The 100,090-nt window shown below is 71.1% G+C and carries 78 protein-coding genes, 1 rRNA gene, 1 other RNA gene and 1 pseudogene; 29 read left to right on the forward strand and 52 right to left on the reverse strand.

Features of this window, described 5'->3' with window-relative positions; translation table 11 throughout:
* The 10 genes and pseudogenes from ACIP6U_RS37220 to ACIP6U_RS37265 all read right to left on the reverse strand — a co-directional run.
* A pseudogene (locus ACIP6U_RS37220) lies at window positions 1-310 on the reverse strand (hypothetical protein); the annotation flags it as partial.
* A 19-nt stretch (window positions 311-329) separates the two neighbouring features.
* Window positions 330-2,639: a xanthine dehydrogenase family protein molybdopterin-binding subunit gene (locus tag ACIP6U_RS37225; protein ID WP_401727069.1), complete on the reverse strand. Its 2,310-nt coding sequence runs from the start codon at window positions 2,637-2,639 to the stop codon at window positions 330-332.
* Window positions 2,636-4,402, reverse strand: a complete 1,767-nt coding sequence (locus tag ACIP6U_RS37230) for a 2Fe-2S iron-sulfur cluster-binding protein (RefSeq protein WP_401727071.1) — start codon at window positions 4,400-4,402, stop codon at window positions 2,636-2,638. The genes ACIP6U_RS37225 and ACIP6U_RS37230 overlap by 4 nt, the downstream gene beginning before the upstream one ends.
* A complete protein-coding gene (locus ACIP6U_RS37235) occupies window positions 4,399-5,292 on the reverse strand; it encodes an FAD binding domain-containing protein (protein ID WP_124000315.1) in 894 nt (297 codons plus the stop codon). Before ACIP6U_RS37235 ends, ACIP6U_RS37230 begins: the two co-directional genes overlap by 4 nt.
* Window positions 5,293-5,558: 266 nt before the next feature.
* Window positions 5,559-7,190 (reverse strand): beta-N-acetylhexosaminidase, encoded by a 1,632-nt coding sequence (locus tag ACIP6U_RS37240; RefSeq protein ID WP_401727072.1) that lies wholly within the window; start codon window positions 7,188-7,190, stop codon window positions 5,559-5,561.
* Window position 7,191: 1 nt separating this feature from the next.
* A complete protein-coding gene (locus tag ACIP6U_RS37245; protein WP_401727073.1) occupies window positions 7,192-8,037 on the reverse strand; it encodes a carbohydrate ABC transporter permease in 846 nt (281 codons plus the stop codon).
* Window positions 8,034-9,011, reverse strand: a complete 978-nt coding sequence (locus ACIP6U_RS37250; protein WP_401727075.1) for a carbohydrate ABC transporter permease — start codon at window positions 9,009-9,011, stop codon at window positions 8,034-8,036. The genes ACIP6U_RS37245 and ACIP6U_RS37250 overlap by 4 nt, the downstream gene beginning before the upstream one ends.
* Window positions 9,011-10,303, reverse strand: a complete 1,293-nt coding sequence (locus tag ACIP6U_RS37255; protein ID WP_401727077.1) for an extracellular solute-binding protein — start codon at window positions 10,301-10,303, stop codon at window positions 9,011-9,013. Before ACIP6U_RS37255 ends, ACIP6U_RS37250 begins: the two co-directional genes overlap by 1 nt.
* 188 nt (window positions 10,304-10,491) lie before the next feature.
* Window positions 10,492-10,767 carry a DUF3039 domain-containing protein gene (locus ACIP6U_RS37260; RefSeq protein WP_124000320.1) on the reverse strand — a complete coding sequence of 92 codons (276 nt, stop codon included), beginning with the start codon at window positions 10,765-10,767 and terminating at the stop codon, window positions 10,492-10,494.
* A gap of 29 nt (window positions 10,768-10,796) precedes the next feature.
* Window positions 10,797-11,369, reverse strand: coding sequence for a YqgE/AlgH family protein (locus ACIP6U_RS37265; RefSeq protein ID WP_280881959.1), 573 nt, complete (start codon window positions 11,367-11,369; stop codon window positions 10,797-10,799).
* A gap of 251 nt (window positions 11,370-11,620) precedes the next feature.
* Here ACIP6U_RS37265 and murA point away from each other — a divergent pair, with 251 nt between their 5' ends.
* Window positions 11,621-12,967 carry a UDP-N-acetylglucosamine 1-carboxyvinyltransferase gene (gene murA, locus ACIP6U_RS37270; RefSeq protein WP_401727080.1) on the forward strand — a complete coding sequence of 449 codons (1,347 nt, stop codon included), beginning with the start codon at window positions 11,621-11,623 and terminating at the stop codon, window positions 12,965-12,967.
* 117 nt (window positions 12,968-13,084) lie between these two features.
* Here the strand turns inward: murA and ACIP6U_RS37275 are convergent, their stop codons facing one another.
* The 6 genes from ACIP6U_RS37275 to ACIP6U_RS37300 form a co-directional block, all read right to left on the reverse strand.
* Complete coding sequence (locus ACIP6U_RS37275) at window positions 13,085-13,366, reverse strand: HU family DNA-binding protein (protein ID WP_006374476.1); 282 nt, start codon at window positions 13,364-13,366, stop codon at window positions 13,085-13,087.
* Window positions 13,367-13,667: 301 nt separating this feature from the next.
* Window positions 13,668-15,083 (reverse strand): NAD-dependent malic enzyme, encoded by a 1,416-nt coding sequence (locus tag ACIP6U_RS37280; protein WP_401727082.1) that lies wholly within the window; start codon window positions 15,081-15,083, stop codon window positions 13,668-13,670.
* Between the two features lie 267 nt (window positions 15,084-15,350).
* Window positions 15,351-17,759: a HelD family protein gene (locus ACIP6U_RS37285; RefSeq protein ID WP_401727084.1), complete on the reverse strand. Its 2,409-nt coding sequence runs from the start codon at window positions 17,757-17,759 to the stop codon at window positions 15,351-15,353.
* 69 nt (window positions 17,760-17,828) lie between these two features.
* Entirely contained in the window at window positions 17,829-18,644 is an 816-nt protein-coding gene (locus tag ACIP6U_RS37290) for an anti-sigma factor family protein (RefSeq protein WP_401727085.1), read from the reverse strand.
* Entirely contained in the window at window positions 18,644-19,165 is a 522-nt protein-coding gene (locus ACIP6U_RS37295) for a sigma-70 family RNA polymerase sigma factor (protein WP_010039908.1), read from the reverse strand. Before ACIP6U_RS37295 ends, ACIP6U_RS37290 begins: the two co-directional genes overlap by 1 nt.
* A gap of 329 nt (window positions 19,166-19,494) precedes the next feature.
* Entirely contained in the window at window positions 19,495-20,091 is a 597-nt protein-coding gene (locus ACIP6U_RS37300; protein WP_401727087.1) for a CGNR zinc finger domain-containing protein, read from the reverse strand.
* A gap of 175 nt (window positions 20,092-20,266) precedes the next feature.
* On the opposite strand from ACIP6U_RS37300, the gene ACIP6U_RS37305 reads away from it, so the two are divergent.
* Complete coding sequence (locus tag ACIP6U_RS37305; RefSeq protein ID WP_401727089.1) at window positions 20,267-20,779, forward strand: DUF1772 domain-containing protein; 513 nt, start codon at window positions 20,267-20,269, stop codon at window positions 20,777-20,779.
* A gap of 52 nt (window positions 20,780-20,831) precedes the next feature.
* Here the strand turns inward: ACIP6U_RS37305 and ACIP6U_RS37310 are convergent, their stop codons facing one another.
* Both ACIP6U_RS37310 and ACIP6U_RS37315 read right to left on the reverse strand, forming a co-directional pair.
* A complete protein-coding gene (locus tag ACIP6U_RS37310) occupies window positions 20,832-21,995 on the reverse strand; it encodes a uroporphyrinogen-III synthase (RefSeq protein WP_401727091.1) in 1,164 nt (387 codons plus the stop codon).
* A gap of 109 nt (window positions 21,996-22,104) precedes the next feature.
* Window positions 22,105-23,457 carry a nitrate/nitrite transporter gene (locus ACIP6U_RS37315; protein ID WP_401727092.1) on the reverse strand — a complete coding sequence of 451 codons (1,353 nt, stop codon included), beginning with the start codon at window positions 23,455-23,457 and terminating at the stop codon, window positions 22,105-22,107.
* A 192-nt stretch (window positions 23,458-23,649) separates the two neighbouring features.
* Between ACIP6U_RS37315 and ACIP6U_RS37320 the strand changes: the two genes are divergently transcribed.
* Window positions 23,650-24,168, forward strand: a complete 519-nt coding sequence (locus tag ACIP6U_RS37320; RefSeq protein ID WP_401727093.1) for a hypothetical protein — start codon at window positions 23,650-23,652, stop codon at window positions 24,166-24,168.
* A gap of 6 nt (window positions 24,169-24,174) precedes the next feature.
* On the opposite strand, the gene ACIP6U_RS37325 is transcribed toward ACIP6U_RS37320, so the two are convergent.
* Genes ACIP6U_RS37325 through ACIP6U_RS37340 form a run of 4 tightly spaced genes read right to left on the reverse strand, consistent with a single transcriptional unit; the run spans window position 24,175 to window position 27,132 of the window.
* A complete protein-coding gene (locus tag ACIP6U_RS37325; RefSeq protein WP_401727094.1) occupies window positions 24,175-24,783 on the reverse strand; it encodes a hypothetical protein in 609 nt (202 codons plus the stop codon).
* 8 nt (window positions 24,784-24,791) lie between these two features.
* Window positions 24,792-26,183 (reverse strand): hypothetical protein, encoded by a 1,392-nt coding sequence (locus ACIP6U_RS37330; RefSeq protein ID WP_401727096.1) that lies wholly within the window; start codon window positions 26,181-26,183, stop codon window positions 24,792-24,794.
* Window positions 26,180-26,491, reverse strand: a complete 312-nt coding sequence (locus ACIP6U_RS37335; RefSeq protein ID WP_401727098.1) for a hypothetical protein — start codon at window positions 26,489-26,491, stop codon at window positions 26,180-26,182. The genes ACIP6U_RS37330 and ACIP6U_RS37335 overlap by 4 nt, the downstream gene beginning before the upstream one ends.
* On the reverse strand, window positions 26,488-27,132 hold the full coding sequence (locus ACIP6U_RS37340; RefSeq protein ID WP_401727100.1) for a hypothetical protein: 645 nt from the start codon (window positions 27,130-27,132) through the stop codon (window positions 26,488-26,490). Before ACIP6U_RS37340 ends, ACIP6U_RS37335 begins: the two co-directional genes overlap by 4 nt.
* A 186-nt stretch (window positions 27,133-27,318) precedes the next feature.
* Here ACIP6U_RS37340 and ACIP6U_RS37345 point away from each other — a divergent pair, with 186 nt between their 5' ends.
* Both ACIP6U_RS37345 and ACIP6U_RS37350 read left to right on the forward strand, forming a co-directional pair.
* Entirely contained in the window at window positions 27,319-27,933 is a 615-nt protein-coding gene (locus tag ACIP6U_RS37345) for a hypothetical protein (protein ID WP_401727101.1), read from the forward strand.
* Complete coding sequence (locus ACIP6U_RS37350) at window positions 27,933-28,187, forward strand: helix-turn-helix domain-containing protein (RefSeq protein ID WP_401727103.1); 255 nt, start codon at window positions 27,933-27,935, stop codon at window positions 28,185-28,187. Before ACIP6U_RS37345 ends, ACIP6U_RS37350 begins: the two co-directional genes overlap by 1 nt.
* A gap of 20 nt (window positions 28,188-28,207) precedes the next feature.
* On the opposite strand, the gene ACIP6U_RS37355 is transcribed toward ACIP6U_RS37350, so the two are convergent.
* The 4 genes from ACIP6U_RS37355 to ACIP6U_RS37370 form a co-directional block, all read right to left on the reverse strand.
* Entirely contained in the window at window positions 28,208-29,515 is a 1,308-nt protein-coding gene (locus tag ACIP6U_RS37355; RefSeq protein WP_401727105.1) for an acyltransferase, read from the reverse strand.
* The gene (locus ACIP6U_RS37360; protein WP_401727106.1) at window positions 29,512-31,704 is read right to left on the reverse strand and encodes a glycosyltransferase; all 2,193 of its coding nucleotides are present in this window, start codon (window positions 31,702-31,704) and stop codon (window positions 29,512-29,514) included. The genes ACIP6U_RS37355 and ACIP6U_RS37360 overlap by 4 nt, the downstream gene beginning before the upstream one ends.
* Window positions 31,704-32,552 (reverse strand): hypothetical protein, encoded by an 849-nt coding sequence (locus ACIP6U_RS37365; RefSeq protein ID WP_401727108.1) that lies wholly within the window; start codon window positions 32,550-32,552, stop codon window positions 31,704-31,706. Before ACIP6U_RS37365 ends, ACIP6U_RS37360 begins: the two co-directional genes overlap by 1 nt.
* Window positions 32,553-32,850: 298 nt before the next feature.
* The gene (locus ACIP6U_RS37370; protein WP_401727110.1) at window positions 32,851-33,813 is read right to left on the reverse strand and encodes a LysR family transcriptional regulator; all 963 of its coding nucleotides are present in this window, start codon (window positions 33,811-33,813) and stop codon (window positions 32,851-32,853) included.
* Between the two features lie 99 nt (window positions 33,814-33,912).
* Here ACIP6U_RS37370 and ACIP6U_RS37375 point away from each other — a divergent pair, with 99 nt between their 5' ends.
* Complete coding sequence (locus tag ACIP6U_RS37375; RefSeq protein WP_401727111.1) at window positions 33,913-35,253, forward strand: MFS transporter; 1,341 nt, start codon at window positions 33,913-33,915, stop codon at window positions 35,251-35,253.
* A gap of 64 nt (window positions 35,254-35,317) precedes the next feature.
* Here the strand turns inward: ACIP6U_RS37375 and ssrA are convergent.
* The 5 genes from ssrA to ftsE form a co-directional block, all read right to left on the reverse strand.
* Window positions 35,318-35,705: a transfer-messenger RNA gene (gene ssrA / locus ACIP6U_RS37380) on the reverse strand.
* Between the two features lie 124 nt (window positions 35,706-35,829).
* Entirely contained in the window at window positions 35,830-36,378 is a 549-nt protein-coding gene (smpB, locus tag ACIP6U_RS37385) for an SsrA-binding protein SmpB (RefSeq protein ID WP_043679314.1), read from the reverse strand.
* Between the two features lie 58 nt (window positions 36,379-36,436).
* Window positions 36,437-37,615 carry a S41 family peptidase gene (locus ACIP6U_RS37390; RefSeq protein ID WP_401727112.1) on the reverse strand — a complete coding sequence of 393 codons (1,179 nt, stop codon included), beginning with the start codon at window positions 37,613-37,615 and terminating at the stop codon, window positions 36,437-36,439.
* 67 nt (window positions 37,616-37,682) lie between these two features.
* Window positions 37,683-38,603 (reverse strand): permease-like cell division protein FtsX, encoded by a 921-nt coding sequence (gene ftsX, locus ACIP6U_RS37395; RefSeq protein ID WP_401727113.1) that lies wholly within the window; start codon window positions 38,601-38,603, stop codon window positions 37,683-37,685.
* A 36-nt stretch (window positions 38,604-38,639) separates the two neighbouring features.
* Window positions 38,640-39,329: a cell division ATP-binding protein FtsE gene (gene ftsE, locus ACIP6U_RS37400; protein WP_020132390.1), complete on the reverse strand. Its 690-nt coding sequence runs from the start codon at window positions 39,327-39,329 to the stop codon at window positions 38,640-38,642.
* A gap of 304 nt (window positions 39,330-39,633) precedes the next feature.
* Between ftsE and ACIP6U_RS37405 the strand changes: the two genes are divergently transcribed.
* Window positions 39,634-39,825, forward strand: a complete 192-nt coding sequence (locus ACIP6U_RS37405; protein ID WP_124000348.1) for a hypothetical protein — start codon at window positions 39,634-39,636, stop codon at window positions 39,823-39,825.
* 99 nt (window positions 39,826-39,924) lie between these two features.
* Here the strand turns inward: ACIP6U_RS37405 and ACIP6U_RS37410 are convergent, their stop codons facing one another.
* The 4 genes from ACIP6U_RS37410 to ACIP6U_RS37425 all read right to left on the reverse strand — a co-directional run bounded on the left by ACIP6U_RS37410 (window position 39,925) and on the right by ACIP6U_RS37425 (window position 45,160).
* Window positions 39,925-40,527 (reverse strand): hypothetical protein, encoded by a 603-nt coding sequence (locus ACIP6U_RS37410; RefSeq protein ID WP_401727116.1) that lies wholly within the window; start codon window positions 40,525-40,527, stop codon window positions 39,925-39,927.
* A gap of 287 nt (window positions 40,528-40,814) precedes the next feature.
* A complete protein-coding gene (gene prfB, locus ACIP6U_RS37415) occupies window positions 40,815-41,921 on the reverse strand; it encodes a peptide chain release factor 2 (protein WP_401727118.1) in 1,107 nt (368 codons plus the stop codon).
* Window positions 41,922-42,015: 94 nt separating this feature from the next.
* Window positions 42,016-43,260, reverse strand: coding sequence for a serine/threonine-protein kinase (locus ACIP6U_RS37420; protein ID WP_401727120.1), 1,245 nt, complete (start codon window positions 43,258-43,260; stop codon window positions 42,016-42,018).
* Window positions 43,261-43,465: 205 nt separating this feature from the next.
* A complete protein-coding gene (locus ACIP6U_RS37425; RefSeq protein WP_401727123.1) occupies window positions 43,466-45,160 on the reverse strand; it encodes a serine/threonine-protein kinase in 1,695 nt (564 codons plus the stop codon).
* A 367-nt stretch (window positions 45,161-45,527) separates the two neighbouring features.
* On the opposite strand from ACIP6U_RS37425, the gene ACIP6U_RS37430 reads away from it, so the two are divergent.
* From ACIP6U_RS37430 to ACIP6U_RS37470, 9 genes are all read left to right on the forward strand, one after another.
* Window positions 45,528-49,088, forward strand: coding sequence for an FHA domain-containing protein (locus ACIP6U_RS37430; RefSeq protein ID WP_401727195.1), 3,561 nt, complete (start codon window positions 45,528-45,530; stop codon window positions 49,086-49,088).
* A gap of 261 nt (window positions 49,089-49,349) precedes the next feature.
* Entirely contained in the window at window positions 49,350-50,735 is a 1,386-nt protein-coding gene (locus tag ACIP6U_RS37435) for an ABC transporter substrate-binding protein (RefSeq protein ID WP_401727125.1), read from the forward strand.
* A gap of 78 nt (window positions 50,736-50,813) precedes the next feature.
* Window positions 50,814-52,094 (forward strand): carbohydrate ABC transporter permease, encoded by a 1,281-nt coding sequence (locus tag ACIP6U_RS37440; RefSeq protein WP_401727127.1) that lies wholly within the window; start codon window positions 50,814-50,816, stop codon window positions 52,092-52,094.
* Window positions 52,091-52,972 carry a carbohydrate ABC transporter permease gene (locus ACIP6U_RS37445; RefSeq protein ID WP_401727129.1) on the forward strand — a complete coding sequence of 294 codons (882 nt, stop codon included), beginning with the start codon at window positions 52,091-52,093 and terminating at the stop codon, window positions 52,970-52,972. Before ACIP6U_RS37440 ends, ACIP6U_RS37445 begins: the two co-directional genes overlap by 4 nt.
* 142 nt (window positions 52,973-53,114) lie before the next feature.
* The gene (locus ACIP6U_RS37450; protein WP_401727131.1) at window positions 53,115-55,391 is read left to right on the forward strand and encodes a CDP-glycerol glycerophosphotransferase family protein; all 2,277 of its coding nucleotides are present in this window, start codon (window positions 53,115-53,117) and stop codon (window positions 55,389-55,391) included.
* Between the two features lie 144 nt (window positions 55,392-55,535).
* Window positions 55,536-57,734, forward strand: coding sequence for a CDP-glycerol glycerophosphotransferase family protein (locus ACIP6U_RS37455; RefSeq protein ID WP_401727133.1), 2,199 nt, complete (start codon window positions 55,536-55,538; stop codon window positions 57,732-57,734).
* Window positions 57,735-57,742: 8 nt separating this feature from the next.
* Window positions 57,743-59,986, forward strand: a complete 2,244-nt coding sequence (locus tag ACIP6U_RS37460; protein ID WP_401727197.1) for a CDP-glycerol glycerophosphotransferase family protein — start codon at window positions 57,743-57,745, stop codon at window positions 59,984-59,986.
* Window positions 59,983-61,272, forward strand: coding sequence for a hypothetical protein (locus tag ACIP6U_RS37465; protein ID WP_401727135.1), 1,290 nt, complete (start codon window positions 59,983-59,985; stop codon window positions 61,270-61,272). Before ACIP6U_RS37460 ends, ACIP6U_RS37465 begins: the two co-directional genes overlap by 4 nt.
* A 109-nt stretch (window positions 61,273-61,381) precedes the next feature.
* Window positions 61,382-62,971 carry a hypothetical protein gene (locus ACIP6U_RS37470; RefSeq protein WP_401727136.1) on the forward strand — a complete coding sequence of 530 codons (1,590 nt, stop codon included), beginning with the start codon at window positions 61,382-61,384 and terminating at the stop codon, window positions 62,969-62,971.
* Between the two features lie 28 nt (window positions 62,972-62,999).
* Here ACIP6U_RS37470 and ACIP6U_RS37475 read toward each other — a convergent pair whose 3' ends face one another.
* The gene (locus ACIP6U_RS37475) at window positions 63,000-63,413 is read right to left on the reverse strand and encodes an organic hydroperoxide resistance protein (protein ID WP_124000360.1); all 414 of its coding nucleotides are present in this window, start codon (window positions 63,411-63,413) and stop codon (window positions 63,000-63,002) included.
* Between the two features lie 99 nt (window positions 63,414-63,512).
* Between ACIP6U_RS37475 and ACIP6U_RS37480 the strand changes: the two genes are divergently transcribed.
* The gene (locus ACIP6U_RS37480) at window positions 63,513-64,019 is read left to right on the forward strand and encodes a MarR family winged helix-turn-helix transcriptional regulator (RefSeq protein ID WP_401727138.1); all 507 of its coding nucleotides are present in this window, start codon (window positions 63,513-63,515) and stop codon (window positions 64,017-64,019) included.
* Here ACIP6U_RS37480 and ACIP6U_RS37485 read toward each other — a convergent pair.
* Window positions 63,973-65,568 carry a hypothetical protein gene (locus ACIP6U_RS37485; protein ID WP_401727140.1) on the reverse strand — a complete coding sequence of 532 codons (1,596 nt, stop codon included), beginning with the start codon at window positions 65,566-65,568 and terminating at the stop codon, window positions 63,973-63,975. The two genes, ACIP6U_RS37480 and ACIP6U_RS37485, sit on opposite strands and share 47 nt — an antisense overlap.
* A gap of 159 nt (window positions 65,569-65,727) precedes the next feature.
* Between ACIP6U_RS37485 and galE the strand changes: the two genes are divergently transcribed.
* Window positions 65,728-66,708: a UDP-glucose 4-epimerase GalE gene (gene galE, locus ACIP6U_RS37490; RefSeq protein WP_401727142.1), complete on the forward strand. Its 981-nt coding sequence runs from the start codon at window positions 65,728-65,730 to the stop codon at window positions 66,706-66,708.
* Between the two features lie 51 nt (window positions 66,709-66,759).
* On the opposite strand, the gene ACIP6U_RS37495 is transcribed toward galE, so the two are convergent.
* Complete coding sequence (locus ACIP6U_RS37495; protein ID WP_401727144.1) at window positions 66,760-67,404, reverse strand: response regulator; 645 nt, start codon at window positions 67,402-67,404, stop codon at window positions 66,760-66,762.
* A gap of 80 nt (window positions 67,405-67,484) precedes the next feature.
* Window positions 67,485-68,111, reverse strand: a complete 627-nt coding sequence (locus ACIP6U_RS37500; protein WP_401727145.1) for a TetR/AcrR family transcriptional regulator — start codon at window positions 68,109-68,111, stop codon at window positions 67,485-67,487.
* 286 nt (window positions 68,112-68,397) lie between these two features.
* Between ACIP6U_RS37500 and ACIP6U_RS37505 the strand changes: the two genes are divergently transcribed.
* Window positions 68,398-69,315 carry an ABC transporter permease gene (locus tag ACIP6U_RS37505; protein ID WP_401727147.1) on the forward strand — a complete coding sequence of 306 codons (918 nt, stop codon included), beginning with the start codon at window positions 68,398-68,400 and terminating at the stop codon, window positions 69,313-69,315.
* A gap of 46 nt (window positions 69,316-69,361) precedes the next feature.
* Entirely contained in the window at window positions 69,362-70,228 is an 867-nt protein-coding gene (locus tag ACIP6U_RS37510) for an ABC transporter ATP-binding protein (protein WP_401727199.1), read from the forward strand.
* A gap of 93 nt (window positions 70,229-70,321) precedes the next feature.
* Here ACIP6U_RS37510 and ACIP6U_RS37515 read toward each other — a convergent pair whose 3' ends face one another.
* A complete protein-coding gene (locus ACIP6U_RS37515) occupies window positions 70,322-75,277 on the reverse strand; it encodes an NAD-glutamate dehydrogenase (RefSeq protein WP_401727149.1) in 4,956 nt (1,651 codons plus the stop codon).
* 580 nt (window positions 75,278-75,857) lie between these two features.
* Here ACIP6U_RS37515 and ACIP6U_RS37520 point away from each other — a divergent pair.
* Window positions 75,858-76,424, forward strand: coding sequence for a DJ-1/PfpI family protein (locus tag ACIP6U_RS37520; protein WP_401727151.1), 567 nt, complete (start codon window positions 75,858-75,860; stop codon window positions 76,422-76,424).
* 328 nt (window positions 76,425-76,752) lie between these two features.
* Here the strand turns inward: ACIP6U_RS37520 and ACIP6U_RS37525 are convergent, their stop codons facing one another.
* On the reverse strand, window positions 76,753-77,418 hold the full coding sequence (locus ACIP6U_RS37525; protein WP_401727152.1) for an HAD family hydrolase: 666 nt from the start codon (window positions 77,416-77,418) through the stop codon (window positions 76,753-76,755).
* Window positions 77,419-77,503: 85 nt separating this feature from the next.
* Window positions 77,504-78,019 (reverse strand): DUF6912 family protein, encoded by a 516-nt coding sequence (locus ACIP6U_RS37530; RefSeq protein WP_401727153.1) that lies wholly within the window; start codon window positions 78,017-78,019, stop codon window positions 77,504-77,506.
* Between the two features lie 363 nt (window positions 78,020-78,382).
* Between ACIP6U_RS37530 and ACIP6U_RS37535 the strand changes: the two genes are divergently transcribed.
* Window positions 78,383-79,273 (forward strand): Rv3235 family protein, encoded by an 891-nt coding sequence (locus tag ACIP6U_RS37535; RefSeq protein ID WP_401727154.1) that lies wholly within the window; start codon window positions 78,383-78,385, stop codon window positions 79,271-79,273.
* Between the two features lie 169 nt (window positions 79,274-79,442).
* Here the strand turns inward: ACIP6U_RS37535 and secA are convergent, their stop codons facing one another.
* Window positions 79,443-82,286, reverse strand: coding sequence for a preprotein translocase subunit SecA (gene secA, locus ACIP6U_RS37540; RefSeq protein ID WP_401727155.1), 2,844 nt, complete (start codon window positions 82,284-82,286; stop codon window positions 79,443-79,445).
* Between the two features lie 279 nt (window positions 82,287-82,565).
* Between secA and ACIP6U_RS37545 the strand changes: the two genes are divergently transcribed.
* Window positions 82,566-83,141 (forward strand): GNAT family N-acetyltransferase, encoded by a 576-nt coding sequence (locus ACIP6U_RS37545; protein WP_401727157.1) that lies wholly within the window; start codon window positions 82,566-82,568, stop codon window positions 83,139-83,141.
* A gap of 102 nt (window positions 83,142-83,243) precedes the next feature.
* Window positions 83,244-84,455 (forward strand): winged helix-turn-helix domain-containing protein, encoded by a 1,212-nt coding sequence (locus ACIP6U_RS37550; RefSeq protein ID WP_401727159.1) that lies wholly within the window; start codon window positions 83,244-83,246, stop codon window positions 84,453-84,455.
* Window positions 84,456-84,500: 45 nt separating this feature from the next.
* On the opposite strand, the gene ACIP6U_RS37555 is transcribed toward ACIP6U_RS37550, so the two are convergent.
* The 8 genes from ACIP6U_RS37555 to mtnA all read right to left on the reverse strand — a co-directional run bounded on the left by ACIP6U_RS37555 (window position 84,501) and on the right by mtnA (window position 94,101).
* On the reverse strand, window positions 84,501-85,247 hold the full coding sequence (locus tag ACIP6U_RS37555) for a response regulator (protein ID WP_401727161.1): 747 nt from the start codon (window positions 85,245-85,247) through the stop codon (window positions 84,501-84,503).
* 205 nt (window positions 85,248-85,452) lie between these two features.
* The gene (gene hpf, locus ACIP6U_RS37560) at window positions 85,453-86,145 is read right to left on the reverse strand and encodes a ribosome hibernation-promoting factor, HPF/YfiA family (RefSeq protein ID WP_124000375.1); all 693 of its coding nucleotides are present in this window, start codon (window positions 86,143-86,145) and stop codon (window positions 85,453-85,455) included.
* Window positions 86,146-86,460: 315 nt separating this feature from the next.
* Window positions 86,461-87,387, reverse strand: coding sequence for a ComF family protein (locus tag ACIP6U_RS37565; protein WP_401727163.1), 927 nt, complete (start codon window positions 87,385-87,387; stop codon window positions 86,461-86,463).
* Window positions 87,388-87,526: 139 nt separating this feature from the next.
* Complete coding sequence (locus ACIP6U_RS37570; protein WP_401727165.1) at window positions 87,527-89,359, reverse strand: LpqB family beta-propeller domain-containing protein; 1,833 nt, start codon at window positions 89,357-89,359, stop codon at window positions 87,527-87,529.
* On the reverse strand, window positions 89,349-91,418 hold the full coding sequence (gene mtrB / locus ACIP6U_RS37575) for an MtrAB system histidine kinase MtrB (protein WP_401727167.1): 2,070 nt from the start codon (window positions 91,416-91,418) through the stop codon (window positions 89,349-89,351). Before mtrB ends, ACIP6U_RS37570 begins: the two co-directional genes overlap by 11 nt.
* A gap of 1 nt (window position 91,419) precedes the next feature.
* Entirely contained in the window at window positions 91,420-92,109 is a 690-nt protein-coding gene (gene mtrA, locus ACIP6U_RS37580; RefSeq protein WP_016438163.1) for a two-component system response regulator MtrA, read from the reverse strand.
* 192 nt (window positions 92,110-92,301) lie between these two features.
* Window positions 92,302-92,673: a DUF6083 domain-containing protein gene (locus ACIP6U_RS37585; protein WP_401727169.1), complete on the reverse strand. Its 372-nt coding sequence runs from the start codon at window positions 92,671-92,673 to the stop codon at window positions 92,302-92,304.
* Window positions 92,674-92,958: 285 nt separating this feature from the next.
* Complete coding sequence (mtnA, locus tag ACIP6U_RS37590; RefSeq protein WP_401727171.1) at window positions 92,959-94,101, reverse strand: S-methyl-5-thioribose-1-phosphate isomerase; 1,143 nt, start codon at window positions 94,099-94,101, stop codon at window positions 92,959-92,961.
* A gap of 140 nt (window positions 94,102-94,241) precedes the next feature.
* On the opposite strand from mtnA, the gene ACIP6U_RS37595 reads away from it, so the two are divergent.
* Genes ACIP6U_RS37595 through ACIP6U_RS37615 form a run of 5 tightly spaced genes read left to right on the forward strand, consistent with a single transcriptional unit; the run spans window position 94,242 to window position 99,915 of the window.
* Window positions 94,242-95,627 carry a hypothetical protein gene (locus ACIP6U_RS37595; RefSeq protein ID WP_401727173.1) on the forward strand — a complete coding sequence of 462 codons (1,386 nt, stop codon included), beginning with the start codon at window positions 94,242-94,244 and terminating at the stop codon, window positions 95,625-95,627.
* A 4-nt stretch (window positions 95,628-95,631) separates the two neighbouring features.
* A complete protein-coding gene (locus ACIP6U_RS37600; protein ID WP_401727175.1) occupies window positions 95,632-96,411 on the forward strand; it encodes a DUF4129 domain-containing protein in 780 nt (259 codons plus the stop codon).
* The gene (locus tag ACIP6U_RS37605; protein WP_401727178.1) at window positions 96,408-97,616 is read left to right on the forward strand and encodes a DUF4350 domain-containing protein; all 1,209 of its coding nucleotides are present in this window, start codon (window positions 96,408-96,410) and stop codon (window positions 97,614-97,616) included. Before ACIP6U_RS37600 ends, ACIP6U_RS37605 begins: the two co-directional genes overlap by 4 nt.
* The gene (locus tag ACIP6U_RS37610; protein ID WP_401727180.1) at window positions 97,616-98,605 is read left to right on the forward strand and encodes an AAA family ATPase; all 990 of its coding nucleotides are present in this window, start codon (window positions 97,616-97,618) and stop codon (window positions 98,603-98,605) included. Before ACIP6U_RS37605 ends, ACIP6U_RS37610 begins: the two co-directional genes overlap by 1 nt.
* Window positions 98,605-99,915 (forward strand): DUF58 domain-containing protein, encoded by a 1,311-nt coding sequence (locus ACIP6U_RS37615; protein ID WP_401727182.1) that lies wholly within the window; start codon window positions 98,605-98,607, stop codon window positions 99,913-99,915. The genes ACIP6U_RS37610 and ACIP6U_RS37615 overlap by 1 nt, the downstream gene beginning before the upstream one ends.
* A 98-nt stretch (window positions 99,916-100,013) precedes the next feature.
* Here ACIP6U_RS37615 and rrf read toward each other — a convergent pair.
* Window positions 100,014-100,090: ribosomal RNA gene (rrf, locus tag ACIP6U_RS37620) — 5S ribosomal RNA — on the reverse strand; the annotation flags it as partial.

Here is a 100,090-nt window from a genome sequence, read left to right on the forward strand (position 1 = left end):
CCCGGGTGCCGGGCTCGTACTCCTCGCGGCCCGTCACGATCATCCGCCGGAAGACGTCTCCACGCACGTGTGCCGCTCGCGGGAGCCGCTCCGCCAGCGCCTGTGCCACCGACAGCCGGTACCGCAGCCGGAGTTGGGCCTCTCCCCCGCCCTGGGTGCCGGGCTCGTACTCCTCGCGGCCCGTCACGATCATCCGCCGGAAGACGTCTCCACGCACGTGTGCCGCTCGCGGGAGCCGCTCCGCCGGCGCCTGTGCCACCGTCGACTTGCCGGCCGCCATCACGCCGGTGATCAGGACGACCCCGCGCATCGCCGCGGCTACGAAGAGGTCACTGGGACGTGACCACGGCCGCCTGGGGGCGGATCGGCAGGCGGTTCACCGGGCGGCCCGTCGCGGCCCGTACGGCGGACGCGATGGCTGCCGGGGAGGTGACCACGGGCGCCGCGCTGACCGCCTTCGCGCCGAAGGGGGCGACCACGTCGCGCTCCTCGACGAGCTTCACGATCCGGATGTCGGGGGTGTCCAGGGCCGTCGGCAGGGAGTAGCCGGTGAGGTCGGGGTGGCGGATCAGCCCGCGCGCGGTGCGCAGGTTCTCCGTCAGCGCGATGCCCACGCCCTGGGTGACGCCCGCCTCGATCCGGGCGGTCAGCTGCGCCGGGTTGAGCACACGGCCGACGTCCTGGGCGAGCGCGAGCTCCACGACGCGTACCGAGCCGAGTTCGATGTCGACGTCCACGACCGCGCGGATCGCGCAGAACGCCATGCCGACGAAGGCGTCGCCCTGGCCGTGTTCGCCGAGCGGCTCGGTCGGGTGCGGGCGGCACTGGGCCGTGGCCCACAGTTCCTTGCCGTCCATCGCCTCGGTGACGGTGGTCGACAGGACTCCGTCGTACGACGTGATCTTGCCGTCGGTGATCTGCAGCAGCTCCGTGGACATGCCGAACTTGTGCGCCAGGGGCTGCAGGAGCTGGGTGCGGACCATCTTGGCCGCGCGCTCCACCGCGCCGCCCGACACCCAGGTGTGCCGGCCGCGGCAGCCCGGGCCGGCCGGCGGCTGGTCGGTGTCCACGGGCGCGACGTGCACCTCGTCGATACCGAGGGTCTCCTGGACGATCTGGCGCGCGAGCGTGGTGAATCCCTGGCCGGTCTCCACCGCCGCGCACAGCACGGTCGCGATGCCGTCGTGGACCTTCACGGTCGCCGTGGAGACCTCGTCGGCGCCCTCCGCGCCGAGCACGTGCACCATGCCCAGGCCGTAGCCCACGCCCCGGCGCACCGCGCCCGGTTCGCCCGCGCCCTCGGGGCCGCCGGGCAGCAGCCACTCGTCCTCGGGGGTGTCCTTGGGGAGCGCGGGCAGCGGGAAGTCCCGTACCGCCTGGAGGAGTTCGGCGACCGGCGCGGGGCACGTCACCGTCTGGCCGGTCGGGAGTACGTCGCCGGTGGCCATGACGTTGCGCATGCGCAGGTCGGCCGGGTCGACGCCGAGTCTCTTCGCCAGCTTGTCCATCTGCGCCTCGTAGGCGGCGCACACCTGCATGGCACCCTCGCCGCGCACGTGGCCGGAGGGCGGGTTGTTGGTGCGTACGGCCCAGCCCTCGATGAAGGCGTTCGGGACGACGTAGGGGCCGCAGGCGAAGCCGACGGCGGCGGCCAGGGCCTCCGCGGAGGTGTCGGCGTAGGCGCCCGAGTCGAGCAGGATCTGCGCCTCGACCTTGACCAGCCGGCCCTCGGCGTCCGCGTGGTGGCGGTAGCGCAGCAGGGTGGGGTGGCGGTGGGTGTGGCCGAGGAAGGACTCCTCGCGCGTGGCGGTGAGTTTCACGGGGCAGCCGGTCTTCAACGCGAGCAGGCCGAGCGGGAGTTGGAAGCCCTGGTCCTCGCGGTCGGCGGTGGCACCGGGCACACCGGTGACGACGATCTTCACGCGCTCGGGTTCGAGGCCGTAGCAGGCGGCGGCCGTGTCGCGGTCGCCGTGCGGGTCGGTGGAGGCCAGGTACAGCTCGACGCCGCCGTCGGGGCGGGGCACGGCGAGACCGGCCTCGGCGCCGATGGGGGCGGGGTCCTGGCGGCCGATGCGGTAGAGGCCCTCGACGACGATCTCGCCGGCCGCGTCGGGGTCGCCGTGGCGCAGCGGGATGTGCCGGATCAGGTTGCCGTCGGGGTGCAGCGGTTCGGCCTCGAAGGCCTGCTCGGGGTCGGTCACCGGGTCGAGCACCTCGTACTCGACGCTGATCGCGGCGGCGGCCATGCGCGCGGTGTCGGGGTGGTCGGCGGCGACGGCCGCGATGGGCTCGCCGTGATGGCGTACGACCTCGGAGGCGAACACCGGGCGGTCGGCCTCGCCGCGCCCGTAGAACTCGCTGCCGGGGACGTCCTCGTGGGTGATGACGGCCCGTACGCCGGGCATCTCCCGCGCGTGGGTGGTGTCGATGGAGACGATGCGCGCGTGCGGGTGCGGGGAGCGCAGTACGGCGGCCCACAGCAGGCCCTCGGCCCACAGGTCGGCCGCGTACGGGAACGTGCCCTCGGTCTTCGCGCGCGCGTCGGCCGCCGGCAGGGAGGAGCCGAGGCCGTGCGGGATCGGCTCGGCGGCGGGGGCTGCCTCCGCGGTGCTGGTCGCGGTGGCGGCTTCGTTGGTCACGCCTGGCCTCCGTCCTGTCCGTGCGCCTGGTCGTGCGCCCGGTGGGGCTCGAACGCGGACGGGTTGATCCCGCCGGCTCCCGGGCCCGCCTGGTGAGGAATACGTGCCTCGTCGCCGTCCTGTTCGGACGAGTCTCCGGCGGAGTGCGCCTCGCGTTCGGCGACGACCTCCTTGACGGCGTTCAGGACGCCCCGGTAGCCGGAGCAGCGGCACAGGTTGCCGCACAGGGCCTGGCGAGCCTCCAGCTCGGTCGGCGCCGGGTTGCCCTCCAGGAGGTCGTGGACCGTCATCGCCATGCCGGGCACGCAGAAGCCGCACTGGACGGCGCCGCAGCGGGCGAGCGCCCGTTGCACGTCCGAGGGCTGTCCGTCCTCGGCGAGGCCTTCGACGGTGCGTACTTCGGAGCCCGCGGCGGTCACGGCGGGGACCAGGCAGGAGGCGACGAGCCGTCCGTCGACCTGGACGTTGCAGGCCCCGCACTCGCCCTGCGAGCAGCCGTCCTTGGCGCCCGCGAGACCGAGCCGCTCACGCAGCACGTAGAGCAGCGATTCGCCGACCCAGGCGTCGGAGACGGGCCGGTCCGCGCCGTTGACGCGCAGGACGTAGGAGGCGAGGGGGTGTTCCTCGCCGGGAGGCGGTGGCGGGGCGGCGTCGGCGGAGGTGTCGGGGTGGCCCTCGGAGACCGCGTGGCCGTCGTCGGCGGAGCCTTCGTGGCCGTCGGACTCGGCGGGACCGGCGGGTGCCGGGCGGACCGCGGTGTCCGAACCGTCCGACGCGACACGGGTGTCGGGGGCGGCGGAGGCGTGGGCCTCGGCGTCGCTCCGTCCGTTCGCGGTGTCCCGGGCGGACCCGGCGAAGGGCTCCACGGGCCGCTCAGGCGCCTCAGCGGCCTCCTGGGCGCCCTCGGCCACTCGCGCTGCCGCGGCGCCCTCTCCGGGGCCGTGAGGGGGCCGTGAGGCGGCTACGGCGGAGACTTCCCCGTAGGCCTCCGGCGTCTGTTCGTCCGTGCGAGGCGCGATGTCCTGCGCGCCGGTCGTCTGCCGGGCTCCGGCGTGGTCGTCGACGTCCGGTTCGTCGGAGTGCGGCGGCATGCTCAAGGGGCGGCGCGTGCCCGCGTGTCCGGCGGCGGCATGCGGTTCGCCGACTCCCGGCGACTCGTCGGTGAGGGCGCCCGACTCCTGCGCCCACGGCTGGCCCGTGCCGTCCGTCGCCCAGGGCGCGGCGGCACCGCCGGGCAGCGTGGCCGGCGGGGTGCCGCCCCACTGCTGGACCAGGGACGACGTGGTGAACTCGCCCGATTCGTCCGGAAGATCACCGTCGGCGACGGGAATCGACCACTGCCCGGTCACGTCCTGGCCGGGCTGGCCCGGGTGTCCCGTCCCGTGCGGCGGGGTCCCGCTGCCGCCGGGCGGCTCCTCGAAGGCCCACTGCTGCGTGGACGCGGGGTTGTACGCGAACCGGTCGCCCTCCTGCGGGACGCTGTTCGGGTCGGGCCACTGGGCGCCCTCGCCCGGCGCGGGCATCGCCCAACCGCCGGTCCCCGAGGGGTCGGCCTCGGTCGAGCCGGGCGTGGCCGCTATCTGCGGCGGCACGTATCCGTGCCCCGGCGCGGCCAGCGGCTCGGCGGAGGCCAGGAGCGCCTCGATGCCGCCCTCGGGGAGTTTCACGAAGGCGGTGGCGCCGTCGTCGTAGTCGCCCTGGGGCAGCGGGTTCCACCGGCCGCCGCCCTGGGGGGCGCCTTCTCCGTGCTGGTCGTCGGTCACGACAGCGCCCTCCCCAGTGCTCGTCGGGCCAGCGCGGCGACGGTGCGCCGCAGATGCAGTACGGCGGGCGGAAGCGGTTGCACGGACCCGTCCGGCTCCGGGACCGGGTCGGGGATGCAGGCCGCGGCGACGTACTCGCCGAAGGCGGTGAGCGCCTCCGGGACGATCGTGCGGCCGTTGTCCCAGTCGATGAGGCGGGCGACCCAGTGCTCGGCGTCCAGCGGGCGCAGCGGCATCGGCGCTATGGCTCCGACGGCGCACCGCACTCCGCGGCGGGCGGGGTCCAGCACGACCGCGACGGACGCGACGGCGCGTCCGGGGCCGGTCCGTCCGGTGGCCTTCAGGAAGACCTGCGGCGCGTGCAGCAGCGGCATCCTTACGAAGCCGATGAGTTCGCCGCCGCGCAGCATGTCCACGCCGGCCAGCAGGTGCGAGACCGGGATCTCCCGGCGGGCGCCGGCCGGACCCGCGATGATCAGCGTCGCCTCCAGGGCGGCCAGCACGGGCAGCGCGTCCCCGGTGGGGGCGGCCGAGGCGATGTTGCCGCCCAGGGTGCCCGCGTTGCGGATCTGCGGCGGCCCTGCGGCGCGGGCCGCGGCGGCCAGTGCCGGGATCAGGGCGGCGAAGTCGGGGCGGCCCATACGCGCGTGCGTGAGTCCCGCGCCGAGCAGCGCGTGGCCGTCCTGGTACTGCCAGCCGCGGATCTCGCTGATGCGGCCGAGGCCGACCAGCGCGGCGGGCCTGAGCTGCCCGGAGTTGACGGCGGCCATGAGGTCGGTGCCGCCGGCCACGGGCACGGCGGCGGGCATGGCGGACAGGGCCGCCACGGCTTCGTCCAGCGTCGTGGGCAGCGTGACGGACTGCGCCGACTGCGGTGCTTGCGTGGTCAAACCGGCTGCCCCTTCCCGCTGCCCCACCTGGTCCCACCTGTGCTGCCGTACGGTACGTGCTGACAGGGCGGACGTGGCAACTCTGGCACATCTTCGCAGGGGCCGAAGACAGGGGTCCGCTAGGCGGCATTCGCCCCCCTCACCAGTGAGATGACCCGTTTTCGCACCGCATCACCGGAGCGTGCGAATTGGCACTCTTCGGTGATGCTTGCGACGATTTTCCCCTACCTGTTCGGCAGGGGTGCCCAGTTGTTCGGCGGGGTGGGCTACCTGTGCGGCGGCAGCCCCTCGATCGGGCGGCCGAGCACACCGGGGCGTCGCTGCCACGGCAGCGGACCGGTCGGCGGGCGGTAGGCGACGCCCAGGGCGTCGAGGCGCGCGTAGTGGGCGGTCATCCGGCGCTCGAAATCGGCGAAGTCCCGTTCCGCCGGGGCCGGCAGGGCGCTCCAGGCCACCTCGGCGAAGGCCGCGAGCCGCGGGAACGTCTGGTAGTCCACGCGCGCTTGATCCTCCATCACCTCGGTCCACACGTTGGCCTGGGTACCGAGGACGTGCCGTGCCTCCTCGGGGGTCAACTCGGCCGGAACGGGCTCGAAGCGGTAGACGTCCTCCAGGGTGCGCACGAACCCGATGGGTACGGGCTCGTCGGGGCCGCCGTGCTGACGGTGGTCCAAGTACACGTACTGCTCCGGGCACATGACGACGTCGTGGCCCGCGCGCGCGGCGGCGATCCCGCCCCCGTAGCCCCGCCAGGAGGAGACCGCCGCGCCCTCGGCGAGGCCGCCCTCCAGGATCTCGTCCCAGCCGATGAGCCGACGCCCGCGCGCGGACAGCCACGTGTCGAAGTGCCGGACGAACCAGGACTGCAACTCGTCCTCGTCCGCGAGCTCGAGTTCCTTGATGCGGTTCTGCGCGGTGTGCGACTCCCGCCACTGGTCCTTGGGACATTCGTCACCCCCGATGTGGATGAACTCCGAGGGGAAGAGCGCGAGCACTTCCTCGAACACCCCCTCGTAGAACTCCAGGGTGTTGTCGGTGGGGGCCAGTACGTTGGGGTTGATTCCCCAGGTGTCCCAGACGGAGAGGGCGGTGGTGTCGATGACGTCGGTGTTGCCGAGTTCCGCGTACGCGGCGATGGCGGCCTGTGAGTGGCCCGGTACGTCGATTTCGGGGACGACGGTGATATGCCGCTCGGCGGCGTACGCGACGATCTCCCGGATGTCGTCCTGGGTGTAGAAGCCCCCGTGCGGCTTCTCGTCCCACAGCGGCGAGGCCCGGTGGCCGAATTTCGTGCGGGACCGCCAGGACGCGGTCTCCGTCAGTTTCGGGTACCGCTGGATCTCGACGCGCCAGCCCTGGTCGTCCGTCAAGTGGAAGTGGAAGACGTTGAGTTTGTGCGCGGCGAGCAGGTCGAGGTAGCGCAGCACGCCTTCTTTGGGCATGAAGTGCCGGGCGACGTCGAGCATGAGCCCGCGCCAGCCGAATCGCGGGGCGTCCTCGATGGTCTGGTGGGGCACGCCGTACGTCGTGCCGGGGTCGATCGGCGCGCGCCGGAAGGCCGCGGGGCCCAGCAGTTGACGCAGCGTCTGGGCACCCCAGAACACGCCGGCCGCGCTGCCGCCGGTGATCGTGACACCCAGCGTGGCGACCACCTCCAGGCGGTACGCCTCCGGCGCCAGAGTCTCGTCGAGCCGCAGCGCAACGGTGTTGGGCTCCCCCTCCCGCCCCGGCGCCAGCGGCAGCCCGAGGGCGGCGCCGAGTGTCGACCGCAGCCAGCGCTGGGTGCCCTCGGTGCCGGGCTCGCCCCACAGGGCGGTGTCCGACTCGAACGGGAAACCGCACCGGCCCGCACCCTCGACCGCGCGGGGCGCCGGGATCAGTTCCGTCAGTGAAGTCACGTCAGTCCTTAACCGCTCCGCCCAGCCCCGAGACCAGACGTCGCTGTACGAGTACGAAGAACACCAGCACCGGAATCGTCATCACCGTGGACGCCGCCATCACGCCGCCCCAGTCCGGCTCGTCCGGCTTGAAGAAGACCAGCAGGGCCATCGGCAGGGTCGACTGGGACGTGTCGCTGATGATGAAGGACTTGGCGAACAGGAAGTCGTTCCAGGCCGAGATGAAGGAAAACACGCTCGTGGCCACGAGCCCCGGGAAGACCAGCAGGAAAAGGATCTGCCACAGGAATCGCGCCCGGCTCGCCCCGTCCATGTACGCGGCCTCCTCCAGCGCGTCCGGCACGGCTTTCACGAACCCCCGCAGCATCCAGATCGCGAAGGGCAGCGAGAACGCGATGTGCGGCAGGATCAGCGAGCCCAGCGTGTTCAGTTGGTTGAAGTCCCGCATCAGGAAGAACAACGGGATCGTGAGCGCCTCGACCGGCACCATCTGAGCGACCAGAAACATGATCAGCAGCGTGGTCCGGAAGCGGAACCGGAATCGCGTCACGGCGGTCGCGGCGAGAAACGCGATGAGCGCCGAGGCGATCACCACACTGCCCGCGACGACCAGGCTGTTGACGAAATACCGACCGAAATCCTGCTGCCCGAACACGCGCCGGAAGGAATCCAGCGAGGGCGCCAGCGTCCAGGGCCGCGGTTCGCTCGACTCGATCTCACCGGCGGGCTTGAAGGCGCCGAGCACCATCCAGTAGAGGGGGAAGGCGACGACGACGGCGACGAGCAGCGCCGACAGTTCGGCCGCCAGCCGCCAGGGGCGCCGCAGTTGGGCCCGTACGAGATTCACAGTTCCTCCCCCTGCCGGCGCAGCAGCCGCAGGTACACGAGCGTCACGGCGAGCAGCATCAGCAGCATCACGACGCCGATCGCCGAACCGAGGCTGTACTGCGAGGACGCGAACGCCTGTTGGTAGGCGTACACGTTCAGGACGAGGTTCTGGCCCGCGATGCCGCCGCCGTTGGTCATGACGTAGATCTGCGTGAAGACCTTGAAGTCCCAGATGACGGACTGGATGGTCACCACGGTCAGGATCGGCCGCAGCATCGGCGCCAGCACGGACCGCCAGATCCGCCACTGCGAGGCGCCGTCCAGCGCGGCGGCCTCGAGGACCTCGGCCGGTACGGCGCGGATTCCGGCGTAGACCGTGACCATCACGAACGGGAAGGAGCACCACACCACTTCGAGCAGGACGAGGAAGAACGCGCTGATCCGTCCGTACGTCCACGAGTGGTCGCCGAGGCCGAGGATCCGATTCACCGGGCCGAAGTCCGGGTCGAAGAGGAAGAGCCAGACGGTGGATCCGGTGACCGCCGGGGTCGCCCAGGCGCCGAGCGCGGCCAGCATCAGCGCCAGCCGCGGCACGGCCCGTACGCGGGTGAGCAGCACGGCGAGCGCGCAGCCGACGGCGAGCGTCGAGACCACGCACCCGGCCGCGAACACCACGGTCGCCAGCAGGACTTGCCAGAACTCGGGGTCCGAGAAGAGCGTGCTGTAGTTCCCGAACCCCTCGAAGGTGGTCGGTTCCCCACCACTCACCTGAGCCTGCGTGTAGTGGAAGAACGAGATCAGCCCGAGTTGGTAGATGGGATAGACCAGCAACCCACCAAGCACGACGAGGGCAGGGGCGAGATAGAGCCACGGGGTCCAACGACCAAGGTTCCGCTGATGCCGCAAGGGGCGCGGGGAACTGCGCGACCAGCCACGACCGGCGCGCAACCGTCCACTCTCCGCGCCCCCCGAGCTCTTAGACGCGACCGGCATCACCCGGCGGAGCCAAACGCGTCGTCCATCTTCGTCGCCGCTTCCTTCGCCGCAGCGTCGACGTTCTTCTTGCCGCTGACGACCTCCTGGAGCAGGTTCGGCAGCACCAGCTGGGAGTCGATCTGCGACCAACCCGGCGACGCGGGCACGAACTTGGTCCCGGCACCCAGCGTCTGCACGAAGGGCTTCTCGAACGGCACCTTCGCCGCGGCCGCGTCCCGCACGTCGGTGAACGTCGGCAGGAAGCCCATCGCGTCGAACATCGAGGCCTGGGTCTTCTTCGAGGTGAGCTGCTCCATCAGATCGACGGCGAGCGAGCGGTGCGACGTGCTCTTCAGGACACCGATGTTGTTGCCGCCCGCGAAAGCAGGGGCTATCGACCCGGACGCGACACCGGGCAGTGGCACCACCGCGTACTTGCCCTTCACCTTGCCCGCCTCGACGGCCGTGTGGCTGAAGTCGCCGCCGATCGCCATGCCCGCCTTGCCGGCCGCGAACGCGGTGATCGTGTCGTTGCCGCCCATCCCGGCGCACTTGGCGGCGGGACAGTTGTCGGAGGTGAACAGGGACGTGTAGGCCTTGATGCCCTTCTGGGCGGCCGCGCTGTCGATGGCGGAGGTGTACGAGTCGCCCTCGCCGGTGGCGAGTTCACCGCCGTTGGCCCAGACGAAGGGCATCGCGCCGTACGTGTAGGCGCCGCCGACGACGAGCCCGTACAGGTCGGGCTTCTCGGCGCGGATCTTGCGGGCCGTGGTGGCCAACTCGGCCATCGTCTTCGGGGGTTGCAGTCCCAGGTCCTTGAAGACGTCGGTGCGGTAGTACAGGGCGCGGACGCCGACGTAGAACGGGGAGCCGTACTGCTTGCCGTCGACGGTGACCGACTGCTTGGCCGTGGGGTCGGTGTCCTTGGCCTCGCTCCAGGCGCCGAACTCCTTGGTGACGTCGAGGAGTCCGCCGTCGTGGACGTACCCGGCGGTGTCGGTGTTGCCGAACTCCATCACGTCCGGCGCGGACTTCGGGTCGTTGAAGGCGGCCTTGACGCGCTGGGCGCGGGTCTCGACGGGGATGTACTCGACGTCGACCTTCGTGCCCTTGTGCGCCTTCTGGAAGGTGTCGACCACGGAGTCGACGACCTTCTCCTTCGGGTCGTTGCCGACCTCCTGGAACAGCCACACCCGCAGGGTGCCGTCCTTGTCGTCCTTCTCGGAGGAGGAGTTGGAGGAGGTCTGGGGGGCGCAGGCGGTGACGACCAGGGCGGTCAGCACGACGGCGAGTCGGGGAGAGAGCTTCATGGAGTGGTCCTCCGAGAGTGCGTTGCAACATATGCAATGACTGTTTCGCTCTGCACAACGCTCCGGAGACTAGGGACAACATGAACACGCCCACAAGAGGTCTCAACCACTTCGTGACATGCAAAAGGCCCCCGAGGCGCGCCGAACGCGCCCCAGGGGCCTTGAGAAGCCTCAGGTGTTACGTGGTGCTACTTGTCCTTGTCGTCGTCCCCACCACTGCCCATGGAGTCGTAGATCTCCTTGCACATGGGACAGACGGGATACTTCTTCGGATCGCGGCCCGGCACCCAGACCTTGCCGCACAGCGCCACGACGGGGGTCCCGTCGAGGGCGCTCGCCATGATCTTGTCCTTCTGGACGTAGTGGGCGAAGCGCTCGTGGTCGCCGTCGCCGTGGGACACCTGTGGCGTCGGCTCTACGAGGGTCCCCGTACCAGTCCCGCGCTCGGGCTCAAGAGTGCTCATAGCGCCAAGGGTACTGAAGCTCACACGCATCAGTTGAGCGAAGGGTCGTCCGGGTACGTGGCCACCATCGCGAGCTCGTTGCGCTGGCGGCGCAGGACCGCGCGCCAGAGTCTCTCCGGGGACGGCGAGGAGACGTCGCCGGGCTCCGACTCGACGACGTACCAGGCGCCCTCCACCAGCTCGTCCTCCAGTTGGCCCGGACCCCAGCCGGCGTATCCGGCGAAGATCCGCAGGGAGCCGAGGGCCGAGGCGAGGAGTTCCGGCGGGGCCTCCAGGTCGACCAGGCCGATCGCGCCGTGCACCCGGCGCCAGCCCAGCGGGGCGCGCTCGGCGGAGGAGCCGCCGGGGATGACGGCGACGCCCAGGGCGGAGTCGAGGGAGACCGGGCCGCCCTGGAAGACGACGCCGGGCTCGCCGGCGAGGTCGCCCCAGCCGTCCAGGATGTCGCCGACGTCGACCGGGGTCGGCCGGTTGAGGACGACACCGAGGGAGCCCTCCTCGTCGTGGTCGAGAAGGAGCACCACCGCACGGTCGAAGTTCGGGTCCGCCAGGGCGGGCGTGGCCACGAGCAGCCGCCCTGTGAGCGAGGACACCTCGGTCATGGCAGACATGATCCCGCATCTTCCCTCCGCGTGGGGAGGCAATGGGTGTTCGCGGGTGAATGCAGCTCAGGGCGCACAGGTGCGTCCCGAGCGCACGGGAGCGGCGGTGACCCCATGTGTCCGACGTGCAGCGGTTCGTGTTGTGACAGAGCTATGACGTGGCTGAGGCGTGCCTGGGCTTACAGAAGGGGGGTACGCGGCGATTACGCTTGCCCCTCTGGCCCTGCCCCCCTCACCGGAACGCGAGATACATGACCGTCAACGGCTCTGACGACGTACTGCTTGTCCACGGTGGAACCCCGCTGGAAGGCGAGATCCGGGTCCGCGGTGCGAAGAACCTCGTACCGAAGGCCATGGTCGCCGCCCTGCTGGGCAGTGAGCCGAGTCGACTGCGCAACGTTCCGGACATCCGTGACGTGCGTGTCGTACGCGGCCTGCTGCAACTGCACGGGGTGACGGTCCGTCCGGGTGAGGAGCCGGGCGAGTTGGTGATGGACCCCTCCCACGTGGAGAGCGCGAACGTCGCCGACATCGACGCGCACGCGGGCTCCAGCCGCATCCCGATCCTGCTCTGCGGCCCGCTGCTGCACCGCCTGGGCCACGCGTTCATCCCGGGGCTCGGCGGCTGCGACATCGGCGGCCGACCGATCGACTTCCACTTCGAGGTGCTGCGGAAGTTCGGCGCGACGATCGAGAAGCGGGCGGACGGGCAGTACCTGGAGGCACCGCAGCGGCTGCGCGGTACGAAGATCCAGCTGCCGTACCCGTCCGTGGGCGCGACCGAGCAGGTGCTGTTGACGGCCGTCCTCGCGGAGGGCGTCACGGAGCTCGCGAACGCGGCGGTGGAACCGGAGATCGAGGACCTGATCTGCGTCCTTCAGAAGATGGGCGCCATCATCGCGATGGACACCGACCGCACGATCCGCGTCACGGGCGTGGACCGGCTCGGCGGCTACAACCACCGCGCCCTCCCGGACCGCTTGGAGGCCGCCTCGTGGGCGTCCGCGGCGCTGGCGACCGAAGGCAACATCTACGTCCGCGGCGCCCAGCAGCGCTCGATGATGACGTTCCTGAACACCTACCGGAAGGTGGGCGGTGCCTTCGAGATCGACGACGAGGGCATCCGGTTCTGGCACCAGGGCGGCCAGTTGAAGTCCATCGCCCTCGAGACGGACGTGCACCCGGGCTTCCAGACGGACTGGCAGCAGCCGCTCGTCGTGGCGCTGACCCAGGCGACGGGCCTGTCGATCATCCACGAGACGGTGTACGAGTCCCGCCTCGGATTCACCTCCGCACTCAACCAGATGGGTGCACACATCCAGCTGTACCGCGAGTGCCTGGGCGGCTCGAACTGCCGCTTCGGCCAGCGCAACTTCCTCCACTCGGCCGTGGTGTCGGGCCCCACCCGCCTCCAGGGCGCCGACCTGGTCATCCCCGACCTGCGCGGCGGTTTCTCCTACCTCATCGCCGCGCTGGCCGCCCAGGGCACGTCCAGGGTCCACGGCATCGACCTCATCAACCGCGGCTACGAGAACTTCATGGAGAAGCTCGTGGAGCTGGGCGCGAAGGTGGAGCTGCCGGGCAAGGCACTCGGATAGCCCCGGGGCGAAAGCCCAAGAAGCGTTTCTACGACGATGGGGCGGCCACCCTGACCGGGTGGCCGCCCCATTCGCGTTGCTGAGCCTCGTACGCAATGCCGTCGCGTACGCGAAGGCCTACTTGCCCTTGGCGGCTTCCTTGAGCTTCGAGCCCGCGGACACCTTGACGCTGTAGCCGGCGGGGATGTCGATCGGGTCACCGGTCTGCGGGTTGCGCGCGGTGCGAGCGGCACGGTGGGTGCGCTCGAAGGTCAGGAAGCCGGGGATGGTGACCTTCTCGTCGCCCTTGGCGACGATCTCACCGACGGTCTCGGCGAACGCCGCCAGAACGGCGTCGGCGTCCTTGCGGGTCACCTCGGCGCGGTCGGCCAGCGCGGCCACCAGCTCACTGCGGTTCATGTCGTTACTCCCGTGTTCTTCTTGCTGTTGGGGCGTGCCACGCGGCGGAGCCGCATGTGTAGGCGCTGTGAAGTCCGATGCGCTCGCGCCCAGGGAGGCATCCTGCCCCTACCTGCGGCGGGAAAGCCAATCCGGCACCCATAGGGAGTCGCTAGTACACCCTGGGGAGTCACACGGAAGGCCTGAGCGTGCCCGCCACCCTAAAGGGCGGGCATCAACTCGCCGTTCCACGACGCGCCGAGGCGGCCAGGTGGTGATCCTCACAGCCCTTGCACCGTACGCCACGGCTACGACATCGCGCCTACGAGGCCGCGCCCGCCGCCTTCGCCGCGTCCCGGACCGCTCCGGCCACCGCGCCCGCGACCTTGTCGTTGAAGACGCTCGGGATGATGTAGTTCGGGTTGAGTTCCTCCCGGGTCACGACGTCCGCGAGAGCGGTCGCCGCGGCCAGCATCATCTCGGTGTTGACGGTGCGGGACTGGGCGTCCAGCAGGCCGCGGAAGACACCCGGGAAGACCAGCACGTTGTTGATCTGGTTCGGGAAGTCGGAGCGGCCGGTGGCCACGACGGCCGCCGTCTGACGGGCGATCGCCGGGTCGACCTCGGGGTCGGGGTTCGCGAGCGCGAACACGATGGCGCCGTCGGCCATGGCGGCCACGTCGTCCCCGTCCAGCACGTTCGGGGCGGAGACGCCGATGAAGACATCCGCTCCGCGAACGGCTTCCTTCAACGTGCCCGTCAGGTTCTCGGGGTTGGTGTTGTCGGCGATCCAGCGCAGCGGCGAGTCGGCCGCCGCGTCCACCAGGTCCTCGCGGCCGGAGTGCACGACGCCGTGGATGTCGGCGACGACGGCGTTCTTCACGCCCGCGGCGATCAGCAGCTTGAGGATGGCCGTACCGGCCGCGCCCGCACCGGACATGACGACCCGGATGTTCTCGATCTCCTTGCCCGCCACGCGCAGCGCGTTGGTCAGGGCGGCCAGGACCACGATCGCCGTGCCGTGCTGGTCGTCGTGGAAGACGGGGATGTCGAGGGCCTCGCGCAGCCGGGCCTCGATCTCGAAGCAGCGCGGCGCGGAGATGTCCTCCAGGTTGATGCCGGCGAAGCCGGGGGCGATCGCCTTGACGATCGCGACGATCTCGTCGGTGTCCTGGGTGTCCAGGCACAGCGGCCAGGCGTCGATGCCGGCGAACCGCTTGAAGAGGGCCGCCTTGCCCTCCATGACCGGCAGCGCGGCCTTGGGGCCGATGTTGCCGAGGCCGAGGACCGCGGAGCCGTCCGTCACGACCGCAACGGAGTTGCGCTTGATGGTGAGGCGCCGGGCGTCCTCGGGGTTCTCGGCGATCGCCATGCACACGCGGGCCACGCCCGGGGTGTAGATCATGGAGAGGTCGTCACGGTTGCGGATGGGGTGCTTGGACTGCATCTCGATCTTGCCGCCGAGGTGCATCAGGAACGTACGGTCCGAGACCTTGCCGAGGGTGACGCCCTCGATGCCGCGCAGCTGCTGGACGATCTCGTCGGCGTGCGCGGTGGAGGTCGCGGCGATGGTGACGTCGATCCGGAGCGTCTCGTGCCCGGACGCCGTCACGTCGAGGCCGGTGACCGAGCCTCCGTGGGACTCCACGGCGGTGGTGATCTGGGAGACCGCCGTTCCGCTGGCGGGCACCTCCAGACGGACCGTGATCGAGTAGGAGACGCTGGGCGCCGTTGCCATGGCCGACTTCCTCTGCTTTCACCTGTGATGCTTTGTGCCGTCCGATGGTCGCACCTACCGATGAGTAGGCGTTAGTCGGACCGGATTGCGAACCTTGTGTTCACAGGAGAGAAGAGAGAGTGACACCGACCCGCCATGCTCGCCTCGCGGCAAGTGGTCGCTCGTAGCGACGAAGGTTGGGCCCGGGGGCTTGGATCGGGCCGGTGTCACGTCCAGGCTAACAAACAGATCCCGTAAGACCATTCCCGTACGGGGAGTTCACAGGAATCAGTCCCTCAGCAGATCGGGCACGCCGGACGCGTCCGGCTCGTCCCGGTCGGCGGAGACGACCGTCAGCTGCTGGGTGGCGCGGGTGAGCGCGACGTACAGCACCCGCAGTCCGGCCGGTGACTCGTCCGCGATCTCGGCCGGGGAGACGACGACCGTCGCGTCGTACTCCAGGCCCTTGGCCTCCAGACTGCCCAGGGCCACCACCCGGTCGCCCAGCCCGGCGAGCCAGCGCGCCGCCTCCTCGCGGCGGTTCATCGCGACGACGACGCCGACCGTGCCGTCGACGAGCCCGAGCAGCCGGTCGGCCTCGGCCCGGACGGTCTGCGCCAGGGATTCCCGTACGACGGTGAAGCGGGGCTGTACGCCGGTGGAGCGCACCGCCCGTGGTGACTCGGAGCCGGGCATGGCCAGCGCCAGCACCTTCGCGGCGAGGTCGGCGATCTCGGAGGGGTTGCGGTAGTTGACGGTGAGCTGGAAGCGGCGGCGCGGGCGGGTGCCCAGGGCCTCGTCGCGGGCCTCCGCCGCCTCGTCCACGTCGGACCAGGAGGACTGGGCCGGGTCGCCGACGACCGTCCAGGTGGCGTGCCGGCCGCGGCGGCCGACCATGCGCCACTGCATCGGGGTGACGTCCTGGGCCTCGTCGACGATGACGTGCGCGTACTCGGTGCGCTCCTGGGCGAGCCGCTCGGCCCGCTCCCACTGCGTCTCCTCGCGGGTCGGCATCAGCTCCTCCAGACCCGTCAGCTGGTCCAGCGGGTCCAGTTCGCGCCGCTTCCTGGGGCGGGTCGGGACGCCGAGGATCGCCTGGAGCTCGTCGAGCATGGCGATGTCGTGCACGGAGTACCCGTCCCGGCGCAGCGAGCGGGCCACCCGGCGGATCTCGCCGGGGTTGAGGATCCGCCGCGCCCAGCGGCCCAGGCGCCGCTCGTCGGCCATCGCGTCGAGGACGGCTCTGGGGGTCAGCTCGGGCCACCAGGCGTCCAGGAACGCCGTGAACGCGTCCTCCGCGGTGATGTCCTCGTCGAAGGACGAGCGCAGTTCGGCGGCGAGTTCCGGGTCGGTGTGCCGGGTGCCCGCGCCGGACCGGGCCCACAGGGCGTCCAGGAGGAGCTTGCGGGCGCGCGGGCGCAGCAGGTTGACGGGGGCGGTACCGCTGAGCGCGTTCTGGCGGATACGTTCCAGCGCGTCCGCCTCCAGCTCCAGGCGGCGCCCGAAGGCGACCACGCGCAGCCGGGAGGTGGAGACCGGTCCGCGCGGGTCGGTCTCGGGCGAGTCCCCGCCGGGACCGTCACCGAAGTCGTCGCCGAAGGACAGCTGGCCGGCGGCGGGCCGGGCGGAGCCGGCGGCACCCGGACGCCCCTGCTCCAGCGCCCCGCGGGCGGCCTTCCGCAGCACCTTGAGCATGCGGTAGGAGCCCTTGGCGCGGGCCACGGCCGGGGCGTCGTACAGGGTGGCCTCGGCGCCGTCGACCAGCGAGCCGATCGCCCGGATCGCGACCTGGCCCTCCTCACCGAGGGAGGGCAGGACGCCCTCGGTGTAGGCGACCAGCAGCGGGGTGGGCGAGACGATGAGGATGCCGCCCGCGTACCGGCGCCGGTCCTGGTAGAGCAGGTAGGCGGCGCGGTGCAGCGCCACCGCCGTCTTCCCCGTCCCGGGACCGCCCTCGACATACGTCACGGAGGCGGCGGGGGCGCGGATGACCAGGTCCTGCTCGGCCTGGATGGAGGCGACGATGTCCCGCATGGTGTGACCGCGGGCCTGGCCGAGGGCGGCCATGAGGGCGCCGTCACCGATGACGGGCAGCTGCTGCCCGTCCAGCAGGGCGGTCAGCTCGGGGCGCATGAGGTCGTCCTCTACGCCGAGCACCTTGCGTCCCTTGGAGCGGATCACCCGGCGCCGCACGACCCGTCCCGGGTCCACCGGGGTGGACCGGTAGAACGGCGCCGCCGCGGGCGCCCGCCAGTCGATGACCAGCGGGGCGTACTCGGAGTCCAGGACGCCGATGCGTCCGATGTGCAGGGTCTCCGCGATGTCGGCGGTGTTGTCGTCCCGTACGGCGCCTTCGGCGGGTTCCACGGCGGTGTAGGCGCCGTCGGGCCCCTTCTTGCCGTCCTTGCCGAGGAGCAGGTCGATCCGGCCGAAGAGGAAGTCCTCGAACTCGTTGTTGAGCCTGTTGAGGTGGATGCCGGCCCGGAAGACCTGGGCGTCCCGCTCGGCGAGCGCGCCGGGCGTGCCGACCTGGCCACGCTTGGCCGCGTCGTTCATCAGGAACTCGGCCTCGTGGATCTTCTCCTCAAGGCGCTGGTACACCCGGTCGAGATGTTTCTGTTCGACGCTGATCTCGCGATCGCGGACCGAATCCGCTGCGGCGTCGACCGCGGTTTCCTGCTGAGCCTGTGCGGCCACCGGGCCCCCTTCTGACGTGCTGGGCAGCCGTCAACCGTACGCGAAGGGGGCCGGTGGAAGCTACGTTCACTACGCGTCTACTGCCACGAGCTTCTTGCCGTCGAAGGTCATGACCTCGAAATGATCGATCTCGTTGGGCTGGAAAGCGGCCCCGCCCTGGGCGTAGAGGGGTGCCTTGGCCTGCTCGGTCTTGGCGTTCGGGATGCCGTAGCCCCACTTCGGGACCGACCAGGTGGACATCGTCTCGCGCTCGCCGTTCTTGCCGACGGCGATGAGTGAGCACTTCAACGGGCCCTTGACGTTACTGAGTTCGACGACACCCCAGGTGCCCCAGTCCTTCTTCTCCATCGCGACGGTCGCTTTGACCTTGGTGGAGGAGTCGGTCGCGGAGACCTTGTCGGAGAGGGTGGTGAAGGCCGCCTTGGCGCCGGCCTCGTCCGACGTGCCGCCGCCCGAGTCGCCGCCGTTCACCGCGATCGCCGCCAGCGGACCGGCGATGATCAGTGCCGCCGCTGCCGCCACCATGTAGAAGCTGCGCCGCCGCTTGAGGGCACGGCGCTCGCCGACGTCGTCGACCAGCTTCTCCACGAGCCGAGGGCTCGGCTTGGCGGAGAGAGACTCGCCGATGGCGGGGGTGCCGGTGCCGGGCAGGTCCGCGAGGGCGGCCAGCATCGGCTCCATCCCGGCCAGCTCGTCGAGCTGCTGGGCGCACCACTCGCAGGTGGCGAGGTGGATTTCGAAGGCGGTCGCCTCGGCGTCATCGAGGATTCCGAGTGCGTAGGCCCCGACGGTTTCGTGTTCGTTCGGGCCCGGAGATCCCATCATGGAGCCAGACATACCCGAACCACCTGTGCCGAATCCCTGGTTTCCCCCGTAAACACTCATCACGCCGTCACCCCCCGCTCCTCCAGTGCCAGCTTCATCGAGCGCAACGCGTAGAACACGCGTGAGCGCACGGTGCCACTGGGAATTCCGAGCGTCTCAGCCGCCTCGTTGACGGTACGCCCCTTGAAGTACGTCTCGACGAGCACCTCCCGGTGGGCCGGGGTCAGGTCGTCGAGCGCGTCAGACAGCGTCATCAGCCACAGCGCCTTGTCGATCTCGTCCTCCGCGGGGATGACCTCCAGCGGCGACGGATCGACCTCCTGCGGCCGGGCCTGCCGGCTGCGGTGGCCGTCGATGACGATGCGGCGAGCGACCGTCACCAGCCAGGGGCGTACCGATCCGGTCGCTCGATTGAGCTGACCGGCGTTCTTCCAGGCACGGATGAGTGTCTCCTGCACGACGTCCTCTGCTCGCTGCCGATCTCCGGCGACCAGCCTGAGTACGTACGCAAGGAGAGGTCCGGCATGCTCTCTATAGAGGGCACGCATCAGCTCCTCATCAGGTTCCGAGGGCTGGGACATGCGATGTCGGGCCCTCGATCCACGTTCATTGGCCACGACGGAATCCTTGCGCACGCCCACCTCCGGTGTCCGGGGGATCCCCCAGTCGGTCGCTCCTCCACAGGTACGGATGTGGTCTCCGTCATGTTCAACGGGAGGCGACAGTTTTCTCCGGGGTGTCATGACGAGGGGGACATGGGTGCACATTCCTACCGCGCGATCTTTACATTTCCACCACATCGCCTCTCTGGGGTCAGGTGCCATTGGCATATTCGGACCAAACACAGTGTTGTCGAAATCACTTCGACAACATGACCGCACTCCCCCCACAGAAGCCGCTTACCGGACACCTAGGCTCGGGCGAGTGCCGCCCGCCGACGGTGCCGGGCGACTCTTTCGCGGTTTCCGCAGACCTCGCTGGAGCACCAGCGCCTTCTGCGGCCCCGGGACGAATCGACATAAAAGATCGGACAGTTGTCGCCCTCGCACTGCCGCAGTCCGGCCCGCGCGACCGGGTCGGTGAGCAGCTCAACGGCGTCCCGCGCGATCGCCCCGAGCAGCGCCGCGCACTCGGGCGGCCCGTCCAACTCCCGCACCAGCGCCCCGTCCTCGCCGCGCACGGCCCGCGGGGCGGGCGGCGCGACCCGGGCGATCCCGTTCACGCGGGCGAGCGCGATGTCGTACGTCGGCCTGGGCGGCGTGGCCACCGCCCCACCGACCAACTGTCCGATCTGTCCGCGCAGTTCACGGAAGTCGACCAGCCAGGACGGGCCGGCGTGGGTCAGCGGGACGCCCGGTGGGACCAGGCCCGCGCCGGTGATCCACGCGCACAGAACCTCCACGGAGTCGAACCGTTCCTCGGGATGAGAGGTCGCGAGCAGGTCGAGACAGACCCGTCCGGCGTCGTACCGGAGTTCGTACGCGACCGTGGCCGTACCCAGTGCCATGTGCCTGTCACCGCCTGGCTCGGGAAGCTGAGGGCAGAGGAACCGTTCCCTCATACAGTGCCTTCCCGCTCCCGTGGCCGGAACCCCTCATACCCACAGGACCCGTGGACGGGCGCTTATGCGGGTGCGCGTCTCGGCGATGTCCGGGGCGGGCCGGGGTCCGTTGACTGGAGGCATGACACAGAACAGGACAGCTTCCGGACTCGTACTGGGCGCGGCCACGGTCGCCATGGGCCTGATCGCCGGGCTCTTCTACACCTTCGCCTGCGCGATCATGCCGGCACTGGCCCGCAGCGACGACCGGATCTTCGTCGACGTCATGCGGGACATCAACGACGTGATCCAGAACCCGGTGTTCTTCCTCAGCTTCATGGGCGCGCTGGCGCTGTCCGCCGTTTCGGCGTGGCAACTGCGTCGGCAGCCGTACCGGTGGTGGGTGTGGGCGGGTTTCCTGGCATACGCCCTGGTCTTCCTGATCACCGTCGTCGTCAACATCCCGCTCAACAACGACCTCGCGGACATGACCGACCCGACCGCGGCCCGCGAGCACTTCGAGGACCCGTGGGTGGCGTGGAACGTCGTGCGGGCGGCGGGGTCGACGGTGGCGATGGGGTTGTTGGCGCGGGGGTTGGTGCTGTTCGGCGCTGCACGGCGGACGTCAGCAACGCTCAGCCCGTCCGGCGTTTGAGGACGAGGCCGTTCAGGCCGAAGCGGGGGTCTGGGGGCGGCAGCCCCCAGGCTTACACGTCCGCGTACTTGGCATCAGCGGCCGGATCCAACGCCAGCCGATACCCCCGCTTCACCACCGTCTGGATCAGCTTCGGCGCACCAAGTGCCGTTCGCAGGCGAGCCATTGCCGTCTCCACCGCATGCTCGTCACGACCGGCACCGGGCAGGGCTCGTAGCAACTCGGCGCGGGCCACCACCCAGCCCGGGCGGCGGGACAAGGCGCGCAACAAAGACATACCCGCGGGCGGTACGGGACGCAGCGCCCCGTCGACGAGGACCGCGTGGCCGCGGATCTCCACCCGGTGGCCGGCGATCGGCAACGACCGTGCGCGGCTCGGGAGTTCCTGGCACAGGACCTGCACCAGGGGGCCCAGGCGGAAGCGTTCGGGCGAGACCGTGGTGACGCCGTGGGCCTGGAGGGGCAGCGCGGTGACCGGGCCGACGCAGGCCGGCAGGACGTCGTGGTGGAGGGCGGCGAGGAGTTCGGGCAGCAGCCCGCGTTTCTCGGCCCGGTTCAGCAGGGAGGCCGCGGCGGGCGCGCTGGTGAAGGTCAGCGCGTCCACGCCCCGCGATACGGTGGCGTCGAGGAGCCGGTCCACCGGCCCGATGTCCTCCGGCGGCATCCACCGGTACACCGGAACGCCCACCACCTCGGCGCCCGCGGCCCGCAACGCCTCCACGAACCCGGGCAGCGGCTCGCCGTGCAGCTGTACGGCGATACGACGCCCGTCGACGCCCTCCTCCAGCAGCCGGTCGAGCACCTCGGCCATCGACTCGCTGGACGGCGACCACTCCTCGGTCAGCCCGGCGGCCCGGATCGACCCCTTGACCTTGGGCCCGCGGGCGAGCAGCTCCACCCCGCGCAGCCGGTCCAGGAGCGCCTCCCCGAGCCCCCACCCGTCGGCCGCCTCGACCCAGCCCCGGAAGCCGATGGCCGTGGTCGCCACCACAACGTCCGGCGCCCGGTCGATCAGGCCCTTCGTCGCGGCCAGCAGCTCGCTGTCGTCGGCGACCGGCACGATCCGCAGGGCGGGCGCGTGCAGCACGGCGGCGCCACGACGCTGGAGCAGCGCGCCCAGCTCGTCGGCGCGACGCGCGGCCGTCACCCCAACGGTGAACCCGGCGAGAGGTCCGTGCGGGGCGTGATCCGGCGGCTGTTGCTGCTGCTCGTACATGGAACTCCTAGGGCCGGTCTTTCGGCTCAAGTTGGCTGGCCCGCGTAACGACCGAGCCTGTCAACCGCTCGTGACAGGCTCGGTTCGGCTTCATGTCGCCGGTGTTACGTCACACCTCGGCATAGCTGAGCTGGGGCTTCGACTCTGCGGCAGCCGTGGCGCGGGCCGCGGTGGCCGGGCGGCGAAGGTATACGGCCCACGTCACCGCGAAGCAGGCCGCGTAGAAGGCGAGGAAGACCACGAAGGCGCCGGTGCCGGAACCGGAGTTGAGGAAGGACTGGCGGAAGGCGAGGTTGATGCCGACCCCGCCGAGCGCGCCCACCGCGCCGATGAGGCCCATGGAGGCCCCGGAGAGCCGCCGCCCGTAGGCGGCCGCCGCCTCCCCCTCAAGACCCTTGGCGAGGGCCTTGGTCTGGAAGATGCCGGGGATCATCTTGTACGTCGACCCGTTGCCGAGCCCGCTGAGTACGAACAGGACGATGAACACGGTGACGAACAGGGGCAGCGACTTCTCCATGCTGGCGACGATCAGGACGGCGGTCGCGGCGGCCATGCCGACGTAGTTGTAGAGGGTGATCTTCGCGCCGCCGTACTTGTCGGCGAGCCAGCCGCCCAACGGCCGGATCAGCGAGCCGAGCAGCGGACCGATGAACGTGAGGTACGCGGCCTGGAGCGGGGTCCGCCCGAACTGGACCTGGAGCACCTGGCCGAAGGCGAAGGCGTAGCCGATGAACGACCCGAACGTCCCGATGTAGAGGAACGCCATGATCCACGTGTGCGCGTCCCGCACCGCGTCCTTGGCGGCCCCGGTGTCGTTCTTCACGTTCTCCAGGTTGTCCATGAAGAGCGCGGCGAGCGTGGCGGCGATGACGATGAGCGGGATGTAGATACCGAGCAGCACACGCGGACCGCCGCTCGCGCCGATGACGGCGAGTGCCACGAGCTGGATGACCGGTACGCCGATGTTGCCGCCGCCCGCGTTGAGGCCGAGCGCCCAGCCCTTCTTCCGCAGCGGGAAGAAGGCGTTGATGTTGGTCATGGAGGAGGCGAAGTTGCCGCCACCGACGCCGGCGAGGAGGCCGACCCACAGGAAGGTCGAGAAGGACGTGCCCGGTTCCATCACCACGAACGCGGCGATCGTCGGGACGAGGAGCAGGGCCGCCGAGACGATCGTCCAGTTACGGCCGCCGAAGATCGCGACCGCGAAGGTGTAGGGCACCCGGGCGACCGCGCCGACCAGGGTGACCATCGAGGTCAGCAGGAACTTGTCGGCCGGGGTGAGCCCGTACTCCGGGCCCATGAAGAGCACCAGCACGGACCACAGGGTCCAGATCGAGAAGCCGATGTGCTCGGACAGGACGGAGAAGAGGAGATTGCGCCGGGCGATCTTCTCCCCCTTCTCGCGCCAGAAGGTCTCGTCCTCGGGATCCCAGTGCTCGATCCACTTACCAGCGGCTGTCATGACGCCTCCACGGGGGCATTCCTGGGCTCGGGCATGCCCCGAAGGTAGGGAGAGCGCGTTTCCGCGCTGTGGCACCCGGTGACCGGAAAGGAACGTTGCTCTCACCTGGCGCGAGGAGGGGGTGAGAGGTCGCCAGCGTGCGAAGTGGTGACGGCTATCCTCTAGCCGACCCCCACACGAGCAGGAGAGCCCATGTCCGCCGAGCCGAGTTCCGCCCGCTCGACAGCGCAGAGCGCTCAGCGGTCCCAGCGGTCCCTCAGCGGAAACATCGCTTTCGCGTGCGCGCTGGTCGCCGTGCTGCTGACCACGCTGCTCGGCGCGTTCGTGGCGGTGGCGCTGGTCCTGGCCGCGGCGGACGCGGCGCCCCTGTCCTCGATCGTGCCCGACGACGGGCGGAACGCCCTGGTGGTCGGGGGCATCGCGGCCGGCGCGCTCACCGGGTTCGTACTGCCGGTGGTGGTGTTCGGGATGGCGAAGGGCAACGAGGAGACACCCAGGGTGGGCGCCGGTGCGGCCGGGCGGAAGCTGCTCGCGCTGCTGGCCTTCGACGTGTACGGGCTGGTCCTCGCGGTGATCGTGGCCCAGCTCGGGTGGGTGCTCCCGAAGACGGTCACGACCACCGTCGCCGTGTTCGCGATCGGCTTCAGCTGGATGCCACTGGCGATGATCCCCAGGGAGCGGCTCGGACTCCGGTCCCGCGAGGCGGGCTGACTCCGGTCACGTCAGAGTGACTGACCGCGCCAACTCGTCGGCCACCTTCTCCAGTTCCTCGCCGAAGCCGAGCGTCGACCACAGCAGCCGGCACTCCAGCGCCGTGGGGTACCGACTCGGCAGGACGTAGTGGGCGACGCCTTCCGTGATGCCGCCGGTGTCGGACTCGGGGTCCGTGGGTTCCAGTCGGTGCACACGCAACGCCGGTCCCAGCGGGAGGTCGACCTCCGTGACGTCCTGGGAGCCGAAGAACGGCCCCTCAGCGAGCGCCACTTCGGCGCGCAGCGCGGCGACGCTCAGGTACTGGGCCGGAAGCTTCAGCTCGCGCACGGTGCAGCTCGCCATGACCGCGCCGTCGGCCGGTGCCAGCAGGGCCGCGCACAGGGCGCCCTGCCGTCGGGCGGCGCCCCAGTACCAGAGGAGGTCGGTCGCGAAGGCCTCCTGCCACTCCGGGCGGGCCCCGCTGTCGAGGTGCTCGGCGGCGAGGCCGCGGGCCCAGGACTCGGGGTCCTCGGTGGCCAGGTCGAGGACCAGCCAGTTCTGCAGGGCGGGCAGCGCGACCTGGCACTCGGTCCAGTCGGCGCCGGGCTCTTCCATGGCTTCCGTGGCTTTCATCGCGCCGCTCACTTCCCGGCCAGGGACGCGTCGGGGCCGGTGACGGACGGCGCGTCGTCGCCGCCGAACAGCCCGGCGAACTGGTAGCTGTCGGCCGTCGCGCCCACCCCGGTGCCGCCCAGGGCGAGGGAGTTGTAGTTCATGGCCTGCTTGAAGGCGTCCGGCGTACCGATGAAGTTCAGGTCGGTCGGGTCGATGTTCTTGATGCGGGCCAGCTCGTCGACCATGCCGGGACCGGCGTACATGCTGGCCAGGCCGCGCGGGCCGGCCGCGGAGTAGGCGTCGCGGGCCGCGGAGAGGTTGTCGCCGAACTTGAAGGCGTCCCGCCAGTTGCCGCGGATGGCGCCCAGGTCGTCCGCGAAGGAGCGCGGCAGCCCTCGGAAGGCGGCCGAGAGCGACACGTCGGGCAGGGCAGCGCGGGCCGTGGCACCGGCTCGCGGGCCGACCATCGACTCGACCAGCACCCGGCGCGCGGCGGAGGACATGGCCGGGTTCCAGCTTCTGACGTACTCGGTCGCGGCCGTCCAGACCCGGCTGCGGCCGACCGCGGCGGCGGCCTTGCCGCCCGCGGAGAAGACGCGCCCGACGCCGAAGGTCGCGAGGCTGAGGACGTCCATCGCGACATCGCCCCAGGACCCGTCGCCGTTGATGGCGAGCAGGACGTGACAGACCAGTGATACGCACGTCGCCACCAGGGCGATGGTGCCGAGCACCCCGGCCAGGGCCTGGCCGATCACCGGGATCCAGCCGACCAGCAGCGAGAGCACCCCGCAGACCGCGGCGACGGCTCCCGCGATGTCGGCGACGAGATTGAGGGTGTCGCGCAGGTCGTCCAGCCACGAGTCGTTCAGGCCGTCGTGCTCGGTGGTGTCGTGGATGGCGCGGGCCGCCTTGTCGCCCGCGTTCTTGTGGCGCGTCTTCAGCGGGGAGAGCTGATCGCGCAGTCCGTCCAGGCCCTTCTGGAGGTCGGTCACCGACTTGTCGAGTGTCTTCTGCCCGGCCGCGTCGGTGCCCTTGGGCGGGTGGTCGGCCTTGGAGGCGGCCGTCGTCAGGTCACCGCTCTTCGTCTCGGCCTGGTGCAGGAGCTTGTCGGCCTCGGTCTGCACGGATTCGAGCTCGGTGTAGTACGTCTTCAGGGCGGAGGAGGCGTCGGCGTACCGGTCGTGCGCCTTGCTGACCGTCTTCGCCGTGTCGGTCGCCTTCTCGGCGAAGGCGCGGCCCGCCTTGGAGTCCCAGCTCTCCAGGTTGCCGAGCCGGCGCAGCGCCTCGGCGGTGTCGGAGATGGTCTTCGCCGTGAGTTCGAACCGGCGGGCGAGCGCCGTGAGGTCCGTGACATCGCCGGGCACCGGGTCGGCGGGCTCCCCCAGGACCTCCCAGCGCTGGTCCGCGGGCCGGGTCACTGCTGCTTCCCCTTGCCCACGAGCGCGTCGTACAGCGCGGTGTCGACTTCCTTGTAGGCCTTGCCGGCCTCGTGGGCGAGGGTGCCCAGGCCCTGGATCTCCTCGATCATCTTCTTGCGGTTGTCGTCCCAGCCGTCCGAGAAGTCCTGCAACCGCTCGTGCAGTTGCTTGTGCCCGACCGTGCGCAGGTCGTAGGCGTCCATCAGCTTGTCGAGCCCGTCGAGCTCGGTCGCCACCGTCCGCAGGCCGGTCCCGGCCGTGTGCAGATCGTCCGTGGAGACCTTGAGCTTCCCCTCGTCGCCACTCACTCCCGCTCCCCCTTCGTCTCCTCGGCCGGGCGCTGCCAGCGCAGGGTTTCGGCCACCGCGTCGAACAGGCCCACCATGGCGTCCGCGATCGGCTCCAACGGCGTGCTGAACGTCAGCATCAGCACCTCGTCACGGTCCGGCACCGGCACGAAGTACTCGACGACGGTGTCCTCGAACTCGGAACCCAGCTTCCGTGCCTGCTTGGTGCGCTGCCGCCGCAGCAGCCGGGCCACGCGCCCCGCCTCCGGCAGCGTGACCACGCCGACCTCGCCGGTGCCGGCCAGCGCGGCGACGGCGTCGAGGCTGTCGAACCTCTGGTGCAGGTGGGAGACGAGCAGCGAGGCGGACAGCGGGATGCCGCCGGCTTCGAGGAAGGACAGGTACAGCACGACCCCGCCCTGCCCGACGCCCGCCTCGGCGGTCCCGCGCAGCTGCTCCTCCACCTTCCGGCGCAGGACCGGCTGGTCGTCGACCCCGGCGAACTGCCGCTTGATCAGCGCGCTCATGGACGCCTCACGGCGCTCCCGCGGCCGCAGCGGAATGCGGTACCAGTCCCCGGGCGTGATCAGCCCGAACACCGGGACCGCCGCCCCCGACACTCCTTCGGACACCGTCTCCGCGTCCGGCTCTGTACTCGGCACCTGTCTCACTGTGCTTCTCCCGCCCCCGTCATGCCTCGCGCATCTTAGCCATCGACGGCCGAAATCCACCGGGAGCACATGAATCCGTCACGGCTTCCGACGCCCTCCCAGCGGGTTGCGCCGAGCCTCTCGCGGCGCTTATCGTTTATCGATAACATCGATAAACGATAAGCGAGGCGGTGCGGCGTGCCCGAGGACCGGAAGCTGCTCGAACCCATGGCCACGGTCGTGTCCGTGGTCCTGCGCACCCTGCTCGCCCTCGTGGCGGCGGGGCTGATCCTCAGCGTCGTGCACGGCGGCCTGGCGGACGTCAGCGTCTGCGTCACCGACGACTCGACCACGAGTTCGGACGCCCCCACGGGTCTCCTCCCCGAGCCCGGAGCGCAGGTCGACTCCGTCCCCCGCTACTGCGCCCAGCACCCCGCCACAGCACTGCGCCTGCTGAACCAACTCGGCGAACTGCCCTCGACGTTGCTGCTGATCAGCGGCCTCTTCCTGCTGCACCGGCTGCTCCAGGGCGCGGCCCGGGACGGCGTCTACACCGCGAGCACGGCGACCCGGCTACGCCTCCTCGGCTGGTGGCTGCTGCTCGGGAGCCTGGTCGCCGAGATCATCGAGGCCAACGCCAGAGCGGCCGTGCTCGCGGACCTCGCCCAGGCGGCGGACTTCACGGCGGGCACCTGGCTGGGCCTGTGGTCGCCCCCCTACCTGGCCGTGCTCACCGGCCTCGGGCTGCTCACCTTCGCCCGGATCACCCGGGCCGGCGCGGTCATGCGCGAGGACCTCGAAGGCGTCGTCTGATGGCGGCCGACGACCAGGAGGGCCAGGAGCCCGAGGGCCACGACATCGAGGTGCATCTGGACCGGCTCCTGGACGAGCGCGGGATGACTCTCACCGAACTCGCCCACCGGGTCGGCGTGACCAACGTGAATCTCTCGGTCCTCAAGAACGGCCGCGCGAAGGCGATCCGGTTCACCACGCTCACCCGGATCTGTGAAGTACTCGAGTGCCAGCCGGGAGACCTGCTGAGCCATCGCCCCAAGCCGTCTCGGTAAAGCTCCCACTCCGTCGACCGCTAACTCGCGCGGACAGCGGCCCTGTTCGACGCCCTGCGCCCGCGCTTGCCGGCCCCGTTCGGCCACAGCCGGGGGCTCCGCTTCGCCGCGATGTCCTCGACCCAGCCGAACGCGACGATCGTGAGCCCGATCAGCGGCCAGACCAGGACGAACATCCAGAGGTTGTACGTCGAGTCGAGCGCGGAGACCGCGCGGTCGCCCTGCATGAACGGCAGGTCGTAGGCGAGGTCGATGAGCGGGACCGTGGCCAGGATCAGCAGGTTGTGCCACAAGTAGATCGTGACGGCACGGTTGTTGGAGAGGGTGACCAGCTTGTCCCACTTCGCCAGCCGGCCGGGCAGCTCCTGCCACGACGGGGAGTACTGGAGCAGGATCACCACGAAACCGAAGGACCAGGCCGCCTGGGCCAGCGGGATGTCGTTCAGGTCCCAGCCGTCCGGGCCCAGATGGCCCGACGCCCACCACAGGCCGAACGCCATCAGCAGCGCCGAGCAGGAGACGGAGATGTAGCGCGGGATCTCCTTGAGCAGGCCCTCGTAGTGGGCGAAGCCGAGGACCCAGCAGCCGCCGTAGACCGCGAAGTCGGAGACCGCGTTGCCCGTCTCACCGGGGATCGTGACCAGGCCCGTACCCACGATCGCGGTCAGGCCCAGCGGCGCGAGCAGGGTCGGCCACGGGGCCCGGCGGAACGCCCACAGCAGCAACGGGGACGCCACCACGAACCACAGGTAGGCGCGCAGGTACCAGAGCACGCCCGCCGCCTGCACCGCCCAGGTGTTCTCCAGCAGGCCCGACTTGGAGCCGACGCTCCAGGGGAACGGCGGGGCGCCGAACGGGACGACGTAGTTGACGAGTTCGACCACGCCCCAGACGCCGCCGTGGTCCGGGTCCTTCGACAGGTCCCAGCCGCCCGCGAACATCATCGTCAGCACGACCGCGCTGAACACCCAGAGCGGGGGCAGCAGTCGGCGGACCCGGCCCCGGATCACACCCCACGCCGGTCGCTTCAGGGAGCGTGCCATCAGCGAGCCCGCCAGCGCGAACATCACGCCCATGGAGGGGAAGACGACCGTCAGCCAGGCCCAGCCGAACAGGTGGTACACGACCACCCGGACCAGGGCGATGGAGCGCAGCAGGTCGAGGTAGCGGTCGCGGCCCGGCTTCTTCGCGGAAGACGCAGAAGACGCAGAAGACGTAGCAGGCTCGGGAGCGGGCGCGGGCGCCGGTCGCGACGATGGAACCGGCTGGTACGGGATCCCGTAGGCCGGCGTCGACTCCGGGGTACCGGTCGTGTATCCGTGCGTCATGCCACGGGCCTCCGATCACTGCTGCTGCGGCCGGACCGGCTCGGCACGGGGCCGCCCGGCGCCCCCACCACGCCCGTGCGGCGCAGCTTCTGCCAGCGCAGCCGGCCACCGGTGAGCGCGGTGATCCAGGACTGGAGCAGCACGACGTACATGAGCTGGCGGTAGAGGATCTGCTGCAGGGGCAGCGAGATGAGGTGGGTCATACGTTCCTTGTCCAGCCGGAAGGCGTACGCGGCGCACACGAGCTGGATCGCCAGGACGCCCAGCCAGGCCACGATCGTCTTCCCCGTCGGGCCGAACACGACGCCGTAGATGAGGAACACGTCGATCAGCGGTGCCAGCAGCGGGGCAAGGACCATGAACAGCGACACCAGCGGCAGGCCCACCCGCCCGAAGCGGCCCGAGGGACCCCGTTCCACGAGCGCGCGGCGGTGCTTCCAGATCGCCTGCATGGTGCCGTAGGACCAGCGGTAGCGCTGGGACCAGAGCTGTTGCACCGTCTCCGGGGCCTCGGTCCAGGCCCGCGCCTTCTCGGCGTAGACGACGCGCCAGCCGTCGCGGTGCATCGCCATCGTGATGTCGGTGTCCTCGGCGAGCGTGTCGTCGCTCATCCCGCCGACCCGCTCCAACGCGCTTCTGCGGAACGCCCCCACCGCGCCCGGGATGGTCGGCATGCAGCGCAGCAGGTCGTACATGCGGCGGTCGAGGTTGAAGCCCATCACGTACTCGATGTGCTGCCAGGCGCCGATGAGGGAGTCGCGGTTGCCGACCTTCGCGTTGCCCGCGACCGCGCCCACGCGCGGGTCGCCGAAGGGCTGGACGAGTTCGCGGACGGTGGCCGGTTCGAAGACCGTGTCGCCGTCCATCATCACGATGATGTCGTGACGGGCGTTGGCCAGACCGCGGTTGAGGGCGGCGGGCTTGCCCGCGTTGAGCTGGCGCACCACCCGCACATTGGGCAGCCCCAGCGCCTCGACGATCCGCGCCGTGCCGTCGCTGGAGCCGTCGTCGATGACGATCACCTCGACGGGATGCTCGCTCGACATCAGCGAACGCACGGTGTTCTCAATGCATTTGGCCTCGTTGTACGCCGGCACGAGCACCGTCACCGGTTCGGTGACCGGCGCTCCCCAGCGGAAGTTCTTGCGCCGCACCCGGCGGGCGTGCGCGCCCGACAGCAGCAGCATCAGCACGAAGCGGGCGATGACCAGGGCGCCGATCACCGCGAGGCCGACCACCATCACGCCGGTGATGTCGTCGGAGGCCCGGACCAGGAAGATCCATGCCTTGCCCTTCCACAGCTCGACACCGGTGACCGGGGTCGAGGCGCTGGGCGCGTCCAGGGCCTCGGTGAGGTTGTCGAACTCGTACCCCTTCTGCTGCATGTCGGGCAGGAACCGGTCGAGGGCCTCGACCGTCTGGTGCCGGTCGCCGCCGGAGTCGTGCATCAGGACGATGGCGCCCTTGCCGCCCTTGGGGGTGGCGTTGCGGATGATCTGCCGCACGCCGGGCTTCTGCCAGTCCTCGCTGTCGGTGTTGTTGACGACGGTGAGGTAGCCCTTGGTGCCGATGTACTGCGTCACCGGCCACGACTTGTTGTCCATGGCGTCGGCGAAGGACGAGTACGGCGGCCGGAAGATCGAGCTGCGGATGCCGGCGGCGCCCGCGAGCGCCAGCTGGTTCTGCGAGAGCTCCCAGTCGATACGTTTCTTCGACTGGAAGGACAGGTCGGGGTGGTTGAAGGTGTGCAGGCCGACCTCGTGGCCCTCGGCGATCATCCGCCGGACCAGCTCCGGATAGCGGGAGGTCATGGTGCCGGTGACGAAGAACACCGCGTGGGCGTGGTGCTTCTTCAGCACGTCCAGGACCTTCGGCGTCCAGGTCGGGTCGGGGCCGTCGTCGAAGGTGAGGACGAGCCGGTGGTCGGGCACGTCCAGGCTGGTGGTGCGGCCGCTGCGGGTGTCGATGACCGGGCCGCCGTCGAGGATCTTCTCCGGCACCTTGTCGGTGGAGGCCTCGGGCTGGATCCGGTGGTCGGCGAGGATCTCGCTGTGCACGTAGCCGCGCAGCATCAGCATCGCGACCAGCGCGACCAGGACGAGCATGGGCAGCAGCAGACGCATGGGCAGGCGGCGGCGCGGGGAGCTGTCGGGGGGCGCGGCCCCGTGACGGCGGGTGCGGGATGCCATCAGAGGATGTGCTCCGGGGACGTGGAGTGGGGCGCGGGACCGTTCGGGTCCACGGCGATCGGACGGGGTTCGCCGGGGCCGGCGGCGACCGTGCCGGGGACGACGCCGGTGCCGCCTCCGGACGTGGAGACGCTGGGGTCGGGCGAGGTGGTGGGGCTGGGGTCGGTCGATTCGGTGACCGGCGGGTCGACCACCGAGGTCGACGGATCGGGGTCGCTCGGGTCGGTGCCCGGCTTCGTGGTGGTCTTCGTCGCCGTCGGCTCGGTGTCGGCGGAGGCGCCGGTGCCGTCGGTGCGGGTGCCGAGGCCGGGTGCGGTGCCGGTGGAGCCGGGCGTCGGGACGGTGCCCGCGCCTGCGGTCGGGGTCGCGCCGGGCGAGACGCTGCCGGTGCCGGAGGGCTCGACCGACGCCCCCGGACTCGGGGTGGTGTCGACCTGGCCGGCCGGCTGGTCGTCCTGCTGGCCCGGCACGGGCAGCCAGGGCGCGTCCGAGCTGCCGGACAGCAGCGTGGCGACGATGACGACGGCGTAGACCGCGCAGGCCAGGCCGATGGCTATGCCCAGGCGGCGGAACCGGCGGCTGCGGCGGCCCGACTCGTCGACGAAGACCGGCCCGTCGGAGCCGTCCGCGCCACTGTCCGGGGCACCGGCCGCCTGCTTCAGACGCATGTCCTGCTGGAGGCTGACGGCGTCCAGCTGGACGGTCACCTCGTGCGGGTCATGGGTGTGCTCGGCGTCCGCGGACTCCCCCCAGGGGTCACGCAGGGCGGCCGTGCGCGTGTCCGCCGGGAATCCGGCCGGTCTCAGCAGCTCGGTCTCGTCGGCATCGGCGCCGACTCCGCCCGGCACTCCGGTTGTTCGCGCCCCCAGGACGTCCGGGAACCCCGTCTCCGGAAACGTCTGGGTGTCACCCGCCGACCTCGGCGCGGCCCGCACCTCTGATGCAGATCGGGGCCATTCCGGTTGGGCGTCTTCTCGCCACTTCTTCACGCGCACGTACATCCCCCCACGGGACAGATCCGGTGCGCCACGACCCGAGCACCCGTCGTCGAACCGAGCCCCCACCCGATCCGAGCGCCCCATTTATCACATAGTGCTCAGGCGAAGAATGTAGCGCACGTGCGGGTTGTGTGTTTGCCACGTGTCACTACTTGGTCCCGGCAGCGTCCAGATCGATGGCTGGAATCCACCCCTCCACCGGCCGGTGCAACCACCTCTCGGCGGCGGCGAGCTCCGCCGCGGCCCGTCGGAGGGCTTCGAAGCCCGGGTGCACCAGTCCCTTCCGCCACACCAGTGACACGAGTGACCAGGGAACGGGATCGACCAGGGGGCGCACGACCGTCGCGGGCATGGCCGGAAAATCCACCACGGCCAGAATCGGCCGCCGCATCTTGGCCATGATCCGCTCGAACTCCTCGTCCCCGACCGCGAGCGGCATCGGTGGAGCGATCCGTACACCCCGCCCCTCGAAGAGCCGGCGCGCGAGATCCGTCCACTCCGGCGTACGGGGATTGCCCGCGCCGGCGTACACGGTCTCGCCCGCCAGCTCGGCCAGCGGCACCTCGGTCAGCGAGGCCAGCCGGTGGTCCTCGGGCAGCACGACAGCCATCGGCTCGTACCGCACGGGCTGCTGCTCCAACTGCGTCCGCAGCACCGGATCGAGGCCCGCGAACCGCCCGAAGGACGCGTCGAGCCGCCCCGCGAGCAGCTCACCGGCCGCCCCCGTCAGACCGCTCTCGAAGCGGGCCATCAGCTCGCACTGCGGGGCGAGTTCACGGGCCCGGTGCAGCACCCGCCGCCCGGTGACCAGGCCCGGGGAGTTCAGATCGACGAGCAGCGGCCGGGCCTCACCGAACGCGGCGAGCAACTCGTCCTGCGCCGCGAGCACCCGCCGCGCGTACGGCAGCAGCCGCTCCCCGTCGGCCGTCAGCGTCACCTGCCGGGTGGTCCGCACGAACAGGTCGGCCCCCAACTCCCGCTCCAGCCGCCGCACATCCCGGCTCAGCGCCTGCTGGGCGACGAAGAGCCGGGCCGCGGCCCGTGTGAAGTGCAGTTCCTCGGCAACGACGACGAAGGCCCGCAGCAGGCGGGTGTCCAGGTGAGCGGCCATCCGGCGAACCTACAGCGGGCCAACTCACAACGAAAGTGCGTGAATCGGCCCGAAGAAGGTGTTGGACCGGTGGCTCGGCCGAGGGCGACGGTGATGCCCATGCCGCAACCGACTCCACCGCCGCCGTGGGACGCCCCGAAGCGCCCGGACCCCTCGGATCCCCGGAAGATCCTCTACACGGTCACCGCCGACGCCATGGTCGCCGTCGACTTCGGCCCGCGCTTCGGCCATCGCGACCGCACCCGCCCGCCCGGCCCCTACCGCCGCCTCTTCGCCGTCCCAGGCGCCCGCGCCTTCACCCTCGGCAACCTGCTGGCCCGCCTCCCGATGGGCATGTTCGGCATCAGCGCGGTGGTGATGATCGCCGGCACGCGCGGCTCGTACGCCCTCGCCGGCGCCGTCACCGCGACCGGCCTGGCCGCCACGGCCGTCGTCGCCCCGTGGACCGCGCGGCTCGTCGACCGGTACGGCCAGGCCCGGATCGCCGTACCCGCGACGGCGATCGCCGCGCTCGGCTCCCTCGCACTCCTGCTGTGCGTGCACTACGAGGCCCCCGCCTGGACCCTCTTCGCCTCCTACGCCGCCACCGCGACGACCCCGAACACCGGCGGCATGTCCCGCGCCCGCTGGGCCCACCTGCTCAAGGGCGACGACGACGCCCTGCACACCTCGAACTCCTTCGAGCAGGCCGCCGACGAGCTGTGCTTCATGCTGGGCCCGGTCCTCGCGGCCTTCTTCTGCTCGGCGTTCTTCCCGGAAGCGGGCACGCTGGTCGGGGCGGGACTGCTGCTGACGGGCGTGCTGCTGTTCGCCGCACAGCGCTCCACGGAGCCGCCGGTGCACGCGCGCGTGCTGACCGGTTCCCCGCTCCGGGCCCCCGGCATCCCGCCGCTCCTCGCCGGCTGCCTCGCCATGGGCGCGGTGTTCGGCTCGATGGAGGTCGTCACGATCGCGTTCGCGGACACCGAGGGCCACCGGGCGGCGGCGGGAGTGATCCTCGCCCTGCAGGCGGCGGGTTCGTGCGCGGCGGGCCTGCTGTTCGGGGGCCTGCGGCCGACGGGTCCCGCGGCACACCGCCTCCCCTGGTGCGTGGCGGCGATGACGGCCCTGCTCACGCTCCCGCTGCTGGCCGCGGCCCGCACGGACTCGCTCCCGCTGCTGGCGCTCGCCCTGCTGATCTCCGGCATGGCGACGGCCCCGACGATGATCACCACCATGACGCTGGTCCAACAGCGCACCCCCGAAGGCCACTTGAACGAGGGCATGACCCTCGCGGTGACCGGCCTGCTGGCGGGCATCGCCTGCGGCTCGGCGGTCGGCGGCTGGACGGTGGAGCGCGTATCGCCGACGGCGGGCTTCGGCGTACCGGTGACCGCGGCGGCGACGGCATTGATGATCTGCCTGGCCTGGCGGCCTGCCGTGCACGCCGAGGGGGCATGACAAAGGCCCCGCCACTCGAAAGTGACGGGGCCTTTGTCGCTGTATTCAATTAGAAACATGGGATGAGTGGAGATGGCGGGAATCGAACCCGCGTCCACCGGTGCAGAAGCAGGGCTTCTCCGTGTGCAGTTCGCTGTGATTTTCTCGGCCCCGGTGATCACGCGAACAAGTCGCCGACGGGCCCAGTCACTGTTTGATTTCCCATCGAACCCCGTGACCGGGCTCGATGGTTTAGTTCCCTAGATTATGCCAGGGACCGGGTCGGGAACACTCCCGGGCTGACACCCTTTTAGGGTCCTTCAGTCGCTGTTATTAGGCAGCGAGGGCGAAGGACTGGGAATCGCTCTTGGAATTGGCGATTATTGGTTGCGACATATGGTTAACGAGATCATTGCCGCTTCCTCGACACGCTTCACCTGATTCGACAGCCGCTGTCGAAACCGATCATCCCCATGTTGTTTTTTCAAGTCCCCCCGGAGAGGGATACGCACCCGCTGTGGGGTGCTGTTGCCATCGTACGTGACCAACGCGCGTCGAGGCCACCGTATTCCCGGCGACGGCCTGCACGAAGGACCGCTACTCGCCGCGCTGCTTGCGCTTCGCCGCCGCGATCGCCCGGTCCGACTCCCGCCGGTCCTGCTTCTCGCGCAGGGTCTGGCGCTTGTCGTACTCCTTCTTGCCTCGGGCGAGCGCGATCTCGGCCTTGGCCCGGCCGTTGCTGAAGTACAGGGCAAGGGGCACGATCGTGTGACCCGTCTCCTGGGTCTTGGACTCCAGCTTGTCGATCTCCTCCCGGTGCAGGAGCAGCTTGCGCTTGCGGCGCACGGAGTGGTTGGTCCAGGTGCCCTGGTGGTACTCGGGGATGTGGGCGTTGTGCAGCCACGCCTCGCCCCCGTCGATCTGGACGAAGCCGTCGGTCAGCGAGGTCCGACCCTCACGCAGCGACTTGACCTCGGTGCCGGAGAGGACGATCCCGGCCTCGTAGGTGTCGATGATCGCGTAGTCGTGCCGGGCCTTCTTGTTCTGGGCGACGATCTTGCGCTTGCCGCCCTTCTCGCCGTCCCTGGCCTTGCCGGCGGCGGCCCCGCCGCCCTGCTTGGGCTGGGACTCCTTGGGTACGTACATTCCCTTGCTCATAGTGCCGTCCATTTTCGCACTACGGAGGGGTCCGAGGGAAAGTCGATTACGAAGCGTCCCCGAGCCCGCTCAGAACGGTCTCGGCCCGCTCGACGGCCGCCTGTCCCTGCGAGGTGACGTCCAGGTCGGGGGTGATGCCGAGGCCGTCGACGGTGTGGCCGGAGGGGGTGCGGTAGTGACCGACGGTCAGCTCCGCGACGCCGCCGCCGGGCAGCTTGCTCGGCATCTGGACCGAGCCCTTGCCGAAGGTGCGGCTGCCGACGACCACCGCACGGCCGCGGTCCTGCAACGCGCCGGTGAGCAGTTCGGCCGCGCTCATCGTGCCGCCGTCGACGAGCGCGACCAGGGGTCTGGTGGTGTCGCCGCCGGGATCGGCGTGCAGGGCGCGCTGCTCGCCGTCCACGTCGTACGTGGCGACGAGGCCGCCGTCGAGGAAGGCGGAGGCGGTGGTGACGGCCTCGGTGACCAGGCCGCCGGAGTTGCCGCGCAGGTCGAGGATGACGCCGGCGTCGGCGGGGGCCTGCTGGACGGCGGTGCGAACGACGTCACCGGAGCCCTTGGTGAAGGCGGCGATCCTGATGACGGTGATCCCGCCGACCAGCCGCTCCACGGTGACCGAGTCGGTGGACAGCTTGGCCCGCCGCAACGTCTCGCTCCACGCGTGCGTGCCGCGCTCCAGGCCCAGCCTCACCGCCGTACCGGCCGCCGCGTCCGTGGCGTCGCCGCGCAGTAAGGAGACGACCTCGGTGACCGGGCGCCCATCCACGTGCGCCCCGTCGACGCTGCGCAGCCGGTCGCCCCTGCGGATCCCGGCGGCGGCCGCGGGCGACCCGGACTGCACCTTGGTCACCTCGATCCGCCCGTCCCGCTCCCGGCGGGCCCAGAGCCCGACGCCGGTGTACTGCCCGTCGAGGGCCTCCTCGAACTCCTCGTACTCCCCCTCGGAGTACACGGCCCCCCACCGGTCCCCACTGCGGCTGACCGCCCGCTCGGCGGCCTCCATGGGTGACTTCCCGTCGGCCATGGCATCGGCGGCGGCCTTGGCGACATCCTCATGGCGACTGGCCGGAGTGGTCGAACGGTCCTGCCCCGCAGCGGACTTCCGCTCCCCCTCGGGCAACGACCCGGTCGCCGCGCCGGCCACCAGCACACTCGCGAACACCAATGTCAGAGCGGCCCCACGGCGCCTGCGGCGGGGCTGACAGAACAGGTCTCGACCTGACATGCCGGTGAGTCTAGGACAACGCGAAGAGCCGTACGGGCGGTTGACCGTACGGCCCTCTTGTCATGCGTCACACCTTCAGGTACTTGCGCAGCGCGAAGAACGCCGCAAGCGCCGGCATCAGCAGGCTCGTGGCCAGGATGAGGGGGAGCTTGGTGAGGACAGCGTCCCAGCCGATGAAGTTGATGAGGTTCAGCTTCTCGGACAGGGCCAGGCCGTGGTCGATGATGAAGTACCGGGCCACCACCAGGAATCCGCAGGCGACCGACCCGCCGATCAGTCCGGCGACGGCGGCCTCCATGATGAACGGGGCCTGGATGTAGAAGCCGGAGGCGCCGACCAGGCGCATGATGCCGGTTTCGCGCCGACGGCTGAACGCGGAGACGCGCACCGTGTTGACGATCAGCATCAGGGCGACGACGAGCATGAGGGCCATCACCGCGCGGGCGGCCCAGTTCATGCCGTTGAGGAGCCCGAAGAGGTTGTCCAGGATGCCCTTCTGGTCCTGCACGGACTGCACGCCGTCCCGGCCGTCGAAGGCGGTCGCGATGACCTGGTACTTCTCCGGGTCCTTCAGCTTGATGCGGTACGACTCCTGCATCTGGTCCGGCGTCAGGGAGCTGGCCAGCGGCGAGTCGCCGAACTGCTGCTTGTAGTGCGCGTACGCCTCGTCCTGCGACTCGTACGTGACCTTCTGGACGACCGTGGTCATCTTGTCCAGGTCGGAGAGGATGTCCTTCTTCTGGTCGTCCGTCACCGCGCCCTTGGCGCAGTTGGGGTCCGACTCGGCGTCGCTCTTGTTGCAGAGGAAGACCGAGACGTTGACCTTGTCGTACCAGTAGCCCTTCATCGTGCTGACCTGGTCGCTCATCAGGAGCGACCCGCCGAACAGGGCGAGCGACAGGGCGACGGAGACGACGACGGCGAACGTCATGGTCAGGTTGCGGCGGAGACCGACACCGATCTCGGAGAGTACGAACTGGGCGCGCATGGCGTCTTCTTCAGGCCTTTCCGTGGACGGTAGCGGTCAGTGCTGGTAGCCGTAGACGCCGCGTGCCTGGTCTCGGACGAGGCGGCCCTGCTCCAGCTCGATGACGCGCTTGCGCATCTGGTCCACGATGTTCTGGTCGTGCGTGGCCATGAGCACGGTCGTACCCGTCCGGTTGATGCGGTCGAGCAGCTTCATGATGCCGACCGAGGTCTGCGGGTCGAGGTTTCCGGTCGGCTCGTCGGCGATCAGCAGCTTGGGCCGGTTGACGAACGCGCGCGCGATGGCCACGCGCTGCTGCTCACCACCGGACAGCTCGCCGGGCATCCGGTCCTCCTTGCCGCCGAGCCCGACGAGGTCGAGCACCTGCGGCACGGACTTGCGGATCTCGCCCTTGGACTTGCCGATGACCTCCTGCGCGAAGGCCACGTTCTCGGCGACCGTCTTGTTGGGCAGGAGGCGGAAGTCCTGGAACACCGTCCCCAGCTGGCGCCGCATCTGCGGCACCTTCCAGTTGGACAGCCGCGCGAGGTCCTTGCCCAGAACGTGCACCTGGCCGTGGCTGGTCCGCTCCTCCCGGAGCACCAGCCGCAGGAAGGTGGACTTTCCGGAGCCGGAGGACCCCACAAGAAACACGAACTCGCCCTTCTCCACTTCCAGGGACACATCCCTGAGTGCGGGGCGGGTCTGCTTGGGGTAGACCTTGGAGACGTTGTCGAATCGGATCACGGGTGCACCACGGGTCGCCGGGGGTAGATGAGCGTGACCATACGCGAGTCGGGTGTGCGAGCGCAGGCTCCGGTCGTGGTTGAGGAGGGGTTGTGCCTTTTGTGCAAGCCCAGGTGATGCCCAAAGGGGCGCGGGGAACTGCGCGACCGGCCCCCACCGGCCCGCAGGCGCGAAACAACCGGTACCCACCCCCACGAGGCGACCCCCGCGCAGCCTCCGGAGGAACCTGGCAGAGTGGAGGGAGGGAACGTTCGGCGACCGACGGGCGTTCTCTCCTAGGAACCATTGGGCAAGGAGGGCGCGCATGACGTACGACCGGCTGGTGTGCGCGAACTGCGCGTCGCCCGTGAGTGAGGGCCGGTGCCATGTGTGCCGTGCCAACCGCGAGCGGCTGCAGCAGGAGAACTTCTTCGCGGGACTGAACCCCATGGCGCTGATCGCACTGCTCGCGGTGCTGATCGCGGCGTTCGCGCTGGTGGCGCACCAGACCGCGTAGCGCGGGTCCTCAGACACCCCGAGGGGCCCGGAGCGACATACTCGCTCCGGGCCCCTCGTCGTACGTCGTCACACACGCTGCGTGAGCGCGCGACTACCGTCAGGCGGCAGCGCCGCCCCGGCCGCCCGCGAGGCGCGGCAGGAAACGGAAGCCGATGCCGCCGGCGATCATGGTCGCGGCGCCGATCAGCAGGAACGCGGTCTGGCCGGCACCGGTCTCGGCGAGCTCGTCGCCGCCGCCCTGGGCCGTGGTGTCCGAGCCCGTGTCGGTGAGGGCGGAGGAGCCCTCGTCCTGCGCGGAGGCGTCGGAGCCGCCGTTGGGGTCGGCGTTGTTGCCACCGCTCCCGGTGCCGCTGCTCTCGGTGGGCGTGGCGGTCGGGTCGTCCGTCGGGTCCTCGGTGGGCTCCGTCGGCTCCTGGGTGGGCTCGGTCGGGTCGTCCGTGGTCGGCGGGTCCGTCGGCACCTCGGTGGTCGGCGGGTCCGTGGGCTCTTCCGGAGTGGTCGGCGGGTCGGTGGGGAGCTCGGTCGCCGGCGGCGTCTCGTCGTCGAGGCCGGCGTCGACGGTCACGTTGGCTCCGTTGCCGTCCACGCTCGCGGTGATGTCCAGCGCGGAAGCGGCACCGGCGGCGGTCAGCGAGGCGCCCGCGGCGATCACCGCGCCCGCGGCTATCCGTGCGACACGGATCCGCGTCTTCTTCGTCATATGCTTGCTACCCCCAGTAGCTGATCGTCGGTGAGGCAGCGCCCGGGGCCGTGATCGACGGGAGTGGCTCAATGGAGGCCCCCCGGTTCACATGCGCCCCAGAGATACGCATGCCACTCCGCACCTTTCCCATTTTTCAAAGCAACGTCAAGGCCGTTGCGAGCGCAATGTCCAACTAAGGGCTCTATGCGGTGGGTTGGCGCCTGTGACTGTGATGTAAAACCCAGACATAAAGCAACTGCCGCCCTTTGGACGGCAGTTGCTTAGGGGTTGTCAAGTCGACAAAGTTACTTCTCTTGCTGCTTGCGCCAGCGAATTCCGGCCTCCAGGAACCCGTCGATCTCGCCGTTGAAAACGGCCTCCGGGTTACCGACCTCGAAGTCGGTGCGCAGGTCCTTGACCATCTGGTACGGGTGCAGCACGTACGACCGCATCTGGTTGCCCCACGAGTTGCCGCCGTCGCCCTTGAGGGCGTCCATCCTGGCCTGCTCCTCCTGGCGGCGGCGCTCAAGGAGCTTGGCCTGGAGCACGTTCATCGCGCTGGCCTTGTTCTGGATCTGCGAGCGCTCGTTCTGGCAGGAGACCACGATGCCGGTGGGGAGGTGGGTGAGGCGGACCGCGGAGTCGGTCGTGTTGACGCCCTGGCCGCCGGGGCCGGAGGAGCGGTACACGTCCACGCGCAGCTCGGACTCGTCGATCTCGATGTGGTCGGTCTGCTCGACCACGGGGAGGATCTCGACGCCCGCGAAGGAGGTCTGGCGGCGACCCTGGTTGTCGAAGGGCGAGATGCGCACCAGGCGGTGGGTGCCCTGCTCGACGGAGAGCGTGCCGTAGGCGTAGGGGACGTGCACGGCGAAGGTGGTCGACTTGATGCCGGCCTCTTCCGCGTACGACGTCTCGTAGAGCTCCGTCTTGTAGCCGTGCCGCTCGGCCCAGCGCAGGTACATGCGCTGGAGCTTCTCGGCGAAGTCGGAGGCGTCGACGCCGCCGGCCTCGGCGCGGATGGTGACGACGGCCTCGCGGGAGTCGTACTCGCCGGAGAGGAGCGTACGGACCTCCATCTCGTCCAGCGCCTTCTTGACGGAGGTGAGCTCGGTCTCGGCCTCGGCACGGGTGTCCGGGTCGTCCTCCTCGTCGGCCATCTCGAAGAGCACCGAGAGGTCGTCGATCCGGCCGCGCAGCGCCTCGGCCTTGCGGATCTCGGCCTGGAGGTGGCTCAGCTTGCTGGTGACCTTCTGGGCCTCCTCCGGGTCGTCCCACAGGGACGGCGCGGCCGCCTGCTCCTCCAGCACGGCGACATCTGCCCTCAGCTTGTCGAGGTCCAGAACGGCCTCGATCGACTCCATGGTCGAGGAGAGGGACTTGAGCTCTTCGGATACATCGACGACTGCCACGTCACCAGCCTAACGGCTGTGGCAACCGGGGTCTGTCGTGAGGCGTCCCTGAGCTGTGACCGGCGCCTTTCGTGCCGTGGTACCGGGGGCTGAGTCATGGCGTCGCCGGTGATGATGTGCTGGTGTCCTGCGGGGTCGCCCCCGCGTCGTCCCCCGACGTCGCCCACCACGCGCCCGCGCCCACCGCCGCGACCAGGACCACCGTGCCCGCGCTCAGGGCGATCCGGCGGCGGCGGGCGATGGCCTTGTGGCGGGCGGAGCCGGGGCGGCGGGCGCCCGCGGGACGGGGGACGCGGGCCGTGCCACGGGCGCCGCCGGCGAGTTCGTCGGGGGCGGGGACGCGCATCGACGTATGGGTGTCGCGGTTGGAGTCGGTGGGCTTGGCGCCGGGGACCAGGGGGACCGCGCCTCGGCGGCGGGTCGGTTCGCCGGTGGAGAGCGCCGGTTCGCCCCGGGCGGGCTCCGGTTCCTCCTCCGGCTCCAGGTCCGGCTCGTCGACGTCCAGTGGGGGCATTCCGACGAGCATGGGCAGCAACTCGCGCAGGCGGGCGGCCAGTTCGGAGGCGCGCAGCCGGGAGGCGGGGGCCTTGGCGAGGCACTGGACGAGGAGTTGCCAGAGTTCGTCGGGGATGCCGGGCAGAGGGGCGACCGTCTCCGTGACGTGGCGGCGCAGCACCGCGCCGGGGTGGCCGCCGCCGAAGGGGGTGAAGCCCGCGAGGAGTTCGTAGAGGACGGTCGCGAGGGCGTAGATGTCGACGGCCGCGCGGGGCGGGAGGCCCTCGACGATCTCGGGGGCCAGATAGTCCGGCGTGCCGATGATCTTCGTGGCGCGGGTGCGGCGGGGCGAGTCGATGAGTTTCGCCACTCCGAAGTCGGTCAGGAGGGCGGGGTGCGCGCCGCCGGGGCCCAGGGGGCCCTGCATGTCCAGGAGGATGTTCTCCGGCTTGACGTCCCGGTGCACGATTCCGGCCGCGTGCGCGGCGGCGAGCCCGTCGGCGACGTCGGCCACGATCGCCACCGCCGCCTCGGGTGCCAGGCGCCGGTCGCGGTCCAGGCGGGTGCGCAGGTCGGTGCCGCGGACCAGGTCCATGACCAGGGCGAGGTCGTTGCCGTCGACGACCAGGTCGCGGACGGAGACGACGTTCGGGTGGTCGAGGCCGAGCAGGGCGGTGCGCTCCTGCACGAAGCGTCCGACGAGTTCCTGGTCGGACGCGAGATCCTCGCGCAGCAGCTTCACGGCGACGGGTCCCTCGGGTCCCTCGCCCAGCCACACCGTGCCGGCGCTGCCCCGCCCCAGGATCTGGTTCGCGGTGTACCGGCTGCCGATCTTCCGTGCCAAGACTGCTCCTACCGACGCGTGTTGTCGCTAAAACTACGCGTCCGAGGGGTCAACCTTCACTGCGGAGGCGGAAATCACCCGCCAGATGTCGACAAGTCACCAACCCTGCCGTCGGTTCGTCCAGTTCGACTGATTCGCTCGCACGATTCGGCTGGTTCGCTCGCAGGGTTCGGCTGGTTCGCGCACCCCGTCGGGCGACGTTCCGCTAGTTCGACGAGCTTCCGCCTAGGTCCCCGACCCAGCCCGTCACCGTGTCGAACCAGTCGCTCAGCTGCGCCCAGTAGCCCTTGCCGGTGCCGATCCAGTCCTGCAACGGGCTCAGTTCCCAGATCAGCCAGCTCGCGACGAAGAGGATGACGATCGTGAACAGGCATCCCTTCAGGCAGCCGAGGCCGGGGATCTTCATCGGGTTGGCGCCGCCGCGCTGCCGCGGCTCCCGGGGCTCGCGCTGAGGCTGCTGCGGCGGCGGGGCGTAGCGCTGGGGCTGCGGCTGCTGGGGGCGCTGCTGCTGTTGACGCTGGGGCTGCTGGTGCTGCGGCGGGCCGTACTGCTGCGGCTGTTGCTGCTGCGGATAGCCGTAGCCGGGGGCGGGCTGCTGTCGCTGCTGCGGGCGTTGCCGCTGCGGCGGCTGCTGGTCCCGGGAGACCTGCCGCTGGGGGCGGCGGCGCAGCGGGTCCTCGTTCGGGTCGAGGTACTGGACCTGGGTCTGTTCGTTGCGGTCACGGGCCGCGCGCAGCTGGTTCTGCCAGGGGTGCGGCTGCTCGGGCTGCTGACCCTGCTGGCCGGGCTGCCCCGGTGGCACCGGCGGCAGGACCGCGGTCGGGTCGGCCGCGCCCGTGTTCGGCAGTACGGCGGTGGGGTCGGCGGCGCCGGCCGGGCCGGGTGCGCCGGTGTGTGGCAGATAGCTGGTCGCCGCGTTCGGGTCGTACATGCCCTGGCCGTGCTGGAGCACCTGGGTCGGGTCGGCCGAGCCGGGGACCGCGGCGGGCATCGCGTCGGGGACCAGCAGGGCACCGACGGAGTCGGCGGCGGCGATCTGCGCGGCGTTCGCGTGCACGCCGACGCCCTCGGCGACGACGCGGAGGGCGCGCGCGAGGTTCTCGGCGCTGGGGCGTTCGTCCGGGTTCTTGCGCAGGCAGCGCTCGATGACCGTCCACAGCGGGTCGGGGACCGTCGAGGGGCGGCGCGGTTCGGCGCTCAGGTGCTGGTGCAGCACCTCCAGGGCGGAGCCGCCGGAGAACGGCGGGCGGCCGGTGACCAGTTCGTAGATCAGGATGCCGGCGCCGTAGATGTCGACCGCGGAGGTCTGCGGGCGGCCCTCGGCGGACTCCGGCGCGATGTACGCGGGCGTGCCGACGAACTCGTGGGTGCGGGTGAGGCCCGGGGAGTCGGCGAGACGGGCGATGCCGAAGTCCGTGAGCATCGGGTGCATCTGGCCGCCCTGGTGGGCGAGCAGGACGTTGGCCGGCTTCAGGTCGCGGTGGACCACTCCGTCGGCGTGGCTGGCGGCGAGCGCGTCGGCGATCTGGGCGGTCAGCAGGGAGGCGCCGACCGGCGAGAACGGGCCGTTCTCGCGCAGGTAGCGGTGCAGGTCGGGGCCGTCGACGAGGTCCATGACCAGGGCCAGCAGATCGCCCTCGACGACCAGGTCGCGCACCCGGACGATGTTCGGGTGGGTCAGGCGCAGCAGGACGGAGCGCTCCCGCAGGAACCGCATCACGATGTCCGCGTCGCTCGCGAGCTCCTCCTTGAGGACCTTGATCGCGACGGTCTCGCCGGGCTGACCGGCCACGGCCGCCTCGGCGCCCGCGGTCTCTCGCTGGCGGGCTCGCCAGACGGTCCCCGTGGCGCCGCGTCCGAGCGGCTCCTCGAGGATGTACTTGCTGCCTACCGGCCGCACGTCATGCGCTCCCTGTTGATTGCCTACGTTCCGACCCACTGTAGTGCCGACACCCTCGGCACCGACTTCTCAACTTTCTGTGCGTCTTACGTACCGCTTGTCGTACATGTTCGAAGGAAAGACGCTCGACTCGGTCCCTCCGGTTGCCCGATCCGCGCGTGACCGATCTCAAGCGGTCGTCAGTGAAGTACTGATCAGGCACTTTTGAGGGCAGAGCCGACCAATCAAGATCACTTCTGGCTGGACCGTGGGCGTGTTGTCAGTGGCAGGTGCGAGGATGCGTGGAGTACTGGCCGACGTGCTCGTGTGGGGTGGGGGGAAAAGTCCGCGCCCGCGCAGACCCGCGCAGAAGGGACCGCTGACGGCGATGCAGATCCGGCTGACCGTCGTAGACCCGCTGGGCCCGCCCGATCGGGTCCGGGGCCGCACCGCGAGCTGCGACGTGCTGGTCACCGCGCCCGCCGGCACGGCCCTGGCCGAGGTGGCGTCGGCGCTGTCGTCGGCGGTCTCCGGCGACGGTGGCGCGCCTCCGTCCGAGCGTGCCCGCGAGGGCGGCGGCCCCGTGGTGCTGTACGTGGGCGCGGAGCGCCTCGACGACAAGCGCTGCACCCTCGGCGAGCCCCCGCTGATCGACGGCGCGGTGCTGTCCCTGAGCGCCCCGGCCGAACCCGAGCCGCACCCCGAGCTGGACGACGCCCCGACCCAACTGCACGTCATAGCGGGCCCGGACGCGGGCGGTGTCCACCTCCTGCACGGCGGCGAGATCCGCATCGGCCGCTCCGCCGACGCCGACGTCCCGCTCGACGACCCGGACGTCTCCCGGTTGCACTGCGCGGTCACGGTCGGCGCGGACGGTCACGTCTCCGTCGCCGACCTCGGCTCGACGAACGGCACCCTGCTGGACGGCAGCCGCGTGAGCACCCACCCTGTGCGGCTCGCCCCCGGCGCCCTGCTGCGCGTCGGTGAGTCCGCCCTGCGCCTCACCCCGGCCGGCGGTCCCGGCGCGCGCGTGCCGACGGCTTCGGACGGCGAGGGGCACGTGCGCGTGTCCTGCGAGGGCGGACACCCCGGGACCGACCCGAAGACCGGCTCCCCCGACGCCCTCCACGCACGCGTGGCCGACGGCGGCGACACCTCCACCCCCTCACGGGGACTGCCCGCCCAGAGCCACGGCCCGGCCGACCCGCTCGTCCCCGGACAGGGCGGCGCGCCCCGGATCGAGAGCCGGGGTCCGGCGGGCGGCAGCGGCGACACGCACGCCGGTGTGTTCGGCGTCGGGGCGTGGACGGCGAACGGAGACGGGGACGGGCGCGGGAGGGGGACGGTCGGTGCGGGAGCCGCTTCGGCGGAACGCACGCCTTCTTCCACGAATACGTCTTCCACGACCACGCACGACACGGCCCCCGACGGCGACCCGTCGCTCTCGCGCAGGCGCGGCGGCATCGCCGGGTGGGCGCGCCGGCTGACCGGCGGACGCGGGGAGCACTCCGCGGCCGACCAGGACGTGTACGACACGGACGAGACCGACGACACGGATGCCGGCGCCGACCCGGCGGGCCCCGCGTCGACCGCCGGCCGTGCCCAGGCCCCGGAGACCTGGCCGGACCTCGCGGCCCTGCTGCTGACGGCGCTGGGCCCGGGACCGCGGCTGTGGGAGCGCGAGCCGGGACACCGCGAGGCGCTCACGGTGCGGCTCGGCACGGCGGACCGCACGGCACCCGACGGCTCCGGTCTGTTGCCTGCCGTGCCGGTGACGGCGGATCTGCGGGAGGCCGGGGCCCTCGGCCTGGCCGGCCCCCGCACCCGGCTGTCCGGGCTGGCCCGCGCGGTCGTGGCCCAACTCGCCGCGCTGCACTCCCCCGAGGCGCTGGAGATCGTCCTGATCAGCGCGGACCGCGCCCGCCCCGCGGAGGACCGCAGCGCCGAGTGGTCCTGGCTCGGCTGGCTCCCGCATGTGCGCCCCGGACACGGTCAGGACTGCGGCCTCCTGCTCGCCTACGACCGCGAACAGGCCACGGCCCGCACCGACGAACTCCTGCGCCGCCTGGACGAGGCCCCCGCGACCGCGCACACCGTCCCCGCGGCCCGGCGGAGCGAGGTCCGGAGCACGCCCCGGCGCCCTTCCTGGGCGAAGGACGACGGCGCCGACGGGACCGACGGCTTCGCGGGGCCGTACACCCTGGTGATCGTGGACGGGGACACCGGTGGCGCCGCCGTGCGCGAGGCGGTGGCGCGGCTGGCCGTGGAGGGACCGCGCGTCGGCATCCATGTGCTGTGCCTCGCCGAGACGGCACCGGCGTCGCCCGCGTCCCCGGTGACCGACACCTACGAGGCGGCGTGCGCGGTGGCGCCGGCGTTCCGGGAGTGCGGCGCGGTCGCGCTGCTGAGCGGTGACGTGGCGACGGCGCTGCGGCTGATGCGGGTGGCCCGGAGCGGGGCGTCGACGCCGGAGGCGATGGCGGGTACGGATGCCAGGACGCCCTCCCGACTCGCGCCGAGCGCCTCACCCGCACCTGCTCCCTCATCCCCTTCCCTCTCCCCCTCCCCCGGCCAGCTCCGATCCGGCTCCGGCACTTCCGACTCCGGTACCCCTGACTCCAAGACGCCGGGTCCCGTGGGCCCGGGCAGCGTGGCCGCCGTGGACGCCGTCTCGCTCGCCTGGGCCGAGCGGTTCGCGCGGGCACTGGCGCCGTTGCGGATGGACGGCGCCGGGCGGGACCGGCACGCGCGCGTGTCCCTGCCGTTGCCCCAAGCGGCGCGGCTGCTGGACGAGTTGGGGCTGGCGAGGGCCACTCCGGCGTCGCTGATGGCGCGTTGGGCGGACGCGGCGGACGACACCCAGGCGCTCGGCGGCCGGGCCGCCGCCGTGCTCGGGGCCGGCCCGCGCGGCCCGGTCGGCGCGGATCTCGTGGTGGACGGGCCGCACCTGCTGATCGAGGGCCCGGCGGGCAGCGGGCGCACGGAGCTGCTGCGGGCGGTCGTCGCCTCGCTGGCCGCGGCCGAGCGCCCCGACCGGCTGGGCATCGTCCTGATCGACGGCCGGGACAGCGTGGGCACGGCGGGCGGCCACGGCGAGGGCCTGCGGGTCTGTACGGACGTACCGCATGTGACCACCCATCTGACCGCCAACGACCCCGTGCGGATGCGGGAGTTCGCCCAGTCCCTGAGCGCCGAGCTGAAGCGGCGGGGCGAGTTGCTGGGCCGCGGCGACTTCGCCGAGTGGCACGCGAGCCGGGAGATGTCGGGCCGGCTGGTGTCCCAGCGGGCGTCGGCGCGAGGTACGGCGACGGCGCAAGGCGCGTCCGGTTCGTCCGGCACCTCCGTCTCCTCCGGTGCCGGTGACCTGGACACCCCGCCCAGTTCGACGCTGCGGCTGCGCCCGGCGGCGGCACGGCGGCAGACGGAGTCGGCACCGCCGTTGCCCCGGCTGGTGGTGGTCGTGGACGACCTGGACGCACTTGTCTCTCCCGCGCTCGGCTCACCCGGCCGGCCGGCGGCGGGTTCCGTGATGCGGGCGCTGGAGGCGGTGGCCCGGGAGGGCGAGCGACTCGGCGTCCACCTCGTGGCCGCGACGAGCCCAGGCGGCCGTACGGCGGAGACGGAGCCGTCCCGCCGAGCCGCCCTCCGCGTCACCCTGGACGCCCCGACCCCGGGCCCGGACGAACCGTCCCCCGGCCGCGGCCGCCTGACCTGGTCCGACGGCAGGGCAACGCCCTTCCAGGGCGGCCGGGTCACCGGCCGCATCCCCCGCACGGCCACCCTGCGCCCCACGGTCGTCCCCGTCGACTGGCAACGCATGGGCGACCCCCCGACCCGCCGCCACGTCCGCGAACTGGGCAACGGACCCACGGACTTGGCCCTGCTGGCGAGTGCGTTGGAACGGGCGACGCGGGAGGTGTCGGCAACAGAGGTGCCGTCACTCCTGTGATCTTTTAGCCCGTCCGGCGTTTGAGGACGAGGCCCTTCGGGCCGATGGGGGTCTGGGGGCGTAGCCCCCAGGGCCGCGCACCCCCACCGACCCCCCGCCTCCACCAATCCGCACCCCCACCAACCCGCGGCCCAATCACAACGTGGTCACGATCGCCCACTTGACACGGATCGCAGTCTTGCCGCCCTCGCGCACCCGGCGTAGACCGGATCGCACGGAACAGCGCTGAACGTTCGACGAAGCTCGAAGAACGGGGCAGTCATGCGCAGCACGTGCAGCAGGATCCGGACACGCAGGGCCGCCAAATCCGCAGCCGCCCTCCTCGCGGCAGCACTCGCACTCGCGCTCACGGGATGCGGCGGCAGCGACGACAACAAGGACGACTCCGGTGCGAGCGGCGGGAGTTCGGAGAGCAGCAGCGGTCTGAAGCTGCCGAAGCTCAACGGCCAGACCCTGGAGGTCGCCGCCGTCTGGACCGGACCCGAACAGGACAACTTCCTCAAGGTCCTGGACGAGTTCAAGAAGCGCACCGGCGCCAAGGTCGACTTCGTGCCGACCGGCAACAACACCTCCACGTTCCTCGGTACGAAGATCGAGGGCGGTCAGCCACCGGACGTCGCGTTCCTGCCCCAGGTGGGCGTGTTGCACCAGTTCGCGGACAAGGGCTGGCTCAAGCCCCTCGGCGCGGACGCCCAGGCCCAGTTGGAGAAGAACTTCTCCAAGGGCTGGGTGGACCTGGGCGCCTGGAAGGGCAAGCAGTACGGCATCTACGCGAAGGCCGCCAACAAGTCGCTGGTCTGGTACAACACCGCGGCCTTCGAGGCGGCCGGCATCACCGACACCCCGAAGACCTGGAAGGACTTCCTCTCCACCGCGCAGACCCTGTCGGACGCCGGCTCCCCGGCCGTGTCGATCGGCGGCGCGGACGGCTGGACGCTGACCGACTGGTTCGAGAACGTCTATCTCTCGCAGGCCGGCCCGGAGAAGTACGACCAGTTGGCCACGCACGAGATCAAGTGGACGGACCCGTCGGTCAAGGACGCCCTCACCACGCTCGCGCAGCTGTGGGGCAAGGACGATCTGATCGCGGGCGGCCGCAAGGGCGCGCTGAACACCGAGTTCCCGAAGTCGGTCACCCAGACCTTCTCCGGTGACACCCCGGCCGCGATGGTCTACGAGGGCGACTTCGTCACCGCGAACATCAACGCCGACACCAAGGCGAAGCTGGGCACGGACGCGAAGGTCTTCCCGTTCCCGGCGGTCGGCAGCGAGTCACCCGTGGTCAGCGGCGGCGACGTGGCCGTGGCGCTGAAGGACGGCGCGGGCGCGCAGGCGCTGCTGACGTTCCTGGCCTCCACGGACGCGGCCGAGATCTGGACGGCGCAGGGCGGTGTCATCTCGCCCAACAAGGAGATGGACCCGGCCAAGTACAAGGACGCCGTCACCAAGCAGATCGCCGAGGCGCTGATCGCGGCCGGTGACAACTTCCGCTTCGACATGTCCGACCAGGCGCCGGCCGCGTTCGGCGGTACGCAGGGTGTGGGCGAGTGGAAGGACCTGCAGGACTTCCTGCGCAACCCGTCGGACGTGGCCGGTACCCAGAAGAAACTGGAGTCCGACGCGGCCAAGGCCTATGCGACCGGCTGACGCGCGGCCATGACAACCGCCGCGACGGCGGAGGGCGCCGGCGCACTGCCGACGCCCTCCGCGAAACCGCGTAAGAGCGTGACGGGAACCAGGTTGTGGGTGGCGGTGCTGTTCCTGCTGCCCGCGCTGATCCTGCTGGGCGCGCTCGTGGTCTACCCGATCGGGTACTCGATCTGGCGCAGCCTCTACGACGCCGACGGCTCGGGGTTCGTCGGTCTGGACAACTACGGCGACATCTTCTCCAACTCCTCCACACTGACCGCCGTACGCAACACGGCGATCTGGGTGGCGGTGGCGCCCGCCGTGGTCACCGCGCTGGGTCTGATCTTCGCGGTGATGACCGAACGGGTGCGCTGGGGAACGGCGTTCAAGCTGATCGTCTTCATGCCGATGGCGATCTCGATGCTCGCGGCCGGCATCATCTTCCGGCTGGTCTACGAGCAGGATCCGAGCCAGGGCGCCGCCAACGCGGTCGCCAAGGCGGTGCACGACACCTTCGTGTCGTCGTCGGTCTATCCGAAGGCGCGGCCGAACGCGACGGCGAGCGACCTCAAGGCGTCCGGCGGCGGCTCGTTCACCTCGACGGGCACGGTGCGGGCCGGCACGCCGGCGCTGCTGCCCCTCGTGGGCATCGCCCCGAACAAGCTGCCCGGCACCCCCGAGGACGCGAAGGCGGCGAGCGGTTCCGGTGTCACCGGCACCGTCTGGCTGGACTTCAAGCTGGGCGGCGGCGGGACGAAGGGGCAGGTCGACCCGGGTGAGAAGGCGCTGAAGGGCGTCAAGGTCGAGGCCGTGAAGGACGGCAAGGTGGTCGCCTCCGCCAAGAGCGGCGCGGACGGCGTCTTCACGCTGCCGGCCTCGGCCGACGGAGCCCAACTGCGGTTGCCGGGCTCGAACTTCGCGGCGCCGTACGACGGCATCGACTGGCTCGGTCCGACGCTGGTCACCCCGGCGATCATCGGCAGCTATGTGTGGATGTGGGCGGGCTTCGCGATGGTGCTGATCGCGGCGGGCCTGGCCGGCGTCGACCGCAATCTGCTGGAGGCGGCCCGGGTGGACGGCGCCAACGAGTGGCAGGTGTTCAGACGGGTCACGGTGCCGCTGCTCGCGCCGGTCCTGGTCGTCGTCCTCGTCACGCTGATGATCAACGTGATGAAGATCTTCGACCTGGTGTACATCATCGCGCCGCAGCCCAGCCAGGACGACGCCAACGTCCTTGCCCTGCAACTGTTCCTGTCCTCGTTCGGCGGGGGCGGCAACTACGGCGTGGGCAGCGCGATCGGCGTCATCCTGCTGCTGCTCGTGCTGCCGGTGATGTTCGTCAACATCCGCCGGCTGCGGAAGGAGCGTGAGCGGTGACCACCCTCGACACGATCGTGCGGGGCAAGCGCTCCCTCGCCTCCCGGGTGGCGAGCGGGGCGGCGGGCGGGGCGATGCGGGTCTTCCTGATCCTGGTCGCGCTGTTCTGGCTGGTGCCGACCTTCGGACTGCTGGTCTCCTCGTTCCGCGACCCGACCGACATCGCCTCCTCGGGCTGGTGGAAGGTGTTCACCGCGCCGAGCCAGCTGACCGCCAAGAGCTATCAGACGCTCCTGGAGAAGGACGCGATCACCCACGCGCTGTTCAACACGATCTGGATCACCGTGCCGGCCACGCTCCTTGTGGTGCTGTTCGGCGCGATGGCCGGATACGCCTTCGCCTGGCTGGACTTCAAGGGCCGCGACTGGTGGTTCCTGCTCGTGGTCGCGCTGCTCGTCGTGCCCGTCCAGGTGGCGCTGATCCCGCTCTCCGATCTCTTCGGCAAGATCGGGATCTTCGGCGACATCATCGGCGTGGTGCTCTTCCACGTCGGCTTCGGGCTGCCGTTCGCCATCTTCCTGCTGCGCAACTTCTTCGCGGAGATCCCGCGTGAACTGCTGGAGGCGGCACGGCTGGACGGCGCGGGCGAGACCCGGCTGTTCTTCACGGTGATCCTGCCGCTGGGCGCGCCCGCGATCGCGTCCCTGGGCATCTTCCAGTTCCTGTGGGTGTGGAACGACATGCTGGTGGCGCTGGTGTTCTCCAACTCGGAGTCGCAGCCGCTGACGGTCGCACTCCAGCAACAGGTACGGCAGTTCGGCAGCAACATCGAGATCCTCGCGCCCGGCGCGTTCATCTCGATGGTGATCCCGCTGGCCGTGTTCTTCGCGTTCCAGCGGCAGTTCGTGTCCGGCGTGATGGCGGGCGCGGTCAAGTAGCCGGACATCAACAGGAAAGGGGGATTCCGTTCACCCGGAGTCCCCCTTATGCCGTACGAAACCGTAACCAAGTCACTCCATCGGCCGTTCCCGGGCAAGGCCCGACAGGGCTTATCGCCCGCGCCGACCGACTGGATGTGTCTTGCCCAGGTTCAGTGTCATCGTCCCCGCGCACAAGGTTCAGGCGTATCTGCACGCCTGTCTGGAATCGGTGCTGTCGCAGTCGTATCCCGACCTGGAACTGATCGCGGTCGACGACTGCTCGCCGGACGGATGCGGGGCGGTCATCGACGAGTTCGCGGCCCGCGACCCGCGCGTGCACGCCGTGCACCTGCCGGAGAACGGCGGTCTGGGCCCAGCCCGCAACGCGGGTCTCGCGCTCGCGACCGGCGACTACCTGGTCTTCCTGGACGGCGACGACACCCTCACCCCGCACGCGCTGCGCGCGATCGCCGACCGGCTGAAGGAGACGGGCGAGCCGGACGTCCTGGTCTACGACTACGCGCGCACGTACTGGTCGGGCGACACCGTCCGCAACCAGGCCGCGGGACAGCTCACCGAGCAGGGCCCGGCGCCCTTCCGCCTGGAGGACCGCCCGGGCCTGCTGCATCTGCTGATGGTGGCCTGGAACAAGGCGTACCGCCGGGAGTTCGTGCAGGAGCACGGCTTCTCCTTCCCGCCCGGCTACTACGAGGACACTCCCTGGACCTACCCGACCCTGCTGGCCGCCGAGTCGATCGCCACCCTCGACCGCGTCTGCGTCCACTACCGCCAGCGCCGCCAGGGCAACATCCTGTCCACCACCAGCCGCAGCCACTTCGACGTCTTCGAGCAGTACGACCGGGTCTTCGCGTACGTCGCCGAGCACCCCGAACTGACGCGCTGGCGCCCGGTGTTGTTCCGCCGCATGGTCGACCACCTGGCGAAGGTCTTCACGCACCGCGAGCGGCTGCCCCGCGCGGCCCGCGCCGAGTTCCTGCGCAAGGCCCGCGCCCACTACCGCCGTTACCGCGTCCCCGGCTCCCCCGTCCCGCTCTCCTCGCGGCTGCGGCACGCGCTGGTCCGCTGGAGCCTGCACCGCACCTACCACACGCTCCAGTCGGCCTCCGCCCTGAACCGCAGGACGGCCAAGCGCACCGCCAAACTCCTGCGCGCGGTGCGGGCGTTCGCCCTCCGCCTGCACTACGGCATCCAGCTCCGTCTCCCGCTGCGCGCCGACCGTGCGGTGTTCGCCGCCCACCAGGGGCGCGGCCACGGCTGCAACCCGGGCGCGCTGGAGGAGGCGTTCCGCGCGCACGCCCCGCACATCCGTACGGCGTGGATCGCCCGCCCCGAGCACCACCACGCGGTGCCGACGGGCACCCGCCGGCTGACCCCGGACACGGCCGCGTACTGGACGGCGCTGGCCCGCTCCAAGTACCTCGTCAACAACGCCGACTTCGACCGCCGGATGCGCAAGCGGCACGGCCAGGTCTTCGTGCAGACCCACCACGGCACCCCGCTCAAGCACATGGGCCTCGACCTCCAGGAACGCCCGGCGGCCGCGCACGGCCTGGACTTCGAGCAGCTCCTGGCGGGCGTCGACCAGTGGGACCACGTCGTCTCCGCCAACCGCCACTCCACCCTCACCTGGGAGCGCGTCTTCCCGGGCACCTACACCACCCTCGAGTACGGCAGCCCCCGCAACGACGTGTTCCAGAAGGCCACTTCGGCGGAGGTCGCCCGGCTGCGCGCCTCCCTCGGCATCCCCGACGACACGGTCGCGATCCTCTACGCGCCGACCCACCGCGACTACCGCCGCACCCAGCGCGCCGACCTCGATCTGGAGCGCGTCCTGCGTCGGCTGGGCCCGCGCTTCGTGGTGCTGGCCCGCGCCCACTTCCGGCCCGGCGGCCCGCTCGCGCAGCACGGCGGCCGGGTCGTCGACGTCACCGACCACCCGAGCGTCGAGTCCCTGTGCCTCGCCTCGGACGCGCTGGTCACCGACTACTCGTCCCTGATGTTCGACTACGCGGGCCTGGACCGCCCGATCGTGATCCACGCCGAGGACCGCGAGGCCTACGAGGCGGCCCGCGGCACCTACTTCGACCTGCGCGACTTCCCGCCGGGCGCGGTCGCCCGCAGCGAGGACGAGCTGATCGACATCTTCGCCACCGGCCACTGGCGCGGCTCCCGCTCGACCCAGCTGCGGGCCGCGTTCCGCGAGCGCTTCTGCCCGTACGACGACGGACGCGCCGCCGAACGGGTCGTACGCCACGTCGTGTTCGGCGAGCGCGACCTGCCGTCGGTGATCCCGCTCGAAGCGCGCCACCCGGTGCCGTCGACGGCCGCGAACCGCGCGCACTCCCCGCAGACGACCGAGGCGCAGGCGACCGTCCCGCGGCCCGCCGGTCCGCCGGCCGTCGCCGACCGCCTCTGAACACCGTTCTCACCCTGGGGAGTTCCCATGCCGTCCAGCCCGTCGAGGCCCACACCAACCCGCCCGACCACGTGGCGCCCGACCGGCCGCCCGGGCCTCCGCCCCACCAGCTGAGCTCACCAGAACACTTACAGAAAGAGCAGAATGCCCCGCTTCAGCATCATCGTCCCGTCCCATGGGGTGGCGGGACGGCTGTCCCAGGCGCTGGACTCGGTCCTCGCACAGTCCTTCGGCGACTTCGAGCTGATCCCGGTCTGCGACGCCCCCGACGCGTCCGCGGCGGACGTCGTCGCCGGGTACGCCGAGCGGGACTCCCGGGTGGCCCCGGTGCACTCGCCGCCGGCGGCCGGTCTGGCCGGGGCGCGCACCACCGGGATCCGCGCGGCGAACGGCACCCATCTGCTGTTCCTGGACGGCGACGACGTGCTCGTCCCGGGCGCGCTCGCGGCGCTGGACGCCCGTCTGACGGAGACCGGCGAGGTCGACATCCTGCACTTCGAGCACGAGCGCACCCCCTGGTGGGAGGGCGAGCCGACCAACCCGGCCGCGCTGCTGCTGCCCAAGAGCCCGCCCGGCGCCTTCTCCCCCGACCAGGTCCCGCAGCTCACCGGCGTCCAACTGCCGGCCTGGAGCGCGGCCTACCGCCGGGCCTTCCTCACCGAGCACCGACTCGCCTTCCCCGACGGCCACTTCACCGACATCGGCTTCTGCGGACTGGCCGCGATGAGGGCGGAGCGGGTCGCCGTGCTGCACTCGGTCGTCGTACGGCATCTGGTGCGCCGCCAGGGCAGCCGGCTCGGTCTGCCCGGCGCGCACCACCTCGAACTCCTCGACCAGACGCAGCTGTTGCTCACGCGAGCCGCCGAACTGGGCCTGTCCGCCGAGCGGTCCATCGCGCTCTTCGAGCAGCTCTTCGCCGCCGTGCTGAAGACGGCCGCGCACCCGGCACGCCTCGGCGACACGGGCCGCGCCTTCTTCCGCCGGGCGAGCCTGCTGTACCGCGGTCACCGCCCCGCCGGCCACCGGGCCCCGGGCGGCAGCCTCGGCGTGCAGCACCGGCTGCTGGCGAACGGCTCGTACACGGCCTTCCGCGCCCTGCGGGTCGCCAACCGCTCGGCGACCCGCGCGGCGGAACGCCTCCCGCGCCCCCGCGGCCTGCGCACCCGACTGCTGTACGCGCGTGATCTGCGCCGGCCGCTGGACGAGAACCTCGCCGTGTACTGCGCGTACTGGGGCCGCGGTTACGCCTGTAGCCCGGCCGCGATCCATGCCATGGCCCGTCAACTCGCCCCGCACATCCGGTCGGTGTTCCTGGTCGAGCCGGACGCGGTGGACTCGGTGCCGGACGGGATCGAGTACGCGGTCATCGGCAGCCGCCGGTACTGGTCGGTGCTGGCCCGCGCCAAGTACCTGGTGAACAACGCCAACTTCGCGGAGGGCGTGGTCAAGCGCCCCGGCAGCGTGCACGTCCAGACGCAGCACGGCACCCCGCTGAAGAGGATGGGCGTGGACCAGTCGACGTACCCGGTGGTGGCCGCCGCGACCGGCAGCTTCGCCAAGCTGCTGGGCCGGGTGGACCGCTGGGACTACAACATCTCCTCCAACAGCCACTCCACCCAGATGTGGGAGCGCGCCTTCCCGGGCGCCTACGAGCAGGTGGAGTACGGCTATCCGCGCAACGACGTCTTCTACACGGCGACGGCCGACGACGTGGCCCGCATCCGGCGGGAGTTGGGCGTTCCCGAGGGCAAGACGGCGGTCCTGTACGCCCCGACCCACCGCGACCACCACTCCGGCTTCGAGACCGGCCTGGACCTGGAGGCCTTCTGCGACGCGGCCGGCGAGGACGTGGTGGTGCTGCTGCGCGCCCACTACTTCTACGACCGGGGCCGGGCATCGGGCAGCGGCCGGATCATCGACGTCACCGCGCACCGCTCGTCGGAGGACGTGTGCCTGGCCGCCGACGCGCTGGTCACCGACTACTCGTCGATCATGTTCGACTACGCCAACCTGGACCGGCCGATCGTCGTGTACGCCGACGACTGGGAGGTCTACCAGGAGACGCGGGGCGTCTACTTCGACCTGCTGAAGGCACCGCCCGGCCCGGTGACCCGGACGCCCGAGGAACTGGCCCGCGTCTTTCGCGACGGCTCCTGGGCGGGCCCGGAGTCGACGGCGGCGCGGGCCGAATTCCGGGACCGCTTCTGCCAGTTCGACGACGGGTACGCCGCCGAGCGGGTCGTACGGCGGGTGTTCCTCGCCCAGCCGCCGGAGGAGATCCCGTCCGTGATCCCGCTCGCGCGACGCGTCCCGGCCCCCGCCGCCACCCTCGTAAGGAAGTGACCTCCGCAGTGCCCCGCTTCAGCGTCATCGTCCCCGTCTTCAAGGTGCAGGGCTTTCTGCGCGAGTGCCTCGACTCCGTTCTGGAGCAGTCCTACCGGGACATCGAGGTGATCGCCGTCGACGACCGCTCCCCCGACGGCTGCGGCGCGATCCTCGACGAGTACGCGGCCCGCGACCCGCGCGTGCGTGTGCTGCACCTGCCGGAGAACGTCGGCCTGGGCCGCGCCCGCAACGCCGGTATGCCGAACGCCACCGGCGACTTCCTGTTCTTCCTGGACAGCGACGACACCCTCACCCCGGGCGCCCTGCGCGCCTTGGCCGACCGCCTCGACGAGACGTCCGACCCGGACGTCCTGGTCTTCGACTACGCGCGCACCTACTGGTGGGGCGGCACACGCCGCAACGTGCTCGCGCACGTGCTCGCGGAGGCCGCCGACACCACCTTCACGGTCGCCGAACGCCCGCAGATCCTCGATCTGTTGATGGTGGTGTGGAACAAGGTCTACCGCCGCGACTTCGTGCTCAAGCACGGCTTCGAGTTCCCGCCCGGCTACTACGAGGACACGCCCTGGACCTTCCCGGTGCTGCTCAGCGCCGACCGGATCGCCACCCTCGACCGGATCTGTCTGAACTACCGCCAGCGCCGCCAGGGCAACATCCTGTCCACCACCAGCCGCAAGCACTTCGACATCCACGACCAGTACGAGCGGGTCTTCGCGTTCCTCACCGCCCGCCCGGAGCAGGCGAGTTGGCGGCCCTACCTGCACGCCAAGATGGGCGAGCACTGTCTGGACATCCTCTCCAAGCCGGACCGGCTGCCGCCCCGCGACAAGGCCGAGTTCTTCCGGCGCACGGCGGAACTCTTCCGCACGCACCGCCCCGAGGGCTCCACCACGGCCCCCGAACTCCGGGTGCTGGAAGGGAGTTACCAGGCCTACCGCGCCAAGCGGCAGACGGACCGGGCCCGGCGCGAACTCGCCCGCCGGGCGGGGAAGTTGCGCACGGCGGCCGGCGTACGCCTCACCCGTGGCCGCTCCGCCCTGACCGCGCGCCGCCCCCTCGACCCGGACCTCGTCCTCTACTCGGCCTCCTCGCACCGGGGCGTCCTCGGCGACCCCGGCGCGATCCATCGCAAGGCCCGCGAGATCGCCCCGCAGCTGCGCGGGGTGTGGGTGGTGCGGGACGAGGAGACGGCGGCCCTGCTGCCGGCGGACGTCGAGCACGTCCTGCTCGACTCCCCGCAGTACCGCCAAGTCGCCGCCCGGGCCACGTACTTCGTCAACAACGTCAACTGGCCCGGCGCGCTCGCCAAGCGCCCCGGCAGTGTCCACATCCACACCCACCAGGGCACCCCGCTCAAGTACATGGGCGCCGACCTGCTGGAGCGGCCCGGCGCCCGGCACGGCTTCGACGTGCCGCAGCTGCTGCGCCGCGCCGACCGCTGGGACCACAGCCTGGTCGCCAACCTCCACTCCGAGCTGGTGTGGGAGCGGGCGTACCCGTGCCACTTCGCGTCCGCGCGCACCGGCAGCCCGCGCAACGACATCCTGGTCAACGCCCGCAAGCAGGGCGGCCTTTCGGAGCACGGGCAGGCGGTGCGCGAGCGGCTGGGCATCCGGGCCGGGCACACCGTCGTGCTGTACGCCCCGACCCGCCGCGACTACCGCAGGGGCGGCCACGTGGACCGCGTCGACCTGGCCCGGTTCGCCGAGGACCTGGGCGCGGGACACACCCTCCTCGTCCGCCTGCACCCCACCCTCGCCACCGGCCCCGCGCGCGGCCTGGGGCTGGCCGAACTGCACCGGCGGGGCGTGCTGGTGGACGCGACGGACGAGCCGCACGTCGAGGACGTGATGCTCGCCTCGGACGTGCTGGTCACGGACTACTCGGCGGTGATGTTCGACTACGCCAACCTGGACCGGCCGATCGTGGTCCACGCCGACGACCTGGGCGCGTACACGGCGAGCCGGGGCACCTACTTCGACATCACGGCCCAGGCGCCGGGCCATGTGTCGCGCTCCTACCGGGAGTTGGCATGGCTGCTGACCTCCGGGACCTGGCAGGACGAGGAGTCGGCGCGACTGCGGGCCGGATTCCGGGCGCGCTACTGCGAGTTCGACGACGGCCGCGCCGCCGAACGGGTCGTCCGCACCCTGCTGCTCGGTGAGGAGATGCCACGGCCGTCGGCCGCCCGGATCCCCGCCCCCGCCTCCGCCTCCGGCACCGGACACGATCTGCTCGCCCGGTCGTGAGGCCGCGCACCTGGGTGCTGGTCCTGGCCGGGGTGTTCGCCGTGCTCCAACTCGCGAACGTCACCGGCCGGGACACCCCGGACACCAAGAACTACCTCTCCTACGCCCTGAGTCTGCGCGGCGACAGCAAGAAGGAGGCGGCGGCCGTCACGATCGACTACGCCTGCGCGGGCAAGGCGTCGATCGCGCGCCGCAACCAGGGCGTGGACGTCGTCCACTTCCATGCCCCCGACCCGACCGCGCGGGTCATGAGGGAGTGCCGGCCTGCCGAACTGCGGGGCGTCCAGGCGCGGTTGAGGGCGGGGCAGACGGGCGGGCCGACCGTGCCGTTCATGCCGGAGCGGTTCATGCGGATCTTCGAGGTGCGGCCCGGGTACCCGCTGTTCCTGGTGCCGTTCGTCACGGTGTTCGGCGTGACGTGGGGGCTGTGGGTGTCGGGCGTGGCCGTCACGGTCGCGGGCGGGGTCCTCGTCTTCCTGATCCTGCGCACGCTGTCGGTCCCGGTGCCGCTCGCCCTGACCGGACAGGCGCTGTTCTACGTCCTGCCGTGCGGGGCGACCGCGATGCGCCCGATGACCGAGGGCCTGATGCTGGCGCTGACCCTGGCGGCGCTCTGGGGCTGCGCGCTGGTCCTGGACGGGCGGCGCGCACGGGCGGGCCTCGGGCTGGTCGGCGGCTCGCTGCTCGCGCTGTTCACGGTGAAGCACTCGCAGGCACTGTTCCTCGGGCTGTGCCTGGCAGTGGCGGGCGCGCTGATCGCCGTGCACCGGCGCAGGCGGGGCAGGTCGCCGGGGCGGGCCCTCGTGGCGGTCGCGTGGGTCGGCCTGGGCGCCGCGCTCGGGACGCTGCTCCTGGCGAAGGCGCTCACCTACCCCTCGGAATCGGAGAGTCTCCAGGATCTGCTCACCGACCACTTCTCCCGGCCCGACCGGACCAGGCTGTGGCCGGAGTTCCTGCATCTCCAGTTCAACTTCTGGGTGGAGTGGCTGCGTCGGCAGCTGTGGGAGCCGCTGTTCCTGACGGCGCTGGCCGCCGGCGTGTGGGGCGCGCGGCGGCGACCGGCGTTCGGCTGCTTCCTCGGCGCCGCCGCGTTCACGGGGATCCTCACGCAGGCCGGGCACCCGGACATCACCATCTGGGGCGACCGGCTGATCGTGCTGGCGTGGCTGCTGCCGGTGGTGGGGGTGCCGTTGCTCCTTGAACCGGTGGTGCGGGGGCTGGCGCGGGTGCCGGGGCAGGGGCCGGAGCAGGGCCTCGGGGAACCGGCGGTTCACTCGATGAGGTGATCTCGGGTGGTGTCGTTGACCCCGGCGGGAACATACGGCAGATGCGTCGCCCCTCTGCCCTCCGGCTCTCTGCTCACCGACCCTCCGCTCCCCGACCCGCAGCTCACCGGTGAGCACCGCTCTCGCCACCCGGCGCATCGTGCGCGGCGCGACGGCACTGCGCGGCGGACGACCCTGGCGCCCCACTCCCTACCAGGCCTTCGGCTTCCTGTTCTGGCTGGTGATGTCGCTGGCGTACTGGCGGGTGCCGCTGTGCTGCGACGCCGGTCAGCACGCGGCGGTCGTCGAACGCCTCAAGGCGAGCCTGCTCCGGCCACGCCACCCGATGGCCGACCTGCCGGGCGCGGGGAGCCCGTACTACTCGCCGTACGCGGTGGCAGAGGGGGCGTTCGCCCGGCTGACGGGTCTGGGCGGCTGGGAGGTGCTGCGGCTGGCCGGTCCGCTGAACCTGCTCGTCCTGCTCACCGGCATCGGCCACTTCACGCGCGTGCTGACGCCGAGACCGTGGGCCCCGGTCCTCGCGGTCGCCTCGATGACGCTGCTGTGGGGCACCGAACGGGCCTGGTGGAGCGGCTATCTCGGGCTGATGTCGATGACGGGCAACCTCGGCTACCCGTCGACGTTCGCGATCGGCCTCGCCTTCTGGGCCTGGGCGCTGACGGGCGCGCGGGCACGGAACGCGGGGCGGGTGCGGTACGTCGGCCCGAGCGGGCTGCCGGGCCCGGTCGGATACGCGGGGCTCGGCGCGCTGTACGGGCTGATCCTGCTGATCCATCCGATCACCGCGGTGGCGGCGGTCCTCGGCGCGGTGGCGTTCGTGGCGGGATGGCAGCGCGGCTGGGGGCTCGCCGCGGCGGGGCGCTGGGCGCTCGCGGGCGGGACGGCCCTGCTGGTGGCGGTGGTGTGGCCGTACTTCGACGTGTTCGCGCTGGCCGCCGACGGCAGCGTGGACGCGCTGCACCGACGGCTGTACTCGGGCCTGACCGGCCACTTCTGGCTGGCGCTGCTGGGGCTGCCGGCGCTGTGGCTGCGCGCGCGGCGAGCACGCGACAAGACACCGGGGGCCGCGTGGTGGTCGGGGGCGCGAGATCCGCTGGTGCTGATGTTCGGCCTGGAGTGCCTGGTGGTGGCGTACGGCTGGCTCGGCGGGCACTACACGTACGGCAGGATCCTCGGACTGACGCTCGTGCCGCTCCAGTTCGCGCTCGCCGTGGAACTGGCGGCGCCCCGGCCGTGGTCGGTGCGGCGGCGGATGCTGGGCGAGATCGCGGCGATGGCCGCCTGCGTCGGCTTCGTGACCGTGCAGGCGGGGGCGGTGGTGCCGCGGTCGCTGGATCCGGTCGGCTTCGCACAGCCGCCGCGCTGGCCCTCGTACGCCTGGGCCGCGCGGCACATCAGGCCCGGCGAGGTGGTGATCACCGACGGCTACTACGCCGTCCACGCGATCGCGGGCTACGGCCCGAACCTCGCCGCGCCCGCCTGGCCGGACCCGGCCCTGGACGAGCGGGAGCGGCTGCGCCGGCTGGCCGATGTCCAGGGCTATCTCGCCCCTGGGTCGACCCGCGCCGGGCGCACCGCCGTCGTCCGCCGCTACCACGTGCGCTGGCTGCTGCTGACGCGCTGGCACCCCGTGCCCGCGGAGGCCGTGGTGGTGGCGTGGAGTCCGCGGACGGGGGAGGTGCTGGCGCGGGTCGGGTGAGGTCGTACCGCTCGACCGCTCGGTGGACCTACTCGACGACGAGGGTGACCTCGATGTTGCCGCGGGTGGCGTTGGAGTAGGGGCAGACCTGGTGGGCGGCCTCGACCAGCTTGTGGCCGGTGGCCTCGTCCACGGTGTCGGGGAGCTCGACGCGCAGGGTGACCTTCAGGGCGAAGCCCTCGCCCACCTTGCCGATGCCGACCTCGGCGGTGACGGCCGCGTCGCTGACGTCGACCTTCGCCTGCCGGCCGACGGCACCGAGGGCGCTGCCGAAGCAGGCCGCGTAACCGGCGGCGAAGAGCTGCTCCGGGTTGGTGCCCTGGCCGTTGCCGCCCATCTCCACCGGGAAGGCCAGCGGGAGGTCGATCTTGCCGTCGGAGGAGACGGCGCGACCCTCGCGGCCGTGGGTGGCGGTGGCGACAGCGGTGTAGAGCGCGTCCATGGAAAACCATCCCTCTCAAAGTCATCTGCCGGCGGCTTCGGCTTCTTCGACCGCCTGACGGGTTCCAGTAGAGCACACAATTAAATTGCGTACAACTAAATGGCTCGCAAAGGCTATCCTGGACCCATGACCACGCCCACTCCCACCCCGCCCACCACCGACTGGCTCCGCCTCGACCAGCAGATCTGCTTCTCCCTGAACGCGGCCTCGCGCGCGTTCGGCGGTGTCTACCGCGTGATCCTCAAGGATCTCGGGATCACGTACCCGCAGTACCTGGTGATGCTGGTGCTGTGGGAGCACGGCGAGCTGCCCGTCAAGAAGCTCGGCGAACACCTGCGGCTCGACTCCGGCACCCTCTCCCCGCTGCTCAAGCGGCTGGAGGCGGCCGGTCTGGTCCACCGCGAGCGCAGCGCCCGCGACGAGCGCTCGGTGGAGGTGGGCCTGACGGAGGAGGGCGCCGCCCTGCGTGAGCGCGCCCTCGCGGTGCCGCGCCGCATCTCCGCCGCGACCGGCTTCGACGTGGACGAGATCCGAGCGCTGCGCTCCCGCCTCGACGACCTCACCGCGGCGCTGGACGCGGCGACGCTGGAGGAGACGTCGGAGTGAGCGCGGGGGTGGGGGCGACTTCCTTGCTCGACCCACCTGTTGGGCCGGCCGTGGCCGTCGGGCCGAGCCCGACCGCCGCCCCCGGCCCCACCGTCGGACCGAACGCGTCCGGCCGTCTGACGTAGAGCCGGAGGCCCACTCCTCCGAGGACATAGCGCGTCCGCTGCGCGCTCGCGGGCTCGAACTGCTCCTCCACGGCGGTGAGTTTGGCGCGTTCGGTGGGGTCGCCCGGGTACCAGCGGGTGCGCAGGGCGTACGGCTCGGTGACGACCCAGAGCCGGTGCACGCGCGCGAGTCTGCGGCGCAGTTCACCGGCGCCCACCTCACGGCCGTAGAGCGTGCCGGACGGTGGGCCGGGCTCGCCGAGCGCGATGTCCCGGGCCCGCCGGAACCCCTCGGGGTACACCAGCGCCGCGCGCCGGCCGATCGACGGGAGGTACACAACCGGGTCGCCGGGGCGCAGTTGACGGGCGGCGAGCGCGGAGACGGCGGCGAGGTCGTCGGGGCGGTGGTCGGGGGCGCGGTCCTGGCGGTACGCGGGGAGGGCGTGGAGGAAGGTCAGGGCGATGGCGAGGGCGCCCGCGGCGGGGCTGTGGAGCAGACGGCGGCGCAGCGTCGACCGGCCGACGTCGGCGGAGACCAGCCGGTCCGCGCCGGCCGCCACCAGCAACGGCATTCCGGCCAGGGCGTACAGCACGTACCGGTCGTCGTACATGGGCCGCACCTGCGAGACCGTCATCAGCAGCGCGGGCGGCACGACCATCAACGGCAGGGCGACGGCGGCCACTTGACGCACCCGCAGCCCCTGTGCCACGAGCATCAGACAGGCCCAGAACACCACCCCGGTGGGCCCGGCCGCGAAGTCGCGCAGCAGCCGTTCCGCGCTCCCCCACCCCGGCACCGGCAGCCACTCCACCTGGTCCGACTGCGCCCGCGACACCACCGCGAGCGGCAGCAGTACGACGCCCACGGCCCCCGTCGCACGCGCCCAGCCCCACCACGCGCGCTTCGGCGCCCGCGTCCAGGCCAGCGTGACCGCGTGCGCGGCCGGCACGAGTACGGCCAGTTCGTGCAGCAGGCAGGTGACGGTGAGCACGAGTGCGTACGGCCACCAGGACCGGCCGTCCAGCGCGCGCACCAGGAGCAGCGTGGCCCCCGTGACGCCGGCCGCGACCAGGGCGTACGACCGGCCCTCCTGCGCGTAGTGCCCGGTCAGTGGGGTCACGGCGTACAGCAGTCCGGCCCACAACCCGACGCGCGCCCCCGCGAGCCGGACCCCGAGTGCCCCGACGAGGCCCGCCGTCGCGGCGGCGGCGCACACCGACGGCAGGCGCAGGACGACCTCGCCGGAGTGGACGGCGAGGACGGCGTGCATGAACAGGTAGTACAGGCCGTGCACCGCGTCCACGCCGTGCAGCAGCCGCCAGATCTGCGGGACCGAGCGCCGCGCGACCTGGAAGGTGACGCCCTCGTCGCGCCATATCCCGCCGCGGTCGAGCCCCCAGAGCCCGATCGCGAGCATGACGGCCGCGGGCACTGCCACGGCCACGACGGCCTCCGGCGGCTTCCGGTGTCCCGCTCTCCTGCCTGCACCCGCGTTCGTCACGCGAGTCATTTTGTACGACTAGTTACCTCTTTCCCCTGATTGACGATGTACAGGACCTGCTTCACTGATACGCGGGACACGTCGACGAGGGGACGGACGCACATGACCTGGCTGATCACCGGTGGCGCCGGCTACATCGGGGCGCACGTCGTCCGCGCGATGACCGAGGCGGGCGAACAGGCCGTGGTGTACGACGACCTGTCGACCGGCATCGCCGAGCGCGTGCCGGACGGGGTGCCGCTGGTGACCGGCTCGACGCTGGACGGCGAACGGCTGGCGCGCACGCTCGCCGACCACGAGGTCACCGGGGTCGTCCACCTCGCGGCGAAGAAGCAGGTCGGCGAGTCGGTCCACCTCCCCCTGCACTACTACCGCGAGAACGTCGAGGGCCTGCGCGTCCTCCTGGAGGCCGTCACGACGGCCGGCGTCCCGTCCTTCGTCTTCTCCTCCTCCGCGGCCGTGTACGGCATGCCGGACGTGGACCTGGTGACGGAGGAGACCCCCTGCCTCCCCATGTCCCCCTACGGCGAGACGAAGCTGGCCGGCGAGTGGCTGGTCCGCGCGACGGGCCGCGCGACCGGCCTCTCCACCGCCTCCCTCCGCTACTTCAACGTGGCGGGCGCGGCGGCCCCCGAACTGGCCGACGTCGGCGTCTTCAACCTCGTCCCCATGGTCTTCGAGAAGCTCACCGAGAACGCGCCCCCGCGCATCTTCGGCGACGACTACGACACCCCGGACGGCACCTGCGTACGCGACTACATCCACGTCGTCGACCTCGCCGAGGCCCACGTCGCCGCCGCCCACGCCCTGCGCTCCGCCCCCGGCCGCGACCTCACCCTCAACATCGGCCGCGGCGAGGGCGTCTCGGTCCGCGAGATGATCGACCACATCAACACCCTCACGGGCTACGACCGCCCCCCGACCCCCCTCCCCCGCCGCCCCGGCGACCCCGCCCGAGTAGTCGCCTCGGCCGACCGAGCCGCCACCGAGCTGGGCTGGAAGGCCAAACACGACGTCCAGGACATGATCACGTCGGCCTGGGCGGGGTGGGTGCGACGGCATCCGGGGGTGGGGCGGGGCTGACCTGCCCGGGCCGACGCCGACCGGAGGTCGCTGAGCCCGTCTCCGGGGTGGCTAGCGGTTGTTCAGGTACGCCAGTACCGCCAGTACCCGGCGGTGTCCGCTGTCGCTCTGGGGGAGGCCCAGTTTCAGGAAGACGTTGCCGATGTGTTTGTGGACGGCTCGTTCGGTGACCACGAGGGATTTCGCGATGGTGGCGTTGTCGTGGCCCTCGGCCATCAGGGAGAGGACCTCGCGCTCGCGGGGGGTGAGGGAGTCGAGGGGGGAGTCCTTGCGGCGGGTGAGGAGTTCGGTGACGACCTCGGGGTCGAGGGCGGTGCCGCCGGCGGCGACCCGTTCCAGGGCGTCGAGGAACTCGTCGACCCGGCCGATCCGGTCCTTGAGGAGGTAGCCGAGCCCGCTCGCACCGCCGGTCAGCAGCTCGGCGGCGTACGACTCCTCGACGTACTGGGAGAGCACCAGGACCGGGAGGCCGGGGATCTGTTCGCGGGCCTCCAGGGCGGCGCGCAGGCCCTCGTCGCGGAAGCCGGGGGGCATGCGGACGTCGAGCACGGCGGCGTCGGGGCGGTGTTCCAGGAGGGCGGGGAGCACCTCGGGGCCGGTGCTCGCGACGGCGACCACGTCGTGTCCCGCGGAGGTCAGGAGGAGGACAAGGCCCTCACGCAGCAGGGCGTTGTCCTCGGCGATCACGACTCTCACGGCAGTTCCGCCTCAACTCCGGTCACCGTGCGCACGGCGACGTCCTGTCGGCCACCGGCGGCCTGATCACCGCAGCCTACTCACAGCGCCTTGATCGCCGCCGCGGTGGCCCGAGCCAGCGCACCCAGGTACCCCTTGGGGAGCTTCGGGCTGCGGATGACCACCGAGCGCCAGTACAGGGGCCCGGAGATCAGGTCGAGGGCCAGGTCCCGGTCGAGGTCGCCGCTGATCTCGCCGCGCTCGGCCGCCGCCACCACGATCTTGCTGGCGACACCGTCCTGCCCCTCGCGCAGCGCCTTCTGCATGGCCTCGGCGATCTCGGGGCTGCGGGCCGCCTCGGCCTGGAGGTCGGGGATGATCTGCGAGGCGATGGGGTGGCGCAACGCGCGCGAGGTGAACTCGTACAGCAGCCGCAGGTCGCCCTCCAGGGAGCCCGTGTCGGGCACCGGCAGGCCCTGCACCGCGAGCGCCGAGACGACGTCGAGCACCAGGTGCAGCTTGGACCGCCAGCGGCGGTAGACCGCGGTCTTGCCGACGCCCGCGCGCCGCGCGATCCCCTCGATCGACATCCGCGCGTAGCCGACGGCCGCGAGCTCCTCGAAGACGGCGGCCCGAATGGCTTCCGTCACATCCGGACGGAGCACGGCCGCTCCGGCGGGGGTGCGGCGGCGCGGACGGGTTTGGGGCTCGTCGGCGTTCGTCGTCATACGGCCCAGCATAGGGCGTTGCGACGATACGGTCCCGTCCCCACGCAGCGCGTCACGACGGAACGGTTCCGTCCCGGCGACGAAACGGTCTCGTCCTGGCGAAGGACGTGACGACGAAACGGTTGCGTTCCGACGCCGGTTCGGCCTACGCTCACGTTGCGACGATACGGTCCCGTCCCGACGTAAGAGAACGTGAAGAGAAGCGTAAGGAAACGCCGGGTGACGGACCGGCCGGCCGACGGGCCGGTTCGCCCGCACCCCCACCCCCCGAACGAAAGCAGCGGATGTGAGCCAGGTACTCCACACACCGCCCCCGACGGCGGCTGCGGCCGACGACGATCTCGCGGCGCTCGCCGCGCGACACGGCCTCACGGTCAGCGGCGCCCGTCCCTCCCTGCCCGAGTACGTCCGTGAGCTGTGGGCCCGGCGTCACTTCATCACCGCCTTCTCCACCGCCAAACTCACGTCCCAGTACAGCCAGGCGAAGCTCGGCCAGGTCTGGCAGGTCATGACCCCGCTGCTCAACGCGGCGGTGTACTACTTCATCTTCGGCGTGCTGCTCGACACCAAGCGGAGCGTGCCGGACTACATCCCGTTCCTGGTTACGGGAGTGTTCATCTGGACGTTCACGCAGAGCTCGATCCTGACCGGCACCCGCGCCATCTCCGGCAACCTCGGCCTGGTCCGCGCCCTGCACTTCCCGCGGGCCGCGCTGCCGATCTCCTTCTGCCTCCAGCAGCTCCAGCAGCTGCTGTTCTCGATGTGCGCCCTGGTCGTGATCCTGCTCTGCTTCGGGATCCCGGTCTCCTTCTCCTGGTTCCTGGCGATCCCCACCCTGGTGCTGCAGTTCACGTTCAACACCGGCATCGCGATGATCATGGCCAGGCTGGGCTCCAAGACCCCCGACATCGCCCAGCTGATGCCGTTCGTGCTGCGCACCTGGATGTACATCTCCGGTGTCATGTGGAGCATCGACAAGCTGACCAAGCAGCACGACGACCTGCCCAGCTGGGTGGCTCCGGCGCTCAAGGCCAACCCGCCCGCCGTCTACATCGACCTGATGCGCTACTCCCTCATCGACAGCTTCCACGCGAGCCAGTTGCCGCCCCACGTGTGGGCGCTCGCGGTGGGCTGGGCCCTGCTCGCCGGGGTCTGTGGCTTCATCTACTTCTGGAAGGCCGAGGAGACCTACGGCCGTGGCTGAGTACACCGAAGAGACCGCAGAGTTCGCAGACGGGATCACCGACCGCATGACCGACCAGGCCGTCGAGCAGCAGCCCACCCGCAGCGACATCCCCACCGTCGTCGCCGACAGCGTCGACATCGTCTACCGGGTCAACGGCACCACCGGCGGACGCGGTTCCGCGACCGCCGCCCTCAACCGCATGCTGCGCCGCAAGCAGGCCGACCAGGCGTCCGGCGTCCGCAAGGTGCACGCCGTACGGAACGTCTCCTTCGTCGCGTACAAGGGCGAGGCCATCGGCCTGATCGGCACCAACGGCTCCGGCAAGTCGACCCTGCTGAAGGCCGTCGCGGGCCTGCTGCCGGTGGAGAACGGCCGGATCTACACCGACGGCCAGCCCTCCCTCCTCGGCGTCAACGCGGCCCTGATGAGCGACCTGACCGGCGAGCGCAACGTCTACCTCGGCGGCCTCGCCATGGGCATGTCCCGCGAGCAGATCAAGGAGCGCTACGCCGACATCGTCGAGTTCTCCGGCATCAACGAGAAGGGCGACTTCATCACCCTGCCGATGCGGACGTACTCCTCCGGCATGGGCGCCCGGCTGCGCTTCTCCATCGCCGCCGCCAAGGACCACGACGTGCTGCTCATCGACGAGGCGCTGGCCACCGGCGACGCGGCCTTCCGCAAGCGCTCCGAGCAGCGGATTCGCGAGCTGCGCAAGCACGCGGGCACGGTGTTCCTGGTCAGCCACAACAACAAGACGATCCGCGACACCTGCGACCGCGTCCTGTGGCTGGAGCGCGGTGTGCTGCGCATGGACGGCCCGACGGAGGACGTCCTCGCGGAGTACGAGGCCTTCACCGGCGACAAGAGCGACAAGGCGAAGCCCAAGGCCAAGCCGAAGCCGAAGCCCGCGGCGGCTGTGACGGCCTGACGCGCCCGGACCACTCGGCCGACCTGGCACCCGGCACGCAGAAGGAGCCCCGGACCGCTCGACGCGGTCCGGGGCTCCTTCTGTTCCTGCTGGCTACGTGTGCGCCCGCAGCAGCGTCCGCATCGTCCGCATCGCCACCGACAGGTTGGCGAGGTCGAACGCCTCCGAGCCCTGGATCTCGTCCAGCGTCGTGCGGGCCCGGCCGAGGATCGGCGCGTTCTTCTCCTCCCAGGCCTTGAAGCGCTGTTCGGGGGTCGAGGTGCCGTTGCCGACGGCCAGGACGTCGGCGGTCAGCGCCGAGTGCGCCGCGTAGAGGTCCTCGCGGATGGAGGCGCGGGCCATGGACTGCCAGCGGTCGGCGCGGGGCAGCTCGATGATGCGGTCCATGAGCTGGGTGATGTGGAGACGGTCGGCGAGGTCGTAGTAGACCTCGGCGACGTCCATCGGCTCCTTGCCCATGCGGTCGGCCACCGAGACGATGTCGAGCGCCGGGAAGGCCGAGGAGAAACCGGCCACGCGCGTGGCCAGCTCGTCGGGGACACCGGCGCCGGTCAGCTCGTCGTGGATCCGCTGCCACCACTCCTGGTCCGCGCCGCGCAGCAGCTTCGGCAGCTGCTGCCACACCAGCTCGACCCGCTCGGCGAAGAACTCCACCGTCTCGGCGAGCTCCAGCGGCTGGCGCCGGTTGTTGAGCAGCCAGCGCGTGCCGCGCTCGACGAGCCGGCGCGAGTGCAGCCGGATCCGGGTCTGGACGGCGGCCTCGACCTTGTTGTCCAGGGCCTCGACCGCGTCCCACACCGGCGCCGAGCTGAAGATCCGGCGCGCCACGGTCTGGGCCCGGACGATCTCTTCGAGCGACGCCCCGGTCTCCTCGCGCAGCCGGTGCAGATACGTCGTACCGCCCGTGTTGACCGTGTCGTTGACCAGCACGGTCGTCACGATCTCGCGGCGCAGCGGGTGCTTGTCCATGTACTCCGGGTACGCCTCGCGCAGCGCCGTCGGGAAGTACGCGTCCAGCAGACTGCGCAGGTAGGGGTCGTCCGGCAGCGTGGTGTGCAGCAGCTCGTCGGCGACCGTGATCTTCGTGTACGCCATCAGCACGGCCGTCTCCGGGCTGGTCAGCCCCTGGCCCTGGGTGAGGCGTTCGCGGATCTGGCGGTCGGTCGGCAGGAACTCCAGGGCCCGGTCGAGGTGGCCCTCGCGCACCAGGTGGCGGATGAACCGCTGCTGGGCGTGGAGCATGTCCTTGGACTGGGCGAGCGCGTTGGCGATCGCGGTGTTCTGCGCGTAGTTGTTGCGCAGGACGAGATGGCCGACCTCGTCGGTCATCTGGGCGAGCAGCTTGTTGCGCTGCTTGACGGTCATGTCGCCGTCGGTGACCAGGCCGTTGAGCAGGATCTTGATGTTCACCTCGTGGTCGGAGGTGTCCACGCCCGCGCTGTTGTCGATCGCGTCCGTGTTGATCTTGCCGCCGGCCAGCGCGAACTCGATCCGGCCGAGCTGGGTCAGGCCCAGGTTGCCGCCCTCGCCGACGACCTTGACGCGCAGCTCGGCGCCGTCGACGCGGATCGGGTCGTTGGCCTTGTCGCCGACGTCCGCGTGGGTCTCGGTGGACGCCTTCACATACGTACCGATGCCGCCGTTCCACAGCAGGTCCACCGGCGCCTTGAGGATGGCCTTCATCAGGTCGGCCGGGGTCATCTTGGCGACCTTGTCCTCGATGCCGAGGGCCTCGCGGATGTGGGCGTTGACCGGGATGGCCTTGGCGGTACGGGGGAAGACGCCGCCGCCGGCGGAGATGAGGCCGGTGTCGTAGTCGGCCCAGCTGGAGCGGGGCAGGTCGAAGACGCGGCGGCGCTCGGCGTAGGAGGGGGCCGCCTGCGGGTTCGGGTCGATGAAGATGTGCCGGTGGTCGAAGGCGGCGACCAGGCGGATGTGCTCGGACAGCAGCATGCCGTTGCCGAACACGTCACCGGACATGTCACCGATGCCGACGACCGTGAAGTCCTCGCTCTGGGTGTCGACGTCCAGCTCCCGGAAGTGCCGCTTCACGGACTCCCAGGCGCCGCGGGCGGTGATGCCCATGCCCTTGTGGTCGTAACCCGCCGAGCCGCCGGAGGCGAAGGCGTCGCCGAGCCAGAAGTTGTACGTCTCCGCGACCCCGTTGGCGATGTCCGAGAACGTCGCCGTGCCCTTGTCGGCGGCGACCACGAGGTAGGTGTCGTCCTCGTCGTGCCGTACGACGTCGGCCGGGGGCACGACCTCGCCGGCCACCATGTTGTCGGTGATGTCGAGCAGGGCCGAGATGAACGTCTTGTAGCTGGAGATGCCCTCCGCGAGCCACGCGTCCCGGTCCACGCTCGGATCCGGGAGCTGCTTGGCGACGAAGCCGCCCTTGGCGCCGACCGGCACGATGACGGTGTTCTTCACCATCTGTGCCTTGACCAGGCCGAGGATCTCGGTGCGGAAGTCCTCCTTGCGGTCCGACCAGCGCAGACCACCGCGCGCGACCTTGCCGAAGCGCAGGTGCACGCCCTCCACCTGCGGCGAGTACACCCAGATCTCGTACGCCGGGCGCGGCGCGGGCAGATCGGGGATCGCCTGCGGGTCGAACTTCATGGACACGTACGCGTGCGGCTTGCCGCCCGCCGCCTCCTGGAAGAAGTTCGTCCGCAACGTCGCCTTGATGACCGTCAGGAAGGACCGCAGGATGCGGTCCTCGTCGAGGGAGGCCACCTGGTCGAGGGCCGCGTCGACCTCTTCGAGGAGGGCGTCGACGATCTCGTGGCCCGCGCGTTGGCGGTCCGGCGACATCCGCGCCTCGAACAGGGAGACCAGCAGCCGGGTGGTGTGGACGTTGCTGCGGAGGGTGTCCTCCATGTAGTCCTGGCTGAAGGTGGAGCCCGCCTGGCGCAGGTACTTGGCGTACGCCCGCAGCACCATGGCCTGGCGCCAGGTCAACCCGGCGCTGAGTACCAGGGAGTTGAAGCCGTCGTTCTCCGCCTTGCCGGTCCAGGTGGCGGCGAAGGCCTCCTGGATGCGCTCGCGGCCGTCGTCACCGAGGTAGTCCCCGTTGCCGTTCTGCGACTTGGGCATGCGCAGGCCGAAGTCGTAGATCCAGGCGATGCTGCGGTCCGAGCAGCGCAGCTCGTAGGGCCGCTCGTCCATCACCTCGACGCCGAGCCGGTTGAGCACCGGCAGCACCGCGGAGAGGGTGATCGAGGCGCCCTTGCGGTAGATCTTGAACCGGCGTTCCTCGGGGGCGGCGCCCACCGGCTCGTACAGGCTGAGCGCGAAGTCCTTGCCGTTGTCCGAATCGGCGTCGCTGAGCTGTTCCAGGTGGACCAGGTCGGCGACCGCGGCACGCGGGGAGTGGTCGGCCTTGTAGCCCTCGGGAAAGGCGCTGCCGTACTTGCGCAGCAGCTCGGCGGCCTTCTCCTCGCCGCACTCCGCGTTCAGCGCCTCCCCGAACGCGTCCGCCCAGGAGCGGGCGGCCTCGACCAGGCGGGCCTCGATGCGGTCCTTGTCCGCTTCGGACAGCTGCGGCAGCTCGGTGCCCTGCGGGACCCGGACCACGAAGTGCAGCCGGGACAGGATGGACTCGGTGTTCCAGGCCGTGAAGTCGACGCTGGTGCCGCCCAGTTGCTCCTTGAGGATGTCGATGATCCGCAGCCGGACGCCGGTGGTGTAGCGGTCGCGCGGGAGGTAGACGAGGGCCGAGTAGTAGCGGCCGTACTCGTCCTGGCGCAGGTAGAGACGCAGCCGCCGGCGCTCCTGGAGGTAGAGCACCGAGGTGACGATGGACTGCAGCTCGTCGACCGGGGTCTGGAAGAGCTCGTCGCGCGGGTAGGTCTCCATGATCTGGAGCAGGTCGCGCCCGTCATGGCTGTTGGGCGAGAAGCCGGCCCGGTCCAGGACCTCTTCGACCTTGCGACGGATGACCGGAACCCGGCGTACCGATTCGGTGTACGCGGCGGACGAGAACAGTCCGAGGAACCGGCGTTCACCGATCACGTTGCCGTCCGCGTCGAACTTCTTGACGCCGATGTAGTCCAGGTACGACGGCCGGTGCACGGTCGAGCGGCTGTTGGCCTTCGTCAGCACCAGGAGCTTGTGCTCGCGGGCCTTGGCGCGCGCGTCGGCCGGCAGCCGCTCGAAGGACGGGCTGACCGGGTGGCTCTCGTCACCGGCGTGCTGCGGGTCGGAGCGCAGGATACCGAGGCCGGTGCCGGGCACTGCGGCCAGCGAGTCGTCGTCGCGCAGCTGGTACTCGCGGTAGCCGAGGAAGGTGAAGTGGTCGGCGGCCAGCCAGCGCAGCAGCTCGCGGGCCTCCTCGACGTCCTGTGCGCGCAGGTCGGAGGCGACCGGTTCCTTGGGCAGTTCCTCGGCCATGCGCAGGGCCGCGTCCCGCATCTTGTCCCAGTCCTCGACGGCCTCCCGGGCGTCGGACAGGACCCGCAGCAGGTCGGCGGTGATCTGCTTGAGGTCGTCGCGGTCGGTCTCGCGGTCGATCTCGACGTGGATCCAGGACTCGATGTGCGCGTCGTGCGGGAGCTCGCCGGCCGACTGCGCGGTGAGCACCTCGATGAGCTTGCCGGTCACGTCACGGCGGACGACGACCTGCGGGTGGATCACGACGTGGATGCCGCGGCCCTGCCGGGTCAGCTCGTTCGTCACGGAGTCCACGAGGAAGGGCATGTCGTCGGTGACGACCTCGACGACGGAGTGGCTGCACGTCCAGCCGTTCTCCTCGACCGTCGGGGTGTGCACCCGCACGTTGGCCGTGCCCTGCGGACGGTTCTCGGCCAACCGGTAGTGCGAAAGCGCGGCTCCGAAGACGTCGACCGGCTCGCGGTCGCCCAGGTCCTCCGGGGCCGTGTGCAGGTAGTAGCGCTGGAGGAACGCGAGTACGGATTCGCTGTCCGGGGTGTCCGGATCGCCCTCGTCCGCCGTCCCGGTCGGTAGGTTCCCCCCGACCGGGCTGTTCTCAGCTACCCGAGCGGCCCTCTCCAGCAGCTCGGCCTTGGCTTCGTCCAGCTTGGTCTGCATTGTCCTCTGGCTCCTGTCGCGCGCCGTTGCGTGACGTAGAAGGAAGTACGGGGTCTTCCCCTGCGGCTCGACGCCACGGCCCGGGTTCTCCGGTCCGTTCCGACGCTATGCCGCGAGGTGAGACGAGCGGGGGGTTATCAGCCAATGTCGGCGCCCCTGCGGGGTGTGACGCTGCTCTCGGCGGCGCCTCTTCCCGGGGGGTGCGCGGCGCCTCGGGGGCACCCACGCCTCCGTCCCGCCCGCGCGGACCAGCGACCGCCGCCCGGACACGGATGTGGTCCGTGTTCACCGGGCGCAGGGCAGGGGCAACAGTGCCCCCGCGAGCTATCGCGCTGATCACGCCACCCAGGCTATCGCTCCTTGCGGGGGCCCCGTCATGAGCCGTATGTGTACAAAACCAGGGGTGGAACTTTGACGTTCTGCACAGGAGCGAAGTACGCGCCGAGGGCGTATTCCGCGCGACCGCGGACAGTGCGGACACGGCGACCGTCTTCGGTGGAACTCCCCCATGCGCTCCCTCCCTCCTCCGTTCGGCGCACGCCCCCTTGGCAAGCGCGCCCGACGGGGGCACGTTGCCGACATGACAGCCAAAATCCTGATCGTCACCGGCGACGCGGCGGAGTCCCTGGAGGTCCTCTACCCCTACCAGCGGCTCCGCGAAGAGGGCTACGAGGTCCACATCGCGGCCCCCACGCGCAAGCAGCTCCGGTTCGTCGTCCACGACTTCGAACCCGGCTTCGACACGTACACCGAGAAGCCCGGCTACACCTGGCCCGCCGACCTGGCCTTCGCCGACGTCGACCCCGGCCAGTACGCGGCCCTCGTCATCCCCGGTGGCCGTGCCCCCGAGTACCTGCGCAACGACCCCGAGCTGCGCAAGATCCTCAAGTCCTTCTTCGACGCGGACAAACCGGTCGCCCAGATCTGCCACGGGCCCCTGCTCACCGCGGCGATCGACAGCCTGCGCGGCCGCCGGGTCACGGCGTACCCCGCCCTCGAGCCCGACATGCAGGCCGCCGGAGCCACCTTCCAGGACACCGAGGCGGTCGTCGACGGCACCCTGGTCTCCTCCCGAGCCTGGCCGGACCACCCGGCGTGGATGCGGGAGTTCCTGACGGTGCTACGAGCGAAGGCACCGGTGACCTAGGCGGTCGGCGGGGGCGGAGTTGGGTCGGCGGGGCCGGGGGGACTGGTCGGCGAGCCGGGGTGACTGGTCGGCGAGCCGGGGTGACTGATCTGCGGGGCCGGTCGGCGAAGCCGGCGCATCCGGTCGGCGGACCGGCATGACCGGTCGGCGGACCGGCATGACCGGTCGGCGGACCGGCGTGACCGGTCGGCGAGGCCCGGTGCTACCAGGCGGCGGGGCACGGTGTCCTCGCGGACGTCGCGCCCCGACGGGCCGACGCCGCTGCGGGCCCGAGTCGCCCGCACCGCTCGACGTGCCGTCGGTTTCACACCGCTCCACCCCCGGAGGGCTACGCCGCTATTCGTTCCGCCTCCGCGACCGCTTCCGCCAAGGTGTCCACCACCGGTACGCCCACCGCCTCCAGGCTTGCCCGGCCGTGCGAACCGCCGGTGTAGAGCACGGCTCTCGCACCGACGTGCAGCGCGGCCACGGCGTCGTCGGCGGCGTCCCCGATCACCACCGTGCGGGCCGGCTCCACCAGTTCCAGTGCGCCGAGGTGGCGGACCATGTGCTCGGCCTTGCTGCCGCCGGATGGCCCGATCCGGCCTTCGACGCGCAGGAAGTGCGGCTCGATGCCGAATCCCCGGACCAGCGGGACCAGTTCGTCGTGCCCGTACATGCTCAGGAGCGACTGGCTGCGTCCCGCCGACCGCCAGCCGGCCAGCAGCTCCACCGCTCCGTCGGTGAGCCCGCACCCCACCCGGTGCTCGGTGTAGTACCGGTGGAAGGTCTCGTCCATGACCTCCCACTCGGCATCGGTCGGCAGCCGCCCGAGCAGCCGCTCGTAGAACTTCGGCACCGGCACGCAGTACAGCGCCCGATACCGCTCCATCGTGATCGGCTCAAGGCCCAGCTCGGCGAAGGCCGCGTTCGTCGCACCGATGATCGCGTCGTTGTCGTGGAACAACGTCCCGTTCCAGTCCCACACGATGTGGGCCCCTGTCTGCGTCCCCATGCCAAAAACGTACCCGCCGCCACTGACAATCAAGAGGCCGGCCGCCGCCGAGGCCTCGGTCCCCGGGCCGGCCGGCGCCGGGGCCTCAGCTCCCGAGCCCCACCAGGTTCGGGATCTCCTGCGTCGCGAACCACAGCAGCTCGTGGTCCTCGGCCCCGTCCACCACGAACTGCGCGTCGTCGTCCCCGCCGTCCGCCGCACCCACGGCGTCGGCCGCGGCGGCCACGTCCGTCTCCGCGTCGTCGGCGTCCACGTGCACGGCGGCGGCCTTGGCCAGCGCCACGGTCCCGGCGACCCGCACCTCGCCCAGCGCCGCCGGATCGAGCCCGCGGTCCGGGTCGGCGACCGCGGCACCGTCCGGCACGTCGAGGGCGACGACGACCCGGCGCCGTACCGCCGCGGGGTCCGCCGCCAGCTGCCGCAGGGAGGCCAGCGCGGCCCGGTTCAGCGCCGCGTACTCCAGTTCCTCGATGTCGTCCGAGAGGTACCACTCGCGCAACGCGGGGGTGACGGCGTAGGCGAGGAACGGTCCGGTCGCCAACTCGCCCGTCTTGTACGCCTCGGCGAGACCGGAGAGGGTCAGGGGGACGTACACGCGCATGGCCGGCTGCTTTCGGTCGGTGGGTTCCGCAGGGGTCCCTGGGAGGGCTGAGCCGCGCCTCCCGGAGGGCCTTCAGGATACGTGCGGGACGCGCGCCGGACTCGGTTGGAGTCCCCTTTCGAGTCCCCACCCGCACCTCGAAGGGCGTCCACCCCGGTCCTCGGAACTCACCCGGGGCACCCCGGAGAACACGGGGTTTCCCGCCCCCTCGATCACTCGGATAAGTGAACATCCCGGCCACCCCGACCCGGGCCGGCGCTTCCTTGCCCCGGCCGCCTCCGTCGCCGTACAAGATCCCCACCGCAAAAGTTACCGCCCGGTATGAATCGGGCCGAGCGAACGGGGACTCCCATGCACAAGGTCATGACCAGGGCGCAGCACCGCACGGCCGGCCGCCCGCCGGCCCGCCGCGACCCGAGCCGCCCGGGCGGCACCCCACCCCGTACGCCGGGTGGCACAGCACCTCTCACGGCCCCGGACGGCGACCGCCCGCCGGGCTCCCGTGCAGGCACCCTCTCCCCGCGCACAAGGCCCACGGACGGCCGCCCGGCGTCGGGCCCGGGCCGGAGCACCACGACCGCCCCGGGCACCGTCAGGCGACCACAGGGCACCGCCGCATCGACCCAGGGCACCATCACTCCGCGCCCGGGGACGCCCTCGCGGGACATCACGAGGGTGCCCGCGCCGCGCACGGCCAACAGCCCCACCACAGACACCGCCACCGGCCCCACCGCACGCACCGCCACCGGCCTCACCACGCACACCGCCCTCGGCACCGCGCCCTCCGCACGCACCCCCGCCCACGCCCCACCCGGCACCGTCCCCGCCCCGGTCACCGCAGGCGGCGCCACCGGTCCCGCGCGCCGCACGACCGTCCCCGCCCAGGCCCGACGCCGGCCGCCCGCCCCACAACCCCGTCCCACCGACCTCTTCGCCGACCGGCTCCTGGCGGTGCTGAGCGGTCAGCGCCCGGTGCACTGGATGCTCCGGCACACCGCGGGCCGCGCCTACGACGAACTGGCCCTGCTCGCCGACCGCACACCCCTGCGCACGCGTGGCGCCCGACCCGTCGTCCGCGACATCGGCTACTTCGTCCCGCGCGAGGGCGCCATCGAGGCCTTCGCCCGGATCGGCGCCGGCGACCAGCTGCGGGCCATGGCCTTCCGCCTGGAGCAGGGCGTCGACCTGCGCTGGCGCTGCACGGCGGTGGAGATGGGCGGCCCACGCCCCACGCACCTCACGGACGACGACTGACCCCCGGACCAGAGGCTGCTGCCCGGCCAGCCGCCCCAGAGGCTCCTCACTCAGCCACCCGGCCCCGACGCCGTGCGTGCCCCACCGCACGCCGAAGGGCCGGGCACCCTGGGGTGACCGGCCCTTCCCGCGTCACGGCGCTCCGGGCGCCGTCACTTGCTGCTCGTGGCTACTTCTTGCGGCGACCGCGGCTGCGGGACTGCTTGCGGCGCTCCGCGCGCGTGAGGCCGTCGGCCTCGGAGCGCACCGGCTCGTCGTCACCGGCGAAGTCGCCCTCGATGGTGCCGCCTTCGCCGTCCACGGTCGGGGCGGAGAAGTGCAGGTTCCGGCGCGCCGGGGCGTCCAGGCCCTTGGCGCGGATCTCCGGACGGCCGGTCGCCTGGGCCGGCACCGCGTCCTGCTTGGCCATGTCGACCGGCGCCGCGTCCTCGACCGGGACCTCCTCGACCTGCTGCTCGACCTGGACCTCCAGGTTGAACAGGTAGCCGACGGACTCCTCCTTGATGCCCTCCATCATGGCGGTGAACATGTCGAAGCCCTCGCGCTGGTACTCGACCAGCGGGTCCTTCTGGGCCATCGCGCGCAGGCCGATGCCCTCCTGGAGGTAGTCCATCTCGTAGAGGTGCTCGCGCCACTTGCGGTCCAGGACCGACAGCACGACCCGGCGCTCCAGCTCACGCATGATCTCGGAGCCGAGCTGGGTCTCGCGGCCCTCGTACTGCTCGTGGATGTCGTCCTTGATGGACTCGGAGATGAACTCGGCGGTCAGTCCGGCCCGGTCGCCGGCCGCCTCCTCCAGCTCCTCGACGGTGATCTTCACCGGGTAGAGCTGCTTGAAGGCGCCCCACAGCCGGTCGAGGTCCCAGTCCTCCGGGAAGCCCTCGGCGGTCTCCGCGCCGATGTACGCGTCGATCGTGTCGTCCATGAAGTGCACGACCTGCTCCTGGAGGTCCTCGCCCTCCAGGACGCGGCGGCGCTCGCCGTAGATGACCTCGCGCTGGCGGTTGAGGACCTCGTCGTACTTGAGGACGTTCTTGCGGGTCTCGAAGTTCTGCTGCTCGACCTGCGACTGGGCGGACGCGATCGCGCGCGTGACCATCTTGTTCTCGATCGGGACGTCGTCCGGCACGTTCGCCATCGACATCACGCGCTCGACCATCTGGGCCTTGAAGAGGCGCATCAGGTCGTCGCCGAGGGAGAGGTAGAAGCGGGACTCGCCCGGGTCGCCCTGACGGCCGGAACGACCGCGCAGCTGGTTGTCGATACGCCGCGACTCGTGCCGCTCGGTACCGAGGACGTAGAGCCCACCGAGGTCCTTGACCTCCTCGAACTCCGCCTTGACCGCCTCTACGGCGTTCTCCAGAGCGGCGGGCAGGGCGTGGGCCCACTCCTCGATGTGCTCCTCGGGGTCGAGCCCGCGCTGACGCAGCGCCGCCTCGGCGAGGTCGTCGGGGTTGCCTCCGAGCTTGATGTCCGTGCCACGGCCGGCCATGTTGGTGGCGACCGTCACGGCACCCTTGCGGCCGGCCTGGGCGATGATCGGCGCCTCACGGTCGTGCTGCTTGGCGTTCAGCACCTCGTGCTGGATGCCGCGCTTGGAGAGCTGCTGCGAGAGGTACTCGGACTTCTCGACCGACGTCGTACCGACGAGGATCGGCTGGCCCTTCTCGTGCTTCTCCGCGATGTCGTCGACGACCGCCTCGAACTTGGCGACCTCGGTGCGGTAGATCAGGTCGGACTGGTCCTTGCGGACCATCGGCCGGTTCGTCGGGATCGGGACCACGCCGAGCTTGTAGATCTGGTGGAACTCGGCGGCCTCGGTCATCGCCGTACCGGTCATGCCGGACAGGCCGGACATCTCCTTGCCCGACTGGTCGTGACGCTTGTAGAGGCGGAAGAAGTTCTGGAGGGTGATCGTGGCGAGGGTCTGGTTCTCGTCCTTGATGTCCACCCCTTCCTTCGCCTCGATCGCCTGATGCATGCCCTCGTTGTAGCGGCGGCCGGCGAGGATACGGCCGGTGTGCTCGTCGACGATCATGACCTCGCCGTCGAGGACGACGTAGTCCTTGTCCTTCTTGAAGAGCTCCTTGGCCTTGATGGCGTTGTTCAGGTAGCCCACCAGCGGGGTGTTCACCGACTCGTAGAGGTTGTCGATGCCCAGCCAGTCCTCGACCTTGGCGACCCCGGACTCGTGGATCGCGCAGGTGCGCTTCTTCTCGTCGACGTCGTAGTCGCCGCTCTCCTCCTCGCCCTTGAGGGGGTTGCCCGCCTCGCCGCGCTTGAGGCGCGTGACCAGCTTGGCGAAGTCGCCGTACCACTTGGTGGCCTGGTCGGCCGGGCCGGAGATGATCAGCGGCGTACGGGCCTCGTCGACCAGGATGGAGTCGACCTCGTCGACGATGGCGAAGTTGTGGCCGCGCTGGACGAGCTCGTCCTGGGCCCACGCCATGTTGTCGCGCAGGTAGTCGAAGCCGAACTCGTTGTTCGTGCCGTAGGTGATGTCGCACGCGTACTGCTCGCGACGCTGGGCCGGCGTCATGTTGGCGAGGATGCAACCGACTTCCAGGCCCAGGAACTTGTGGACGCGGCCCATCATCTCGGAGTCGCGCTCGGCCAGGTAGTCGTTGACCGTGATCAGGTGAACGCCCTTGCCGGACAGCGCGTTCAGATACGCGGGCAAGGTGCCGACCAGGGTCTTGCCCTCGCCGGTCTTCATCTCGGCCACGTAGCCGAGGTGGAGGGCGGCGCCGCCCATCATCTGCACGTCGTAGTGCCGCTGGCCCAGGACGCGCTTGGCGGCCTCGCGCACGGTGGCGAACGCTTCGGGAAGCAGGTCGTCCAGACTCTCACCATCGGCGTACCGCTGCTTGTACTCATCGGTGAGGGCCCGCAGCTCGGCGTCGGAGAGGTCGATGAAGTCCTCTTCGATGGAGTTGACCTGGTCCGCGATGCGGTGCAGCTTGCGCAGGATCTTGCCTTCGCCTGCACGCATGATCTTCGAGAGGACGGACACGGGGGTTGGTCTCCTTGCCGGTCGGGCCTGGCAGAGTCGGTTTCCTTGGACTTACTGAGCAACGGCCATCGTATGCGAGGACACCACCAAGCCGGGAGGCCTGTCGCGACGACGACCTCCACCGCTTCGCGCGCTGCTTCAAATCTTCTTCAAAGGGAACAACGGCCGGGCCCCGCCGATGGTGCCGCGCCCCGCCGACGAATTGCGCGAATTGTGATCACCCGCTCACGGAGCGCTAAAAGATGGCGCTCTCACAGGCGTTCCGAGCAGAATCGGCCGATGGAACCCGTGACGCTCACGACGGCCCGCCTGCTTCTGCGCACGGTCGGTCCGCAGGACACCGACGCCGTGTACGCGGCCGCCCAGGACCCGGACATTCAGCGCTGGACCACGATTCCGTCGCCCTATCTGCCCGAGCACGCGCGGAGTTTCACGGAACAACTGGTCCCGGACGGCTGGGCGAACGCCTCCATGTTCACGTTCGGCGTCTTCCTTCCCGAACCCGAAGGCGACCTGGCGGGCATGCTGAGCCTCTCGATGCGCTCCCTGGGGGTGGCCGAGGTCGGCTTCTGGGGCGCCAAGGAGCACCGCGGCCACGGCTACACCACCGAGGCCGCCCTCGCCGCCTCCCACTGGGCCTTCACCCAGATGTCGATCGACCGCGTCGAGTGGCGCGCGGAGGTGGGCAACACGGGCTCCCGCGCGGTGGCGGAACGAGCGGGCTTCGTCGTCGAGGGCACGCTGCGCTCCTCGATCAACAACAAGGGAGTACGACGGGACTGTTGGGTGGGTTCCCTGCTGCCGTCGGATCTGGGACTGCCGTCGACGGCGCCGTATCTGCCGGCGCCCGCGTAGGGTCGGTGCGTCGGTCGGGGCCGGCGCTTTCGCCCTGACCGGCGGAGCGGCGAACCCGCAGCTCACGTCGCATTGTCAGTGCCGCCCTCTATCGTGCGGACCATGACGACCCCGCGTCCTTTCACCGACCTCTCGGCAGACGAGGCCCGCCGTATCGCGCTGCGCGCCCAGGGTTTCCTGGGCACCCCCGACCGCAGGGCGGGCGTCCGGGGCGTCCTGCGCCATCTAGGCGCGGTCCAGCTGGACACGATCTCGGTCCTGGCCCGCTCCCACGAGCTGATCCCGTACGCCCGCCTCGGCGCGGTGGGCCGCAGGACGGTCGAGGACGCCTACTGGCAGACCGCGACCCCCGGTACGGCCCCGGCCCGGCCGCACGCCTTCGAGTACTGGTCGCACGCCGCGTGCATCCTCCCCGTCGAGGAGTGGCCGCACTTCGCCTTCCGCCGCCGCGCCTACCGCGCCCGCCCGCACTGGAACCACGACCTCCCGGACGGCACCTACGACCAGGTCGTCAAGCAGCTCCGCGCCGAAGGTCCCCTCACGGCCACGGAGTTGGGCGGTGCCAAGCGCACCAGCGAGTGGTGGGACTGGTCGGGTTCGAAGGTCGCCGTGGAGCGCGCGCTGATGTACGGCGAGGTGGTGTGCGTGGAGCGCCGCGGCTGGAAGCGGGTCTACGACCTCGCCGAGCGCGCGATCCCCGACGAGCTGCTGCACGACGACCTGGACGACGCCGAGTGCGTACGCCGCCTGGTCGGTCTCGCGGGGCAGTCCCTGGGCGTCGGCACGCGCGCGGACATCGCCGACTACCACCGCCTCAAGGGCGAGCAGGTCGACGCGGTGATCGCCGACTCGGGCCTGGTGCCCGTCACGGTCGAGGGCTGGTCCAAGCCGGCCTGGGCCGACCCCGCGGCCCTGGAGACACCTCCGCGCGGCCGTCACCGCACCACGCTGCTGTCCCCGTTCGACTCCCTGATCTGGGAACGGGCGCGCACGGAGCGGATCTTCGGCTTCACCCACCGCCTGGAGGCGTACGTCCCCAAGCCGAAGCGCATCCACGGCTACTTCGCGATGCCGGTCCTCGCCGGCGGCCGCCTCGTCGGCCGGGTGGACCCGGGGCGCGAGGGCCAGACCCTGATCGCCAGGCAGGTCACCGTGGACGGCGCGAAAGCGGTCCCGAAGGTGGCGGAAGCGCTGGTCGAGGCGGCGAGCTGGGTGGACTGCACGAACGTACGCGTGGAGCGGGTGGACGCGCCGGAGCTGCGCGAGCCCCTCATCAAGGAGGTGACCCGCGCGTTGACCGCCGCGCTGCGCTGACCGAGTTCACGCGATACGCCGCCGGAGGTCATGTACCGACCGGCGTCAGCGGATCTCGAGAATCTTCTCCCGCATCGCGTAGACCACGGCCTCCATCCTGGAGTGCAGCTGCAGCTTCTCCAGGATGTTGCGCACATGGTTCTTCACGGTGTTCTCGGAGATGAACAACTCCTTGGCGATATCGCGGTTGTTCATCCCCGTGGCGACGAGTTTGAGCACCTCGAGTTCGCGGTCGGTCAATCGAGGTGCCGGCACCAGCCGACGCTCGCCGGTGCGCTGGATCATCGACTTGAACTCGGTGAGCAGTTTCGACGCCATGGACGGACTGATCTGCGACTGTCCGTCGGCCACCGCGCGAATGGCGGTGGCCACCTCGTCCGTGGAGATCTCCTTGAGGAGATATCCGGTCGCGCCCGCCTTGATCGCGTCGTAGAGGTCGGCTTCCTCGTCGCTGATCGTCAACATGATGATCTTCGCGCTGGGGGCCACCTCCTTGATGGAGGTGCAGGCCTCGATACCGCCGCGCTTGGGCATCCGCACGTCCATCAGGATGATGTCCGGCAGCAGGTCGGCGGCCTTGTCGACGGCTTCCGCACCGTCCCCGGCCTCGCCCACGACCTGGATGTCCTCCTCGGCCGCGAGCACGATCTCCAGGCCACGACGGAAGAGGGCGTGGTCGTCCACGACCAGGACCCTGATCGGCTCCTTGCGTGGTGTGCCCGCGTCCGGGCCCATGGCGACGGTGCCGCCGTCGGCATCTCCGTCATGCATCGGTCCGAAGCTGTCCGCCATCGTTCCTCCCCCTGAAGGCTGTGGCCTGTGGTGCTGTGCCATCGCCAACCCAAGGCAACGGCCCACCGGTTGAGCCGCTGTGGCCATGATTCCATGCCTGGATGACAACGCGGTGACCGCGCGAGGCGCGAACTGGTCGCACACCGGTGCCCCTGGGGGCGCACACGCGCTCCAGGGGCACAGGCTCAGTGGTCTGCGGGGCCGGTCAGCCGCCCAGCGTGCCCCCCGGCGCGGGGGACTGCACCTGGGCCACCATCGGGTCCGTGCTCAGGTGAATGACGCCGTAGTCGTAGGCGTGCCGCCGGTAGACGACACTCGGTTCCTTGGTCTCGGAGTCGACGAACAAGTAGAAGTCGTGGCCGACCAGTTCCATCTCGTAGAGGGCCTGGTCGAGAGTCATCGGGGAGGCGACGTGTGTCTTCTCGCGGACGATGAGGGGGCCGTCACCCTTCACTTCCAGCGAGCCGATCTTCTTGGTGGGGATTCCGTCCACCTCGTCCTCGTGGACGGGGTGGCCGTTCCCGTTGAGCGTCGCCGCGCCCGGGACGTGGTCGGCGACCTCGGCCGCCGGGATCCTGCGGGCGCCGCGGCGCGAGAACCGCTTGTCGTGCTGCTTGCGCAGCCGGGCGTCCAGCTTCTCCGCCGCGAGGTCGAGCGCCGCGTACGGGTCGTTGGCCGATGCTTCCGCCCGAATCACCGGACCGCGGGAGCGGAGCGTGATCTCCACTCGGTCACAACGGTCGGCCTGTCGGGGGTTCGGCTCCTTGGACACCTCCACGTCGAGGCTGATCACCTTGCCGTCGAGCTTCTGGATCTTCTCCAGCTTCAGCTTCTCGGCCACGTGCTTGCGGAACCGCTCGGGCACCTCGGTCTTGCGGCCCTTGACGACGATGTCCACGCAGAACTCCGTTCCCGGATAGCCCCGCTTCGCCTGCGGAGCATCTCCCTTTGCACCCGGTCCCGGTGAACCACCGGAACCTCGGACTCGGTGACTTCCACCTCCTCCTCCCCCACAGGCAAGATCTCCACCCCACCGGTGCGGGTGATTGTGCAAAACCCGCAGCACGGCATTCCGATACGCGAGGTATGGCCTGGGCCTTTTCCTCACAACCGAACATATCTCGCCCGGACGGATGTCGTCACCCTCTACCGCCGCGTACCTCCGTTCTGGTGAATTGACCCTCTCATTACCTGCAACGATGCAAGTTTCCAGTCAGTTCCGGTTTATTTCGAAGGAATCAGGCGACGCCGCGACCACAGCTGCGCAGATCACGTCAACGGCGTCACTTGATCCACTCATACGTTGCCCACCGTCTGCCCGACTCAGCGTCGCGTACACGGCCGTCCGCGGATCTTCGTAGGCATGGCCATGGACCGCCGCCCGCACGGCCCGCGCCGCCTCCGTCAGCGAGGCGCCCGTGGTCATGAGGTCGTCGACGAGCACGACCCTGCCTCCCCGCAGCAGCCCCGCACCACCGGGAGCCACCGCCAGCGCGCCCGCGAGATTGTCCAGCCGCTGCCGGGAGTTGAGCCCGGACTGGTCGGCCACGGCCCGCTTCTGCCGCAGCACCGCCAGCACCCGCGCCCGGGTCCCGGTCCGCCGCAACTCACCGGCCGCCGCGAGCGCGATCCGCCGCGCCGGGTCATGCCCACGCGCCCGCACCGCACCGCCCGCGGAGGGAACGGGGACGAGCAGCACAGGAGCGCCGCCGCTCAGGTCGCCCCGGGCCCACGTCTGAATACCGCCACCCCGAGGCCGCACCGGCACAGCCCCGCCGAGTCGCGCCCCGACCGCCGACGATTCCGCCCTGCCGGTCCACTCCCCACCGACCCGCTCACTGCCGAGCTCCCCCAGCCCCGCCCGCACAGCCCCCGCCAGAGCCGCGCCCAGCGGTGCCGTGAGAGCCAGCGCGCCGCGCTCCTTGTGGGCCAGCAGCACGGCCCGCACCGCGTCCGCGTACCGGGCGGCCGCGTGCACCACGGGCAGCCCGGGCGGCTCCGGCACCGGTCGCACCCGGCACGGTGCGGCCCCGCTCAGGGCGGCACGGCACTCCGGGCAGAGCACCGTGCGAGGCCTCCCGCAGCCTCCGCACTCGGCCGGCAGCACCAGATCGGTGAGGTCCTGCCACCACCCCCGCATGCCCACCACTGTGCCAAGACCCGAGCCGCCCGACCACCCCTGTGGATAACTCCCTGTGGACAACTCGTGGCGGTGGCTGTGGCTGCCGTTGGGGGCCGGAGCTAGTGGCTGCGGCTGAGGTCAGGACTGGGGCTGGGACTCACCCCGGATAGACCGGCGCCGTCCCGTCCGTGACCACCTTCTGCCACTGCGCCCCGGACCGCAGTCGTACGATCCCGTCCTCCGAGTACGCCACCAGCGGAAGCCCCTCGTCCTCGGCCGCCGTGAGCTCCTTGACCCCGGTCAGGGCCGCGGGCGCGGGACCCTCCGGCGTGGAGCCGTCGATCTGGACGTACCGCATCGTCTGCACACCGCCCTGCTCCCGCCCGACCACCACGAGTCGGCTGTCCCCGGCCCACGACATGGCGGTGACGTCCTCCAACTCCGGTGTCGCGGAGCGCAGTTCCTGCACCCAGACCGTCGGCCGCTCGTCCGCGCCGCCCGTCTCGCCGGTCCGCTCGATCCGCCCGATGAGCAGCGACGTCCGGTCGCCCTTGGCCACCACGAGCGCGATCCGCACTCCGTCGGCGGCCACCCGGACGTCCTGAATGCGTCCGTCGAGGCCTGGTGCCTTCACCACGATCGGCTCGCCCCTGCCCTGCTCCAGCAGGAGCAGACGGGGGTCGGCGGGGTCGCGGTCGGCCACCCAGAGGTCGCCGTGCGCGTCCCAGCTGGGCGCCGTCAGCCGGTTGGCCTCCGTCGAGCCGTGGCTGGTCAGCACGGCGTCCCCGAGCGATCCGCCCGACACCAGGGAGGCGACGTACAGGTCCTTGCCTTCGTCGGCGACCCCGGCCGCGGACTGCTCGTCCCGGGACACGGCCACCGACAGCAGCGCCTTGCCGGTCTCTCCCAGCGCGCCCGGCACCGGGTCGGGCGTGGTGCCGGGATTGGCAGCCGACAGCCGTACCAGCCGCTTCTTGCTGTCGATGAAGTACAGGTACGCGGGATGCTGCGCCGACGCGCGCGTGTCGACGAGGTCCCCCGGGTCGTCGCCGAGCGAGCACAACCGCTTGCTACCGGAACGGAGTTCGACCGTGTCCACGATCGGGGTGAGGTTCTGCAGGGTGAACAGCAGCTGGGCCGCCATCTCGCCGCACTTCGCCGTGCCGACCCGGGCGGCGTTCTCGTTCAGCGGCACGGTCAGCTTGTTCTGGTCGTCGGGCGTGAGCGCCTTGACGCCCTTCTTGAGCGCCGTACCCGTCGGGAAGCTCGTCCGGACCACCGGGTCGAGCCAGCTCGACGGCCCGTTGAGCAGGGACCGGACCATCTCCGTCGTGGGGTCCACGTACCGGCGTACGTACACGGGGTCGGCGACCGCCGCGGTATGCGCCTGCGTGGTCGCCGCGGTGTTCGACGCGAAGTAGTACTTGTTGACGGACATGTAGTTGCGCTGGAAGTCCGACTTCCCCATGACGACGCCCTGCGGCAGCCGGTCGATGCGCCACTGCTTGGTCTTCTTGTCCCGCGTCAGGTGCACCGGCGCGGCATAGGCCCCCTTGGCGGCCGCGTACGACTGCTGCTCGTCCACGGTGGCGACCTTGGTGCCGGTCAGCGTGAACGTCAGGTCGTTGGCGACCTCGTGCCCGATGGCCTCGGTCCCCGGACCGTTCTGCAGGACCGTGGTGGACAGCCCCGGCTGCCACGTCTGCGACGCCGTGCGGGTCAGGTACTGGCGCGCCGTCGAGTACCCCGGATCGTCACTGGTCAGCGCCTCCAGGAAGCCCGACACGATGTCCGAGGGCTGGGCGTCGTCCTGGGGCGGCATCGCGAAGACCCGCACCTGGGTGTCCTGCCGGGGCGTGGACTCAACCCCGCGCAGATCCCCGCTGTCGGGCATCGACGCACAGCCCGCCAGCAGTACGACGCCACAGGCGGCGTACGCCGTCGCGCGCGTGGCCCCCCGCCGAGCGCCCCCGACGCGGTCAGCGCCCACGAGATGCCTCCCCTTGCTTGTTCGCGTCCCCCGGCCCGGCGTCCTGGCGGCCGGCGGTCTCGCTCCGCGCGCCGTCGGCGGCGGGCTTCCCGTCCTGTCGTCGTGCGCCCGAGACGGGCCGGGGCACCACGCGCGCGCCGTTGCCGGGCAGCGCCGTCGGGTCGGCCGTGGCGGTCGCACCGGTCAGCCGCGGCGTCATCGGTATCTGGTCCCCGGTCGGCTGCGCGGGCACGGTGGCGGCCTTGTCCCCGCCCGCGCGCGGCAGCCCGGCGTCGTCGAGTCCGCGGTTGCGCCGTGAGTCCCTGGGCTCCAGCGGTATCGGGGAGCCCCGCAGCGGCTCGTCCGCGGTCCTCGGCAGGGTCAGCCGGAACTGCGAGCCGCCGCCCGGCTCGCCCCACGCCTGCAGCCAGCCGCCGTGCAGCCGCGCGTCCTCCAGGGCGATCGACAGCCCCAGGCCCGTACCGCCGGTGGTACGCGCGCGTGCCGGGTCGGCGCGCCAGAAGCGGCTGAACACGCGCGTGGCCTCGCCGGGCTTGAGCCCCACCCCGTAGTCGCGCACCGCGACCGCCACCGCCCCGCCCGCCGAGGCCAGCTTGACGACGACGTCCTTGCCCTCACCGTGCTCCACGGCGTTGACGACGAGATTGCGCAGCACCCGCTCCACGCGCCGGGCGTCCGCCTCGGCCACCACGGGCTGCTGGTCGCCGATCACGCGTACGTGGGTCCCCTTGCGCTCGGCGAGCGGCGCGGCCCCGCTGAGGACCCGCCGGACGACCTCCCTGAGGTCTATCGGCTCGGCCTCCAGCGCCGCAGCGCCCGCGTCGAAGCGGCTGATCTCCAGCAGATCCGCGAGCAGCGTCTCGAACCGGTCCAGCTGGTCGGCGAGCAGCTCGGCCGACCGCGCGGTCATCGGATCGAAGTCCACGCGCGCGTCATGGATGACATCGGCCGCCATCCGTACGGTCGTCAGGGGCGTCCGCAGCTCGTGCGACACGTCCGACACGAACCGCCGCTGCATCCGCGAGAGGTCCTCCAGCTGCTGGATCTTCAGCTGCAGGTTCTGCGCCATCTTGTTGAAGGCCTCGCCGAGCCGCGCGATGTCGTCCTCGCCGGTGACCTTCATCCGTTCCTGAAGCCGTCCCGCCGACAGCCGCTCGGCGATCCCGGCCGCCATCCGCACCGGCGTGACGACCTGCCGCACCACCAGCCAGGCGATGGCCCCCAGGAGTACGACGACGAAGAGCCCGGCGGTCGCCAGCGTGCCCGTGACCAGGCTCAGCGACTTCTCCTCCTGCGTGAGCGGGAAGAGGTAGTAGAGCTGGTACGGGTCACCGTTCGGGTCGTTGACCTGCTTGCCGATGACCAGCGCCGACTGGGACTCCTTGCCGCCGTCCTTGTAGACGATGCGGGTGTAGCTCTGGGCTGCCGAGGAGCTGTCGTTGATCTTGTCGCGCAGGGCCTCGGGCACGCTCACCGTCGGGTCGACGCCACCGGAGGCACGCGGGCCGCGCCCGCCACCGCCACCGCTGTCGTCGACGGGGAGCGTGACCACGTCGAAGGCGCCCTGGCCGCCGCTGGACAGTGACGACACGAGGTCGCTCATCCAGGCGATGACGTTCTGCGAGGAACGGTCGTCCGCGGTCGCCGCGGCACCCTCGTCCCCGGTCCCCGCCGCCGCCTCGTCGGAGCGCTGCTTGGCCACCGCGAAGCCGCCGGTGGCCTGGCTCTGCGAGGCCTTCACCTTGGCGTCCAGCAGGCCGTTGCGCACCTGCCCGATGACGACGAAGCCGAGCAGCAGAACGACGCCCAGCGACATCAGCAAGGTCGTGACGACGACCTTGAGCTGGATGTTGCGCCGCCACAGCCGCATGACGGGCAGCAGCGGCCGGCGCAGCCAGCGCATGAACAGGCGGAGCACCGGGCTGCCCTGGACCCCGCCCTGCAGCAGCCCGCCCTCCAGCAGGCTCCCCCAGCGGGAGCCCGCCGTCTCCGGGCCGACAGGCCGCCCCGCGCGGGCCCCGCTGTGCCCGGACGCCGAAGCGGCACTGTCACCGGACATGTCAGCTCGGCCCTGCCTTGTAACCGACGCCTCGGACGGTCACCACGATCTCCGGCCGCTCGGGGTCCTTCTCGACCTTGGAGCGCAGCCGCTGGACGTGCACGTTCACCAGACGGGTGTCGGCGGCGTGCCGGTAGCCCCAGACCTGTTCCAGGAGCACCTCACGCGTGAACACCTGCCACGGCTTCCGCGCCAGTGCGACCAGCAGGTCGAACTCCAACGGCGTCAGCGCGATCGACTGCCCCTCCCGCTTCACGGAGTGACCGGCCACGTCGATGACCAGATCGCCTATGGCCAACTGTTCGGGCGCCGGCTCCTCCGACCTCCGCAGCCGCGCCCGGATCCGGGCGACCAGCTCCTTCGGCTTGAACGGCTTCACGATGTAGTCGTCCGCGCCCGACTCCAGGCCCACGACGACATCCACCGTGTCGCTCTTCGCCGTGAGCATCACGATCGGCACCCCGGACTCCGCCCTGATCAGGCGGCACACCTCGATACCGTCGCGGCCCGGCAGCATCAGGTCGAGCAGCACCAGATCGGGCTTGCTCTCCCGGAAGGCGGCCAGCGCCTTGTCTCCGTCGGCTACGAAAGACGGCTCAAAACCTTCACCACGCAACACAATGCCGAGCATCTCGGCCAGTGCGGTGTCGTCGTCGACGACAAGGACTCGTCCCTTCATAAACGACATCATCCCATTCTCATAACGGCGGCGAAGGTGCAGGTGAGGCAGGTCACTGCCCCGTGACCATAGTGGCAGGCGGTCGTCACTGTCTGCCCCCGTCCCCCGACGTTGATGTCAGTGACGGATGTCAGCTCGGCGACGCGTACGCGTGCTCACTCGGCCGCCACCGACGGAACGGCTCCCGACACGGTGGCGTGAAACTCACGCCTCGTCGGGGACACACACCATGCGGTGAGCCGGCACCACGGGCTCACCGGGCAGTGGGTCGACCCCTCGGACTCGTACCGCCACGATATCCGTGGGAACGGGTGATCGACCCCGCAGCGTGGTCAAACGCCAGCGGTAGACATCGGGGACGTCCTTGGCCGGGAGCTCCACCGTCGCGAGACTGACCCACCGGTCGTAGTTGGTCGGGTACACGCGGATCAGCGCTCCGCACTCGGGACACCGGGGTGGTTCGATCCACGACATGTCGTCGGGGTCGGGCTCGGGCCGAGGCGGGGCCGTGGCTCCATCGACTTGGGCCATCTCGTCGGCGAGAGCGCGCCAGCAGCCGTCGCAGTGCTTGGCCATGAGAGGGATTCGCCCCCGCTCACGCACAGACGGGCCCGCCTTACCGCAGCGATCGCACACGAACCAGGCCTGATCCGATAAACCGCCCATGTATTCAAGTGAGGTTGAATCCGACCAGATTCCAGTAGGTCGCGAATTGGCCTCATTGCACCGACATCACGCCACCGCAGCCCACCGACTCCCCTGGCATAGCCATGCCGTCAGCCGTGCACGTCACAGCCCCTCGGCCTACGAATCACCGCAGGTGGAGGGGCCGTTGCCGTCGAGGGAAGCGACGTCGTCCCGTCAGCCGGTCGTCACCTGGCGCGACCTGGCACACAGCTCGGCGAGAGCCTCGGCCGTCACGGGCGAAACGGCGCCCTCTTCCGTGACGATCGCGGTCACCAGCTCGGGCGGTGTCACATCGAACGCCGGGTTGTACGCCTGGGTCCCCAGCGGTGCCACCGGGATCCCGCCGCCCGCTCCCGTGACCGGCGCATGGGGCGCGGCGACCTCGGTCACCTCGTATCCCGGACGCTGTTCCACCTCGATGGACGCCCCGTCCGCCGTGTCCGGATCCACCGTGGTGATCGGTGCCACCACGATGAACGGCACATGGTGGTACCGCGCGAGCACCGCGAGCGGATAGCTCCCCACCTTGTTCGCCACCGAACCGTCGGCCGCGATGCGGTCCGCCCCGATCAGCACGGCATCCACCTCACCGGCCGCGAACAGCGAACCCGCCGCGTTGTCCGTGAGCAAGGTGTACGCCATCCCGTTGCGAGCCGCCTCGTATGCCGTCAGGCGAGCGCCTTGCAGCAACGGACGCGTCTCGTCCACCCAGAGCCGCCGCAGCTGCCCCGCCCGATGCGCCGCGAGGGCCACCGCGAACGCCGTCCCCTCGCCGCCCGACACCAGCGCGCCGGTGTTGCAGTGCGTGAGAATCCGGTGTCCGCCACCGGGCAGCAGCTCGTCCAGCAGCGCCAGCCCGCGCTCGGCCATCCGGGCACTGGCCTCGGCGTCCTCCTGGTGCAGCCGCTTCGCCGCATCCAGGGCCGCCCGGGCGGCAAGCTCGGAGTCCCCGCTCTTGGCGAACTCGGCCCGATGCGCCGACCGGGCCCTGCGCACACCGACGGCGAGGTTCACCGCGGTCGGCCGCGCTCCCGCCAGCACGGCCGCGGCCTCGTCCACGTCGAACCCGCGCGCGGCGGCGAGCGCGACGCCGTAGGCCCCCGCGATGCCGAGCAGCGGCGCCCCGCGCACGGCGAGCGAACGGATGGCCTCCACCAGCGCGGACGCGTCCGTGCAGACCAGCTCGACCTCCTCGGCCGGCAGCCTCGTCTGATCGAGAAGGACCAGTACGGGGCCTTCGGGTGGCTCCTCCCATCGGATCGCCGGAATCTCGGTGGGCCTGTGGTCCTCGCCGGTTTGCGCGTGCTGATCAGCCATGCGGTCAGTCTGCCCCTTACCGGGCCGACAATTGAAGGTGCGCAGCCCATACCGCGGCCGATACCCCGGTGACCACCCCATGGCACGATGGCAGCCAACCTGCCACCGCGACCGCGGACGGGCACCGTGAAGGAGCGACGATGAACGACACTCCGGGCTGGGCCTCGCCCGGATCTGCCCCGTCCGACGGGCAGGAGCCCGGCGCGTCCGACCCGGCCGTGCCCACCGACCGTCCGGGCCCGGCGGAGCCCGCCGGCCAGCCCGGCACGGACCCGCAGGACCAAAACTCGAAGTGGTCCAAGGAGCAGCCCCCGGCCGGCCAGTGGTCCGCGCCCACCGGCGCCCCGAACCCGGGCCAGGCCCCGCCGCCCCCACCACCCGGCCCCGGCTGGGGCGGACAGCCCCCCGGCGGCGGCTACGGAGGCCCGGGCGCACCCGGCGGCCCCGGTGGCTACGGTCCCGGCGGCTACGGCGGTCAGGGGCCCTACGGAGGCAATCCCTACCCCGGTTGGGGAGGCGGCGCCTGGGGAGGCCCGCCGCCCGCGGCCAAGCCCGGCGTGATCCCGCTCCGCCCGCTCGGCGTGGGCGAGATCCTCGACGGCGCGGTCTCCACCATGCGCACCTACTGGCGCACGGTCCTCGGCATCTCGCTGACCGTCGCGGTCTTCACCGAGATCATCGTCATCCTCGTCCAGGGCCTGATCCTCAACGACACCGTCAGCACGGACGCCCTCGAAGACCCCAGCGCCAGCTTCGACGAGGTGTCCCGCGCCCTGGGCGACACCATGATCAGCAGCGGCGTCGTCTTCCTGGTCTCCCTGATCGGCACGATCACGGCCACCGCCCTCCTGACGACCGTCACCAGCCGCGCCGTGCTCGGCAAATCCGTCACCATCGGCGAGGCCTGGCGCGACGCACGCCCGCAGCTGCTCAGGCTGTTCGGCCTGATCTTCCTGCTGCTGCTCATCGCGTTCGGCATCGTCATCGTGGGCGTCCTGCCCGGACTCCTCGTGGCCGTCGCCGGAGCGGACGGCCCGGGCGCCGCCCTCGGCATCCTGGGCGGCCTCGGAGCCGCGGTCGTCGCCGTGTGGCTGATGGTCCGCTTCTCCCTGTCCTCGCCCGCGCTGATGCTGGAGAAGCAGAGCATCACGAAGTCGATGAGCCGCTCCGTGAAGCTGGTCCGCGGCTCCTGGTGGCGGGTCTTCGGCATCCAGCTGCTCGCCACCGTCATCGCCAACATCGTCGCCTCGATCGTCGTCATCCCCTTCACCCTGATCGCCTCGGCCTTCAGCGGCGACGGCGTCAGCGGCTTCCTCAACGCCGGTGCCGGCGACGTCGGTTGGACGTACCTCATCATCAGCGGTGTCGGCGCCGTGATCGGCTCGATGATCACGTTCCCGATCACGGCCGGCGTCACCGTGCTGCTCTACATCGACCAGCGCATCCGGCGCGAGGCCCTCGACCTCGAACTGGCCCGCGCCGCCGGCGTCCAGGACTACGGCACCGCAGCCGGCTCGGGGAGCTGATGCGGTGAGCCTGGCGGGGGGAGTTCTCACAGCGGTACCGGCACTGCCACGGGCCGCCGAATCGGCCGTACGGAGCCTCATGCGGGCCGGCGACACCTCCGTACTGTCGCTGCGCTCGGGCGACGAACCGCCGGTGACGATCCCGCGTGATCCCGCGCGGGAGGCCGCCCGGCGCGAGCTGTCCAAGCGGATGTACCACGAGAACGACCCCGGCCTCTTCGAGCGCGCCCTGAACGCCTTCTGGAAATGGGTCGACAAGCTGTTCGGCACGGCCTCGACCGCGACGCCGGGCGGGGCGCTCGGCCTCACCGTCGTCATCGTGGCCGTCCTCGCGGTACTGGGCGTGCTGTGGTGGCGCCTGGGCACACCGCGCCGCCAACCCGTCTCCGCCGCCGCCCTGTTCGACGACCGCCCCCGGAGCGCCGCCGAACACCGCGCCGCCGCCGAGGCACACGCCGCCCAGGGCCACTGGAACCAGGCCGTCCAGGAACGCATGCGCGCCATCGTCCGCTCCCTGGAGGAACGGGCCCTCCTCGACGTCCGCCCCGGCCGCACCGCCGACGAGGCCGCGGCGGAAGCCGGTCGCACGCTGCCCTCCCAAACAGACCGACTGCGGGCCGCCGCCCGGGACTTCGACGACGTGACATACGGCGGACGCAGAGCGAGCGAGCAGTCGTACCACCGCATCGCCGAACTCGACCGCGACCTCGAACGCACCAGGCCCCAACTCACCAGCAGCAGCCCCAGCACGGCCCCCACCGCCCGCCAGGGAGCCGCCCAGTGACCGTCGAGGCCACGCTCCCCGCCACCTCGGTCTCGCCCACCCCACGCCAGGTGTGGACCCGCGCGCGAGGCATCGCACTCGGCGTCGTGCTCGTCCTGGTGACGGCCGTCGTGATCGCCGTGATCCGCTCCGACGCCCGGCACGGCACACTCGACCCGCGCTCCGTCGACCCCTACGGCAGCCGCGCCGTCGCCGAACTCCTCGCCGACCGCGGCGTGTCCACGCGCGTGGTCACCACCCTGGACGAGGCACGCGCCGCGGCCGCTCCGGACACCACGCTCCTGATCGCCGCCCCCGACCTGCTGACCGACCGCCAACAGACCCGGCTGCACGCCTCGACCCACGGCTCCGGCGGACGCACCGTCCTCGTCGCCTCCGGCAGCGCATCCGTGGAGAGGCTCGCGCCCGGCGTCACCGCCGACCCCGCCACCAGCCTCGACTCGACGCTCTCCCCGCACTGCGCGCTGCCCGCCGCACGCACCGCGGGCCGCGCCGACACCGGCGGCATCCGCTACACCACCACACACCTCGGCGCCGACGAGTGCTACCCGAGCGAACGCCTGGCCACCCTGCTGCGCATCCCGGACACCTCCGGGGACGGCGACACCGTGGTCCTCGGAGCGCCCGACATCCTCTTCAACGACCGTCTCGACGACCAGGGCAACGCCTCGCTCGCCCTCCAACTCCTCGGCTCCCGCCCCCATCTGGTCTGGTACCTCCCCTCGCTCTCCGACATCTCCGCCACCGACACCGGCACCGGCACCGGCGAGAAGGGTCTCTTCGACCTGCTCCCCTCCGGCTGGCTCTGGGGCACACTGCAGCTCTTCGTCGCGGCACTCCTCGCCGCCCTGTGGCGGGCACGCCGCCTCGGCCCCCTCGTGCCCGAAAGACTCCCCGTGGCGATCCGCGCCTCCGAAACCGTCGAAGGCCGCGCGCGCCTCTACCGCAAGGCCAACGCCCGCGACCGCGCGTCCGCCGCTCTTCGCTCCACCACCCGCACCAGACTCGCCCCCCTCGTAGGCGTCCCCGTCACCCAGGCGCACTCGCCCGAGACCCTGCTCCCCGCTCTGTCCGCCCACCTCCACGGCGACGGCCGAACCACCCTGCAGTCCCTCCTCTTCGGCCCGCCGCCCAGCGACGACACGGCCCTCATCGCACTCGCCGATCAACTCGACGCCCTCGAAAGAGAGGTACGCCGTCCATGATGGATCCGACCACTGACAACGCCGGGACCACCGGGGATCCGGGCACCGCCCGAGCCTCCCTGGAAGCCCTGCGCGCCGAGATCGCCAAAGCCGTGGTCGGCCAGGACCCCGCCGTGACCGGCCTCGTCGTCGCCCTCCTCTGCCGCGGACACGTACTACTTGAAGGAGTCCCCGGGGTCGCCAAAACGTTGCTCGTCCGCGCCCTCGCATCCGCACTCGAACTCGACACCAAGCGCGTCCAGTTCACCCCGGACCTGATGCCGAGCGACATCACGGGCTCCCTCGTCTACGACACCCGCAGCTCCGAGTTCTCCTTCCAGCCCGGCCCCGTCTTCACCAACCTCCTCCTCGCTGACGAGATCAACCGCACCCCGCCGAAGACCCAGTCGTCCCTCCTCGAAGCCATGGAGGAACGCCAGGTCACCGTCGACGGCACCCCGCGCCCCCTCCCCGACCCCTTCCTGGTCGCCGCGACCCAGAACCCGGTCGAGTACGAGGGCACGTACCTCCTCCCGGAAGCCCAGCTCGACCGCTTCCTCCTCAAGCTGACGATCCCGCTCCCCTCCCGCCAGGACGAGATCAACGTCCTCACCCGCCACGCGGAGGGCTTCAACCCGCGCGACCTGCGCGCCGCCGGCGTACGCCCCGTAGCGGGCCCCGCCGACCTCGAAGCCGCCCGCGCCGCCGTCGCGAAGACGACGGTCTCCCCGGAGATCACCGCCTACGTGGTGGACATCTGCCGTGCCACCCGCGAGTCCCCGTCCCTCACCCTGGGCGTCTCCCCACGCGGCGCCACGGCCCTCCTGGCCACCTCGCGCGCGTGGGCATGGCTCACGGGCCGCGACTACGTCATCCCCGACGACGTGAAGGCCCTCGCGCTGCCCACCCTCCGCCACCGCGTACAACTCCGCCCGGAAGCCGAGATGGAGGGCGTGACGGCCGACTCGGTCATCAACGCGATCCTCGCCCACGTCCCCGTCCCCCGCTGATGGCACTCACCGGACGCGCCGCCCTCCTCGCGGCCATCGGCTCCCTCCCCGTCGGCATCCTGGAGCCCAGCTGGTGGGGCCTCCTCGCGGTCAACGGCCCCCTGGCCCTCGCCTGCGCCTGCGACTTCGCCCTGGCCGCCCCCGTACGCCGCCTGGGCCTCGCCCGCTCCGGCGACACCTCGGCCCGCCTGGGCGAACCCGCCGACGTGACCCTCACGATCACCAATTCCTCGGGCCGCCCACTCCGCGCACGCGTGCGTGACGCCTGGCCCCCGAGCAGCTGGCAGCCCGGCACCGAGGTCGAGGCCTCCCGCCACCGCCTGACGGTCCCCGCCGGCGAACGCCGTCGCATCACCACGCGGCTACGTCCCACCCGCCGCGGCGACCGCCAGGCAGACCGCGTGACCATTCGGTCCGACGGCCCCCTCGGCCTCTTCTCGCGCCAGGGCACCCACAAAGTCCCGTGGACGGTCCGCGTCCTGCCCCCGTTCACCAGCCGCAAGCACCTGCCCTCGAAACTCGCCCGCCTGCGCGAACTCGACGGCCGCACCAGCCTGCTGACCCGCGGCGAGGGCACGGAATTCGACAGCCTGCGCGAGTACGTCCCCGGCGACGACACCCGCGCCATCGACTGGCGCGCCACCGCCCGCCAGTCCACGGTCGCAGTACGTACCTGGCGCCCCGAACGCGACCGCCACATCCTTCTGGTCCTCGACACCGGCCGCACCTCCGCCGGCCGCGTGGGCGACGTACCGCGCCTGGACGCCTCCATGGACGCGGCCCTGCTCCTCGCAGCCCTGGCCTCCCGCGCGGGCGACCGCGTGGACCTCCTCGCATACGACCGCCGGGTACGCGCCCTCACCCAGGGCCGCACGGCCCGAGATGTCCTCCCGTCCTTGGTCAACGCGATGGCAACCCTCGAACCCGAACTGGTCGAACTGGACGCCAGAGGCCTGACCGCCACCGCCCTCCGTACGGCCCCTCGCCGCTCCCTGATCGTGCTGCTCACAAGCCTCGACACGGCCCCGGTCGAAGAGGGCCTGCTCCCGGTGCTCTCCCAACTCACCCAGCGCCACACGATTCTGGTGGCATCGGTGGCGGATCCCTACATCGCCAGAATGGCCACAGCCCGCGGAAACACCGAAGCCGTCTACGAGGCCGCAGCCGCCGCCCAGGCTCAGAGCGAACGCCACCGCACCGCGGAACAACTCCGTCGGCACGGCGTCACGGTCGTCGACGAAACACCGGAGGAACTGGCGCCGGCACTGGCGGACGCGTATTTGGCTCTCAAGGCGGCGGGACGTCTTTAGCGGCAATGGAGTTTGGAGGTTGGGGCTTTCCCCGTACAGACCCGAAACGCAGAAAACCCCCGTACCGAATAACCGGTACAGGGGTTTTCTCAAGAATTGTTCGGCGGTGTCCTACTCTCCCACAGGGTCCCCCCTGCAGTACCATCGGCGCTGTAAGGCTTAGCTTCCGGGTTCG

The sequence above is a fragment of the Streptomyces sp. NPDC088794 genome (genome assembly GCF_044750545.1).
Lineage (GTDB): Bacteria > Actinomycetota > Actinomycetes > Streptomycetales > Streptomycetaceae > Streptomyces.

Coding starts and splice junctions, on each gene's coding strand:
- ACIP6U_RS37250 (WP_401727075.1), bottom strand. CDS start 9,011: ATGCCGGTCGCGTCTAAGAGCTCGGGGGGCGCGGAGAGTGGACGGTTG.
- ACIP6U_RS37255 (WP_401727077.1), bottom strand. CDS start 10,303: ATGAAGCTCTCTCCCCGACTCGCCGTCGTGCTGACCGCCCTGGTCGTC.
- ACIP6U_RS37260 (WP_124000320.1), bottom strand. CDS start 10,767: ATGAGCACTCTTGAGCCCGAGCGCGGGACTGGTACGGGGACCCTCGTA.
- ACIP6U_RS37265 (WP_280881959.1), bottom strand. CDS start 11,369: ATGACCGAGGTGTCCTCGCTCACAGGGCGGCTGCTCGTGGCCACGCCC.
- murA (WP_401727080.1), top strand. CDS start 11,621: ATGACCGTCAACGGCTCTGACGACGTACTGCTTGTCCACGGTGGAACC.
- ACIP6U_RS37275 (WP_006374476.1), bottom strand. CDS start 13,366: ATGAACCGCAGTGAGCTGGTGGCCGCGCTGGCCGACCGCGCCGAGGTG.
- ACIP6U_RS37280 (WP_401727082.1), bottom strand. CDS start 15,083: ATGGCAACGGCGCCCAGCGTCTCCTACTCGATCACGGTCCGTCTGGAG.
- ACIP6U_RS37290 (WP_401727085.1), bottom strand. CDS start 18,644: ATGAGTGTTTACGGGGGAAACCAGGGATTCGGCACAGGTGGTTCGGGT.
- ACIP6U_RS37295 (WP_010039908.1), bottom strand. CDS start 19,165: ATGTCCCAGCCCTCGGAACCTGATGAGGAGCTGATGCGTGCCCTCTAT.
- ACIP6U_RS37300 (WP_401727087.1), bottom strand. CDS start 20,091: ATGGCACTGGGTACGGCCACGGTCGCGTACGAACTCCGGTACGACGCC.
- ACIP6U_RS37305 (WP_401727089.1), top strand. CDS start 20,267: ATGACACAGAACAGGACAGCTTCCGGACTCGTACTGGGCGCGGCCACG.
- ACIP6U_RS37310 (WP_401727091.1), bottom strand. CDS start 21,995: ATGTACGAGCAGCAGCAACAGCCGCCGGATCACGCCCCGCACGGACCT.
- ACIP6U_RS37315 (WP_401727092.1), bottom strand. CDS start 23,457: ATGACAGCCGCTGGTAAGTGGATCGAGCACTGGGATCCCGAGGACGAG.
- ACIP6U_RS37320 (WP_401727093.1), top strand. CDS start 23,650: ATGTCCGCCGAGCCGAGTTCCGCCCGCTCGACAGCGCAGAGCGCTCAG.
- ACIP6U_RS37325 (WP_401727094.1), bottom strand. CDS start 24,783: ATGAAAGCCACGGAAGCCATGGAAGAGCCCGGCGCCGACTGGACCGAG.
- ACIP6U_RS37350 (WP_401727103.1), top strand. CDS start 27,933: ATGGCGGCCGACGACCAGGAGGGCCAGGAGCCCGAGGGCCACGACATC.
- ACIP6U_RS37355 (WP_401727105.1), bottom strand. CDS start 29,515: ATGACGCACGGATACACGACCGGTACCCCGGAGTCGACGCCGGCCTAC.
- ACIP6U_RS37360 (WP_401727106.1), bottom strand. CDS start 31,704: ATGGCATCCCGCACCCGCCGTCACGGGGCCGCGCCCCCCGACAGCTCC.
- ACIP6U_RS37370 (WP_401727110.1), bottom strand. CDS start 33,813: ATGGCCGCTCACCTGGACACCCGCCTGCTGCGGGCCTTCGTCGTCGTT.
- ACIP6U_RS37375 (WP_401727111.1), top strand. CDS start 33,913: ATGCCGCAACCGACTCCACCGCCGCCGTGGGACGCCCCGAAGCGCCCG.
- smpB (WP_043679314.1), bottom strand. CDS start 36,378: ATGTACGTACCCAAGGAGTCCCAGCCCAAGCAGGGCGGCGGGGCCGCC.
- ACIP6U_RS37390 (WP_401727112.1), bottom strand. CDS start 37,615: ATGTCAGGTCGAGACCTGTTCTGTCAGCCCCGCCGCAGGCGCCGTGGG.
- ftsX (WP_401727113.1), bottom strand. CDS start 38,603: ATGCGCGCCCAGTTCGTACTCTCCGAGATCGGTGTCGGTCTCCGCCGC.
- ACIP6U_RS37405 (WP_124000348.1), top strand. CDS start 39,634: ATGACGTACGACCGGCTGGTGTGCGCGAACTGCGCGTCGCCCGTGAGT.
- ACIP6U_RS37410 (WP_401727116.1), bottom strand. CDS start 40,527: ATGACGAAGAAGACGCGGATCCGTGTCGCACGGATAGCCGCGGGCGCG.
- ACIP6U_RS37430 (WP_401727195.1), top strand. CDS start 45,528: ATGCAGATCCGGCTGACCGTCGTAGACCCGCTGGGCCCGCCCGATCGG.
- ACIP6U_RS37435 (WP_401727125.1), top strand. CDS start 49,350: ATGCGCAGCACGTGCAGCAGGATCCGGACACGCAGGGCCGCCAAATCC.
- ACIP6U_RS37455 (WP_401727133.1), top strand. CDS start 55,536: ATGCCCCGCTTCAGCATCATCGTCCCGTCCCATGGGGTGGCGGGACGG.
- ACIP6U_RS37475 (WP_124000360.1), bottom strand. CDS start 63,413: ATGGACGCGCTCTACACCGCTGTCGCCACCGCCACCCACGGCCGCGAG.
- ACIP6U_RS37480 (WP_401727138.1), top strand. CDS start 63,513: ATGGCTCGCAAAGGCTATCCTGGACCCATGACCACGCCCACTCCCACC.
- galE (WP_401727142.1), top strand. CDS start 65,728: ATGACCTGGCTGATCACCGGTGGCGCCGGCTACATCGGGGCGCACGTC.
- ACIP6U_RS37500 (WP_401727145.1), bottom strand. CDS start 68,111: ATGACGACGAACGCCGACGAGCCCCAAACCCGTCCGCGCCGCCGCACC.
- ACIP6U_RS37510 (WP_401727199.1), top strand. CDS start 69,362: ATGACCGACCAGGCCGTCGAGCAGCAGCCCACCCGCAGCGACATCCCC.
- ACIP6U_RS37515 (WP_401727149.1), bottom strand. CDS start 75,277: ATGCAGACCAAGCTGGACGAAGCCAAGGCCGAGCTGCTGGAGAGGGCC.
- ACIP6U_RS37520 (WP_401727151.1), top strand. CDS start 75,858: ATGACAGCCAAAATCCTGATCGTCACCGGCGACGCGGCGGAGTCCCTG.
- ACIP6U_RS37525 (WP_401727152.1), bottom strand. CDS start 77,418: ATGGGGACGCAGACAGGGGCCCACATCGTGTGGGACTGGAACGGGACG.
- ACIP6U_RS37530 (WP_401727153.1), bottom strand. CDS start 78,019: ATGCGCGTGTACGTCCCCCTGACCCTCTCCGGTCTCGCCGAGGCGTAC.
- ACIP6U_RS37535 (WP_401727154.1), top strand. CDS start 78,383: ATGACCAGGGCGCAGCACCGCACGGCCGGCCGCCCGCCGGCCCGCCGC.
- ACIP6U_RS37545 (WP_401727157.1), top strand. CDS start 82,566: ATGGAACCCGTGACGCTCACGACGGCCCGCCTGCTTCTGCGCACGGTC.
- ACIP6U_RS37550 (WP_401727159.1), top strand. CDS start 83,244: ATGACGACCCCGCGTCCTTTCACCGACCTCTCGGCAGACGAGGCCCGC.
- ACIP6U_RS37555 (WP_401727161.1), bottom strand. CDS start 85,247: ATGGCGGACAGCTTCGGACCGATGCATGACGGAGATGCCGACGGCGGC.
- ACIP6U_RS37565 (WP_401727163.1), bottom strand. CDS start 87,387: ATGCGGGGGTGGTGGCAGGACCTCACCGATCTGGTGCTGCCGGCCGAG.
- mtrB (WP_401727167.1), bottom strand. CDS start 91,418: ATGTCCGGTGACAGTGCCGCTTCGGCGTCCGGGCACAGCGGGGCCCGC.
- mtrA (WP_016438163.1), bottom strand. CDS start 92,109: ATGATGTCGTTTATGAAGGGACGAGTCCTTGTCGTCGACGACGACACC.
- ACIP6U_RS37585 (WP_401727169.1), bottom strand. CDS start 92,673: ATGGCCAAGCACTGCGACGGCTGCTGGCGCGCTCTCGCCGACGAGATG.
- mtnA (WP_401727171.1), bottom strand. CDS start 94,101: ATGGCTGATCAGCACGCGCAAACCGGCGAGGACCACAGGCCCACCGAG.
- ACIP6U_RS37595 (WP_401727173.1), top strand. CDS start 94,242: ATGAACGACACTCCGGGCTGGGCCTCGCCCGGATCTGCCCCGTCCGAC.
- ACIP6U_RS37610 (WP_401727180.1), top strand. CDS start 97,616: ATGGATCCGACCACTGACAACGCCGGGACCACCGGGGATCCGGGCACC.
- ACIP6U_RS37615 (WP_401727182.1), top strand. CDS start 98,605: ATGGCACTCACCGGACGCGCCGCCCTCCTCGCGGCCATCGGCTCCCTC.